The 115343-nt window shown below is 43.0% G+C and carries 101 protein-coding genes, 8 tRNA genes, 3 rRNA genes and 1 riboswitch (2 of these 113 cut by a window edge); of the genes, 28 read left to right on the plus strand and 84 right to left on the minus strand.

Annotated elements, in window-relative coordinates; translation table 11 throughout:
- The 3 genes in view from paaC to paaA are tightly spaced (at most 28 nt apart) and all read right to left on the minus strand, a layout consistent with a single transcriptional unit that may run on beyond the window.
- Positions 1–94: the start of a 1,2-phenylacetyl-CoA epoxidase subunit PaaC gene (gene paaC, locus AC4MCD_RS11500; protein WP_419374975.1), read on the minus strand. The gene continues 662 nt to the left of window position 1, outside the view; 94 of the gene's 756 nt are visible here — the first part of the coding sequence; it begins with the start codon at positions 92–94; its stop codon lies beyond the left edge, outside the window.
- Positions 95–110: 16 nt separating this feature from the next.
- Positions 111–398: a 1,2-phenylacetyl-CoA epoxidase subunit PaaB gene (paaB, locus tag AC4MCD_RS11505; protein WP_004783374.1), complete on the minus strand. Its 288-nt coding sequence runs from the start codon at positions 396–398 to the stop codon at positions 111–113.
- Between the two features lie 28 nt (positions 399–426).
- Positions 427–1371 (minus strand): 1,2-phenylacetyl-CoA epoxidase subunit PaaA, encoded by a 945-nt coding sequence (paaA, locus tag AC4MCD_RS11510; protein WP_419374974.1) that lies wholly within the window; start codon positions 1369–1371, stop codon positions 427–429.
- Between the two features lie 262 nt (positions 1372–1633).
- On the opposite strand from paaA, the gene paaZ reads away from it, so the two are divergent.
- From paaZ to AC4MCD_RS11525, 3 genes are all read left to right on the plus strand, one after another.
- On the plus strand, positions 1634–3745 hold the full coding sequence (paaZ, locus tag AC4MCD_RS11515; protein ID WP_419365661.1) for a phenylacetic acid degradation bifunctional protein PaaZ: 2112 nt from the start codon (positions 1634–1636) through the stop codon (positions 3743–3745).
- 206 nt (positions 3746–3951) lie between these two features.
- Positions 3952–5391, plus strand: coding sequence for a spinster family MFS transporter (locus tag AC4MCD_RS11520; RefSeq protein WP_491876143.1), 1440 nt, complete (start codon positions 3952–3954; stop codon positions 5389–5391).
- 198 nt (positions 5392–5589) lie between these two features.
- Complete coding sequence (locus AC4MCD_RS11525; protein WP_491876144.1) at positions 5590–6525, plus strand: tRNA dihydrouridine synthase; 936 nt, start codon at positions 5590–5592, stop codon at positions 6523–6525.
- 21 nt (positions 6526–6546) lie between these two features.
- Here AC4MCD_RS11525 and AC4MCD_RS11530 read toward each other — a convergent pair whose 3' ends face one another.
- The 14 genes from AC4MCD_RS11530 to AC4MCD_RS11595 all read right to left on the minus strand — a co-directional run bounded on the left by AC4MCD_RS11530 (position 6547) and on the right by AC4MCD_RS11595 (position 18070).
- Complete coding sequence (locus AC4MCD_RS11530; RefSeq protein ID WP_491876145.1) at positions 6547–7221, minus strand: nuclease-related domain-containing protein; 675 nt, start codon at positions 7219–7221, stop codon at positions 6547–6549.
- Between the two features lie 33 nt (positions 7222–7254).
- On the minus strand, positions 7255–7737 hold the full coding sequence (locus AC4MCD_RS11535; RefSeq protein WP_491876146.1) for a methylated-DNA--[protein]-cysteine S-methyltransferase: 483 nt from the start codon (positions 7735–7737) through the stop codon (positions 7255–7257).
- Between the two features lie 69 nt (positions 7738–7806).
- Positions 7807–8124 (minus strand): quaternary ammonium compound efflux SMR transporter SugE, encoded by a 318-nt coding sequence (gene sugE / locus AC4MCD_RS11540; protein WP_034170625.1) that lies wholly within the window; start codon positions 8122–8124, stop codon positions 7807–7809.
- Positions 8125–8751: 627 nt separating this feature from the next.
- Entirely contained in the window at positions 8752–9438 is a 687-nt protein-coding gene (rpe, locus tag AC4MCD_RS11545; RefSeq protein ID WP_491876147.1) for a ribulose-phosphate 3-epimerase, read from the minus strand.
- A gap of 251 nt (positions 9439–9689) precedes the next feature.
- A complete protein-coding gene (locus AC4MCD_RS11550; protein WP_491876148.1) occupies positions 9690–10829 on the minus strand; it encodes a M48 family metallopeptidase in 1140 nt (379 codons plus the stop codon).
- Positions 10830–10841: 12 nt separating this feature from the next.
- On the minus strand, positions 10842–11180 hold the full coding sequence (locus AC4MCD_RS11555) for a DUF898 family protein (protein ID WP_491876149.1): 339 nt from the start codon (positions 11178–11180) through the stop codon (positions 10842–10844).
- A complete protein-coding gene (locus tag AC4MCD_RS11560; RefSeq protein ID WP_491876150.1) occupies positions 11177–11890 on the minus strand; it encodes a DUF898 family protein in 714 nt (237 codons plus the stop codon). The genes AC4MCD_RS11555 and AC4MCD_RS11560 overlap by 4 nt, the downstream gene beginning before the upstream one ends.
- 160 nt (positions 11891–12050) lie before the next feature.
- Complete coding sequence (gene fghA / locus AC4MCD_RS11565) at positions 12051–12887, minus strand: S-formylglutathione hydrolase (protein ID WP_005234179.1); 837 nt, start codon at positions 12885–12887, stop codon at positions 12051–12053.
- A 39-nt stretch (positions 12888–12926) separates the two neighbouring features.
- Positions 12927–14327, minus strand: coding sequence for a C13 family peptidase (locus AC4MCD_RS11570; RefSeq protein ID WP_166136755.1), 1401 nt, complete (start codon positions 14325–14327; stop codon positions 12927–12929).
- A 124-nt stretch (positions 14328–14451) separates the two neighbouring features.
- Positions 14452–15270, minus strand: a complete 819-nt coding sequence (locus AC4MCD_RS11575; RefSeq protein ID WP_491876151.1) for a class I SAM-dependent methyltransferase — start codon at positions 15268–15270, stop codon at positions 14452–14454.
- Complete coding sequence (locus AC4MCD_RS11580; RefSeq protein ID WP_180003084.1) at positions 15264–16088, minus strand: undecaprenyl-diphosphate phosphatase; 825 nt, start codon at positions 16086–16088, stop codon at positions 15264–15266. The genes AC4MCD_RS11575 and AC4MCD_RS11580 overlap by 7 nt, the downstream gene beginning before the upstream one ends.
- Positions 16089–16104: 16 nt before the next feature.
- Positions 16105–16770: a tRNA (adenosine(37)-N6)-threonylcarbamoyltransferase complex dimerization subunit type 1 TsaB gene (gene tsaB, locus AC4MCD_RS11585; protein WP_166136758.1), complete on the minus strand. Its 666-nt coding sequence runs from the start codon at positions 16768–16770 to the stop codon at positions 16105–16107.
- Between the two features lie 140 nt (positions 16771–16910).
- Positions 16911–17441, minus strand: coding sequence for a gamma carbonic anhydrase family protein (locus AC4MCD_RS11590; protein WP_180105211.1), 531 nt, complete (start codon positions 17439–17441; stop codon positions 16911–16913).
- A 14-nt stretch (positions 17442–17455) separates the two neighbouring features.
- Positions 17456–18070 carry a CoA pyrophosphatase gene (locus AC4MCD_RS11595; protein WP_034705731.1) on the minus strand — a complete coding sequence of 205 codons (615 nt, stop codon included), beginning with the start codon at positions 18068–18070 and terminating at the stop codon, positions 17456–17458.
- A gap of 123 nt (positions 18071–18193) precedes the next feature.
- Here AC4MCD_RS11595 and AC4MCD_RS11600 point away from each other — a divergent pair, with 123 nt between their 5' ends.
- The gene (locus tag AC4MCD_RS11600; protein WP_180105221.1) at positions 18194–18742 is read left to right on the plus strand and encodes an NUDIX hydrolase; all 549 of its coding nucleotides are present in this window, start codon (positions 18194–18196) and stop codon (positions 18740–18742) included.
- 46 nt (positions 18743–18788) lie between these two features.
- Here the strand turns inward: AC4MCD_RS11600 and filF are convergent, their stop codons facing one another.
- The 6 genes from filF to filA form a co-directional block, all read right to left on the minus strand.
- On the minus strand, positions 18789–20714 hold the full coding sequence (gene filF, locus AC4MCD_RS11605; protein ID WP_180105210.1) for a putative pilus system protein FilF: 1926 nt from the start codon (positions 20712–20714) through the stop codon (positions 18789–18791).
- 21 nt (positions 20715–20735) lie between these two features.
- On the minus strand, positions 20736–21983 hold the full coding sequence (gene filE / locus AC4MCD_RS11610) for a putative pilus assembly protein FilE (protein WP_491876152.1): 1248 nt from the start codon (positions 21981–21983) through the stop codon (positions 20736–20738).
- Positions 21984–21990: 7 nt separating this feature from the next.
- Entirely contained in the window at positions 21991–23655 is a 1665-nt protein-coding gene (gene filD, locus AC4MCD_RS11615) for a putative pilus system OmpP1/FadL family transporter FilD (protein WP_180070423.1), read from the minus strand.
- Positions 23656–23667: 12 nt separating this feature from the next.
- Positions 23668–24921, minus strand: a complete 1254-nt coding sequence (filC, locus tag AC4MCD_RS11620; RefSeq protein WP_491876153.1) for a putative pilus system protein FilC — start codon at positions 24919–24921, stop codon at positions 23668–23670.
- 38 nt (positions 24922–24959) lie between these two features.
- A complete protein-coding gene (gene filB, locus AC4MCD_RS11625) occupies positions 24960–25793 on the minus strand; it encodes a putative pilus system C39 family peptidase FilB (RefSeq protein WP_180054084.1) in 834 nt (277 codons plus the stop codon).
- Between the two features lie 190 nt (positions 25794–25983).
- Positions 25984–26928 carry a putative pilus system protein FilA gene (gene filA / locus AC4MCD_RS11630; protein ID WP_491876154.1) on the minus strand — a complete coding sequence of 315 codons (945 nt, stop codon included), beginning with the start codon at positions 26926–26928 and terminating at the stop codon, positions 25984–25986.
- A 260-nt stretch (positions 26929–27188) separates the two neighbouring features.
- Between filA and AC4MCD_RS11635 the strand changes: the two genes are divergently transcribed.
- Positions 27189–28520, plus strand: a complete 1332-nt coding sequence (locus AC4MCD_RS11635) for an anthranilate synthase component I family protein (RefSeq protein ID WP_491876155.1) — start codon at positions 27189–27191, stop codon at positions 28518–28520.
- A 125-nt stretch (positions 28521–28645) separates the two neighbouring features.
- Here the strand turns inward: AC4MCD_RS11635 and hisC are convergent, their stop codons facing one another.
- The 22 genes from hisC to secA form a co-directional block, all read right to left on the minus strand.
- Entirely contained in the window at positions 28646–29737 is a 1092-nt protein-coding gene (gene hisC / locus AC4MCD_RS11640; protein WP_419365674.1) for a histidinol-phosphate transaminase, read from the minus strand.
- Between the two features lie 118 nt (positions 29738–29855).
- The gene (gene hisD, locus AC4MCD_RS11645; protein ID WP_491876156.1) at positions 29856–31157 is read right to left on the minus strand and encodes a histidinol dehydrogenase; all 1302 of its coding nucleotides are present in this window, start codon (positions 31155–31157) and stop codon (positions 29856–29858) included.
- A gap of 187 nt (positions 31158–31344) precedes the next feature.
- Complete coding sequence (gene hisG, locus AC4MCD_RS11650; protein WP_005234128.1) at positions 31345–32046, minus strand: ATP phosphoribosyltransferase; 702 nt, start codon at positions 32044–32046, stop codon at positions 31345–31347.
- Positions 32046–33302 (minus strand): UDP-N-acetylglucosamine 1-carboxyvinyltransferase, encoded by a 1257-nt coding sequence (gene murA / locus AC4MCD_RS11655; RefSeq protein WP_159124271.1) that lies wholly within the window; start codon positions 33300–33302, stop codon positions 32046–32048. The genes hisG and murA overlap by 1 nt, the downstream gene beginning before the upstream one ends.
- A 7-nt stretch (positions 33303–33309) precedes the next feature.
- Complete coding sequence (gene ibaG, locus AC4MCD_RS11660) at positions 33310–33561, minus strand: BolA family iron metabolism protein IbaG (RefSeq protein WP_004783413.1); 252 nt, start codon at positions 33559–33561, stop codon at positions 33310–33312.
- A gap of 135 nt (positions 33562–33696) precedes the next feature.
- Entirely contained in the window at positions 33697–34029 is a 333-nt protein-coding gene (gene hpf / locus AC4MCD_RS11665; protein ID WP_004783414.1) for a ribosome hibernation-promoting factor, HPF/YfiA family, read from the minus strand.
- Positions 34030–34213: 184 nt separating this feature from the next.
- The gene (locus AC4MCD_RS11670) at positions 34214–35659 is read right to left on the minus strand and encodes an RNA polymerase factor sigma-54 (RefSeq protein WP_125279334.1); all 1446 of its coding nucleotides are present in this window, start codon (positions 35657–35659) and stop codon (positions 34214–34216) included.
- Between the two features lie 268 nt (positions 35660–35927).
- A 5S ribosomal RNA gene (gene rrf / locus AC4MCD_RS11675) occupies positions 35928–36042 on the minus strand.
- A gap of 202 nt (positions 36043–36244) precedes the next feature.
- Positions 36245–39136 (minus strand): 23S ribosomal RNA (locus AC4MCD_RS11680).
- 399 nt (positions 39137–39535) lie between these two features.
- A tRNA-Ala gene (locus AC4MCD_RS11685) sits at positions 39536–39611 on the minus strand.
- Between the two features lie 45 nt (positions 39612–39656).
- Positions 39657–39733 (minus strand) — tRNA-Ile (locus tag AC4MCD_RS11690).
- Positions 39734–39794: 61 nt separating this feature from the next.
- Positions 39795–41332, minus strand: a 16S ribosomal RNA gene (locus AC4MCD_RS11695).
- Together the 16S, 23S and 5S rRNA genes with 2 tRNA genes alongside form the textbook arrangement of a ribosomal RNA operon.
- 933 nt (positions 41333–42265) lie before the next feature.
- A tRNA-Pro gene (locus AC4MCD_RS11700) sits at positions 42266–42342 on the minus strand.
- Positions 42343–42360: 18 nt separating this feature from the next.
- Positions 42361–42436, minus strand: a tRNA-His gene (locus AC4MCD_RS11705).
- A 78-nt stretch (positions 42437–42514) separates the two neighbouring features.
- Positions 42515–42591: transfer RNA gene (locus tag AC4MCD_RS11710), tRNA-Pro, on the minus strand.
- 19 nt (positions 42592–42610) lie between these two features.
- Positions 42611–42686, minus strand: a tRNA-His gene (locus AC4MCD_RS11715).
- A 36-nt stretch (positions 42687–42722) separates the two neighbouring features.
- Positions 42723–42799, minus strand: a tRNA-Arg gene (locus AC4MCD_RS11720).
- Positions 42800–42834: 35 nt separating this feature from the next.
- A tRNA-Pro gene (locus AC4MCD_RS11725) sits at positions 42835–42911 on the minus strand.
- Between the two features lie 154 nt (positions 42912–43065).
- Positions 43066–44133, minus strand: coding sequence for a quinolinate synthase NadA (gene nadA, locus AC4MCD_RS11730; RefSeq protein ID WP_491876157.1), 1068 nt, complete (start codon positions 44131–44133; stop codon positions 43066–43068).
- Positions 44134–44284: 151 nt separating this feature from the next.
- Complete coding sequence (gene argJ, locus AC4MCD_RS11735) at positions 44285–45505, minus strand: bifunctional glutamate N-acetyltransferase/amino-acid acetyltransferase ArgJ (RefSeq protein WP_419374845.1); 1221 nt, start codon at positions 45503–45505, stop codon at positions 44285–44287.
- Positions 45506–45659: 154 nt separating this feature from the next.
- The gene (locus AC4MCD_RS11740) at positions 45660–46013 is read right to left on the minus strand and encodes a hypothetical protein (protein ID WP_180048150.1); all 354 of its coding nucleotides are present in this window, start codon (positions 46011–46013) and stop codon (positions 45660–45662) included.
- Between the two features lie 153 nt (positions 46014–46166).
- A complete protein-coding gene (secA, locus tag AC4MCD_RS11745; protein ID WP_180031926.1) occupies positions 46167–48893 on the minus strand; it encodes a preprotein translocase subunit SecA in 2727 nt (908 codons plus the stop codon).
- 330 nt (positions 48894–49223) lie between these two features.
- Here secA and AC4MCD_RS11750 point away from each other — a divergent pair, with 330 nt between their 5' ends.
- Together AC4MCD_RS11750 and AC4MCD_RS11755 are read left to right on the plus strand one after the other, a co-directional pair.
- Positions 49224–49865, plus strand: a complete 642-nt coding sequence (locus AC4MCD_RS11750) for a peroxiredoxin (protein WP_419374843.1) — start codon at positions 49224–49226, stop codon at positions 49863–49865.
- A 512-nt stretch (positions 49866–50377) separates the two neighbouring features.
- On the plus strand, positions 50378–50968 hold the full coding sequence (locus AC4MCD_RS11755) for a dual specificity protein phosphatase family protein (RefSeq protein ID WP_491876158.1): 591 nt from the start codon (positions 50378–50380) through the stop codon (positions 50966–50968).
- Positions 50969–50973: 5 nt separating this feature from the next.
- On the opposite strand, the gene AC4MCD_RS11760 is transcribed toward AC4MCD_RS11755, so the two are convergent.
- Genes AC4MCD_RS11760 through trpA form a run of 4 tightly spaced genes read right to left on the minus strand, consistent with a single transcriptional unit; the run spans position 50974 to position 54971 of the window.
- Positions 50974–52002 carry an SPOR domain-containing protein gene (locus tag AC4MCD_RS11760; protein WP_411580945.1) on the minus strand — a complete coding sequence of 343 codons (1029 nt, stop codon included), beginning with the start codon at positions 52000–52002 and terminating at the stop codon, positions 50974–50976.
- On the minus strand, positions 51993–53276 hold the full coding sequence (folC, locus tag AC4MCD_RS11765; RefSeq protein WP_491876159.1) for a bifunctional tetrahydrofolate synthase/dihydrofolate synthase: 1284 nt from the start codon (positions 53274–53276) through the stop codon (positions 51993–51995). The genes AC4MCD_RS11760 and folC overlap by 10 nt, the downstream gene beginning before the upstream one ends.
- Positions 53273–54169: an acetyl-CoA carboxylase, carboxyltransferase subunit beta gene (gene accD, locus AC4MCD_RS11770; RefSeq protein WP_034169942.1), complete on the minus strand. Its 897-nt coding sequence runs from the start codon at positions 54167–54169 to the stop codon at positions 53273–53275. Before accD ends, folC begins: the two co-directional genes overlap by 4 nt.
- Before the next feature lies 1 nt (position 54170).
- Positions 54171–54971 carry a tryptophan synthase subunit alpha gene (trpA, locus tag AC4MCD_RS11775; protein WP_312156835.1) on the minus strand — a complete coding sequence of 267 codons (801 nt, stop codon included), beginning with the start codon at positions 54969–54971 and terminating at the stop codon, positions 54171–54173.
- 365 nt (positions 54972–55336) lie between these two features.
- On the opposite strand from trpA, the gene AC4MCD_RS11780 reads away from it, so the two are divergent.
- Entirely contained in the window at positions 55337–56668 is a 1332-nt protein-coding gene (locus AC4MCD_RS11780) for a Na+/H+ antiporter NhaC family protein (RefSeq protein WP_491876160.1), read from the plus strand.
- A gap of 40 nt (positions 56669–56708) precedes the next feature.
- On the opposite strand, the gene AC4MCD_RS11785 is transcribed toward AC4MCD_RS11780, so the two are convergent.
- Complete coding sequence (locus tag AC4MCD_RS11785) at positions 56709–57746, minus strand: helix-turn-helix domain-containing protein (RefSeq protein WP_491876161.1); 1038 nt, start codon at positions 57744–57746, stop codon at positions 56709–56711.
- Between the two features lie 140 nt (positions 57747–57886).
- Here AC4MCD_RS11785 and AC4MCD_RS11790 point away from each other — a divergent pair, with 140 nt between their 5' ends.
- Positions 57887–58765, plus strand: coding sequence for a metal-dependent hydrolase (locus tag AC4MCD_RS11790; protein WP_180168061.1), 879 nt, complete (start codon positions 57887–57889; stop codon positions 58763–58765).
- A 66-nt stretch (positions 58766–58831) separates the two neighbouring features.
- Here AC4MCD_RS11790 and AC4MCD_RS11795 read toward each other — a convergent pair whose 3' ends face one another.
- The 3 genes from AC4MCD_RS11795 to AC4MCD_RS11805 all read right to left on the minus strand — a co-directional run bounded on the left by AC4MCD_RS11795 (position 58832) and on the right by AC4MCD_RS11805 (position 62055).
- Positions 58832–59824, minus strand: a complete 993-nt coding sequence (locus AC4MCD_RS11795) for a DUF2804 domain-containing protein (RefSeq protein ID WP_419365851.1) — start codon at positions 59822–59824, stop codon at positions 58832–58834.
- A 361-nt stretch (positions 59825–60185) separates the two neighbouring features.
- On the minus strand, positions 60186–61430 hold the full coding sequence (gene trpB, locus AC4MCD_RS11800) for a tryptophan synthase subunit beta (RefSeq protein WP_004782182.1): 1245 nt from the start codon (positions 61428–61430) through the stop codon (positions 60186–60188).
- Entirely contained in the window at positions 61411–62055 is a 645-nt protein-coding gene (locus tag AC4MCD_RS11805; RefSeq protein WP_491876162.1) for a phosphoribosylanthranilate isomerase, read from the minus strand. The genes trpB and AC4MCD_RS11805 overlap by 20 nt, the downstream gene beginning before the upstream one ends.
- A gap of 143 nt (positions 62056–62198) precedes the next feature.
- Positions 62199–62408, plus strand: a riboswitch (cobalamin riboswitch).
- Between the two features lie 38 nt (positions 62409–62446).
- Between AC4MCD_RS11805 and AC4MCD_RS11810 the strand changes: the two genes are divergently transcribed.
- The 7 genes from AC4MCD_RS11810 to AC4MCD_RS11840 all read left to right on the plus strand — a co-directional run bounded on the left by AC4MCD_RS11810 (position 62447) and on the right by AC4MCD_RS11840 (position 70018).
- Positions 62447–64285 carry a TonB-dependent receptor plug domain-containing protein gene (locus tag AC4MCD_RS11810; protein WP_491876163.1) on the plus strand — a complete coding sequence of 613 codons (1839 nt, stop codon included), beginning with the start codon at positions 62447–62449 and terminating at the stop codon, positions 64283–64285.
- A 98-nt stretch (positions 64286–64383) separates the two neighbouring features.
- Entirely contained in the window at positions 64384–64968 is a 585-nt protein-coding gene (locus tag AC4MCD_RS11815) for a cob(I)yrinic acid a,c-diamide adenosyltransferase (protein ID WP_491876164.1), read from the plus strand.
- Between the two features lie 145 nt (positions 64969–65113).
- Positions 65114–65827, plus strand: coding sequence for a glycerophosphodiester phosphodiesterase (locus AC4MCD_RS11820; RefSeq protein ID WP_104495371.1), 714 nt, complete (start codon positions 65114–65116; stop codon positions 65825–65827).
- 422 nt (positions 65828–66249) lie between these two features.
- Entirely contained in the window at positions 66250–67416 is a 1167-nt protein-coding gene (locus AC4MCD_RS11825) for an acyl-CoA desaturase (protein ID WP_104495369.1), read from the plus strand.
- A gap of 138 nt (positions 67417–67554) precedes the next feature.
- Positions 67555–69000 (plus strand): protein adenylyltransferase SelO, encoded by a 1446-nt coding sequence (locus AC4MCD_RS11830; protein ID WP_104495367.1) that lies wholly within the window; start codon positions 67555–67557, stop codon positions 68998–69000.
- Between the two features lie 76 nt (positions 69001–69076).
- A complete protein-coding gene (locus tag AC4MCD_RS11835; RefSeq protein WP_491876165.1) occupies positions 69077–69451 on the plus strand; it encodes an MmcQ/YjbR family DNA-binding protein in 375 nt (124 codons plus the stop codon).
- A 12-nt stretch (positions 69452–69463) separates the two neighbouring features.
- Positions 69464–70018, plus strand: a complete 555-nt coding sequence (locus tag AC4MCD_RS11840; RefSeq protein WP_491876166.1) for a GNAT family N-acetyltransferase — start codon at positions 69464–69466, stop codon at positions 70016–70018.
- 93 nt (positions 70019–70111) lie between these two features.
- Here the strand turns inward: AC4MCD_RS11840 and AC4MCD_RS11845 are convergent, their stop codons facing one another.
- From AC4MCD_RS11845 to baeS, 4 genes are all read right to left on the minus strand, one after another.
- Positions 70112–71467 carry an amino acid permease gene (locus AC4MCD_RS11845; RefSeq protein ID WP_491876167.1) on the minus strand — a complete coding sequence of 452 codons (1356 nt, stop codon included), beginning with the start codon at positions 71465–71467 and terminating at the stop codon, positions 70112–70114.
- 219 nt (positions 71468–71686) lie between these two features.
- Positions 71687–72193, minus strand: a complete 507-nt coding sequence (locus tag AC4MCD_RS11850) for a GNAT family N-acetyltransferase (RefSeq protein WP_491876168.1) — start codon at positions 72191–72193, stop codon at positions 71687–71689.
- A gap of 93 nt (positions 72194–72286) precedes the next feature.
- Positions 72287–72973 (minus strand): response regulator, encoded by a 687-nt coding sequence (locus tag AC4MCD_RS11855; protein WP_034704234.1) that lies wholly within the window; start codon positions 72971–72973, stop codon positions 72287–72289.
- A gap of 14 nt (positions 72974–72987) precedes the next feature.
- Complete coding sequence (gene baeS / locus AC4MCD_RS11860; RefSeq protein WP_419374832.1) at positions 72988–74652, minus strand: sensor histidine kinase efflux regulator BaeS; 1665 nt, start codon at positions 74650–74652, stop codon at positions 72988–72990.
- Between the two features lie 136 nt (positions 74653–74788).
- Between baeS and AC4MCD_RS11865 the strand changes: the two genes are divergently transcribed.
- The 3 genes from AC4MCD_RS11865 to AC4MCD_RS11875 all read left to right on the plus strand — a co-directional run bounded on the left by AC4MCD_RS11865 (position 74789) and on the right by AC4MCD_RS11875 (position 79481).
- The gene (locus tag AC4MCD_RS11865; protein ID WP_491876169.1) at positions 74789–75418 is read left to right on the plus strand and encodes a hypothetical protein; all 630 of its coding nucleotides are present in this window, start codon (positions 74789–74791) and stop codon (positions 75416–75418) included.
- Between the two features lie 309 nt (positions 75419–75727).
- Positions 75728–77530: an acyl-CoA dehydrogenase C-terminal domain-containing protein gene (locus AC4MCD_RS11870; protein WP_419363553.1), complete on the plus strand. Its 1803-nt coding sequence runs from the start codon at positions 75728–75730 to the stop codon at positions 77528–77530.
- A 169-nt stretch (positions 77531–77699) separates the two neighbouring features.
- The gene (locus AC4MCD_RS11875) at positions 77700–79481 is read left to right on the plus strand and encodes an acyl-CoA dehydrogenase C-terminal domain-containing protein (protein WP_005232064.1); all 1782 of its coding nucleotides are present in this window, start codon (positions 77700–77702) and stop codon (positions 79479–79481) included.
- A 52-nt stretch (positions 79482–79533) separates the two neighbouring features.
- Here the strand turns inward: AC4MCD_RS11875 and AC4MCD_RS11880 are convergent, their stop codons facing one another.
- A complete protein-coding gene (locus AC4MCD_RS11880) occupies positions 79534–79740 on the minus strand; it encodes a hypothetical protein (RefSeq protein WP_125279369.1) in 207 nt (68 codons plus the stop codon).
- A gap of 173 nt (positions 79741–79913) precedes the next feature.
- On the opposite strand from AC4MCD_RS11880, the gene AC4MCD_RS11885 reads away from it, so the two are divergent.
- Positions 79914–80411 carry a phosphate-starvation-inducible protein PsiE gene (locus tag AC4MCD_RS11885; RefSeq protein ID WP_005232065.1) on the plus strand — a complete coding sequence of 166 codons (498 nt, stop codon included), beginning with the start codon at positions 79914–79916 and terminating at the stop codon, positions 80409–80411.
- Between the two features lie 91 nt (positions 80412–80502).
- On the opposite strand, the gene AC4MCD_RS11890 is transcribed toward AC4MCD_RS11885, so the two are convergent.
- On the minus strand, positions 80503–80943 hold the full coding sequence (locus tag AC4MCD_RS11890; protein WP_004782152.1) for an RcnB family protein: 441 nt from the start codon (positions 80941–80943) through the stop codon (positions 80503–80505).
- 178 nt (positions 80944–81121) lie between these two features.
- Here AC4MCD_RS11890 and AC4MCD_RS11895 point away from each other — a divergent pair, with 178 nt between their 5' ends.
- Positions 81122–81580 (plus strand): hypothetical protein, encoded by a 459-nt coding sequence (locus tag AC4MCD_RS11895; protein ID WP_484457957.1) that lies wholly within the window; start codon positions 81122–81124, stop codon positions 81578–81580.
- An 82-nt stretch (positions 81581–81662) separates the two neighbouring features.
- On the opposite strand, the gene AC4MCD_RS11900 is transcribed toward AC4MCD_RS11895, so the two are convergent.
- Complete coding sequence (locus tag AC4MCD_RS11900) at positions 81663–83126, minus strand: phospholipase D family protein (protein ID WP_491876170.1); 1464 nt, start codon at positions 83124–83126, stop codon at positions 81663–81665.
- A 105-nt stretch (positions 83127–83231) separates the two neighbouring features.
- Positions 83232–85358 (minus strand): zinc piracy TonB-dependent receptor ZnuD, encoded by a 2127-nt coding sequence (gene znuD / locus AC4MCD_RS11905; RefSeq protein ID WP_491876171.1) that lies wholly within the window; start codon positions 85356–85358, stop codon positions 83232–83234.
- 141 nt (positions 85359–85499) lie between these two features.
- Between znuD and AC4MCD_RS11910 the strand changes: the two genes are divergently transcribed.
- The 5 genes from AC4MCD_RS11910 to AC4MCD_RS11930 all read left to right on the plus strand — a co-directional run bounded on the left by AC4MCD_RS11910 (position 85500) and on the right by AC4MCD_RS11930 (position 89899).
- Positions 85500–86264, plus strand: a complete 765-nt coding sequence (locus AC4MCD_RS11910; protein WP_419374826.1) for a DUF4184 family protein — start codon at positions 85500–85502, stop codon at positions 86262–86264.
- A 161-nt stretch (positions 86265–86425) separates the two neighbouring features.
- The gene (gene aspS / locus AC4MCD_RS11915) at positions 86426–88210 is read left to right on the plus strand and encodes an aspartate--tRNA ligase (RefSeq protein ID WP_491876172.1); all 1785 of its coding nucleotides are present in this window, start codon (positions 86426–86428) and stop codon (positions 88208–88210) included.
- 115 nt (positions 88211–88325) lie between these two features.
- Positions 88326–88547, plus strand: a complete 222-nt coding sequence (locus AC4MCD_RS11920; protein ID WP_005232078.1) for a hypothetical protein — start codon at positions 88326–88328, stop codon at positions 88545–88547.
- A gap of 18 nt (positions 88548–88565) precedes the next feature.
- The gene (locus AC4MCD_RS11925) at positions 88566–89429 is read left to right on the plus strand and encodes a lysophospholipid acyltransferase family protein (RefSeq protein ID WP_491876173.1); all 864 of its coding nucleotides are present in this window, start codon (positions 88566–88568) and stop codon (positions 89427–89429) included.
- Between the two features lie 98 nt (positions 89430–89527).
- Positions 89528–89899 carry a diacylglycerol kinase gene (locus AC4MCD_RS11930; protein WP_067728459.1) on the plus strand — a complete coding sequence of 124 codons (372 nt, stop codon included), beginning with the start codon at positions 89528–89530 and terminating at the stop codon, positions 89897–89899.
- Between the two features lie 94 nt (positions 89900–89993).
- On the opposite strand, the gene AC4MCD_RS11935 is transcribed toward AC4MCD_RS11930, so the two are convergent.
- The 18 genes from AC4MCD_RS11935 to mazG all read right to left on the minus strand — a co-directional run bounded on the left by AC4MCD_RS11935 (position 89994) and on the right by mazG (position 108829).
- Positions 89994–91529: a phosphoethanolamine transferase gene (locus AC4MCD_RS11935; protein WP_158653484.1), complete on the minus strand. Its 1536-nt coding sequence runs from the start codon at positions 91527–91529 to the stop codon at positions 89994–89996.
- A gap of 109 nt (positions 91530–91638) precedes the next feature.
- Entirely contained in the window at positions 91639–92607 is a 969-nt protein-coding gene (locus AC4MCD_RS11940; RefSeq protein ID WP_180046901.1) for a polysaccharide pyruvyl transferase family protein, read from the minus strand.
- Between the two features lie 22 nt (positions 92608–92629).
- On the minus strand, positions 92630–93688 hold the full coding sequence (locus AC4MCD_RS11945; protein WP_491876174.1) for a glycosyltransferase: 1059 nt from the start codon (positions 93686–93688) through the stop codon (positions 92630–92632).
- Between the two features lie 14 nt (positions 93689–93702).
- Positions 93703–94509, minus strand: coding sequence for a glycosyltransferase family 25 protein (locus tag AC4MCD_RS11950; protein ID WP_491876175.1), 807 nt, complete (start codon positions 94507–94509; stop codon positions 93703–93705).
- Between the two features lie 2 nt (positions 94510–94511).
- Positions 94512–95255, minus strand: coding sequence for a hypothetical protein (locus tag AC4MCD_RS11955; RefSeq protein ID WP_491876176.1), 744 nt, complete (start codon positions 95253–95255; stop codon positions 94512–94514).
- A 23-nt stretch (positions 95256–95278) separates the two neighbouring features.
- Positions 95279–96049, minus strand: coding sequence for a glycosyltransferase (locus AC4MCD_RS11960; protein ID WP_491876177.1), 771 nt, complete (start codon positions 96047–96049; stop codon positions 95279–95281).
- Positions 96050–96445: 396 nt separating this feature from the next.
- The gene (locus AC4MCD_RS11965; RefSeq protein WP_411580591.1) at positions 96446–97372 is read right to left on the minus strand and encodes a branched-chain amino acid transaminase; all 927 of its coding nucleotides are present in this window, start codon (positions 97370–97372) and stop codon (positions 96446–96448) included.
- 24 nt (positions 97373–97396) lie between these two features.
- On the minus strand, positions 97397–100147 hold the full coding sequence (glnE, locus tag AC4MCD_RS11970; protein ID WP_491876178.1) for a bifunctional [glutamate--ammonia ligase]-adenylyl-L-tyrosine phosphorylase/[glutamate--ammonia-ligase] adenylyltransferase: 2751 nt from the start codon (positions 100145–100147) through the stop codon (positions 97397–97399).
- 86 nt (positions 100148–100233) lie between these two features.
- Complete coding sequence (locus AC4MCD_RS11975) at positions 100234–101499, minus strand: sensor histidine kinase (protein ID WP_491876179.1); 1266 nt, start codon at positions 101497–101499, stop codon at positions 100234–100236.
- A gap of 654 nt (positions 101500–102153) precedes the next feature.
- Complete coding sequence (yjgA, locus tag AC4MCD_RS11980; protein ID WP_005232100.1) at positions 102154–102687, minus strand: ribosome biogenesis factor YjgA; 534 nt, start codon at positions 102685–102687, stop codon at positions 102154–102156.
- Positions 102688–102689: 2 nt separating this feature from the next.
- Positions 102690–102959, minus strand: coding sequence for an HPr family phosphocarrier protein (locus AC4MCD_RS11985; RefSeq protein ID WP_180025134.1), 270 nt, complete (start codon positions 102957–102959; stop codon positions 102690–102692).
- Complete coding sequence (rapZ, locus tag AC4MCD_RS11990) at positions 102956–103807, minus strand: RNase adapter RapZ (RefSeq protein WP_004782131.1); 852 nt, start codon at positions 103805–103807, stop codon at positions 102956–102958. Before rapZ ends, AC4MCD_RS11985 begins: the two co-directional genes overlap by 4 nt.
- 18 nt (positions 103808–103825) lie before the next feature.
- On the minus strand, positions 103826–104674 hold the full coding sequence (panC, locus tag AC4MCD_RS11995) for a pantoate--beta-alanine ligase (RefSeq protein ID WP_491876180.1): 849 nt from the start codon (positions 104672–104674) through the stop codon (positions 103826–103828).
- A 1-nt stretch (position 104675) separates the two neighbouring features.
- A complete protein-coding gene (panB, locus tag AC4MCD_RS12000; RefSeq protein WP_419363586.1) occupies positions 104676–105485 on the minus strand; it encodes a 3-methyl-2-oxobutanoate hydroxymethyltransferase in 810 nt (269 codons plus the stop codon).
- Between the two features lie 52 nt (positions 105486–105537).
- Positions 105538–106023 (minus strand): 2-amino-4-hydroxy-6-hydroxymethyldihydropteridine diphosphokinase, encoded by a 486-nt coding sequence (gene folK / locus AC4MCD_RS12005; protein WP_180105270.1) that lies wholly within the window; start codon positions 106021–106023, stop codon positions 105538–105540.
- Complete coding sequence (gene pcnB / locus AC4MCD_RS12010) at positions 106020–107495, minus strand: polynucleotide adenylyltransferase PcnB (RefSeq protein WP_419363592.1); 1476 nt, start codon at positions 107493–107495, stop codon at positions 106020–106022. Before pcnB ends, folK begins: the two co-directional genes overlap by 4 nt.
- A 136-nt stretch (positions 107496–107631) precedes the next feature.
- Positions 107632–108057 carry a ComEA family DNA-binding protein gene (locus tag AC4MCD_RS12015; protein WP_491876181.1) on the minus strand — a complete coding sequence of 142 codons (426 nt, stop codon included), beginning with the start codon at positions 108055–108057 and terminating at the stop codon, positions 107632–107634.
- A complete protein-coding gene (gene mazG, locus AC4MCD_RS12020; protein ID WP_491876182.1) occupies positions 108017–108829 on the minus strand; it encodes a nucleoside triphosphate pyrophosphohydrolase in 813 nt (270 codons plus the stop codon). The genes AC4MCD_RS12015 and mazG overlap by 41 nt, the downstream gene beginning before the upstream one ends.
- Positions 108830–108918: 89 nt before the next feature.
- Here mazG and AC4MCD_RS12025 point away from each other — a divergent pair, with 89 nt between their 5' ends.
- Complete coding sequence (locus AC4MCD_RS12025) at positions 108919–109689, plus strand: SDR family oxidoreductase (protein ID WP_491876183.1); 771 nt, start codon at positions 108919–108921, stop codon at positions 109687–109689.
- 25 nt (positions 109690–109714) lie between these two features.
- On the opposite strand, the gene AC4MCD_RS12030 is transcribed toward AC4MCD_RS12025, so the two are convergent.
- Entirely contained in the window at positions 109715–110329 is a 615-nt protein-coding gene (locus AC4MCD_RS12030) for a 4'-phosphopantetheinyl transferase family protein (RefSeq protein WP_491876863.1), read from the minus strand.
- A 268-nt stretch (positions 110330–110597) separates the two neighbouring features.
- On the opposite strand from AC4MCD_RS12030, the gene AC4MCD_RS12035 reads away from it, so the two are divergent.
- Positions 110598–111167, plus strand: coding sequence for a hypothetical protein (locus AC4MCD_RS12035; protein WP_180138125.1), 570 nt, complete (start codon positions 110598–110600; stop codon positions 111165–111167).
- A 56-nt stretch (positions 111168–111223) separates the two neighbouring features.
- Here the strand turns inward: AC4MCD_RS12035 and der are convergent, their stop codons facing one another.
- From der to hisS, 4 genes are all read right to left on the minus strand, one after another.
- Positions 111224–112636 (minus strand): ribosome biogenesis GTPase Der, encoded by a 1413-nt coding sequence (gene der / locus AC4MCD_RS12040; RefSeq protein WP_004782108.1) that lies wholly within the window; start codon positions 112634–112636, stop codon positions 111224–111226.
- A gap of 176 nt (positions 112637–112812) precedes the next feature.
- A complete protein-coding gene (gene bamB, locus AC4MCD_RS12045; protein ID WP_180002361.1) occupies positions 112813–113961 on the minus strand; it encodes an outer membrane protein assembly factor BamB in 1149 nt (382 codons plus the stop codon).
- Positions 113958–114656 (minus strand): YfgM family protein, encoded by a 699-nt coding sequence (locus AC4MCD_RS12050; protein ID WP_491876184.1) that lies wholly within the window; start codon positions 114654–114656, stop codon positions 113958–113960. Before AC4MCD_RS12050 ends, bamB begins: the two co-directional genes overlap by 4 nt.
- A 30-nt stretch (positions 114657–114686) precedes the next feature.
- Positions 114687–115343: the 3' portion of a histidine--tRNA ligase gene (gene hisS / locus AC4MCD_RS12055; RefSeq protein WP_312086595.1), read on the minus strand. 639 nt of this gene lie beyond the right edge of the window; 657 of the gene's 1296 nt are visible here — the last part of the coding sequence; its start codon lies off the right edge, out of view — the gene reads right to left on this strand; the stop codon is at positions 114687–114689.

The following is a 115343-nucleotide window of genomic DNA, read 5'->3' on the forward strand; positions in this document are numbered from 1 at the left end:
GTGCATGACCGCACCACTCTGCCAGACGGTGTGAAAGGATGAGCTGGCTGTCGCCAACATGAAGTAAAAATTGTGCCAATACCTGATTTGTCATTATTCTTTCCTCTACCTTACATGTGCTCGATGCCATCTGGAATGTGATAGAAAGTCGGATGACGGTAGACCTTGTTCAATGAGGGATCAAAAAACTCTGATTTTTCATCTGGTTGAGATGAGGTAATCAGTTCAGATTTCACAACCCAGATACTTACACCTTCATTGCGGCGGGTATAGACATCACGGGCATTTTGCAGGGCAATTTCATCATCAGGGGCGCGCAGGCTGCCGACATGGCGGTGGCTCAGACCCTGTTTGCTGCGAATAAATACTTCGTATAAAGACCAGTTATTCTTGTTCATTTGCATATCCTTGTGCTATTCCGTTGCCTTAAGCGATTTTTCTATTGTCTGACTGCTGCTGTTGCTTGCTGGCATAAACTGCTGCTGATTCACGTACCCATTTGCCGTCTTCCCAAGCCTTACGACGTGCTTCAATACGCTCGTGGTTGCATGGGCCTTTACCTGCCAGCACGTCAAAGAACTCATCCCAGTTCACTTCGCCAAATTCATAGTGGCCTGTTTCTTCATTAAACTTCAGATCTGGGTCCGGCACAGTCAGGCCAAGCTGCAATACTTGCGGTACGGTGTTGTCGACGAATTTCTGACGCAATGCATCATTACTGAATAATTTGATTTTCCACTGCATGCTTTGTGCACTGTTTGGAGAATTGTCATCACTTGGACCAAACATCATCAGTGCCGGCCACCAGAAACGGTTCACTGCATCTTGTGCCATCTGTTTCTGTTCTGGTGTACCTTGTGCCAGTTGCATCATGGCTTCAAAACCTTGACGCTGATGGAAACTTTCTTCTTTACAGATACGCACCATGGCACGTGCATAAGGACCATAGGATGTACGACACAACGCCACCTGGTTGACGATTGCCGCCCCATCTACCAGCCAGCCAATCGCAGCCACATCTGCCCAGGTCAGAGTTGGATAGTTAAAAATGGAGGAGTATTTCATGCGGCCAGCAATCAGCTTTTCCATCATGTCATCACGGTCTGCACCAAGCGTTTCGGCTGCGCTGTAGAGGTACAGGCCATGCCCTGCTTCATCTTGTACTTTAGCCAGCAATACCGCTTTACGTTTCAAGGTCGGTGCGCGGGTAATCCAGTTACCTTCTGGCAGCATGCCAATCACTTCTGAATGTCCATGCTGGCCAATCTGGCGGATCAGGGTCTTTCTATAGGCATCCGGCATCCAGTCCTTCGCTTCAATAGAAATGTCCTGCTCTATCTTCTGATCGAATGTTTGTTGTTGCTTATTCATGTTTGTCTCACTTATCCCAAGTGCTGATACACTCAAATTAAAACGATACAAATATAAAATCAATACTATTTTTTAAGTATCATATATTTTTTAAAAGTATTTTTTATTAAGTTATTGTTTTTATTATTTTTAATTTTTTAATTAGATGAAAGTTACTTTTTTGTTAGCGGATTATGATTGACATTTAAGCTTTTTGATTGCAATTTATGAAACATCAAAAGTAAAAATAAACTCAACAACGTATCATAAATGGAGTTATACAATGTTGGAACTGGACAGCACGACCCAGAGCACGGATCTTCAGGACAACACACAGGCGCATTACTCAGCTAAAGTTAAAGTATTGAGTTCACTAGTTTTAGGTGGTGAACATAGCGCACAAAATGACTTGCGTACGGTCTATCACGCCATTAGCGGTGAAGCAATTTATCAGGTCAGCAGCCACGGCATCGACATGCATAACGTAGTGCAATATGCCAAACAGAAAGGTGCTGTCATTGCCCACTGGACTTTCCACCAGCGTGCTAATGCTCTGAAACAGGTGGCGCAATATTTACTGGAACGTAAGGAAGATTATTACCGCCTAGCAGCCGCAACTGGCTGTACCCGCAAAGATGCCTGGATTGATATTGAAGGTGGGATCGGCACCCTGTTTGCCTATTCAAGTCTGGTTCGCCGTGAACTTAGCGATGAAACGGCGCTGGTAGAAGATGCTTGGATTCCACTGTCCAAACAGGGCAGCTTTGGTGCCAAACATATTCTGAGCCCGAAAGCCGGTGTAGCAGTGCATATCAATGCATTTAACTTCCCAATCTGGGGCATGCTGGAAAAAATTGCACCTACTCTACTAGCCGGTGTGCCATGTATTGTGAAACCGGCAACAGAAGGCGCAGAACTGACACATGCAGTCGTTAAAGACATTTTAGCCAGTAATTTACTGCCAGAAGGTGCTCTGCAGCTGATCTGCGGACAGACTTACGACCTGTTTGATCACCTGAATGCACAGGATACGGTAACCTTCACAGGTTCAGCTGCTACCGGCCAGAAACTGCGTGCGCATCCACACCTGAATGCCCACTCTATTCCATTCAGCATGGAAGCCGACTCGGTGAACAGCGCCATCCTGACCCAGCAAGCCAATGATGAAACCATTGACCTGTTTGTGCGTGAAGTCTTCCGTGAAATGACGACCAAGGCCGGACAAAAATGTACTGCAATTCGTCGTGCCTTTGTGCCAGCAGAATTACTCGATACCGTACAGCAACGCCTGACTGAAAAACTGCAGAAAGTGGTCATCGGTGATCCCGCACAGGATGGTGTGACCATGGGAGCTCTGGCCAGCGTCAAACAGAAGCATGATGTTGCTGCTAAGGTAGAACAACTGGCACAGGAAGCTGAAATCATCATGGGTAGCCACCTACGCCAGGATTTTAGCATCCAGGTCGCACACCCAGAAAAATCTGCTTTCTATCCGCCAACAGTGCTGTTATGTAAAGATCCAGTTCAGGCCCAGCAGATTCACAATATCGAAGCCTTTGGCCCAGTGGTTACACTGATGCCGTATAGTGACCTGCCACAACTGGCAACATTAGTAGCTCGTGGTGAAGGAAGTCTGGTTGCTTCAATTGTGCGTAACCATGATGAAAATATTGAACAGCTACTCAGCAAGATCGCGCCTTGGCATGGTCGTGTGCATATTCTGGACCGTGAAAGCGCCAAGGAAAGTACCGGTCATGGTTCACCACTGCCATTGTTAGTGCATGGTGGTCCGGGGCGTGCTGGCGGTGGTGAGGAACTCGGTGGCCTGCGTGCAGTGAAACACTATATGCAGCGTACTGCTATTCAAGGCTCACCAAATGCGCTGACTCAGGTCGGTCATAGCTGGACCGCAGGTGCTGAGGTATTTGAAGACCGCGTACACCCATTCAAGAAATCTTTTGATGAATTGCGTATCGGTGAGCGCCTGCTGACTGCACGCCGTACCATTACTGAAGCTGATATTGTCAACTTTGGTGGTTTAAGTGGTGATTACTTCTATGCCCATATGGACAAGATTGCGGCTGCAGAATCCCTGTTCGGTGAACGCGTCGCACATGGCTACTTCATTGTTTCTGCCGCTGCTGGCCTGTTTGTTGATGCTGCTCCAGGTCCGGTTATTGCCAACTACGGTATGGATAACCTGCGCTTCGTAGAACCGGTGAAAATTGGTGATACTATTCAGGTAGAACTGACCTGCAAGCAGAAAACACCAAAACCACTGCGTGATGAGCAAAAACCGCATGGTGTCGTGGTTTGGGACATCAAGGTGAAAAACCAGCGCAATGAACTGGTCGCGACCTATGACATCCTGACGCTAGTAGAAAAAGCTGCTTAACAAATATTTTCAGACACTTAAAGTAAGAAGGGAATATATTTGATTCCCTTTTTTATTCTTTTAAAAATAATTGTATCTTTTTAATCCAGACATATTGACGGCTGTGCAAATTACTCCTAGATTAGATTAATTGATACATTTAAAAAATAAAAATAATTAAAATTGTATCAAATAAGCCAATCACTATAACTTGCACAGGATGTTGCATGATGAATGAAAAAACATTGGTCATAGACAAGGTTGACAATGACGTCCAACCACTCGATTCTCATCTAAAAATTACTACGCCTATCCCCGAACAGGTAGCTACAGAAATTCCACCAGCAGCTCCAGAACGTAGCAGCTATCAATGGTATGTGGTGATCATCTGTATGGTGGCTTACATTCTGTCTTTTGTAGACCGCCAGATTTTATCTTTGATGATTGAGCCGATTAAGGCCGACCTAATGCTGAGTGATACCCAGTTCAGCCTGTTACAGGGTCTGGCCTTTTCCCTGTTTTATGCCTTTATGGGCGTACCAATTGCCGCACTGGCCGACAAGAAATCCCGTGTGAAAATTATTTCAGTCGGGATTGCCTTCTGGAGTCTGGCAACTGCAGCCTGTGGTCTCAGCAAAAACTTTATCCAGATGTTCCTGGCTCGCCTCAGTGTCGGTGCAGGTGAAGCAGCACTTTCCCCTGCCTTTTATTCCATTGTGGCGGATCTATTCCCGAAACATAAACTGGGCCGTGCGCTGGGTGTTTATGCCATTGGTGCCTTTATCGGTTCGGGACTGGCTTTCCTGATCGGTGGTTATGTCATTGGTCTGCTCAAGGATGTCAGCTTCATTACTTTACCGGTAATTGGTGAGATCAAGACCTGGCAGCTGACCTTTATGATTGTCGGTTTACCGGGTGTATTGCTGGCATTGCTGATGATTCTGACCGTACGTGAACCAGAACGTAAAGGTCTCAAAATGGATGCGAATGGTGTCGCAGTGAAAGCATCTTTTAAGAATTCGATTGGTTTTATCAAAACCCATAAAAAAACTTTCTTCTGTCATTTTATTGGCTTCTCTTTCTACACCATGATGCTGTATTCCCTGCTCGGCTGGGCACCGGCCTACTACATGCGTCACTTTGGTCTAGATGCAAGCCAGACCGGATATATTCTTGGAAGTATTATTCTTGTCGCAAATACTTCAGGTGCGCTATTCTGTGGCTGGCTCATCGACTTCTTTTCTAAACGTGGCTATAGCGATGCAGCGATCCGTGCCGGTGCAATTGGCTGTGCTGCCCTGATCATTCCAAGTGTGCTATTTACTCAGGTCGACAATATGCAGCTTTCATTCGCACTGATCTTTGTGGCGATGTTCTTTTCGACCTTCCCGATTCCGGCATCAGCCGCTGCTACCCAGATGCTGACACCGAACCAGTTGCGCTCTCAGGTATCAGCCAAATTCCTGTTGATTTCTAACCTGATTGCACTTGGTGTGGGTACAACTGCGGTGGCGCTGATTACAGACCGATATTATGAAAATACCTTAATGGTGGGTAACTCGATTTCTATCGTCAATGCTGTAGCTGGTGTAATCGGTGTATTCCTGCTCTATAAAGGCTGTCAGTATTATCGTGAAAGTATGAAAGTCGAAAAACTGGTCGATTAAGACAATATTAGATTTTTAAGATTGAAATCCAAACCTTAAATCAGCCGATTTAAGGTTTTTTTATTTAGATCACAAAAGACCAATAAGTACTCATTCACCATCAATCTTTTTATGCAATTCATATGAAAATTAAACTGCCTGGACTTTCCCGCCAAAAAGCCGTATAACACCGTTTTTCGAATTAACAGGTGTTGACCGTTGAAACTTGTTCTTGCACCCATGGAAGGCTTAACAGACCCGATTATGCGTGATGTACTGACATCCGTCGGGAGCTTCGACTGGTGTGTAACCGAGTTTATTCGTGTCACGGATTCGGTGCTGCCGGATCATATCTACCACACCTACTGCCCTGAACTGTTAAATGACGGCAAAACTGCTGCCGGTACGCCGGTGCATGTACAGTTCCTGGGAAATAACCCGGAAATGCTGGCAGCCAATGCAGTGAAAGTCGCTGCCATGGGCGCGCCTGCAATTGACATGAATTTCGGCTGTCCAGCCAAAACCGTGAATCGTCATCGTGGTGGTTCAGTGCTTTTAGATGAACCTGAAGTCGTCTATGAATTGGTCAAAGCTGTTCGTGATGCAGTGCCTGCACATATCCCGGTTTCGGCGAAAATGCGTCTGGGTTATATGGATCGCAACTTCATGATGGAAAATGCACATGCCATTGAAGATGCTGGAGCGGCCTGGGTTACTGTCCATGCACGGACCAAGGCCGATGGCTATACTCCGCCAGCCTTCTGGGATCAGCTGCAACCAATTCGTGAAGCCTTAAAGATCAATGTCATTGCCAATGGTGAAATCTGGACCAATACCGATGCCAAGCAATGTCAGCTAGAATCAGGCTGTGAAGACTTGATGATTGGCCGTGGTGCGGTCACTACACCTGATCTGACCCAATGTATTCGCCAGAATTCTGATGAGCCGCTTATCACCTGGAATGAGCTGCTTGAACTGCAAATCCGTTTCCTGAATGGTTCTTATAAAAGGGAAATGAATATGGTCGGCCGTTACAAACAATGGCTGGGGATGATGTCCAAGCATTATCCTGAAGCTAAAGCACTCTGGGATGAGGTTAAACGGATTAAACAGCTGGTTGAAATTACTGAAAAGCTAAAAGCCTCGAAAAATTAAGAAAAAAAGCCTTTGAATGATTCAAAGGCTTTTCTGTTCGGATTGCCGCCTGTTTAAATTTGCGACATGTTCACGATTGGTTTTCCATGATCTTTCTAGTACTTCCTTCTCCAAGCGAATCTGGATACGTTTAATCTTGGTGTCAGAAATAACTCGCTGATTAAAGCTTTTTACATAATCTGTCCAACCTGCGCCTCGAAATACATAATTCGGCATTGGAGTTTTGAATACCGCATCTGGCATAAATACAATCACAGAATGCAGCTGGGCTGGCTCAATAATATCAACCAGCAACTGCTCCAGAACTTTGATGTGCTTATAATTCTGATGAATCGGATTTTGAAATTTATAGCTATTTTTATAAAGTTTTTGCGTCCAGGTTTTTTGTCGCTCTCCACCAAAGATCCAGCCTTTATAGTTTTTGGTTTCAATCACAAACAGGCCATAAGGACTTAATAAGAGATGATCAATTTGTGTTGTGCTCCCTTCTCCATCTGGAAGAGTCAAATCGTTTAATAACCGATACTCAGGGTCTTTCAGATAAAGTTTGACATGCGTGGTAACAGCGAATTCTCCCAGCTTTCCTTTTAAAAATGGTTTAAATAACTTAAAAACGATCAAACCAATAAAAAGTAGAAGAACCCACCATAAACTCGACCAGAGTTGGCCTAAGATTTGTGTTGCGAACTGATCCATATTTTAATTTTCATTAATTTTATGATTTTGATCTTAATGGGTTCGCTCAATATTTAACAGAATTTCTTTTTTATCCAAACCGCCTGCAAAGCCTACCAGCTTACCGCTACTGCCAACCACCCGATGACAAGGTGCAATAATCGAGATCGGATTTTTACCATTGGCAGCGCCCACGGCGCGCACTGCTTTAACATTACCGACCTGTTCAGCGATTTCCCGGTAACTTCGGGTCTGTCCATAAGGAATATTCAGCAAAGCCTGCCAGACTTTTTTCTGAAAATCAGTACCAGCAAAGTCTAAAGGCAACTCAAAAACACTGCGTTGACCGGCAAAATATTCCTGAAGCTGACACCGAGCTTCTATCAACACAGGATGCTGTGGATCTTCTACCAGAGTTGCCAACCTGACCCGATTCGGTTTTTCACAATCCCAGAGTACAGCCACCAGTGCTGTTTCATTGGCGACCAACTGCAACTGTCCTACAGGCGAGTCCATATAAATATAACTGAGTTGCATGGCCCTACTCCTACAGAATCAAGCTTGCCAGTTTTTATTTTACTCGAAATCAGAACTGCTCAACAGCTCTTAGGAGGAGGATAATTTCATCAAAACAAGTCCGGAAATAATCAGCACCGCAGCCAGCATACGCATAGCAGAAGCAGGTTCACCTAAAACTATAACACCGACCAGAAATGAGCCAACTGCGCCAATGCCCGTCCAGATGGTATAGGCAGTCCCTAAAGGCAAAGTACGCATGGCATAGGCCAACAATACAAAACTGAGCACCATAAAAACAATCGTAAAAATACTCGGCGTGAGTTTGGTAAAACCCTCTGAGAGCTTCATGGAATAGGCCCAGACAATCTCAAATAGCCCAGCAAATACAAGTATAATCCAGGCCATATTGCCTTCCTCCCGATTAACAGAGTCAGGCCGTCCTGACGATTTTTCTTGTTGAATATTATAAATTTAATCAACAAGGGAGGTCGTTCCTCCTAAAAAAATAAATATCTTATAAAACAGACGACAAAACCAAACTGCCGTTTACAAAATTTGACTGAATGAGAATTAACTTAACCATGTCTTACTCAAATGCTCAGGACAACTTGAAGATTTCAGCCTATCTTAAGGAACGCCAACATGGGACATCGTGTTATGGCATTACAGAGACTTGAGTAAGAAAAACAAACAAGGAATAAGTCCATATTATTAAGTTATGCACATGAATTAAATTTAAAAATAGCGTGAAGATCTTACACAATGAAACACAGAACTAAGACCCATTGATCACTTTTTGTTTGGCTTGATTATTAACCTTTGATGAATAAACGATCACTAAAATCAAGGGCTGACATATATAAAAAGAACTCCAATTGAGTTCTTTTTATACAAATTTTGTCTAAGATGCAATCAATCAAGCTACAAACGATTACAAAATATGCAACATATCCATATGGTTATCAACATAGATATCTACACACTTATCCATAAAGTTATCCACAGATTTATGCACCTTAAACATTTTAGAGATTAAAGCTGGATTTGACCGACTTTAGCCAGCTCACTACGCATTTCATCAATCACAGCTTTATAATCCGGCTTACCAAAAATCGCTGAACCAGCCACAAACATATCTGCACCAGCTTCTGCAATTTCACGAATATTTGCTGGTCCTACACCGCCATCTACTTCTAAACGGATATCACAACCTGAAGCATCAATGATCTTGCGCGCTTGACGTAATTTATCCAAAGTCATTGGAATGAATTTCTGTCCGCCAAAGCCAGGGTTCACACTCATTAGCAATACCTGATCAACCTTATCCAGTACATAATCCAGATAATGCAATGGTGTCGCTGGATTAAATACCAGACCGGCTTTAGCACCACCCGATTTGATCAACTGTAAAGAACGGTCAATATGATCAGATGCTTCCGGATGAAACGTAATAATATCTGCGCCTGCTTCCAGAAAGTCACCAATCATGCGATCTACAGGTTTCACCATAAGATGTACATCAATAGGTGCCTGAATACCATATTTTTTCAATGCCTTACATACACCTGCGCCAAAGGTTAAATTGGGTACATAGTGATTATCCATAACATCGAAATGCACAACGTCTGCACCGGCCTGAAGTACATTTTCAACTTCTTCACCTAAACGGGCAAAGTCGGCAGACAAAATAGAAGGTGCAATTAAATAAGGCTTGGACATGAAAGGACCTGGCTAAGTGAAATTGGATTTTTCTCATTATACCAAATCCAGTCCTGCTACTGTGACTTGGATGTTATGTGAATACAATGCTATGTAACGCTGGACAGTATTTATGCTTAACATCACTAGACTTGGATGAAAATGATTGATTGAGACAGGAAAACTCGCATCTCCATCAATAAAAAATCGAGGCTAAACACGCCTCGATCCTCAGGATATAGAGATATGAATTTTTATACTCAATATCAGGGCTAAACAGGTTGACTCATTTTTTCTTCAAATGCATGAATACGTTTAATTCTTTCGCCCAGTTTGGGATGTGATTCGAGATATTTTTTGAGTTTTCCCATCAAACGCAACCATTTCAGCTCAGACTCTGTGATTTGCCGTTCTTTTCCATCAATATTCAGGGTAAAGTTTTTCATTTTTATCGTTTTATTCTGCTCTGCCAGGATTCTAGCGTTTTCAACCCGCTGCAAAAAGTTCGACAAATGAATACTGGAGATCTGCTGTTGATGCAAATGTTGCATGGCATAATCATCCGCAGCAAGTTCAAGCGTCTGTGAATATCCCGCATCGGCGAGTACCGCTATAGATGCCGCCACCACATCACTTAAATCTCCTGTTACCAAGGCAAATAGTCCTGCTGCACCCAGGTTGGAAATCACTTTTTGCATGCTATGTTTTTGTACCAGATGTCCTTGTTCATGCGCCAGTACTGCAAGGACTTCTTCATCTACACCGCTGAGCTTGACCAGTTCATCGGTAACGATAATGGTATTGTTCGGAATTGCAGCTGCATTAAGCCCCATGGTTTCTCCGCCTTGACGGAAAATAATCTTTGCAGGTTGTCCTACCGCAATTTTCTGTTCATACAGTTTTTTTAGACGTGCTTGATGCTCTGCGGAGAGCTTGGATGGCTCAGTTTGCTCAATTAATTTCTGCTCAGTTTGATTTCCTACCTCGATCAAGGTCTGTTCCGGAAGTAATCGAGAGAGCTGCTGGGCCGTATATGGAATTCCCCATTTAAGAATAAAAATTACCGCACATATCACGATAATCATCGAGAAGAAAATCAGGAGTGGAGAACGTTCAAATTTCCATATGGCATGATAGATTTCTTTGGATTTAATCTTCAGCCAATGCGGCGCTTTGGTTAAAAATTCAATCCGACGATCTTCAGGTAATTCGATAATCGGTTTACGTCCCCCGACCCCGCCAATATACGCCATATCAGGATAAGTAAAATAAAATTCAGCTTCACTCACTTGCTTGGGTGTTTCTTCACTGAGTTTCAAGGCAATCCCGCGTTGCTGATCAGGGACAATCCATGCACGCTGAGCTTCAGCCAAAATCCCGTCATAAAATCTGACTTCAACAGGTCGCTTCATCCTACTTGCCCCCTATAACGATGCATCGAAATCAAAGATATCCAGTACTTCATCGGCTATAGCACTTGGATCACGCTGCAAGATATTTTTTAGATTAGTTTCGTCCTCTGCCAGATAAAGCTCCAGGTTAGCCAGTTGATATTCATATAAACGAATGCTCGCCCAAGGGGTCATGAGTCCCAAACTGAGTGCACGCACAATCCAGTTACTCAGTACAATCCAGCTATAACGCCATGTCGTTACCCGAGTTTTAAAGTAGCTTTGACCAAGCTCTACATGATTCCAGGTATACATATATAAGCGTGCAGATATCATCGGCCAGACCAAGGCCAGACAAAACAGATAGCTCACAATACAATACCCAAGGTAAACAGGTTTGTACCGATCAAATCGACCCAGTAAACGATTGCTGCGCTCCATGCGATACCAATCAGCAGACACAGACATAAGGGGATATAGACTGCCGACATAAATTTAGGCCACTGAATTCCCAGCCTGAACTGAAGTTGTCCGATCGATAAATGATTAAAGCAGTAACGTTTGTATAGCCAGATCACCACTGGGCTGAAAAGAAACAGGGTAAAAATATTGATCAATATCGCGAGCCATAAGCCTCTATAGGCTTCCCGATTGCTTCCACAAAAATGAAACCGGACATTACCATATTTACTATTCCGGGCCTTAAATTTCAGAGTCATCCGAATTAACCAGGGTAGACAGATCGCAGCAATCAGAAATAATGAACTGGTGGCAAGAATGGAGTAATTGGTCAAGATCACTGTCACCACATACAACTCCAATGCCAGTAGACGATCTAGCAGAATTCGGCTTGGCATGGCAATGAAGTCAAAGCGATGTTTTAACAATTGGGTATTACCGTAGAAATAACGGATACGGCGTGCCTTTGCCCACGGGCTATACAAAGTAAGCGTAATGATGGTTAACATCAGATTCACCATCCAGATTCCAAAATATTCCGTGGCACTGCCATGAAATCGGAAGCTGTGTTTTTCTAATGAAGGTGATGGCTGGTCAATCTCTGGTTCAGGCTTATTGTGCATCGTGTTCTTAACTGCAACTGGTTCTACCTAATTTTTGAATAGCAACTTGTATGCCATTTTTATTATATTTATTTGATATTCATATAAAAAACTCCAAAAATATGACCTATTTTTGGAGTTTCATTGTACTTTTAAGTTTGCTTCGCTTTCGCTGCTTGGCTCATGGATTTAATTGCACGGCATGGAATTGTAGATGGTCATCTACAAAGCTTTGAATAAAATAGTAACCATGATCATAACCCTGATGTTCACGTAAGGTTAATTTCTGGTTCACGGCATCACAAGCTTGCTGAAATAAAGCCGGATTCAGCTGGCTATAGAACTGATCAGAAAAGCCCTGATCAATCAGGATATCGCTAAACAGTGCACCTTTTTCCTGAACCAGCGCAGTTGCATCATGCTTCAACCATTCTTCGCGGTTTTCACCCAGATAATTCGAGAATGCCTTTTCACCCCATGGACATTGGCTTGGTGCACAAATCGGTGCGAATGCCGAAACTGAACAGAATTTTTCCGGGTATTTAAAAGCCAAAGTTAAAGCGCCATGTCCACCCATGGAATGACCGAAAATCCCAATCTTATCCGCCTGAACTACGAATTCTTCACACACCAGTTCATACAACTCATCGACGATAAAGCTTTCCATCTGATAATGTTCAGCCCACGGTGCTTGAGTGGCATTGATATAGAATCCGGCACCTTGCCCGATATCCCAGTGATCACCTTTGGCAACATCATCTCCACGTGGTGAAGTGTCAGGTGTAATCAGAATCAGGCCAAGCTGGGCCGCCAGACGCTGGGCATGTGCCTTGATCGCAAAAGTCTCTTCCGTACAGGTCAGGCCAGCTAAATAGAACAAAGCTGGACAATTCTGCCCTTCCAGAGCTTGTGGCGGCAGGAAGATTCCAAATCTGGTTGGCTTTTTTAATATTTTAGACTCAAAGCTATAAATCCGCTGTTCACCCTCAAAGCTTCGATTATTCTGTACCAGTTCCATCATCATTCCTTTTTCTATTTTCTAAAGTTGTAGATTGGTTTATGGAGTCAAAGCGACAGACGGAGATGCTGAAGTGGTCGTCGCTGGAGGGAAAAGACGCTGTTCCAGTTGTGGCAACATCAATTCCATGTTTTTGCCAATTACCCATTGTGGTTCTGACGGTTCAAATCCTTGAGCTGCTTCCCATTTAGCCACTGTAGTCTTGGCCTGCTCAAAAGAGGCTTTCAGGCTGTTATTTTCACGCATGGCCTCATCAAAGAAAGCACGGCCGAAATAAGTATAGTCAGCTTCGTTCGAACAACCGAATGACTGACGGTCAGCAGCAGAAGCAGTAATGATCAAGGTATTATCATTCTGCAGAGCCGAAGCAAAGCTTCCTGAAAAACAGGCGGAAATAACAATCACTCGCCAACGCACACCTGAGGCATCCAGAGTATCACGTAACCATTTTGGATCGACTGATGCCAGGTCTAGCGGTGCATTTTCCATTTCAAATTCATTTGGCAAGCCATGTGAGGTCATGTACAGGAACAGCACATCACTTTCCCGGTTCATCTGCTGACCAATACGGCGCAAGGCCAATTCCATGCTGGTTTTAGAAGCTAGTGGAATTTCAGTCCGTGTTGCCGGATGATTGACTAGCATAATCGAACGGCCAAAAGTCCCAAAACGGGTATCAAACTGTTTTTTAATCCGTTCTATTTCTGAATAGAACACATCCTGATAACTCGCACCAGCCACCCCCATAAAGTACCAATGCGACTGTGCAAATTCACCATATTCAATTGCATCTAGTGCCTTGTTCAGCAAGATCGGCTGAGCATAGAAAGCATCTTCAGCGAAACTTGGTGGAATTTCTTCAACTTTCCAGATGGGCTGATCTTTCACCGAAATCTGCCACACCACTAAAGTAAATAGCGTAGCCAGCATAATCAGTGCCCGCTCCCACCACGGCCATTTTAATTCACGTGAAATCACCCACACCACAGCCAGACTTTGCCAGACAAACAGCATGACAAATAGGGTCGGAATATAGGCATAGAAAATATAAGGTAGATAATCCAGATCACCCAGATACTGGATCAGGCTCTGGAACAGCATGATATGTGTATCCAACACCAGCCAGAGTAATGCGGGTACCAGCATCAGACGAGGATTATTCACCCGTTGGGACAAAAAGATCCCGACAATCAGGGCAATAAAGGGCCAAAGCGCATAACTGATGAGACCTTGAGAGTTGAAATCTCCCATACGACCAGAACTGAGCCAGCTAAAGAGACTGTTAGCACAGCCGCCCAAAATCCCCCAGAATACCAGTTGCAGAATAGAGGGACGCACCAGTTGCAGCGAACGCCGAGATCCCAGAAATAACCACATCCCGGCAATTTGGTTGCTTTTAAAATCGTGCCAAAAATTGATGGAGGGTTTAAAGTCGATCATATGATTTCAGGGAGATGAGTGGCTCGCTAATGTGCCCAATAAGTTTATGCTTGATATAAGTTTTATCAATGCCAATTTTTAAATATATAACAAATCCTTGATCTATTTTGAAGCAATTCTCATATTAAGTAACCAGTTCATGCTGAAAATAGGCATCAAAACGGCAAGCATCACCAGACCATTGATGATTTGGCTCTTTTCCAGCTAAAAATACGGCCAGACGAGGACGTTTCACCACCACCCGCTTGCCAATTTTTTGTGCCAATTCTAAGAGATTATCTCCCAGATCCATTTCACCATCTTCCGGTAAAAGCAGATGTAATAATTGCATTTGTTTTTTCACCTGTGCCTGCTTTTTCGGTGCCTGCTGATTCTGGTCGCGTTGTGGAAACATCGGGTCCAGATAAACTACATCGACGACTGCATTCTGCTCAGCTTGTAATTTTAGATAATCCGCAGAATCGGAAAAAACCAGATGAATCCGGTTAACCACCGGACTTAGAAAAGCATTATTTTGGGCTCGACTATGACTGTCTTCAAGTAGGGTAAATAAAATAGGATGTCGTTCGACCAAGGTCACCTGAGCACCCAAATGTGCCATCAACAGACTGTCATGACCTAGACCAGCTGTCGCATCGATAAGAGTCGGCTTTTCTCCGAGGTTACAAGCACGAGCAATCATTTCCGATTTTAAAGAGGCACGTTTTAAGCGCCCTACTTCTGCTTGCCAATCTGGTTGCATTTTCATGCCATTGGCACAGAGCCATAGGCCGTCAGCATCAACACACAGTGCCAGTTCGGGATGTAAACGCAAGAAACGTGCATTCAGCTTTTCAATAACCTCAATACTAACCTCTACACCACGAGAAGAAAGCACAGCCTCGAAGTGCTGTGCTTTCTCTTGATACTCAGATTCGGTATATAAGCGAATCGTGCTTACCATAGTCTCCAACCTGTAAAGGCAAATAATAAAATCAGTAAACCTGAGGCAATACGATACCAGGCAAAAATCATGAAATCACGTTTTGCCACATAGGCTACCAAGGCACGGATTAATAAAAGCGCCGAGATGAAAGATACGATGATACCGACTGCCAGAACTGTCCAGTCTTCTGTGGTACTGTAAACATCATAGCTTTGATAAAGATCGAGCAGGCCTGCCCCGATAATGACCGGAATCCCCAAGAAGAATGAAAATTCAGTTGCGGCCTTACGTGATACTCCAAGGAACATTGCCCCGATAATGGTCGCGCCTGAACGTGAAGTTCCCGGTATTAGGGATAAGACCTGAATCAGACCGATCCAGATCGCATCTTTCACGGTTAGATCTTCAACTTCTTGGGCACGTACCTTAGGTGGATTCTTCTCAATCCAGATAATGATCAGGCCACCAACGATCAAGCCAATGGCAATCGCAATATTATTGAATAGCAGCTCTTTTACGGTTTGTCCTAGGGTCAGGCCAATCAGCACAATGGGAATAGAGGCCAGAATCAGGCCAATCCCTAAACGGCGTCCTTGCGGTTCACCACTTACGATCCCGGTTGCTGCACCCCAAAGCCGTGCCCAATATTCATAAATAACCGCGGCAATTGCCCCCATCTGAATTGCGACGACAAAAACATCACTTTTTTCTTTGGTCCAGAAATTCATTAATTCTGAAGCCAAAATCAGATGCCCAGTACTGGAAATAGGCAAAAACTCGGTAATACCTTCAACAATACCCATAATTGCTGCTTTCAGCAGCAGTAAAAGATCCATGCTTAATCCTGATTAATTATGCTTTGCCTTGTTCTGGAATTTTTTTCCATGCGTTATCACGTAAATATACCGGAAGTGCCAATTCTGCACTGACCCAATTTTCTGTTTTTGCTGCTGCACGCGCTATCACGGCAATATCCTGCGCTGTTGCACTGACATTTTTATATTCGGATGCTGTTTCTTGAACTAGATTGGCACCTGAACCCACCACAGTAAATTTGACTGCCTCGGCACCTTGTTCATAACTCAAAAGCTGTTCTTCATCAACAGCCTGCATAATCCCTTGAGCATCTAACTGATAACTGGCAACGTAGACTTCATTCATCCGTGCATCCAGTACTGCAGTTACTGCAGTTAAACCATGTAAACGATATGCTGCTTGCGCCAAAGCTTGTAAAGTGGATACCGGAATTACAGGCAGATCATTTGACCAAGCCAAAGCTTGGGTCACAGCCGCATTGATACGAACACCACTAAACGATCCCGGGCCACGACTAAAGGCAATCGCTGTCAGATCAGATACAGCCAAGCCCAGATCATTGAGGCCTTGTTCAATCATTGGGAGAATGGTTTGCGTTTGTGCCTTGGCGCGCGCATCAAGCTGAAAAAATAGTTCTTGAGTATCATCGATCACAGAAACGGAACACTGCTCATTGGCAGTCTCCAATGCCAGCACTTTCATGCACAACCTTAATTCAGAGAATATAAAAAACGTCGAATATAATACTCCACTCATATCTTCTAGGCGAGATTTTCCCAAGCCAGATACAAAAATGCCTAGAAAATTCTAGGCTTAACTGAGGACATTATTCAGATAACAGCCTAAAGCTGTACTTCTTCCAGGTCCTGAAATTTCTGGAAATGCTCAGCATAGTGCATGGCACTCATTTTCAGTTTCTGAATACTGGCTTCATCTAAAGTTTTCACGACTTTGCCTGGTGAGCCCATCACCACCGAATTATCAGGAATCACCTTCCCTTCTGGAATCAGGGCATTGGCACCAATAATACAATTCTTACCAATCACGGCATGATTCAAAATCACCGCTTGAATCCCAATCAGGCTATTATCGCCAATCGTGCAACCATGCAGCATGGCCTGATGGCCAATAGTCACATAATTCCCGATATTCATTTCAATCCCAGCATCGGTATGTAGCACGGAATTCTCCTGAACATTGGTGAAGTCACCTAAACGGATTTTGCTGTTATCTGCACGAACGACGGCGCCAAACCAGACACTCACCTGCTTGCCTAATTCCACCTGTCCAATGACCGTCGCTGTAGGTGCCACCCAACCGTCCCATGGCTGATGCGTTGCTTTTGGTGTATGTCCCTGAAACTGATATAACATGGCTGAAATCCTGTTCAACGGTTAAAAAATTTTGAGCGTTTAAACGCAGGTGAATTAAGTAAAAATGGCCAGTCTTTTTTATAGTCAAGCCCGTACTGAAATAGTGAGATCAGCATACGTGCGGTCAGTCCCCAGACAATCTCATTTTCCACCCGCATACTTGGAAAATATAAAGACTGTTGGGCAAACCGTACTTCATAAGGCATCGGCTGGGCTTCCAACAAATGCTGTAAGGAAGCAAAGAAAATCCGGTCAATTTCCGTCGGCTGAGGAATGAGTTGAATGGTAGGCGGAATTATACCTACCACAGGTTTGACCAGCATTCCATTACGTGCCTTTTGCATCGGCAGATCCCCGATCAGATGCACATCAAATGGATTAAGCGCCGTTTCCTCATACGCCTCTCTCAAAGCCACTACAATATTACTGGTATCTTGTGGGTCGCGTTTACCACCTGGAAAAGAGACTTCTCCTGCATGATTATTCATGTAAGCTGAACGGCGTGTCAGTAAAACTTTGGGATCAGCTTCATCTGTGATCGCAATTAATACAGCAGCCTGTGCAGTTTGAATCCGTTTAGAAAATCGTAAATGTTTCTGCAAGCGTTGTATTAATCCCAGCTCATCCATTCATTCAGCTCCCTATGCGACTATAATTTCATCATAGCTGATTTTTGATTTGGCGGGATAGAAATGATGCCAAATTTTGATTTTTCAGTTATCCTGACCTTACTGTTATCATTGATGATGAATATGAACTTCTGTGTGAACTGTGGACATAAAACAACAGAGAAAATTCCTTTAGGCGATCAGAAGGTTCGCAAGGTTTGTACTACATGCGGATATATTCATTACATTAATCCAAAAGTGATTTGCGGTGCATTGGTGCTCTGGGAAGATAAAGTCCTGCTCTGCCGCCGTGCAATTGAACCACGTTATGGACTGTGGACTTTACCTGCCGGTTATATGGAACTGTTTGAAACCATGGAACAGGGCGCGGCACGTGAAACCCGTGAAGAAGCCGAAGCTGAAGTGGATATTGAACAGCTGTACTGCCTGTACAATATTCCGCGGATTGGCCAGATTTATGTCCTGTTCAAATCTCAACTGATTGATGGAAAATTTGGTGCAGGTGAAGAAACCATTGAAGCACGTTTATTTAACGAAGATGAAATTCCCTGGAGTGAACTGGCTTTCCCGAGTGTAGAGCATACGCTTCGTCATTATTTTGAAGACCGTAAAACCAATAACTTCCCGATGCACCTAGAGACCTTGGGAACCCGTTTGGATCACACAGGTTAAAATGTCTTTTTATAAAAAAGCCCATCATTTGATGGGCTTTTTTTTATTATTTGGTTTTGATGCTATAACAATCCGCTAATTTAAACGAAACACTTCCGCCACTTAGCTTGGCCAGATTGGTCTCCTCCGTCGTTTCATCAGTATTATTGTTGTTATAGATTTTCTGGAAGCTGGCATAAGTATTCGCCCAACCTACGCTTTCTCCAGCTGAGTTGGTAAAGCCCACACGACTGGTTCCATTCAGCACATTAGATAAATTGAGTAATGCTCCACCAATCACAATCTTATCATCTGTATTGGTTGAAGCCTGAATAGTGGAGTTCATACCTACCAAGGCACCATTTAATGAACCAAATACAGGATCAGCGAAGACCAGTCGCATAGATACTGTTTTTTCATCTATAAATGCACGGCCTAATGTACCGAGACGATATTGTTGAACGCCGTTATTGTCTTTAAGTCCAGCCGGTAAGATATCTCCCTGGCAACCATTAATACTATCAGTTGTAAGATTGCTCGCGGACTGCATATTGGTACGCACATCACCATTACTATCAATCACAACACCCACTGTAACAGGGCTAATTGAGTTTTCGCTAAATTTAAACTCCATGTTGCCATACATTGGGAAAATATATTCTTCACCTGGCTCTACATTTTCAGCTGTTCTAAAGACTTGACGATCCAGATAGCTAATCGGGAAAATTTTATAAAGATCAATTGAGCCACTATAGTTGTCATCATCGGCATTAAAACGCCATAAGCCAAGACTGGCACGATCAGCATCGCTGAGTTCAGTTTTACCTGTGGCCATCTTATAAAATGCTTCTTTACCAGCAATCACATAATCGCTCAGCAAACGGCCTTGGTAAATTTCTAATGGATTGCTGTTGTTAGCCACATTCATTTTATATGGTGCATTTGATGAAAGCATTCTCGTGGCAGGGCTAATCCAGCTGGTTTGCGGTACTGCAGTAATTTGCTGTGGTTTGACCTTACGGATCAATTCCGCATTAATGCCACCCAAAGATCCCAGATTATTGGAGCCCAGTTTTAGCTGAGTATCACGCCACTGTAGTCCACTACCGAAGGTATAACCTTGGCGGTCTGTAATCAGGATAAAATGTCCAAATAAATATTTAGTCGTTTTATCTTTAATGTCACATACAGATTTATTACAACCCGCCAGACCATCGGAACCAGTCAAGTTACTGCTAATAATGCCTGAGGTTGAGAACAGAGAAAATTCTGGTTGATATACTGCTGCACTGGCAATATTGGCCAGTTTTTTTACGACTTCAAAGGCCTGATCATCACTAATCTGGCTAATATCAATAAAAGGTTTAAGGGTTTCTGCTAAATTTGCATCTGTCAGGCTGATATCTTTATTAATTTTGCCCAGATTCTTTCGCATATCCTCTGTGATATACAAGGGCTGTACATCTGTCGGATTATAGATACGACCTTTTTCCAGTGCCAAGGTCTGCCAGATTTTGACCAGTTTCATCGCCACCTGTACGGTTGGATCTGTCTGTTCGATTCTGGCAATGTTACGACCAGTAATCCCCTTGGCAATATCAAGTACACTGAGTCGGGGTAATTGGCTCGATGTACTGAGGTTCATATATTCTGAAAGCTTTACAGTACCCAATTTGATTTTGGTATCACTAAAACTTTTTAGATAAAATTCAATACTATCTGCTTTTTGACAAGTACCTGACGCCACCCCATCATTTTGGTCAAATAAAGTAATAAAGGTATTTTCTTTATCACCACTACAATTAAAGTTAAGACCATCAATTGGATATTCAAGCCCCCATTCCAGACAATTCGTTGCAGTAGCAGAGCATGAACCGTTCGTGGTGGCTTCATCATTTTGTTCTGGTATGACATTCGCACTTTCACCTCCGCATCCGCTGAGGGCGGCAAATAAAGCAGTGAAAGCAAATGGATATAATATTTTATTTTTCATCTTATTCTACTCGAATCGTCCTTATCGAATGGCGACTAGTTTTAGTTGTCCATAATTTGTCAGCATCTTGTCTTCAACATCTATGGCTGAAGCGAGTGGGGTCATTAATACATATTGGCTTTGCGCAGGAATCTGAATAATTCCCTGTATCTTCTCATGTTGAATAATATTGGCTTGTGCTTCCTGATTTTTAAAACCGCCCGCCCCTTCTAAAACACAGCCTCGTTCATCCAGAAATACAACAAATGGCCAGTAATAGGCAGGATTATTCTGACGGGAAGCATAAGACTGAATCTGAATATTTTTAATATCAGATTTTAGCTTCACAATTTCATAATCAAACTCATCTGATTTCAGCGGTGCCCGTGGCCACAGATTAATGGATTTACCTGCACTAATCTCTTTCGCATTCTTAACTTTTTTATCTTTAAAACACTGCTTACCTAAGCTTTCTACAGATTCAGGCTGAGAAATACGATAGTAGGTTTGAGCCAGTACAATAGGACCAGAATCTACGACAGGTTGTTGAAACAAGGACTTTATAATCGACTGCCCTACTCCTTTTTCACGCTCAATCGTCTGTACACGTGTTGACCCAATATTTTTATCAACTATCCCTTCAGGCATACTATAGAAACGTTTTTTACCTTCCAGATTAAATTCTTTATTTTCCAGATATTCACTATCCACATATTCCACCCCTTCAACCTGACTGAAACCCTGTTTTTGAACAGGATCAGGTACTGCCTGAATGACAGGTTCAGGGGTTTGAAGCTGTGTCACTGGTGGTAAGTGTTGCGGTAATCTAGACTCAACGTGTTTAGTTGGTTGTACTGGTTGTACTGGTTGTACTGGTTGTACTGGTTGTACTGGTTGTACTGGTTGTACTGGTTGTACTGGTTGTACTGGTTGTACTGGTTGTACTGGTTGTACTGGTTGTACTGGTTGTACTGGTTGTACTGGTTGTACTGGTTGTACAACCATATTATTTTTTTGCTGAACTGTTGCCACACTTTTTTCGACTATCTTTGGCTCGGATTTTTTCAGATCCTGTGCAGTAGATGTAACGGGTGTAGTCAATTTTTTCGGAGTAGTGGCCGCTTGGTTTTTTGTTGTTTCTTTCTGCCCATTATTTTGACGTGGCACAACTAATGGTCGCCCATCTGGACCAATGATCGTAATAAACTCTCTGGCATCTGTATAAAAAGACCATGGTACCAGACTTAATGCCAGTACCATCTTTATCCCTAAGTTCCCTGTTCTGATCATTTCTTCCTTACCAACGCGTGCGATAGTTCAAACCTAAAATTGTGATCTTGGTATCTGTTTTGACATTCAAGCCTGCATATGGATTTAGTAAAAGGTTATTTACCCCGGTCTGGTTCGCCAAACTACTGGTATTTGCTGGGATATTATCTTTACTGCGTAAGAAACCAATAGATAGATCCAGATCCGTATCTGCGTCAAAACGGTAGCCTACTCCTAAACCAAATAGCTGTGCACCATTAATCGGTACCATGGTATTGCGTTTATCTTTTGGAATGGCACTGGTACGTGGTTCATAACCAGCACGAAGTTTCAGTCGGTCCGTTGCTGAATACTCTACTCCGATCCCGAAGTTCCATGGCGACTCAAACCCAAGCGGTAATGCAAGTGAAGAATCCGTTACATTGGCAGATAACAGTTTGGCAATCTTCAAGGCAGAAAGGGTGCGGTCGAACTCAAACTTGAATTGGTCCCAAGCAGCATAATCTGTCCAGCCAATATCAAAATTGACCTGCAAATCCGGCATCACCTTATATTTGATCCCCGCCTGAAAGTGAGCTGGGTATTCGAAATCCATGGAAACCAGACCCGATTCACTTGAAGGGATATAATTTGGAAAACCAAGAATTGCAGCTAAAATCTGGCCAGTTGGGGAGGTCATCAGACCTTTAATCATTTCCTGTGGTGCTTTGGCATTATCGATATGATATTTACCTTTTAAGCGCATTTTGGCAGCACTCTGATAAACCATACCAAAACTGAAATCTTCAGTGGGCTCCCATAGAACACCCAGGTTATAGCTTGGACTTAAATTTTGTTCTAATGAAAGTTGCATTTGGCCAAATTTGCCAAATGGGTTCATTCCTTCATCAGCATTACAGATCCCGAGCAACAAAATATCAGTAATGATGTCAGAATTTTCTTTAAATGGTGTACATACGACTTCATCAATCATACGCAACATGCCAATCAGCTCATTGGGAAAACGTAAATCTGTTTTCATAGCAATGGCTTGATAAGACATCCCGATTGAAGCACCAATCGAAAGCTGGTCGTTGACTTCATAACCAATTGATGGAGATAAATATGTAATCCGCTCTAAAGCAACCTGTTGTCCCATAAAATTGGCAGGATTACCATCCTCATGGCCAAAACCTGCCACTAGTGGTGCATAGACTGCAGTTGCATAAGTTGCTTTAGAGCCTGGTGGTTTATAAGAGACCCCCATAGTAGGTGCTGCCATCGGAAGGCCTTCACCCAAATCCACCATTTTTTTCAGAATAGGTACGTAGAGGCTGACATACTCTACATCACCCTTCACTGGACCTTTAAAATCTGTACATAAATCAGAAGATACTTCAGGCCCATCATTACAGACCATTGGATCATCTGAATAACCAAAAACGTTATATCCAGCAGGAACAGTAAATTCACGCTGAATATCAAAGTTCGCAACAATAATTTGCTGTTCGGTTTGTAAGCCTTCAATTTTAGCCAATGCAGCCGGGTTAAAGTGAATTGCATTCACTCCTGGCGGATCTGCAGTAACTGCGTTCCCCATAGACAATGCACGCAGGTCAACAGAAAGGTTGGTACCTAATTGTGCAAAGGTATAACTTGAACAGCCCGCAAGAATAATTCCTGTTAATAACGGGCTAAGTCGAATGTTTTTCATACGACACCCCTATTAACTGAATTTCTTACCGAAACCTAAAATATCAAGTGGGAATGAAAGTCCCAGTGAAACATCTGGTGCATCTTCGGTCAGCCCCAATCCGACCGTACCATTTACAATGGTTTCTGGGGATACACGCACCCCTAAAGAAATCGCAAAAGTAGAACTAGTCTGATCAGCGGCTGAATAGCTTTCACCCGTGTGATACTTAAATTCTGCACCAGTGTTAAAGCTTTGCTGATAAGACATGGTCATGGAAACGTCATAGTTAAATGAATAAGCGAAACCGAAAGCAAAACCACCACTAATCCCTGGTTCAAACTCTTCAATAATTCGTGTACCGCGACGCTGATCTAAGCCAGATTCCTTAAACCCATAATTTGCAGAAACAGAGGCAAATAGTACCACTGGATCAATATATTTACGTGTACTCGCCCCCACACCCGCTGAGTAATACCCCTTACCTGCAGCCAGATCTTTTGCTGCATTAATTTCATATGGGCTATCACCTGTTTTAGTCGACAAATTGGCAAATAAAATAAGTGGTAAACGACCTGCTTTTAAAGGGAATGGCTCCCAACGCGCACCTAGACTAATATCCCCTAATCCTGCTGTAGAGGTATCTTTTAATAAATCTGTTTTAGCCACCAAAGGTAAGGAAGCTGTTAAGGTCAGGTTATCTTTCACCCCGTACTGAAAAGTGAAAGTATTGGTCAGGCTATGTGTTGCATTTTCCTGAACACGGAGCTGATACAACTGGCCCTGTGCCATTTCCATATCGAGTTGTGTATCTCGATAATAGGTATAATCAATATCGTAATAGGATGAAATTTCGCCTTGTTTAATAAGTGAGTATTGACGCTCATTTGAAGTAAATACTTCTTCTAGACTTGCTTCCTGAGTAGCATCTCCTTCTTTTTTCTGTAAGGCTTGAGATGCATCTACTGCTTGAGTGGCTGGAGCTTCAGCAGGTGCAGCTGTTTCAACAACAGCTCCTTCCTGAACAGTTTCATATCCTCCCAGTTCAGGCTCTGCTACAGCTTCCTCCTGAACTGTTTCATACCCTCCAAGTTCAGGTTCTTCTACAGCTTGAGTTGCTGCTGGTTCAGGCTGAATATCAACGGATGCAGCAGTCTCGACTACTTCTTCCTCAACCGTTTCATACTCACCCAGTTCAGGCTCATCCGCAGCCCATGCCACTCCCATGACCATCTGAATGCTGAGCGCCAAGAATGTCTTGTTCATCCATTTACTGTTCATATCCATTTCACCATTTTTAATTTTTCTATAGCCATCTTTTCGTTTTATTTATTCTTGTAATAAAGTCTGAGAAAATTATATTGATATTCCCCAAATTTTTCTGAATCTACATTACGGTTACGATCCATACGAATAGTCGATGCTTTATCGGCAATTTTATCCATATAAAACTGTGGATACTGCATATCAACTAGAGCATAACGGTTAATGGTTGCATCTTCGACATGACGCATATCCGAATCTTTTAATGCCAAAAAGTTTTTTCGATATTGTTCAGGGACATTAATTAAATATAAAGTATTGTTTTCCCAAATTTCCTTAAATCGCTGTTCATCAAAACTGATATTACCTAGTGCTGGATCGGCAACATACACCCGCCCATTTTTATAAGCTTTGTACACGACAAAATGTTTAAATCCTGCATAGGAAATAGGAACAATGGCGGGTTGTCCCTGTTTAACCAGATCTTCAAATTCCCCGCGATAGCCACCACTTTCCAGGCCTAAGGCAGCAACAAAACGCTTCATATCAAGAAGGGAAAAGCTACGACGTTCGATGATTTTATCCGTTTCACCAAATTTCATTAGGCCATTCATGACTTGCTGTTCACCCAGTTGGGTCCCCACATAGCCATTTAATAAAGTCGTAAGTGCAGCTGAACCACAACTATAATCATAAGCCTGACGCACAATTCCCTGAAACTGGTCTAACAGTGCAGGTTTGACTTCCACATGTTCGCGGTGCATACGCACAAAAGAGTCATTTCTTGAATCAAGAACTTCAGTATAGTGAACAGCGCCTGGAGGCTGTTTTTTAATATCCAGAGCTTCTTTGGCAGCGTAATACATCAATGCCGAGCCCAATGCAATCTCTAACATATTCTTTTACTTTTCTTATCATTGGCATGATGTGCCTAATTTTTCTTTTTATAGAGTCTTCACTCTACTTCCCTGTAACTAGAAAGATACCTTCTTTTTCAAAAAAATACAGTCTTTTTTTATTTTTTTAGATAGATGTTGTAGTCATAAAAAAAAGCGCGTGTAAACACGCGCTTTTTTAAGGTAAAAATTAGTGACCAGAGATCGTAATAATAGCGCCTGGAACAAAAGTACCTTGTGCTGGACTAAAGTAAGTTTGCATACCTTGAATTTCCATGTCACCAATTGAAGCTGCAGTACGGCTACCTAAGTGAATACCTTTCACATAGTTATCATGTGCACCACTTGAGCTCACAATACGAATATATCCATCATTCGCACCTTCTGCACCAAAGACACTGATTGACTGATTCAATGCAAGATCTCTAGAGTCAGCATCTGTTAACTTAATGCTTTCAATGAAGATTTCACCTGCTTCACGAGTTGCAGTCGCTGTCGAGTTATCCAAAATACCAAGATCTAAAATTTCTAAGCCACCAACCATATTTGCTTCTAATTTGATCATTGCACCTTGTGGAGCTGCACCTAATTGAATGTTTGCAGACATAGGTCCTGTTTTAACTGATAGGCCAGATAAGATATAATTAGTTGCACCTTGACCACCACGACGAATGCTAGTTGCTGTATCTGCTGGTTCATCACCTGATGCTACTACCCCGATTTTACCGATATTGATATCTAAGCCTGAAACTTCAGCTGCAATGTTGATGAACGGGTTACCAGCACCAGCATCTGAGTCAATGGTTAAATCTGCAAGGTTATGTGACTCTAGTAAATACGCACCATTGTTATCATAGTTTGCGCCAACTACAATACCATGTGCTGTAGTAGCGCCTGTACCGTTTGCTTCAATAACAATTGCACCCGCCTCACCTGTACCACCAGTACCACTGTAACCATCATTATCATGGATAAATAGTTTTTCAATTTCAATTTTTGAAATACCGATACCGATTTTCAAACCGTCCTGACCTGTAGTCGCGCTTAGAGATGCATCGTCCAGTGATTGCATCGCCATTGCGTTTGCACTAAAAGCAACTGAAGCAGCTAAAGCCAATTTTGTGAATTTTTTCATTGTTTACTCTCCCAAGAGTACTATTTTTTTGGTTGTGAATCACTCAGTGCTGACGTTGTGTTTTTTATTTTCTGACAACGCAAAGCATCTTTCCTTGAGTAATTTTGCTCGCCCACTTAACTTAACGTCGAGTCATATTTTGATCAACTGTTGTTGGTCATATTCTGCGATTCGCCGATAAACGGTAAATTGAAGTTCTCTCTTATTTTTCTCTGGAATTCAGATAGAATCGCTCTATTCTCTTAGATATTCTGAATTGAATGCACTGCACGACCTATCAACATCTTCTTCGCCCCTCTACTCTTCAGCCAGATACTATTCTGGAGGCGCTTGCTGCACTGGATCATGTGGTCTATTTATATAATCATGGCCATCCAGTGATCGCCTGCTGCGCTGAACAATATACGCTGGTTCAAGCTGATCAAGTTAAAAATTATCGAGCTACCGCTTTTAACCAATATACGGAAGTTGAGGATGATCTTAATCTGACCTTCTGCTCTGATAGACCCACGTCATCAGAGCATTTTAGTGGTGGATATATTGGCTTCATTGCCTATGACTATGCCGCACAACAGCATATAAAATACAAACAACATCAACAACCTGCCATGTTTATTGGTCAATTTTCCTCTTATCTGGAATTAGGTCAGGATGGTTGGATATTTAAAAGTACGCATCCAGATGCTCAAGATATTTTCCAGCAGATTCAGTCTTTAATTGAGCAGGATCAAAACCGATTAGAATTCAGCTTGGTTTCGCCATGTACGGCGCGTTGGGATAAAGCAAGGTATCAGCAGGCATTTGATCGGGTACAGGAATATATCAAAGCAGGCGACTGCTATCAGATTAACCTGACACAAGAATTTTCAGCCCAGGCACAAGGTTCATTATTGGCGACTGCACGCGCTTTCTGGACATTAACCAATGCACCTTATGCAGGCTATTTACGTGTGGGTGAGTTTGAATTATTAAGCTGTTCTCCTGAGTTATTTATTGAGTTTCAGTCCGAAAAGAAAATTATCACCAAGCCAATTAAAGGCACGATGCCACGTTATGACGATCCTATTTTGGATGAACAATCCAAACAGATTTTGAAAGCTTCAGAAAAAGACAGGGCTGAAAATGTCATGATCGTGGATTTACTGCGTAATGACCTTAGTGTTTATGCAGAAACAGGTTCAGTCAAGACACCTAAACTATTCAATATTGAGTCATTTAATCAGGTACATCATATGGTTAGCGAAGTCGAAGCGACCTTAAAAGAAGGTGTGCATCCTTTTGATGTATTACTGTCTGCACTTCCAGGTGGATCAATTACCGGTGCACCAAAGATTCGTGCCATGCAAATTATTGAAGAGTTAGAAGGTGCTCCACGTGGAGCGTATTGTGGTTCATTAGGTTATTTTAATTTTGATGGAACAGGAAGCTGGAATATTCTGATTCGCTCCATTCAGAAATATCAGGATGAGGTTTCACTTTGGGCCGGTGGTGGAATTACGATTTCTTCTGACCGTGATGCAGAGTATCAGGAGTGTTTTGATAAAGTCGAGGCTATGCTGGATTTACTCAATACCTGGTATAAACCCGAATAAATAAAAAAGCGGCTCCATAGAGTCTTGAATCTCCCCTAACCCCTCTTTAACAAAGAGGGGGATTCTCTCTCTTTAAAAAGAAAAAGGTTCCCTCCTTTATCAAAAGAGGGTTAGGGTGGATTTAACTAAGCTAAAATATCATTTTTCAATGTGTCTACCAAACGCTGATTTTGCTCATCTGTACCAATGGTAATACGTAAAAATTGATTGATACGAGGTTTATTAAAGTAACGTACGATAATGCCACGTTCCCGTAATTCAGCCGCTAACTCACCTGCATCTTTTGATGGTAGTGAAGCAAAAATAAAGTTCGCACTTGATGGCAAGACTTTGAAACCGAGCTCATTCAACTGATTAACCAGTTTTTCACGACTGGCAATGACTTTGGCATTTTGTGCTTCAAAGTATTCCTGATCTTCGAATGAAGCGACCGCAGCCGCAATCGCAAAACGATCCATTGGATAAGAGTTAAAGCTGTTTTTTACCGCTTCAAGTGCTGCAATTAAATGCGATTGGGCAATCGCAAAACCGACACGTAAGCCTGCTAAAGAGCGGGATTTTGAAGTCGTCTGACAGACTACTAGATTCTCGTATTTATCAATCAAACTCACTGCTGATTCAGCACCAAAATCTACATAGGCTTCATCAATGACGACTACTGAATCTGGATTCGCTTGCAGGATTTCTTCAATGCCAGACAAACCAAGTGCAATACTGGTTGGCGCATTTGGATTAGTGATGATAATACCGCCATTTGGCTGTTTATAATCATCTACTACAATTTCAAAATTTTCATTGAGTGGCAAGATTTTGGTTTTGACACCAAAGAACTGACTATAAACCGGATAGAAGCTATAGGTAATATCTGGATAAAGCAGTGGCTGTTCCTGAATAAAGAAGGCTTTAAAAATATGTGCCAAGACTTCATCAGAACCATTTCCTACAAAGACATTTTCAACAGTAACATTTTGCTGTCTAGCTATGGCATGTTTCAATTCAGATGCATCTGGATCTGGATAAAGACGTAAAACATCTGCGCCATTGGCTAAAACTTTTTGCACCGCTTCCACGACTTTCGGTGATGGTGGATACGGATTTTCATTGGTATTTAATTTTAAAAGGTTTTGAATTTTGGGCTGTTCGCCTGGAACGTAAGGCTCTAGCTCACGGACTTCAGGGCTCCAAAAACGCATTTGCTCTATGGTGATATTCGACATTTTCTATTCTCAAACTCCCTCTCCTTTTAGGAGAGGGTTAGGGAGAGGTCAAATAATTCCCCTTACCTAACCTCTCCCGAAGGGAAAGAAATATCTTTTATTCAATATAAGTATTTAATTACTGATAACGGTAGCGTGCTGAACGGGCATGCGCATCCAGATTTTCCTGCTGTGCCAGAACATCTGCAGTTTTCGCAAGGGTTTTCACACCATCTTCAGAACACATAATCAGGCTTGAACGCTTCTGGAAATCATACACACCCAGTGGTGATGAGAAACGTGCTGTACCCGATGTCGGTAATACATGGTTTGGACCTGCACAATAGTCACCAATCGCTTCAGGCGTATAACGTCCCATGAAGATCGCACCGGCATGGCGAATCTCTTCAGCCATTTCTTGAGCTTCATCCAAACACAGCATTAAATGTTCAGGTGCTACTTGGTTAATCAGCTCAATACCTTCAGCACGATCTTTCACAAGCACTAATGCACCACGATTGGCAATTGAAGTGCGGGCAATTTCTGCTTTTGGTAGAGCTAGCAAATGCTCTTCAATTGCTTGTTCTACTTCATTGAGAAGCTGTTCATCAGGCGTAATAAATACAGCTTGAGCAACAGTGTCATGCTCAGCTTGAGATAACAAATCCATCGCTAACCATTTGGCATTGTTCGGCCCTTCTGCATAGATCAGAATTTCTGAAGGACCAGCAATCATGTCGATACCAACCTGACCAAATACTGCACGTTTTGCCGCAGCCACAAAACGGTTACCTGGACCAGTGATTTTATCGACACGTGGAATGGTTTCTGTACCATAGGCCAATGCAGCAACCGCTTGTGCGCCACCAATGGTAAATACACGGTGTACGCCAGCCAGATAGGCAGCAGCCAAGACTAATGGGTTCAGTTCACCATTTGGAGCAGGCACCACCATAACAATTTCACCTACACCTGCCACATGTGCAGGAACAGCATTCATTAACACCGAAGATGGATATGAAGCCAAGCCACCTGGCACATAGATCCCTACGCGATCCAATGGCGTCACTTTCTGACCCAAGGTATTACCTAGAGCGTCGACATACGTCCAACCATCCTGTTTTTGTGCCTGATGGAATTCGCGAATACGGTTTGCAGCCAATTCTAAAGCTTCACGCACTTCAGTCGTTAAGCCTTCGAAAGCTGCTTTAAGTTGCTCTTGAGTCAGTTCCAAATCTGAAAATTGATGCGCTGGATGTCGATCGAACTGCCGAGTCAATTTAAGAACATGAGCATCACCATGCTGACGCACGTCAGCAATAATTTGGTCTACAGTTTTTAAAAGTTCAGGATCATTCACGGTTTCAAAAGCCAACAAGTCAGCAAATGCTTGCTTGAAGTTTTGATCTTGTGTCGATAAACGTCGCATCAATTTACCCATAAGGTTTGAATTCGAAGGCTTTAGTTTACCTGTTTTCAAAGACTTTGTCGGTAGCTAGAACAGACTTGTGCTATGAGTTTTATTGGAAATAGCTTTAGATAAAATTGATGAAAGCATTAGGCTTCTTATCTTTTTGAGCACAAATAAAAAACCGCCCAAAGTGGACGGTCTTTAATACAGCGTAAATTTAAGCTTTTTTCGCCTGTTCGCGTGCTTCAACCGCTTGTTCAAGCTGGGCAAGAATTGGATTCAGCAATGCTTGCTTACGTTTAAAGCTGGCTTTGTTCACAATCAGACGTGAAGAGACTTTGCAAATTTCTTCAAGTGGCTCAAGACCATTGGCACGCAGTGTATTGCCTGTATCGACCACGTCGACAATGTAATCACCTAAACCCACCAGTGGTGCAAGTTCCATCGAACCGTAGAGCTTGATCACATCAACCTGCTCACCGAGGCTCGCGTAGTATTGACGGGTCAGATTCACGTATTTAGTCGCAATTTTTAAACGGCCTTTCGGACGCTCCATGCCGACTTTACCTGCTGTCATCAATTTGCAGTTGGCAATTTTAAGATCTAATGGTTCATAGACATTTTGCGCGCCATGTTCCATCAACACATCTTTACCTGCAACACCGATATCTGCCGCGCCATTTTCAACATAGGTCGGCACATCAGAAGCACGTAAAATCAGGATACGCACCTGTTTATGCGTGGTTGGAAAAATCAGCTTACGTGATTTATCCGGATCTTCCAGCAGGTTAATCCCTGCTGTTTCAAGCAGAGGTAAAGTTTCTTTTAAGATACGGCCCTTGCTTAATGCTAACGTTAAACCATGATCAAAATTGCCCATTACGTCAAAGTTTGGATCATCGTTTCTCATATCACTCATTAACTTACTCGCTTAATTTGGGCACCTAAACCTTGTAACTTTGCTTCGACATCTTCATAACCGCGGTCAATATGATAAATACGGTCAATCAATGTTTCTCCTTCGGCTGCAAGTGCTGCAAGAACTAAAGAGAATGAAGCACGTAAATCTGTTGCCATCACAGGCGCTGCAGAAAGTTTTTCTACACCTGTTACGACAGCATCATTACCTTCGACCTGAATATTGGCTCCCATACGGGCCAATTCAGGAACATGCATAAAACGGTTTTCAAAAATCGTTTCAGAAATTGTGGCAAACCCACGGCCAATGGCATTGACTGCCATTAACTGGGCTTGCATATCTGTTGGGAAATCTGGATGTGGCAAGGTACGGAAGCTCACCGCTTTCGGACGTTTGCCCATCATATCCAGTTCAATCCAGTCATCACCACGAGTGACTTCTGCACCCATTTCTTCAAACTTATCCAGTACAGCTTCCATTAAAGCTGGATCTGTATGTGTGGTTTTAACACGACCACCTGTAATAGCTGCAGCAGCCAGATAAGAACCAGTTTCAATACGGTCGGCCACTACTGCATATTCACAGCCATGCAGGCTTTCTACACCGGTAACCACTAGGGTATCGGTATCTAGACCTTCAATTTTCGCACCCATCTTAATCAGCATTTGAGCAAGATCAGTAATTTCAGGTTCGCGCGCCGCATTACGAATCGTGGTCACACCATCCGCCAATACTGCAGCCATCAGAATATTTTCAGTACCACCCACAGTCACCATATCAAAGACAACTTCACCGCCTTTCAGACGACCATCGACTTTAGCATGGACATAGCCGGCCTCAACCTCAATCTCGGCACCTAAAGCTTCTAGTGCTTTCAAATGCTGATCGACTGGACGAGAACCAATCGCACATCCACCTGGCAGGGATACTTTTGCACTACCGTAGCGCGCCAATAGAGGACCAAGCACCAAAATAGAAGCACGCATGGTTTTTACGAGTTCATAAGGTGCAAACTGGTTATCCAAAGTAGAGGTATCTGCAATAACTGTATCGCCTTCATAACTAATCGTGATCCCAAGACCTGCGATCAGCTTTACCAAGGTATTTACATCTTTTAGATTTGGAACATTTTTAAGTGTGATTGGCGTATCAGCAAGAATCATTGCTGCTAATAATGGAAGCGCTGCATTTTTTGCACCAGAAATACGCACTTCACCGTCGAGCTTAATACCGCCCTGAATTAAGAATTTATCCATTAATTGATTAAGCTCCAAATAAGCTTGCTTTACGCCATTCTTCTTTGGTCAATGCACGAATGGTCACAGCATGCACTGCACCACTGGCAATATGGGAATTGAGAGGAGCATAAACAGCTTGTTGACGTGCAACCGGACGTTTACCTTCAAACTGATCATCCACAATACGGAGATCGAATTTTCCGCCCTGACCACTCACAGCAACATCCGCCTCAGGAAAAGCGGCTTTTAAAATTTCAGCGAGCTGTTCATTATTCATCACAAGACCTCTTATAGGACTAAGGGTGTAAAACGAGTCATTTTACTATAAATGTAAAAAATAATTCATTAGTCACATACATTATATATATAAAAAAAGAGGCTTTTAAAAACCTCTTTTCCCCCATTTGGTCGCTTAAATGGCTAAACTCTGATGATTCAGCTGCATTTCGCGATATCGGTCAATCTGTTTTTTTAATTTTTCCGTCAAAATTTTAATCGAGGTATACATGTCATCAGCATTGGCATGAGCAAAAAACTCAATACCCGGTAAACGGACAATCGCTTCTGCGATATGGTTACTACTGCCTCTTTTTGAGCGCTTATCAATCTGATGATCTTTGGAAAGCTTAACCTGCATGCTGTTCACCTGATCCAGATGTTTGGTCATCTGTGAAAATTTCGTTTTTATAGTTTCTTCAATCGCTGGCGTAATTGATAAATGATGTCCACGAATTGTTATTTGCATAGTTCTATCCCTCACCTTCGTTAGGATCAGAAGAGTCACAGTTAAAAATGAAAAGAATACAATAACTTGCTCAAGCAAAATCGTGATTTAAAGTATTTATTCAGATCATTTTTACCATTCCTCAAAAGAAAAAACATTCATTACGATGTCATAATGAATCTCTAGAATAATCAAATTTCAAAAACTAGATCAAGACTTTTCGCTCAGAAGAGGAAGGAATATGTAACGATTCACGATATTTCGCGACCGTGCGTCGTGCCACATCAATCCCCTCTTCTTTCAAAAGATTGGCAATTGCATTGTCAGATAAAGGCTTACGTGCATTTTCTTCTGCAATCATTTTCTTAATTTTGGCACGGATCGCAGTAGATGAAGCCTCTCCTCCAGAAGTCGTTCCCACATGACTCGAGAAGAAGTATTTCAGTTCGAATAAACCACGTGGGGTCAGCATATATTTGTTAGTCGTTACACGGGATACAGTTGATTCATGTAGTTCCACTTCTTCAGCAATATCACGTAAAACCAGAGGCTTCATACCTTCAGGGCCAATTTCTAAAAAACTTTTCTGATGTTCAACAATACAGGTGGCTACTTTCAATAAAGTTTTATGACGTTCATCGATACTTTTAATAAAGTTTTTCGCTTCCAGCATCTGATTACGCAAATATTGATTATCTTCGCTCTGATCAGCACGACGAATCATGTTGGTATAAAAAGAATTTAGTCTCAACTTAGGCATCACATCAGGGTTTAACGTCACCTGCCAGCAGTCATTCTTTTTCATTACCACGACATCCGGGATCTGATAATCAGATTCTTTACTTTCAAACTCCAGCCCAGGATATGGCTTAAGAGTTTTCAGCAAATCAACCGCACAGCGTAATTGTTCCTGATTTAAACCAGTTTGCTTAATGAGTTTGGGTAATTCATTGGTAATCAGCAGCTCATAATGTTGCAGCAATTTAACCGCATCATTACGACAAGGGGTATTAACTGGTAGGCTATCTAGCTGAATCAATAAACACTCAGCTAGATTTCTGGAACCTACTCCAATCGGATCAAGACGCTGAATATGCTTGAGAACAACGAGTACTTCATCCTCTTCGATTTCTTCCTCATAATCCATGGAAGATAAAAGATGCTGTACTGATGCAGTAATTTCAGAAATTTCTGCATCTAGAAAACCCTTTTCGTCTAGAGAATCAATAATGCAGTATGCAATCAGCTGATCAATGCGAGAAAAGTGCAGTAGATTAATCTGCTCGAGCATATATTCTTGTAAGCTTTGCTGGCTTTGACGGTTATCTTCACGCTCTTCGAATTCTGCTGCACCCAGACTTGTCGGTTGATGAGTATAGACATCATCCCAGTCGGTATCTACAGGTAGATCGTCCGGAAGATGGTCTGCATTGAGTTCATTGGTTAAATCCTTTTGACTCGCATCAACAGTCGAAAGACTTTCAACACTGATTTGCTCTTCAACTTTTTCTAACAAAGGATTACTATCAAGTTGTAGCTGGATTTCTTGCTCTAGTTCTAGACTGGATAATTGTAATAAGCGGATTGCTTGTTGTAACTGTGGAGTTAATGACAGCGAGTTGGCAATTCGTAATCCCACTGATAATTTCATATGACCCCCTAATAAAAATCTCGTTTTATAAGCAATTTTCATGCCGTTTTAACTTTTATAACATAGTTTGATAAAAAAACACACAAAACTATAGTGATTTCATGAACTCTATCGTCATTTTTATATAATTTTTTAAGCATTATTAATCACTTATTTTTATTAAACAGTAATTAACCAATTTGTAAATTAATATAATTTGATTTAATTTTTTAAATCTCACGCATAAAAAAAGCCCTCTGCGTGAGCAGAGGGCTTTTTAGGAATAATGAGCTGGCGATGACTTACTCTCACATGGGATACCCCACACTACCATCAGCGCTAAGAGGTTTCACTTCTGAGTTCGGGAAGGGATCAGGTGGTTCACTCTTGCTATGGTCGCCAGCACAACTGGTATGATTACTCGCTATGGTCTTATTTACGTTGCTTGCGCTTCGTTTGCCTAGCTTTCTTCAAATAGAATGCATTAACAGATGTATCTGAGTTGCAGTAGTTTGTTCGATTAGCTTAACCAAATCAAGGCTTCGTCTGATCGTTAGATCAATATGAAATCAATTGATGCTTTATATACAACTGCTTGGGTGTTGTATAGTCAAGCCTCACGAGCAATTAGTATTGGTCAGCTTCATGCATCACTGCACTTCCACATCCAACCTATCAACGTCGTAGTCTTCAACGGCTCTTTAGGAGACATAAAGTCTCGGGGAAATCTTATCTTGAGGTAGGCTTCCCGCTTAGATGCTTTCAGCGGTTATCCCTTCCGAACATAGCTACCCGGCGATGCGACTGGCGTCACAACCGGTACACCAGAGGTTCGTCCACTCTGGTCCTCTCGTACTAGGAGCAGATCCTCTCAAATTTCCAGCGCCCACGGTAGATAGGGACCGAACTGTCTCACGACGTTCTAAACCCAGCTCGCGTACCTCTTTAAATGGCGAACAGCCATACCCTTGGGACCTGCTTCAGCCCCAGGATGAGATGAGCCGACATCGAGGTGCCAAACACCGCCGTCGATATGAACTCTTGGGCGGTATCAGCCTGTTATCCCCAGAGTACCTTTTATCCGTTGAGCGATGGCCCTTCCATACAGAACCACCGGATCACTAAGACCTACTTTCGTACCTGCTCGACTTGTGGGTCTCGCAGTTAAGCGCGCTTTTGCCTTTATACTCTACGCGTGATTTCCGACCACGCTGAGCGCACCTTCGTACTCCTCCGTTACTCTTTAGGAGGAGACCGCCCCAGTCAAACTACCCACCAGACATGGTCCTCGCTCCCGATCAGGGAGCAGAGTTAGAACCTCAATATTACCAGGGTGGTATTTCAAGGACGGCTCCATGGCAACTAGCGTCACCACTTCAAAGCCTCCCACCTATCCTACACAAGTAAGATCAAAGTTCAATGTCAAGCTGCAGTAAAGGTTCACGGGGTCTTTCCGTCTAGCCGCGGGTACACCGCATCTTCACGGCGAATTCGATTTCACTGAGCCTCTGCTGGAGACAGCGCCGCCATCATTATGCCATTCGTGCAGGTCGGAACTTACCCGACAAGGAATTTCGCTACCTTAGGACCGTTATAGTTACGGCCGCCGTTTACTGGGGCTTCGATCAATAGCTTCGCTTGCGCTAACCACATCAATTAACCTTCCAGCACCGGGCAGGCATCACACCCTATACGTCCACTTTCGTGTTTGCAGAGTGCTATGTTTTTAATAAACAGTTGCAGCGGCCTGGTTTCTGAGGCTGTCAACAGCTCAAGGAGCAAGTCCCATCACCATCAACAGCGTACCTTCTCCCGAAGTTACGGTACCATTTTGCCTAGTTCCTTCAGCAGAGTTCTCTCAAGCGCTTTGGTCTACTCGACCTGACCACCTGTGTCGGTTTCGGGTACGATTCCAGTGTAACTGAAGCTTAGAGACTTTTCCTGGAAGTATGGTATCAGCCACTTCACCAGTAAACTGGCTTGCTATCAACTCTCAGCATAGAGCACCCCGGATTTGCCTAAGATGCATGCCTACTGTCTTCCACCTGGACAACCAACGCCAGGCTGACTTAACCTTCTCCGTCCTCTCATCGCATTACACTGAAGTATTGGAATATTAACCAATTTCCCATCGACTACGCCTCTCGGCCTCGCCTTAGGGGTCGACTCACCCAGCCCCGATTAACGTTGGACTGGAACCCTTGGTCTTTCAGCGAACGGGTTTTTCACCCGTTTTGTCGTTACTCACGTCAGCATTCGCACTTCTGATACCTCCAGCATGCTTCTCAACACACCTTCATCGGCTTACAGAACGCTCCCCTACCACTTGCAATAAATTGCAAATCCGCAGCTTCGGTACATAGTTTTAGCCCCGTTACATCTTCCGCGCAGGCCGACTCGACTAGTGAGCTATTACGCTTTCTTTAAAGGGTGGCTGCTTCTAAGCCAACCTCCTAGCTGTCTATGCCTTCCCACATCGTTTCCCACTTAACTATGATTTAGGGACCTTAGCTGGCGGTCTGGATTGTTTTCCTCTTGACTACGGACGTTAGCACCCGCAGTCTGTCTCCCGGATAGTACTCATTGGTATTCGGAGTTTGCATCGGTTTGGTAAGTCGGGATGACCCCCTAGCCGAAACAGTGCTCTACCCCCAATGGTATTCGTCCGAGGCGCTACCTAAATAGCTTTCGGGGAGAACCAGCTATCACCGAGTTTGATTAGCCTTTCACCCCTATCCACAAGTCATCCCCTGGCTTTTCAACGACAGTGGGTTCGGTCCTCCAGTTAGTGTTACCCAACCTTCAACCTGCTCATGGATAGATCACCCGGTTTCGGGTCTATACCCAGCAACTAAACGCCCTATTAAGACTCGATTTCTCTACGGCTCCCCTATTCGGTTAACCTCGCTACTGAATATAAGTCGCTGACCCATTATACAAAAGGTACGCAGTCACCACACAAAGTGGCTCCCACTGCTTGTATGCATGCGGTTTCAGGATCTATTTCACTCCCCTCACAGGGGTTCTTTTCGCCTTTCCCTCACGGTACTGGTTCACTATCGGTCAGTCAGGAGTATTTAGCCTTAGAGGATGGTCCCCCTATATTCAGACAAGGTTTCACGTGCCTCGCCCTACTCGACATCATCATATCAGCCCTTTCGTGTACAGGACTATCACCCACTATGGTTGCACTTCCCAGAGCATTCCACTAAAACTGATATGACTTAATGGGCTGTTCCCCTTTCGCTCGCCGCTACTGAGGGAATCTCAATTGATTTCTTTTCCTACGGATACTGAGATGTTTCACTTCTCCGCGTTCGCCTCATAAACCTATGTATTCAGTTTATGATACCGACCTTATAGCCGGTGGGTTTCCCCATTCAGACATCTCCGGATCACAGGATATTTGCCGCCTCCCCGGAGCTTTTCGCAGGCTATCACGTCTTTCTTCGCCTCTGACTGCCAAGGCATCCACCACATGCACTTAATTACTTGACTATACAACCCCAAACAGTCGTTCATCCCTACAAGTAGGATGAGCAACAGATTGTGATGATTACTCATCACTCTCATACAGTTGGCGTCTCGTAGATTTAACTACCGTACAGCTTCAATTAGATTCATATACCAAAACGCTTGATTCAGTTAATTTCGCTAGTTCTCATTCAATCACTTCAACAATCAATCTTGCGATCTCTTGTTTCCGCTCTTTCATGAGTATGAACAAATTATTTCAACTCAAATATATTCTGTTAATGATTTAATGCATCCTCGTCGGACTGCATTACTGTGATAAATCACAGAGGTTAATAACAATGCCGCGCATTATACGCCGCTTTCTTACTAAGCTCTATAAGCTATCAAACCGTTTGCTTATTACGTATTCGAACGAATACGTGGTGGAGACTAGGAGAGTCGAACTCCTGACCTCCTGCGTGCAAAGCAGGCGCTCTACCAACTAAGCTAAGTCCCCAGCTTATCAATAAGTCAATGTTCTGATTTTCTGTTTTCTGGCAGATGGTGGGTCTGACAAGACTTGAACTTGTGACCCCACGCTTATCAAGCGTGTGCTCTAACCAACTGAGCTACAGACCCTCAGATACATCGTCATGAAGAACAACTTGTTGTGGATTCTTACCAATCGTCAATCTTTCGTTAAGGAGGTGATCCAGCCGCAGGTTCCCCTACGGCTACCTTGTTACGACTTCACCCCAGTCATCGGCCACACCGTGGTAAGCGTCCTCCCTAAGGTTAGACTACCTACTTCTGGTGCAACAAACTCCCATGGTGTGACGGGCGGTGTGTACAAGGCCCGGGAACGTATTCACCGCGGCATTCTGATCCGCGATTACTAGCGATTCCGACTTCACGCAGTCGAGTTGCAGACTGCGATCCGGACTACGATCGGCTTTTTGAGATTAGCATCTGCTCGCGCAGTAGCAACCCTTTGTACCGACCATTGTAGCACGTGTGTAGCCCTGGCCGTAAGGGCCATGATGACTTGACGTCGTCCCCGCCTTCCTCCAGTTTGTCACTGGCAGTATCCTTAAAGTTCCCACCCGAAGTGCTGGCAAATAAGGAAAAGGGTTGCGCTCGTTGCGGGACTTAACCCAACATCTCACGACACGAGCTGACGACAGCCATGCAGCACCTGTATCAGAGTTCCCGAAGGCACCAATCCATCTCTGGAAAGTTCTCTGTATGTCAAGGCCAGGTAAGGTTCTTCGCGTTGCATCGAATTAAACCACATGCTCCACCGCTTGTGCGGGCCCCCGTCAATTCATTTGAGTTTTAGTCTTGCGACCGTACTCCCCAGGCGGTCTACTTATCGCGTTAGCTGCGCCACTAAAGCCTCAAGGGCCCCAACGGCTAGTAGACATCGTTTACGGCATGGACTACCAGGGTATCTAATCCTGTTTGCTCCCCATGCTTTCGCACCTCAGTGTCAGTATTAGGCCAGATGGCTGCCTTCGCCATCGGTATTCCTCCAGATCTCTACGCATTTCACCGCTACACCTGGAATTCTACCATCCTCTCCCATACTCTAGCTAACCAGTATCGAATGCAATTCCCAAGTTAAGCTCGGGGATTTCACATTTGACTTAATTAGCCACCTACGCGCGCTTTACGCCCAGTAAATCCGATTAACGCTTGCACCCTCTGTATTACCGCGGCTGCTGGCACAGAGTTAGCCGGTGCTTATTCTGCGAGTAACGTCCACTTATCCCAGGTATTAACCAGGTAAGCCTCCTCCTCGCTTAAAGTGCTTTACAACCAAAAGGCCTTCTTCACACACGCGGCATGGCTGGATCAGGGTTGCCCCCATTGTCCAATATTCCCCACTGCTGCCTCCCGTAGGAGTCTGGGCCGTGTCTCAGTCCCAGTGTGGCGGATCATCCTCTCAGACCCGCTACAGATCGTCGCCTTGGTAGGCCTTTACCCCACCAACTAGCTAATCCGACTTAGGCTCATCTATTAGCGCAAGGTCCGAAGATCCCCTGCTTTCTCCCGTAGGACGTATGCGGTATTAGCGTCCCTTTCGGAACGTTGTCCCCCACTAATAGGCAGATTCCTAAGCATTACTCACCCGTCCGCCGCTAGGAATCAGGTGCAAGCACCCTATCCCCGCTCGACTTGCATGTGTTAAGCCTGCCGCCAGCGTTCAATCTGAGCCATGATCAAACTCTTCAGTTAAAATCATTTCGAACTTTATAAGTAAAGTTCTTAAACTTGGCTCATCAATTTTCTGACAAATATTTCTCAAATAAACTTCGAGTAATTTCTACCATTCAATCAATGAAAATAATTTCGATTAATCAACCAGTAAAAATCCACACAAGTTGTTCTTCATAATCTCTTAATGATCTTCTTACTACTTCGTCAGTAGCAAGCTAGGTCGGCTATATTACTCTCTATCTCTAGAAAGTCAACCAGTAATGAAAATTATTTTTAAACTTCCTTTCTAAAACCTAACTCAACCATTTCATGCTAAGTTACTGTTTTATCAGAAGTTTTAATCTTCATCACCGCCGATGGATGTGCATTATAGACCAATCCCAAGCAAGCGCAACCCCTATTTTTAAGAAAATACTTCAGTTGATTATTATTTCTACAAAATGGCCCCATATGCATATTCTTTAATCTAAAAACCCTATTTTTAGATATCTTTTTACTATTTCCATTTTTTAATTTAAAAAACAGGGGCTATTTCGTTTCAGCTTAATAAAGTGCAATTTAGTTTTTTATTCCTATAACTACTCTTGCTTAAAATATTCTTCCAACTCACTCGAATAAATATTTTTCTTATTTTCACAATCCCTATGGACCTCCCAATAAATGCGACTCACCCATAAAAAGACCTAGGTACATTTAGCTCGACTTATTAAAAACATAATTCTGGAATGAAGAATGAAGAATGAAGAATGAAGAATGAAGAATGAAGAATGAAGAATGAAGAATGAAGAATGAAGAATGAAGAATGAAGAATGAAGAATGAAGAATGAACTTAATCAACAATCAGTTTCTAATCTATTTTTTATTTTGCTTAAGAAATTTAGTTCGTACTTAAATTTCAGGCATAAAAAAACCGCCTAATGCGGTATCTATATAATTAATCATTTTTATAGATGGTCGGAGCAGTAGGATTCGAACCTACGACCCCCTGGTCCCAAACCAGGTGCACTACCAGGCTGTGCTATGCTCCGATGTTCAACTCAAAGAGTTGGGGTGAATGATGGGATTCGAACCCACGACAACCGGAATCACAATCCGGGGCTCTACCAACTGAGCTACATCCACCATCACGGTGTCTTCATTATTTAGACATAAAAAAACCGCTTGACGCGGCATCATTTATCTTAACCACCATGAAGAAGATGGTCGGAGCAGTAGGATTCGAACCTACGACCCCCTGGTCCCAAACCAGGTGCACTACCAGGCTGTGCTATGCTCCGATGTTCAACTCAATAGAGTTGGGGTGAATGATGGGATTCGAACCCACGACAACCGGAATCACAATCCGGGGCTCTACCAACTGAGCTACATCCACCATTGCCTTGGTTCTTAAATATCAAGCCACCAAAAATGGCGCGCCTGACAGGATTCGAACCTGTGACCATCCGCTTAGAAGGCGGATGCTCTATCCAACTGAGCTACAAGCGCTTTACTGATGATTTTCACCATCCGCCTTGAAGAATTGGTCGGAGCAGTAGGATTCGAACCTACGACCCCCTGGTCCCAAACCAGGTGCACTACCAGGCTGTGCTATGCTCCGATTCATCTCAGCTTTCGTATCAAGCTTATCGCTTGGTACGGTGTGCATTCTAGGCGTGACGCCATAAGACGTCAACACCTATATTTAAAAAAAATCAAAAAAACACTTCAAGCGTTTATTTATCAAGCATTTCAGACATTTTTTATACAAAATCTTAGCGTTTCAAACTAGCACTAAAATCCAGCATACGATCTAAAGGTAATTTAGCTCGCTGAGCTAAGGCAGGCTCAACATGAATCTCCTGATCACGATGTTGCAGAACATGCAAAATTCCCTCAAGTTCATTCATGGCCATCCAAGGACAGTGTGCACATGAACGACAGGTTGCTCCTTCTCCAGCGGTTGGAGCTTCAATCAGAATCTTATCTGGTACAGCCTGCTGCATTTTATAGAAAATACCGCGATCCGTTGCCACGATCAAACGCTGATGTGGCAAGGTTTGAGCTGCTTTGATTAACTGAGAAGTACTTCCAACTACATCAGCAATTTCTACCACAGACATCGGTGATTCTGGATGAACCAGCACTGCCGCATCAGGATATAAGGCTTTCATATTGGCAATTCCGCGCGAACGGAATTCTTCATGAACAATACAAGCACCATCCCAAAGCAGCATGTCAGCACCAGTTTTATTCTGAATATAACGCCCCAGATGCTGATCCGGTGCCCAGATAATTTTCTCGCCCAAACTATCGAGGTGTTCAATAATCTCAACTGCACAACTTGAAGTCACGACCCAGTCAGCGCGGGCTTTAACCGCAGCCGAAGTATTGGCATAAACGACTACAGTATGATCAGGATGCGCATCACAGAATTTGGTAAATTCCTCTACCGGACAGCCCAAATCCAGTGAACAGGTTGCTTCAAGAGTTGGCATAAGGACGGTTTTTTCTGGTGAAAGTATTTTTGAGGTTTCACCCATGAACTTAACCCCGGCCACCACCAAGGTCGACGCAGGATGGTCACGCCCAAAACGTGCCATTTCCAATGAATCGGAGACACAGCCACCAGTCAGTTCCGCCAGTTCCTGTACTTCAGGATCACAATAATAATGCGCAACTAGCACTGCATTCTGCTTTTCCAGTTCAGCTTGAATCTGTGCGAATTTTTCCTGTTTGGCCTGTGCACTGATCTGATGCTCTTTGGGTTCTCCTAAACGATCTAAATGCGCCTGTACAATCGATTTGGCTTCATTGGCTATTAATTTGGTCGCATCATTCATAACAACTCTTACTCTACCCTCATGGCTCATTATTCAACGAACCTTTCACCCTACATCCCGGTCATCTCCAGCAAAATGCTTTTTGACCAGTCATTAAAAATCATAAGATATAAAAAAAGCCCCACAACGGAGGCTTTGGAAACAATCTGAATTATGAACGATAATCAGCATTGATCTTCACATAATCATAGGACAGGTCACAGGTATAGACTGTATCTTTTGCTTCACCCCGTCCAAGATCAACACGAATCGTCATTTCAGCTTGTGCCATCACACGTGCACCTGCCTCTTCGGTATAATCTGCTGCTGCACCACCATCCTTGCAGATTTGTACATCATCTAACCAAACCTGAATTTTTGCAACGTCTAAATTCGCCACACCTGCATAACCGATTGCCGCCAGAATACGCCCCCAGTTTGGATCAGAAGCAAAGATCGCAGTTTTCACCAATGGAGAATGCGCAATGCTATAGGCCACGTCACAGCATTCCTGAGTATTGGCGCCGCCTTCTACGGCCACAGTAATAAATTTAGTTGCACCTTCACCATCACGCACAATAAGTTGTGCAAGACGCTTCATGGTACGCATCAATACTTCAAGCACAGCTGCATAACGAGGATCTTCAACTGATGAAATTTCTGCTCCACCGGCCTGACCTGTAGCAATAAAAATGCAAGAGTCATTGGTTGAGGTATCCCCATCAATGGTAATACGGTTGAATGACTGATTCACTGTCTCGGATAAAAGCTGTTGAACCAGTTCACGGCTGATTGGCACATCAGTCGCCACATAGCCCAGCATAGTGGCCATATTTGGACGAATCATGCCGGCGCCTTTGGAAATCCCGGTCATGGTATAGGTGATACCATCCAGCTCAAACTGTTCAGATGCACCTTTTGGTGTAGTGTCTGTGGTCATGATGCCGGTTGCCGCATCGATCCAGGCATCATCACGCAATGACTCTAATGCAGGCTGCAAACCATTCAGAAGACGTTCCATTGGTAATTGTTCGCCAATCACCCCTGTTGAAAATGGCAATACTTCTTCAGCTTTCACGCCTGCAAGTTCAGCCAGTTTGGCACAAGTGGCTTCAGCATTTGCCATACCTGTAGCACCTGTACCCGCATTGGCATTTCCGGTATTAATCACTAAATAACGTGGATTACCTACCGCCAGATGTGCTTTAGAAACATGCACAGGGGCAGCACAAAAAGCATTCTGGGTAAATACACCTGCAACATTGGAGCCTTCAGCCAGTTCAAATATCACCAGGTCACGTCGGTTCTGATAGCGTACATATGCTTCTGCCGAACCAATTCTCACCCCTTTTACCACATGCATCTGTGGCATAGATACGTCACCAACTGCCATTTTTAAATGTCCAATATTGAAGTTTCAGAAAAATACAGCTTAGTTGATCTTCATTAAAAAATCGAGCCAAAGCCAGATGAACACTCACTTTTCTTATGGTTTTTCACAATAAAAAACCAGTCATAGTGACTGGTTTTATTAAACTGGATCAAACTTAGTTTTTAGCCAGCTGGGTTGATTCACTCAATAAAGCCTGTTTCGCCTGTTGCTGACTTGCCGCAGAAAGCGCAGGGTTAGAAGCAACAATACGGTCTGCATTGGCTGCATTAGCTGCTGCAATCGCTGCAGTCTGCAAAACGATTGGACGGTTTGAATTATTAAAGGTATAGCGAATGCCGGTACGCGGACTTGCAATGGTCACCTGACCATCTGTACCCGTCTGAACCTGAGCCGTAGTTGGACCAATGGCCTGCTGAACTTTAGCAGGTGTCGTTGTTGCTGTTTCTGCAAAACTTAAAGCCGGGATTGCCAAAGCAGCAACCATCATCGTTTTTAATACTTTTGTCATTGTTTCTTCCACTTTGCGGTGTTCAATCTGCCATTAAATACCATTTAATCCGGCACAGTGCAAACAGTATTCACCAGCTGAAAAGCCTATATACATAAAAAGATCAGGGCTATTTGGCCCTGATCTTTTTATAGTTTAGAAACTTAGCAGAAATTAGATCTTGCCATGACACTGTTTGTATTTCAGACCTGAACCACATGGACAAGGTGCATTACGGCTTGCCGGTGCTTCAAAGACTGGTGCAACCGGATTGGCCTGCGCATTTTGTTCAGTAGTGATTTCATCTTCTTCAGCCAGTAATCCATCAAATTCCTGATGAGATAACTGCAAACGCATCGCTTCAGCCTGTGCCTGCTGCTGTGCTTCCATTTCAGCCAGCTCTTCAGGTGTTGGCACATGGATACGTGACAGATCAGTAATGACGTCAGATTTAATCACGCCCAGCATGTTTACAAACAGGTTGTAGGCTTCTTTTTTGTATTCCTGCTCTGGATTTTTCTGTGCATAACCGCGTAAATGAATACCCTGACGCAGGTAATCCATCGCAGCCAGATGCTCTTTCCAGTGACGATCCAGAGAGTTCAACATGAAATGACGTTCGAGTGATGCTGCAGATTCAGCACCCATTTGCTCACGACGTGAACGGTAACGATTTACCACTTCTTCAGTAATTCGTTCAACCAGTGCTTCTTCATCTAAACGACGATCCTGCTCTAACCATTGTGCGACTGGTAGATCAATCGACAAGTCTTCACGTAGTGCAAGTTCCAGACCTTCAATATCCCACTGGTCATGAATCGATTCAGGCGGAATATAGTTGGCGATCATGCCCTGCATCACTTCACGGATCATCTCTTCGATATAATCCTGCAATGAGCTTTCAGCCAGAATCTCATCACGCTGACTATAGATAATTTTACGCTGTTCGTTATTCACGTCATCGTATTTCAACAGGTTCTTACGAATGTCGAAGTTACGTGCTTCTACTTTGCGTTGTGCATTTTCGATTGAGCGTGACACCATTTTGTGTTCAATCGCTTCATCTTCTTTTAAGCCCATTGCACGCATCATGGCAACCACACGGTCACCCGCAAAGATACGCATCAAGTCATCTTCAAGAGACAGGTAGAAACGCGATACACCCGGGTCACCCTGACGGCCCGCACGACCACGCAACTGGTTATCGATACGGCGAGATTCATGACGCTCAGAACCGATAATATGCAAACCACCAGAAGCAAGAACTGCTTCATGATTCGCTTCCCATTCTGCTTTCAGGCGTGCTTCATCTTCAGGGGTTGGGTTTTCAATTTTGGCCAGTAGCGCTTTCCAGTTACCACCCAGCAAAATATCGGTACCACGACCGGCCATGTTAGTTGCAATCGTTACAGCACGCGGTGCACCCGCTTGGGCAATAATATCTGCTTCACGCTCATGCTGTTTGGCATTCAGGACTTCATGTTCAATACCAGCTTCTTTAAGCTTGTCAGAAAGAATTTCCGACGCTTCAATAGTGGCCGTACCAATTAGGATTGGCGCAACACCAGCTTCATGAACACGCTGGATTTCCTGAATAATCGCGTTGTATTTGCCTTCACGATTCAGGTAGATCAAATCGTTCTGGTCATTACGGATCATTGGACGGTGGGTTGGAATGATTACCACATCCAGACCGTAAATTTCTTTCATTTCCGCAGCTTCAGTATCTGCAGTACCGGTCATACCGGATAATTTTTTATACAGACGGAAATAGTTCTGGAATGTAGTAGTTGCAAGGGTCTGGTTTTCCGGCTGGATTTCCAGACCTTCTTTTGCTTCAACTGCCTGGTGCAGACCTTCAGACCAGCGACGACCTGGCATGGTACGACCGGTGTTCTCATCGACGATGATCACTTCACCTTCATGGATGATGTAATGCACGTTACGTTGATACAGATAGTGCGCACGAATCGCAGCAGTCACATGATGCAGCAAATTCAAATTAGAAGCTGAATACAGGCTTTCACCTTCAGCCAGCAAGCCCATTGCAATCAATTCACTTTCAATGGTTTCAAAACCGGTTTCAGTAATTTCAACAGAACGCTGTTTTTCATCAATCCAGAAATGACCGCCATCCGGTACTTTTTCTTCTTTCTGTGCTTTTAACTTCGGCGGAATGCTGTTGATCGCTGCATAAAGCTGGGAAGAATCTTCACTTTGACCAGAGATAATCAGTGGTGTACGTGCTTCATCGATCAGGATCGAATCGACCTCATCGATAATGGCATAGGTCAGACCACGCTGTTTTTTCTCAGCCAGCGAGAACACCATGTTGTCACGAAGATAGTCGAAACCGAATTCGTTATTGGTACCGTAAGTGATGTCTGCTTTATAGGCTTCAGATTTTTCTATCGGATTCTGCATGGAATAGATAATCCCAATGCTTAAACCCAAGAATTCGAACAATGGACGGTTTAACTCGGCATCACGTTGTGCCAGATAGTCGTTCACCGTGATGACATGGACACCCTGCCCGCTCAATGCATTAAGATAACAGGCCAGCGTCCCCATCAAGGTTTTACCTTCACCGGTACGCATCTCGGCAATCTTGCCTTCATGCAGGGTAATACCACCAATCAACTGTACGTCATAGTGACGCATTCCCATAACACGTTTTGCAGCTTCACGACAGACTGCGAATGCTTCAGGAAGTAACTTATCTAGGCTTTCACCCTTATTATATCGTTGTTTGAATTCTTCAGTTTTTGCAGATAAGTCTGCATCGCTTAGGGCTGATATCGTCGGCTCGAGCGCATTAATCTTGTCTACGATTTTACGCATGCGTTTGAGTTCGCGCTCATTTTTGGTACCGAAGATTCCTCCGATCAGACTTGCCAACATGAATAGACTCTCTAAATCTTGCTTGTCAAATAAATATGTTCTTAGTCGTTATTATGGTGCTAGAAATTTGAACTACAAGGGTTTTGCCAGAAAACCAATGAAAAAACTCATCCTTCGTCCTAGCCCTGAGACCTAAGGCAAAGTAATGTAGCAAATTTTACCCATGCAATATAGTTAATTAGACGACTGATTTGTCTGATTCTGAATCAATATCCTACTTCTTTATTCGGTTTATTCATAAGAAATTCTAAAAACACTATTTTTAATCATAAAAAAATTGGTTCATATTTATTCTCATCGACACATTACAAGATCAATTGAGGCAAGAAAATGAGTTTACGTTTAGGCGATACCGCACCGAATTTTGAACAGCAATCTAGCGAAGGCTTAATTAACTTTTATGACTTTCTAGGCGATAGCTGGGGCATTTTATTTTCACATCCAGCAGATTATACCCCTGTATGTACCACTGAACTGGGATTTACCGCAAAGCTGAAAGATGAGTTTGAAAAGCGTGACGTGAAAGCAATTGCCCTTTCTGTGGATGATGTTGAATCGCATCATGGCTGGATCAAAGACATTAACGAAACGCAAAATACCAGTGTGAATTTCCCAATCATTGCCGATCAGGACCGTAAAGTATCTGAGCTGTATGGCTTCATTCACCCGAATGCGAGTGAAACCCTGACTGTACGTTCTCTGGTGATCATTGATCCAAACAAGAAAGTGCGTCTGATTATTACCTATCCTGCATCAACGGGGCGTAACTTCCATGAAGTACTACGTGTAGTCGACTCTCTACAATTAACTGACAACCATAAAGTCGCAACCCCGGCTAACTGGCAACATGGCGATGATGTAGTGATTGTGCCTTCATTAAAAGATGAGGAAGAAATCAAACAACGCTTCCCTAAAGGTTATAAAGCAGTAACTCCTTATTTACGTCTTACGCCACAGCCTGAGCGAGGATAAGCGAAGCACTGCTTCGCCCGAGCGCAAGAGCCATAGCTATGCTATGGCTGGTAAGGAATTAAAAGGACTCCTTTTTAATTTTGAGCAAGGCAAGCATAGCGCGCAGTTTCCATAGTACTGCCCTTGCGCAAGACGAGAAGCTATACTTTGACTGATAACACCGAAAGCGCTGCTTTTAGTTTTTCGCAAGACAAACAAAGCGCGTAGTATTGGATAAGCGAAACACTGCTCCGCCCTGAGGAATATATTCCGCAAGAAGACCCATGGCTATGCCGTGAGTACAAGAGGATAAGCTAACTGCTGTTCTATCCTTTTTGAATATTAAAAAACTGCAATCAACTCTCCACCATGAAAATGATAGCCATCAACCATCATTTTCATGTTTTGTTTGATACCCACCGACGAGCCGGGTTTTCGAACTTTTCCCATCAAGCCTGTCTTCGGACAGGCTTTTTTTTGAAAAAGCCGATATGCTGTTGAAGAGAATGATTAAAAAGGTGAGTTAGGTTGCAATGAAAAATAATTATGTACTTCTTCTGGTTTCTACGCTTGTTTTATCTGGCTGTACTCCAGCGCTGCCTGAACAGGAACGCCCAATGCATTGGGGACAGGAACTGCATGAAGAACATAATTTTTATCAGATTAGCAATGAACTTTACCGAAGTGAACAGCCAAGCGATGAACTGACGCCCTTATTAAAACAATATGCCATTAATGTGGTGATCAACCTGCGTTCACGCGATAAAGATACGGATATTTTGTCAAATGAAGACCTCAAGCTTAAACATGTTCCCATTCATACCTGGGCTATGAATCGCGAGGATTTACTGAATGTGATGCAGTTAATCCAGCAGGCACGACAAAATAATGAAAAAATACTTTTACACTGTTATCACGGTTCAGACCGTACCGGTGCCAGTGTGGCCATGTACCGGATTATTTTTCAGAACTGGCGCATTGAAGATGCAGTACAGGAAATGAAGCATGGTGGTTATGGCTTTCATTCCATTTGGCGCAATATTGAAAAATTATTTACCCCTGAAAATGTAAAATGGATTCGCGAGCAACTCACGAATCCATCTACAGAAACTTCGGTTAAGTAAGAAAATTAACGCTTATCTAGCGGCACCCAATCATTCACCCAAGCTGATTTCATATTCAGGCTGGCATCAGACGCGATTTTCTTACGCAGTGCATCTGCTGTTTCACGGTCTTTGGATGGACCAACCATGATACGCACACCTTTAGATGTCTGGCTCTTGGTGACCTTGTAGCCTTTGGCCCGCAGTTTGGCCGCAATGGCATCAGCATTGGCTTCATTGGCAGCCAATGCCACCTGCACCATCCACTGTTTATCACTTTCACCTTCAAGAAGTTTACGGGCTTTTTCAGCTTCAGCCTTTTTCTTGGCCTCTTCTGCTTTATGCTTCTCTTCAGCTTTGCGCTTTTCTTCTGCCTTACGTTTTTCTTCAGCAGCTTTATGCTCAGCTTCTTTTTTCTTTTCAGCCGCTTTATGCTCTTCCTCGGCCTTACGTTTTGCTTCAGCTGCCTTATGCGCTTCTTCAGCTTTACGTTTCTCTTCTAGCTTACGTTTTTCTTCTGCAGCCTTCTGCTCTGCCTGTTTCTTGGCAGTATCAGCTGAAGTTTGGGCTTTTTGCTGCTCAAGCTTCTGCTGTTCTAACTTTTTTTGTGCAGCAGCCTTGTCTTCAGCCAGACGTTTTTGCTTCGTCTGTTCATCTTCTGCCAGCTCAGGCGGAATATTGTCTGAACTTTGCTGTCCCATACGATGGGCATTCAAAGCGGCATATTCTTCAGCCGCACGACGTGCCGCATCTGCCTCAGCCTGCTGTTGCATGGCTAAAAATTCAGCTGCACGGGCTTCCTGTTCAGCCACTGCTTTTTCGCGGTCACGACGCTGCTGTTCCAGCAGACGTTTTTCTGTTTCCACATCAACTGTTAAAGAACCTAATGAATTATTGACTGTATCTTTTGATTCTACTTCTGCAGCCAATGCCGGGTTTTGCTGACGATCCTGATGAATTTCATTTTGGCCTTTCAGGAGTAATGCTGCCAATAAAACACCACCACCTAGTAAAACAACGCCACCCATCCAGCGTTGTTTGTTATTCATTGACATTCTTCCAAATACTCCCATACCGCTTCTAAGGTATGAAATGATCCACATACCAAAATCAGCTGATTATTCTCTGTTTCATCCAGCGCTGATTTAAAAGCTAATTTTACATTGTCAAATTGTTCTATCAATTCACCTTGCAATGCATCAGTCAAAAGTGTGACCTCTGCCGCACGTGGCACAGATAATGGTGCAATTTTCCACAAATGAACAGTGTCTTTCAACAACTTGACGACAGAATTTATATCTTTATCTGCCAGCATGGAAAATACACAAATGACTTCTTTGTATTTCTTGTTGTAATTTAAATAATTGCGTAATTGTTTTAACAGGAACTCTACCCCATGCGGGTTATGTCCGGCATCAAAAATTACGGTCTTATTCTGAATTTCTCGGACTTCAAAACGACCCGGCAATTTAGCTGCCTGAACTCCTTCCGCAATCGCTGTCTGGTTGACTTCCAGACCACTCAGCAAGATCGCTGCAACCGCTGTCGAAATATTATCCAGCGCCAGTGAACCTGTCGGCAATTTTAAAGTCGTACCCGACGATGCAAAAGCCCAGGTTTTGCCATCTTCAAAGGCTTCATAGAAATAATCACGGTTGATAGCATACAACGGCGCATTGCATTCAGCAGCTTTATCCAGAATGGCTTGCGGAATATCTTGCTGACCGCCAAAAATCACGGGAATATTCGGACGGATAATACCAGCTTTTTCAAAAGCAATTTTTTCAATGGTATCACCGAGCCAGTCGGTATGATCTAGCCCAATATTGGTGATGACTGCAACATCCGGATTGACCACGTTGACCACATCCAGACGACCGCCCAATCCGACTTCCAGCACCCACACATTACACAGTTCATGTTTAAAAATCACAAATGCAGCAAGTGTGGTCGCTTCAAAGAATGACAGGCTTAAATCGCATTCGCGACGTGCCCGATCGACTTCAACAAAAGCATCAATCAGCAACTGGTCTTCGACTTCAACCCCACGTAATTTCACCCGTTCATTAAAACGATATACATGAGGAGACTGATACAGTCCGACCTTAAAACCCTGAGCATTGAGAATGGCAGCCAGAGTCGTGGTCGTTGAACCTTTACCATTGGTTCCGGCAACCGTCAGGACTTTAGCCTCCGGATTGATCACGCCCAGCTTTTCAGCCACAGGAATGACACGTTCCAGACCTAAATCAATCCCCGTAACGTGAACATGGCTCCAATAATCGAGCCATGTATCAAGTGAATCAGTTGCTAATGGTGCTGTGTTCAAGGCAGGTTCATCAATTTCGTGATAATACGATAAACTGTATCACGTAATGCATGACGGTGAACAATCTGATCGATTACACCATGATCAAGCAAATATTCAGCGCGCTGGAACGGTTCGTCCAGTTTTTCACGTACAGTTTGTTCGATGACACGTTTACCCGCGAAGCCGATCATCGCTTTTGGTTCAGCCAGATGCACATCACCCAGCATGGCTAAAGATGCAGTGACACCGCCGTAGACTGGGTGGGTCAATACCACCACATAAGGCAGACCTGCTTCTTTCAAACGCTGAATCGCTGCTGAAGTACGTGCCATTTGCATCAAAGACAGCATGCCTTCCTGCATACGCGCGCCACCAGAAGCTGCAAAACAGATCAAAGGCTGATGTGTTTCAATCGCACGCTCTGCTGCCTGCACAAAACGGTCACCCACTACGGTACCCATAGAGCCGCCCATGAAGTCGAATTCAAATGCGGTTGCAATCATTGGCACGCCTTTCAGCAGACCTTGCATTACGATCAGTGCTTCAGTTTCACCTGTTTTCTTTTGTGCTTCCGACATACGCTCTGGATAAGCCTTGCTGTCGACAAATTTCAGTGGATCTTTAGCAGTAAATTCCTGACCCATTTCAGTCTGTACCTGATCAAAGAACCAGTTCAGACGGTCACGTGCTTTCATTTTCAGATGTTCATCGCATTGTGGACAAACATAAGCATTAAATGACATTGCAGTACGTGTCACCAAAGCATGACATTCAGGGCACTCAATCGTTGGCTCTGTGAATGTCGCTTTTAGGGTGGTTTGCTCATCAGGTACATGAATGCCCGGAACAATACGCTCCGTCCATGGGGTCGATGGGCTCAGAATTTTGCCTGATTTCACTTGTTGACTCATACTATAACTCATCGAGCGCTGCTCGAAGCTCCTTGACTTTATTCACCGTTGCTTCAACGGCTTGTTCTGGCGCGAGGGTTGCAAACTGTTTTACAAACGCACTTCCCACAATAACTGCATCGGCAGCAACACCCATCGCTTTCGCAGATGCAGCATCACTGATACCAAAACCAACGCCTACAGGAACATCTGTCTCTGCCTTAATTTTCTGAATACGTGCAGCTGCTTCAGATACATCTAATGTTGCAGCACCCGTCACACCTTTCAACGACACATAGTAAATAAAGCCACTGGCCTGTTTCACTACATGCTGAATACGCTCATCAGTTGAGGTCGGAGCCAACAGAAAAATCTGATCCATTTCATATTTTTCCAGCACTTGACCCAGATCTTGAGCTTCTTCAGGAGGAAGATCGACCAGAAGCACGCCGTCGACACCGCATTCATAGGCATAAGCCACAAACTTTTCATAGCCAATGACTTCAACCGGATTGAGATAACCCATGAGTACCACTGGTGTTTCGCGGTCTTTCAAGCGAAATTCTTTCACCATGTGCAGTGCATCTAGGGTATTAGTGCCACCGGCCAGCGCGCGTTCAGCAGCCAGAGCAATCACCGGACCATCTGCCATTGGATCTGAGAAAGGAAGACCCAGTTCAATCACGTCGACGCCAGCGTCCACCATCTGGTGCAGCAAAGGTACGGTTACCTCTGGATGCGGGTCACCAGCCATAACATAAGAAACTAAAGCTTTACGCTGTTGAGATTTAAGTTGTCCAAATCGTGTGGCTAAACGTGACATAGGGCTGAGCTTTCCTTAAGGTGTTTCAAACTTGAGACATTGACTATGTAGAAATACAAGACATCGCATTGTAACGCTATTTTTTGTACATTGAACAGTGTGCAGCATCGACCTCTGGCATTTCATTTCCTGTGCGAGGATTTCAGAACAACCCGAAGGGATCTATTTACGATTATTTTGATTTTTTTCTCAATGATCAAAGATGCCTAATTTTGGCATTCCCTAAAATGTTGAATATTTAGATAAACTTATTTTTATCATGGAAAAATTAATAAAAATGCAGGTGTTAGCGCATTCATTTAAAGTTTTCTGAAATTGCAAAACCTGTTTTATACTAGCCCCATTCTCTTATTTTTTTATCTCCTATGCAGACTGACTCTGAAGGTACAGTGCAGGCACGCGCCATTGCACTGCTGCCGCTTATTGTATTTTTAACCATCTTTTTAGGTAGCGGGATCTATCATTCTTTGATCGGAACTGAATTTGCGTTTTATCAGATTAAAGCACCTGTTGCCGCCCTGCCCGCGATTATCTTGGCTGCATTAGTGTATCGCGGCAAACTCAACCAGGGTATTGAAGAATTTCTGAAAGGTGCCAGCCATCCCAACCTGATTCTGATGTTCATGGTGTTTATGCTAGCCGGTGCTTTTGCTAGTGTCAGCAGTGCGATTGGTAGTGTTGATGCTACTGTACAAATGGGCCTGTCCGTTATTCCTCCGAGTTTTGTCTTACCAATGCTTTTTGTGATCTCGGCATTTATTGCGACGGCGATGGGTACCTCGATGGGAACCATTGCCGCCTGTGCACCGATTGCCTTTGGCTTTGCACAAGTGACCGAGATTCCGGTGGTTTATGCAATTGGCGCCGTGGTCGGTGGAGCGATGTTCGGTGATAACCTGTCAATGATTTCCGACACCACCATTGCCGCAACCAGCAGCCAGAAAGTTCAGTTACGTGACAAATTCAGCGTCAATGTCTGGATTGCAGTACCGGCTTCTATCGTTACGATTTTGATCTATATCTTCAATGCTGGCAGTTCCAGTCCAGTGGAATATAAGGACTTTGACTGGATCCTGGTCCTGCCTTATATTGCGGTCTTTTTACTGGCTTTTAGCCGTCTGCATGTTCTGGCGGTTTTAACCATCGGTGTCGTGTTATCGGGTTTATTTGGGCTATTTGCAACGCTAGACTTCAATATCCTCAAGCTGAACACTTCCATTTATGACGGCTTTGTCGGCATGTTTGAAGTGGCGTTGTTATCCATGTTCTTGGGTGGCCTGTCTGCGATCATGCAACGTGAAGGTGGCCTACGCTGGCTGATCGAACGCATCTACGTGCTGACTCGCTTATTTAAAGTGGGCCGTCAACGTGCCGGTGAAATCGGGATCAGTTTCTTGGTCGTATTTTCCAACCTGTTTGTGGCAAATAATACTGTCGCGATTATTCTGGCCGGGGACATGGCCCGTGAAGTGGCGAAAGAATACGGGGTTGATCCAAAACGTGCCGCCGCCCTGATGGATATTTTCTCCTGTGTGGTACAGGGCCTGATTCCTTATGGCGCGCAATTATTACTTGCCTGTTCAATTGCCAAGCTTTCTCCAGTCGAGCTAATCGGGGGCGTGTATTATTGCTGGATTCTGGCAATATTTGCAGTGATCGCAATTACTTTCCGGTACCCTAAATTAAAAACAGCTTAAATTAAGTCATGAGATAAAGCGGCCAATGATGGCCATTTTTTTATGCCTGATCCTGTTTTAATTGTTTTCTATATTGCAATAAAGTCCGGCCTGTTGCCGCCTTATAGGCTCGGGCCAAAGCCGACTGGTCAGAATAATCCAGTTGCTGAGCGATCTCGGTCAGGCTTAGGGGCTGATGCAATAAACTTTCACAGCGCTTGATCCTTTCCTGTTCCAACAGTTTTTTAAAAGAAATACCCTGTTCATTTAATTGACGTTGCAAAGTGCGGGTCGATACAAACAGTTGCTCGGCCAGCTGTTCAATTTTAATGGCCTGCTGTCTGCTTCTTAGATGCTCCGCAACCACTTTTTGGGCTTGGCTCAAAATACTTTCCACAGGCGGTTTGGCTGCAATCGCTTCTTCAGCCTGACGAATCAATAACTGTAATAGCATTGGATCGGCCCGTTCCGATTTCAGGTTCAGTCCCTGTATATCCAGTTCGAAGCCATAATCCTGCTGTGAAAACTGCACTTCCGCAGCATAGAATTTCTGATAATGAATTCGGGCAATTTCAGGAGCATGGGCAAAACGCACCCGACGCAAGAGCAAAGGATGATCCTGCAAAATAAAACGCCCCAATTGCACCATGGCCGCGATGGTCAGCTCATTCAGCAGGTTATAACGCTCATCCTGATAGACCCAATATAACTCAATACTCTGTGCATGCTGTCTCAGTTGCAATGGGACAAACTCACTCCCATCAATGACCAGTCGTTGAAAACGCATGATATAGCCGATGATCTCAGGAATACTGCTGCTTTTGGATACCATATAGCCCAGTACACCAAAATGTTCTGGCCGAATGCACTGCACAATTTCAAAAATTAACTGTGGACATGCTAGCTGTTTTTGGGTTCTTAACAGGATGCTATTGAGAAAATCCAGCGGAACTTGCGCATCAAAAGGCTGATCAATCAGTCCACTGAGCTGAGGTCGTAGATCTGTAAGAAACTTTGCGGTTAAAGGTTCTATATTTAAGCTACGTAAATAGGTGGCCCATAGCTGGATATAGCCATTGGAGATTTTGATGTCCTGCATGAGCGCGTCCCTGTCTCCGCTGCGAATGTATATTTTATTTTTCTCTGGCGTAAAATGTATAAAAATTGGCCATATCTGTCAAAACAATTTGTGCAATTCTGAACATACTGTCAGCATCTTCAGAAAAAGAATGAAAGCAGATGAACGCACCTTTAAAATCTTCCGTACAGCCTGTGGTACGCAGTAATCTTGATTTTAAGCTGAGTGAAATTCCGCGTTACTGGTTTGGTGGCGATCCATTCCTGACCCGTATGTTTGATGCGCTCAGCCTGACTTTTCCGGATGGTGAACGTTATTTCATTCAGAGTGTGCGTCTGTTCCGCGACCAGATCAAAGATCCAGATTTACAGAAACGGGTAGCGGATTTTATCCGTCAAGAAGCCCAGCATGGCATTGCCCATGACAAGATGAATAACCTGATGCGGGAACAAGGCATGCCGGTCGATCAGTTTATTCAGCGCTTAAACAAGATGTTTAAATTTGAACTGGAAAGACGTTCACCTCAATATAACATTGCCATGACCGCTGCGGCTGAGCATATGACGGCCCTCATGGCAGAAACTTTCTATTCTTATAAAGACACCTTGAGAGAAGCGCATCCTTATGTACGCGCCCTATTCGCCTGGCATGCGATTGAGGAAATGGAACATCGTGATGTGGCCTTTGATGTCATGCAACAGGTCGGGGATGTACCAGAAAATCTGCGTAAATTTACCCTGGCGTGGACCAGTGCATTGATGATCGGCTTTACCATTTATCGTGCCAATGTGATGTTAAAGCATGACGGATTTACACCTCGCCAACGTCTACAGATGAATATCCGTGGCCTGCCATGGTTCTTTGGCAAAAAAGGCACGCTGACCCGTATGAGTAAACAGTATCGTGACTGGTTTAAAAAAGACTTTCATCCAAGCCAGCATCCGGTGATTGCGCAATATGATATCTGGATAAAGACGCTGGCTGAAACCGGTGATCCCATTCAGGCTGGAGAAGCACTCTGGCAAGCTGCAGAAGATTGAATATAGAAATCAAAAAGCCTTCAGAATCGAAGGCTTTTTTAGGAATTTAAAAGTTAATAAAATAGGTTACCATTTAGCATAGTGCTGTTCTAAAAGTCCATATTCATTGACCAGTACAATATCTTGGCCATCTTGCCGGATAGTACCAGATACTTTCGCTTGCCACTGGCTAAACTGACTGCCGACCAGACGCAGATTCAGATTTTCATAACGGCGCCAGCCTGTGTGTACATTCAGGTTCAAACAGCCATCTAATGACTGGATGTTCCAGCGTTCGTCAGATTCCTGCTGAAACAATACATCCGCCACAGGATAAATTTTGCCATTTACCCACAAACAGTTTTCATTGCCAAAGCTTTCATTGACGCCGGAAGCGAGATTGATCCCGATACGGTTACGATTGGTATCCCAGAAATTACAAGATAGCCAGAACCAGGCAGTTTCAGGACGCAAAAAGCCGCAGGTATCATCCAAAGAGGCGAAGGTGCGCTCATTAAACTGGATGGTTTCACCCTGCTTATTTACGAAATAACCTTCACAACCCAAAGTGGTCAATTTCTGGGTATAGGTCCAGCCATTGATTCCGGTCGGACTGCACATACTCAGCGGATCTGTACCTGCACAAAAAATTCGGGCACTAAGCTTGATTTCACCATATTTGGTCACATGGATATAACGCACCCCATTGGCATGCTGGATATCAATCTGAAAGGGAGATTTGTGAAAATAACTATGATTAAACAATGGCTGTTCATCTAGCACCGTATTGCGCGAGAAGAAATTGATCGCATTCCATTCCTGTACTTCATTGGTGCTATGATTATAGATATAGAAAAAACTGTGCCCGGCCCAAGCAATATCCGCAATCGCAAGGCCAATCGTATAATGCTCGTGTTGAATACTACAGAATTTAAATTTTTTATATTTTAGTTGCTTACGCCATCCCTTGAGTACATCACCATAGGGATTTTTGTACTGGTACGCATTGTAATCAATACTTTTTGGAATTTCCTTGAAACGTCCGTAACGTGGTTGTCCATTTTCCTGAATTAAATCCATTAAGACATTCCATCTCAATCAAAAACTATTTTTGCTTGAAGCTATTATGCCGATTATTGAGATTTGATAAAGAATTTTTTAAAACCGTTCGTCAGCTCTTCCGGCCAATTCTGCTTAAAACAACCCTTTTAATTTTATAGATGAAGAACTGATTTTTTGCTGTTTTATCCAGAACTTGAATAGTTTTTATCCCATTTTTAGCCAGATTGCTTCTTCCTCTTAATCTTTAAAAATTTTCCTACCTATAAAAATAAAAAAATCGTGCTAAATGGCTTCAACACGATTTTTCTTATTCCACCCTACCCCCTTTTAGAAAGGAGGGTTTTTCTCCTCTCTTTGAAAAGAGGGGCTGGGGGAGATTTTACATCTCAACCATTTCCACGCCATCAATACGGGCAACGGTCATCAAATCTTTATCACCACGACCAGAAACGGTGGCAATAATGATTTGATCCTTGTCCATAGTTGGTGCAAGTTTAGTGACATAAGCCATGGCATGTGAACTTTCAAGCGCAGGAATGATCCCTTCGATCTTGGTCAGGTCACGGAAACCTTGTAACGCTTCCTGGTCATTGATTGGCACGTAGTTCACGCGTTCCATATCTTTCAGGAAGCTGTGTTCCGGACCTACACCCGGATAATCCAGACCGGCAGAAATTGAATGCGTTTCAATGATCTGTCCTTCTTTATCAGACATCAGATACGTACGGTTACCATGCAGTACACCGACGTGACCCGCATTCAGTGGTGCAGAGTGCTTGCCAGTTTCGATCCCTAAACCTGCCGCTTCAACACCGTACATTTTCACATCCTGATCGTTCAGGAAAGGATAGAACAAGCCCATTGCATTCGAACCACCACCGACACAAGCAACCAATGCATCTGGAAGACGACCTGCCTGTTCCTGAATCTGACGGCGTGCTTCACGGCCAATAATAGACTGGAAGTCACGAACCAATTGTGGATATGGGTGTGGACCAGCCACCGTACCAATCACATAATAAGTTGAGTCAACGTTAGTAACCCAGTCACGCATCGCTTCGTTCATGGCATCTTTTAATGTTTTAGAGCCACTTTCTACAGGAACAACTGTTGCACCCAGCAGACGCATACGGTAAACGTTCATCGCCTGACGTTTCACGTCTTCGGCACCCATGAACACCACACATTCAAGGCCTAAACGTGCTGCGATGGTTGCCGTTGCAACACCATGCTGGCCTGCACCTGTTTCTGCAATAATACGTTTTTTGCCTGAAAGTTTAGCCAGTAAAGCCTGACCAATCGTGTTATTTACTTTATGCGAGCCAGTATGGTTCAGATCTTCACGCTTCAAGTAAATTTGTGCTCCACCCAACTCTTTTGACCATCGTTCAGCATGATATAAAGGACTAGGACGACCTACATAGTAGGCTAGATCACGGTCGAATTCTGCCAGAAACTGTTCATCATCTTTCATGCGGAAATAAAGCTTTTCCAGATCTTGTAAAGCCGCCATCAGAGTTTCTGACACAAAACGCCCGCCATGGATACCGAAATGTCCACGCTCATCCGGGAATTGGGTATAGTCAATCACGGGCTTGTTGTGATTAGTACTTTGCTGATCCACGATGGACTCCTTGCATAAAGCGTTCTATGAGTTGTTGGTCTTTTATACCTTTTGCGGATTCGACACCACCACTAACATCAACAGCATAAGCCTGTGTGGTGTGAATTGCCTGCTCGATATTGTCCGGGTTTAAGCCCCCAGCCAGGATCAAGGGAATATCTAATTGAGGAAAGGTGCTCCAGTCAAAGCTGTGTCCGGTGCCACCTTTTAAATCAGGATGCCAAGCGTCTAACAGTACTGCGCTGGCCCCTGCTGTCTGATAACGTTGAATTTCAGCAACTACGTCCAGATCAGGTTTGACCTGAATCGCTTTATACCAGCGACGCCCAACCTGCTTTGCGATAACCTGACATTGTTCCGGGCTTTCATCACCATGAAACTGCAGAATATCCAGCGGAACAGTTTTTAAAATATCCTGGATTTTATCTGCCGTACTATTAACAAATAAGCCAACCACTTGAATATAAGCTGGTACTGCTTTGACCAGCACTTCAGCCTGTGCCTGAGTCACGCTACGTGGACTCGGTGGATAGAACACAAATCCAATGGCATCACAGCCGGCATCAGCAACAGCTTGGACATCTTCAACTCGGGTGATTCCACAGATTTTGGCACGGGTTCGCATATAGTGTTGGCTCTGATTTACCAAGATATCAAGTAATCTATAAGATTGGGGTGAATCATTGTAATGCAAATCATCGATCTTGCGTAAAGTTCATACGGATTATTCTTGATCTTGATTGTTTAAGTCATAAGCAAACCTTATACTTGCTACAATTTGCAACGAGTCAAGGCCTTAAGGCTTTAGGGAAGTTGGTGCAAATCCAACACTGCCCCCGCAACGGTAAAAAATGAAAAGCTTGTCTTTATAAATCTTCACGATTTACACCACTGCATCAATATGTGGGAAGGTGGATAAGTAAGTATGTTTCAATACTGCATTTAAGTCCGGATACCTGCTTGTTGTGTTCTTTAACTCAATCATTCACGGGGAGTGAATGTATGGAGCACATCTCATGTCTATTCCATTTCAGCCTGCTGCCTTAGCAGGTTCTATCGCGTTTGCTTTGGGTTTTTCCTCATCAGTTCATGCTGCCGAGCAAAAAGTTGCACAAGCAGCTTTAGATACCATTGTCGTGACCGCCACCCGATCTGAAGAAAAAATTGAAAATGTGCCAGCCCGGATCGCGATTATTGAACCGGCCGTTCTTGAACAATCACCGATTAAGGCCCTTCCGGATTTATTACAAACAGATCCCAGCATAAATGTGGTGCAGTCAGGCGGTTATGGCCAGCAAACTTCTCTATTCTTACGCGGGACCAACTCCAATCAAGCTTTGGTTCTACGTGACGGCGTTCGTTTAAATACAGCAACTACCGGTGCAGCTTCTATTCCATTTCTGGATACCACTGATCTCAAGCAGATTGAAATATTAAAAGGTCCCGCATCCGTGCTGTATGGGACGGATGCGATTGGTGGTGTAGTTCAGTTCGTCACCAAAACACCTAAAAAAACTGCTGCTTTTGTATCTGGCGAGATCGGTGAAAACCAGACTTATAAATCACTGGTTGGTGCAGACCTCGCAGAAGATGGAATCTATGCACAGATTCGGGGCCAGATTTTAGAAACTGATGGCACTCCCGTATTCAACATGAATGACAGCCGTGACTATAGCTATGACCAGAAAGGCTATAGTGCAAAATTCGGTGTTGAAAAAGAGCGTTATGCTGCATCTCTAGATTACAGCCAGAATTCAGGAAATGGCCAATATAGCGACTGGGGGGTCTTTTCCAGCCAGAATTTCAAAAATGAAATCGTCAATTTAAAAGGCCAGATTCATCCTACTGAAACCACGGCCATTCATGCACGTCTCTCCCAGTTTAAGGATGACCTGAATCAGGTCACATCTAACAGCTTTGTGCACAGCACGACACAAGAAGCTGAAATCTATGGCAAATGGTATTTTAGCTCGGCACAGAATGTTTTATTAGGTCTGACCCAGCGTAATACAGATGCCAAGACTCAAGTACTTGATGAAGACATCAATTCAACCGGTTATTACATCCAGCATCAATACCAGAATCATGGTTTCAGTACCCAACTCGGTCTACGTGTTGAAGATAACGAAAAATTTGGTACGCATACGGTGGCACAAGGCGGGCTTCGTTATCAGCTGCTTCCGAATACCAGTATTTATAGCAATATGGGTTCAGCTTTCAAGGCACCGACTTTAAATGATATGTATGCCTTTGGTGGTAATGACCAGCTCAAACCTGAAGAAAGTATTTCTTATGAACTGGGAATTGATCAAAAATTACCGTTCGATATTCTGATTGGCGCATCAGCTTTTCATACTGAAGTCGATCACCTGATCAATTCAACCTGTATTAGCACCTGTGACGGTGACTGGGTCAACACCTTCCCTGTCTATCAAAACCAGAATATTGATGAAGCCAAAATGACAGGCGGTGAATTAACGGCACAATGGAACAAGGATCAATTCTTCATTAATGCCGGTTACACATACGTCAAGACCGAAGATAGCAAACAGAATACCGAGCTGCTGCGTCGTCCGCGTCAGTCTTTGACCTTATCCACAGGTCTACAAAATGCCGATTATGGTTTAAGTGCGGCACTGGTTGCGAAATCGAAAGCCAAGGATTTTGCTCGTGACATTCCAGGCTATGCACGTGTCGACCTGAATGCTTACTGGAATATCAACCCGACAGTGAAGCTCTTTACCAATATTGAAAATGTCGGTGATGTGAAATATAAAACTGTGCATAGTGCGGGCGACCAATACTATATCAATGGTGGGCGTCTGGCTTCCGCTGGTGTCACTTTCAAATACTAGAACCAGCCAGCCAATCTAAATAAATACTTTTGAGGATCATGTCATGCCTATGGCATTATCCTTTTGATATTCAGCATTCAAAATTTTAAGGAATTCAAATGGGCCACCGTTTAAGTAAAATCTATACCCGTACTGGCGATTCCGGCACCACTGGCCTGGGCGATGGTTCACGTGTACCCAAAGATGACTTGCGTATTACCGCACTCGGTGATGTGGACGAGCTAAATGCCATCATTGGGGTTTTACGCGCACAAATCGCGGCAAGCAGCATTCAGGATAAAGCGACCTGGGATAAATCTTTAAGCCTGATCCAGCACTGGCTGTTCGATCTGGGTGGTGAAGTATGTATTCCCGGCTTTAACTTAGTTCAACCAGTCTCGATTGATTTTCTGGAAAATGACATCGACCGTATGAATGAAGCTTTGCCGATGCTGAAAGATTTTATTTTGCCTGCGGGTACTTTAGTTTGCAGTTTCGCCCATCAGGCTCGTGCTGTATGTCGTCGTGCAGAGCGCAGCGTGATGTCGGTTCACTCACGCGACCAGAATATTCAGGCGACCTCCCTGCAGCTATTAAATCGCCTATCTGACTGGTTATTTGTGGCTTCGCGTACCTTACAACGTGCTGAAGGCGGTTCTGAGGTATTATGGCAAAAAAATATCAACGAGACCATTGATCAATAAATCCGCTAAAATGTATTAAATTGCACGGAAAATTCTGCGCCAACGGTATTTGCAACAAAGTGTTTCAGGCGCAGAATATTGCAATACTCCTGTCACAATTCCTCATCATTATGTTTTCATCTTTACTTCTTCAGGTTATCGCAGCATGCGCATAATCGGACATCGCGGTGCGCGTGGGGAAGCGCCTGAAAATACACTAGGCGGTTTTCAATATATTCAGGATATCGGGATTCGCGCAGTCGAATTTGACGTACGCCAGCTTAAAGATAATGCCCTGATCATCATGCATGATGATAACTTTGTACGGACTACCGGTTTGCAAAAGCCCCTCTACGAATGTAGCCGTCAGGATCTCAGTCAATATAATCACGCAGTAAAATGGTCAGAATGGAACAAGGTCGAAGCCACTCCTATGCTGGATCAGACCTTAACCGTGATTCATAACTTTGACCATATTGAAGTCGAAGTCAAAAGTGTAGCGAGCCAGGCCGATGCCGAAAAAATCACGCTTGAGCTTGAACAGCAGTTACAGGGTTATGAGCAGTCAGTTGTGATCACTAGCTTTGATCCTAAAATCCATCAGGCTTTGCAACAGCAAAATTCCAGTTTAAAACGCGGCCTTCTGATTGAAACAGATGTGAAATATCAGGCGATTGATCAAGCCTTGGAACTTGGCTGTTGTCAGATTGGCTGGATGAATGAACTGGCTAGCAAAGATATTATTCAAGCCACACAAGCTGCCGAACTTACCATCAGCGTCTGGACCGTAAATGATGTTAATCGTGCCAAAGAATTACGCGACTGGGGTATTCAGGGTCTCATTACCGATTATCCGAAGTTAATGATGCAACATCTTTAAATAACCCAAAATGCAAGATTCTATATAGATTATTTTTCTTTAAGCCTTGAACAATAATTTAAAGAAGAATGCATGTTTGTAATCTTGTTTAACTTTGGGTTACGGGTTTGCTTACAAATTTATTTCTCAGCAATCTAGTAGAAAAAATGAACATTCATTTGACTCATTTTAAGAAAATAAATTTGATTAAAAGCTTCAAAAATCTCAGTGATTTACTCGGAAATCAGAGCCTGTCTAGCCCGTGAAAATGGTAGTTTTCATCCTACTTATTCTGTTACCGATAAGTACAATACAACCGTACAATAATGCTAGTGATGCCCTAGGGGGCGTGCTAATATGAATGACTTAACCGCTGTTAAAATAAACAATAGCGGCCTCTGCTTTTTGTTATACCTTCCCAGGTTCCAGGAGTGCTGTTGGAGATGAATGCTCCCCTACCTCAAGCCCCAATTAACTGGGTCGCCGTGTTTGCTCTGGTAGTTTTACCCATTGTAGCTGTTATCGCGATTCCGTTATATGCGTATCACCATGATTTTAGCCTTGCCGCTTGGATCAGTATGTTTGTTTTGCTCGGCGTTAGTAGCCTGGGGATTACAGCGGGCTATCATCGTCTTTGGGCACATCGTGCTTATGAAGCGACTTTACCTTTAAAAATCATTTTAATGATCATGGGTACCTTTGCAGTGCAGAACAGTATTCTGTACTGGGGTTCAGGCCACCGTACCCATCACCGTCATGTCGATGACGTGGAAAAAGACCCATATTCAATTAATAACGGCTTCTGGTATGCGCACTTGGGCTGGATGCTGCGTGACTACCCTGCTGCAGAGCCAAACTACAAGAATGCACCAGACCTGCAAAACGACAAAGTCGTTATGTTCCAGCACAAATACTATGTGCCTCTAGTCATTGCAGTACATGCTGCGATTCTATTGCCAATTGGCTGGGCTGTAGGCGATGTCTGGGGTGTATTATTATTGGGTGGTCTGGTTCGTTTGATCCTGAGCCATCACGTGACCTTCTTCATCAACTCACTCTGCCATATGTGGGGTTCACGTCCTTATACGGATGAAAACACTGCACGTGACAACTTCTGGTTAGCGATTGCGACTTGGGGTGAGGGTTATCATAACTATCATCACATCTTCCAGTACGATTATCGTAATGGCGTAAAATGGTGGCAATATGACCCAACTAAATGGTTAATCTGGACTTGCTCTAAACTGGGTCTGGCTAAAAATCTGCGCCGTATTCCAAGCTTTAATATCAAAAAAGCTGAACTGGCAATGAAGTTTAAATATGCTGAGCAGGATCTGGCGGTATATGGTCATAATGTCAATGAAGACATTATCAATGTAAAAAGTAAGATTGCTCAGGAATATGAAGCCTTTACTCAAACATTGAATGACTGGGCCAAACTGAAAGAACAGGAAATTCAGGTGAAAAAGGCTGCTGTGGCAGAAAAGATTCACCAGATGGATGACAAACTTAAAGTTGAATTCCAGCTGGTTGAACAGCGTCTTTCCCATCATCGTGAAACACTGAATCTGTTAGTACGTAATTTGAAAAAAGCGCCTGTCTCTCAATAAGATTTAGATTCTCAAAAAAGCTCCTGAAATCAGGGGCTTTTTTTATTTCTACTCGTCTTACTTATACTTTCCTTTTACAACAGTTTTAAACAAAGATCTTTGTTATATTGCTTCTATTGCCTAAGTATTTTAACTGCCATGTATTTTAATTCCCGATATCAAACTCTCCCTTCTCGCCTTTATCATCATCAGCCCCCACTGCCTTTAAAAGGTGCTAAAGCGGGACATTTTAATGCTGCACTTGCTGAGCAACTGCAATGGTCTGAAGAAGATAAAGCACAATGGGTCGAAATCTGTAGTGGTCAAAAAACCTTTACTGAGTTTGAACCTTTGGCCATGGTTTATGCTGGCCATCAGTTTGGTCAATGGGCGGGTCAATTGGGTGATGGACGTGGTCTACTGATCGCCCAGATTCTGGATAAAGATAACCAGACCATTGACCTGCATTTAAAAGGTGCTGGTGCAACGCCTTATTCACGGATGGGAGATGGTCGTGCAGTCTTACGCTCGGTAATTCGGGAATATCTGGCCGGACATGCCTTAAATGCGCTAGGTGTAGAATCCAGTAATGCGGTTGGTTTTACCTCTTCCGCTCAAGGTGTACAGCGTGAAAAACTGGAACCGGGCGCGATGCTATTACGGACGTCTGACTGTCATATCCGGTTTGGACATTTTGAATGGATCAATCAGTATCAGCCAGACTTGCTGCCTGTATTCACACAAAAATGCATGGAATGGCATTATCCGCAATGTCTGCAAGCAGAACAGCCTATTCTGGCATTTGCTACCCAAGTGATTCAGCGCACGGCAGTGATGATTGCCAAATGGCAACTGGTCGGATTTGCGCATGGTGTCATGAACACCGATAACCTGAATATTACCGGTTCAACGCTAGACTTTGGCCCGTATGGGTTTATGGAGCGGTTCCGTCCCAACTGGATTAATAACCACTCGGATTATCAGGGTCGCTATACTTATCAGCAGCAACCAAGCATCGGCCACTGGAACTTGTGGATGTGGCTGAATAACCTGATTCCATTATGTCCTGAAAACTATGATGAAGAACAATGGAAACAGGATCTGGCCCAATGTCTGGAACATTATGAACCGACCTTCCTGGAACATTATAAGCATGGCCTAAACCAGAAAATGGGCTTACCGAGTTTTCACAAAGACAGCTTTGACTGCGCCATGGCTTTTCTCAGAATCTTGCAAAGCGAGCAACTCGACTATACGCAAAGCTTTATTCGCCTGCAGAATCATGAATATGAAGCAATCAAGGATGATTGTTTGGATCGCCGTCAGTTTGAAGCATTCCTGACTCAATATGAAGCGATCCGCGAACATCAGGATATTGAAGAATTAGATGCCGCCATGCAACTCGTCAATCCACACTATATCCTGCGCAATCACATGGCACAGAAAGCAATTGAACTGGCTGAGCGGGATGACTTTTCCGAAGTCGATCGCCTGTTTAAATTATTGAGTCAGCCTTATTTAAAACAGCCGGATCTGGAACACCCTGAAGATCTAGGGCCATTGCCGAGTGATGTACCTGAAGTCATGGTAAGTTGTTCATCTTAATTTATTCACAAGACGACTAAAAACTGTGGATAATTTAAGCATTATCCACAGTTTTATTTCGGTTTATTCATAACTTATGACCTTACATCAAATCTCAGCACAGATAGCGATAAGTTTACCTGAAGTCACTGTGACTCAGCCTTTCGGTGAAGGTTGTGATGTATTCAAAGTGCTAGATAAAGTCTTTATGCTTCAGTTCTATCTTCAAGGCAAAGCTGTCATTAATTTAAAAGTAGCGCCTGATCATGCTGCTATGCTGCGAGATATTTATTCTTATATCCATGCTGGCTGGCATATGAATAAACAACACTGGATTTCAGTGTATGAAGATAATCAACTGGATGAATCTCTGGTTGAGGACCTAGTACAGAATTCTTATGAATTAGTAATATCGAAATTAAAGAAAGCAGAAAAAGTACGAATTGAATTATTACGAACATTAGAAAAATAAGTGCAGATACTGATGATCAAGATCAAGCCAATAACATTAAGGACAAAGCGTTTAATTCTTCGCTCCTACCACTGTGGTGATGAAATCTATTTATTTCATCACTATTTCAGTGATCTAGCAGCTTCAAAATATTTGCAAAGACATCCACATCAGAACGAAATTCAAACTCGACAAACTTTAGAAAACTGGGCAGGACAAAAGTGGGAAAACTCAGATCCTGAGTTTATGTGGATTATTGCAGATCATTTAACTCAGCAACCTATGGGTATTTTGATCTTTATACAAAGGCATGACATCGGAGAAATTCACTTCGGGCTTGGAACTCCTTATCAGGGACAAGGTTTGATGTGTGAAGCGATGACTTCAGTGATCCAATTTTTAAAACAGACTAAAAAACTCAATAGAATTGAAACCTTTTGTGCTACTGAACATTTAGCGTCAAGACAAGTATTAGAAAAAACAGGTTTTCATAAACAGCAACTGCTTCGTGCTTGGACCATCTTTCCTTTATTGGGAAATGACCTTAAAGACTGTATTCAGTATATTCTGCCACTAAGATCAAAATAAACCTTAACTCATCTAAAAGCTTTAGATATTGCGACAATATGAAAAAAGCCCAATCATTTCTGGTCGGGCTTCTTCTGATTGGAGATTTTAGGCTTAAGCATTCCTTTTATTCAGAAACTTAAACACGCCAAACAACACCGCAATCCACACCGGCAACATCAACACTGACAACATAAAGCCTTGCGTCCACATGATGTATAGAATCATCAGCATAAAAGCTAAAACAAAATAGTTGCTAAACGGCGCAAAGATTGCTGGAAATTTGGTTTGAATCCCCTTTCGTTTGATGGCTTGTCTAAATTTCAAATGAATCAAACTGATCATCATCCAGTTCAATACCGCAGCTGCTACTACAATATAAATCAGGTAACTCAACGCTTTTTCAGGCACAAAGTAATTCAGAATCACACAGCCAAAGATCAAAAATGCTGAGAACAATACCGCAGCCACAGGCACACCATGTTTATTTACGCTCTTAAATAATTGTGGTGCATTCCCTTGTTGAGCCAGCCCCATCAACATACGGCTATTGGCATACATGCCACTATTACAGACTGAAAGTGAAGCAGTTAAAATAATGAAATTCAGTAAATGTGCAGCCCATTCAATCCCCATCTGGCTGAAAATCATTACAAATGGACTATGATCTAAATCGCCTAAATTCAGCTGATTCCATGGTACAAGTGAAAGTAATACGGCAAGCGAGCAGATATAAAATAAAAATACCCGAATCACAGTTTGATTCACGGCACGTGGAATGTTCTTGTCAGGATTTTCGGTTTCTGCCGCTGCCATACTAATCAGCTCAATACCACCAAAAGCAAACATCATAAAGGCGAGCATATAAAACAGCCCATCAAAGCCATTCGGAAAGAATCCACCATGAATCCATAAATTGCTGATCGAAGCGGTTGAAGTTGCATCGGCAGTGAGGAGTAAATATATGCCAAAGATAATCATTGCAATGATAGCAAAGACTTTAATCATCGATAGCCAGAACTCAGATTCACCATAAATTTTGACATTGGCCAGGTTGGCAAGGGTTACTGCCAAAAAGAAAATAAGTACAGACACCCAAGCTGGGATATGTGGCCACCAGTAATTGATATATTTGCCAATGGCTGTCAGCTCTGTCATTGCGACCAGAATATATAAAATCCAGTAATTCCAGCCGGTTAAAAAGCCTGGAAATTTACCCCAGTATTCAAATGCAAAATAACTGAATGAACCAGTCACAGGCTCATGCACAATCATTTCGCCCAACTGGCGCATAATTAGAAATGCAATCAAACCACCAATCAAATAGCCCAGAATAATAGAAGGTCCTGCGGACTGAATAATCTGTGCAGACCCCAAGAATAATCCGGTTCCAATGGCCCCGCCCATAGCAATCAGCTGGATATGACGGTTCTTTAAACGGCGCTGTAGTTGCGGTATTTCACTCTCCAAGACACGCTCTCATGATGAATAAAAAACCGAATTGTAGCGGGTATCCAACTGATCAACTAATACATAAATTTAAGTTATTAATTATTAAACTTTTATTTTTTGTATCTACTAAGATAAAAAGAAATATAAATAATTGATTTCATAATAGATGCTAGTTAAAAGCTATTTTTATTTTAAAACTCTATAACTTCTAAATAAAAATAGCTCTTTTTTGCTGAATTATTGCGTCGCATTAAACGCCTCATGGTAGACCACTTCTCCATGTGGAATAGATCCATTAAATGCAATGACTTGAAAGTATTCTGGTGGAACATCCTTTAGGTAAAGTTCTGGAAAAGCCTTAAATCCGAAACGACCATAATATTGAGGATCACCGAGCACTACACATCCTTGAGCACCTAACTGTTGCAGACGATCTAAAGCTGCCTGCATAAGTAAAGTGCCGATTCCCTGTCCTTGTTTTGCAGGTAATACCGAAATTGGGCCAAGACCGTACCAGCCAGTTTCACCTGAAGAGATACTAACAGGTGAAATAGCCACATGACCAACCAACTGGTTATTTTCAAGTGCAACTAGAGAAATCGTTAACTGCCCATGCGTGCGCAAAGCATTGACAATAAATTGTTCAGTATGACTTGAATGGGCAGCATTTTGAAAAGCTGCTTGAGTCAAAGCAGCAATGGCTGGAATATCTTCTAGCTGTTCATCCCGGATAATAATTTTCATTATTTTGGCTCTCTTATATTGATCATTTTCAGAAATAAAAAAAAAGCGAACAAACCAATAAGTCTATCCGCTTTTCTTTAACTAATTCGAATATCAGTCTTCAGGATATTCAAAACGATAACCTACCCCATAAACGGCCTGAATCCATTCATGCCGGTTTCCGGTTTCTGCCGCATCTGAAATTTTACGACGCAGGTTTTTGATATGACTATCAATCACACGGTCTGCCACATCAAAACTGTCCGGATTGATATGATCAAGTAGCTGCGCACGTGAATACACCTGGCCGACATGCTCCAGGAACAACTCTAGCAAACGGAATTCAGTCGGTGTCAGGTTCAAGGCTTTTTGCTGATACCAGATACGCTGTTGTGATTTATCCATACGGAACAGATCATTACTTTCCGGCTCAGCTTTACGGTCTAAACGGCGTAATACGGCTTGCACACGGGCAACCAGTTCTTTTGGACTAAATGGCTTGCAGATATAGTCATCCGCGCCCATATTCAGGCCAAGTACACGGTCAATTTCTTCAGTACGCGCAGTCACCATAATGATCGGCAAGTCTGACTGTTCACGTACTTTACGGCAAATGGTCAGACCATCCATACGTGGCACCATCAGGTCCAGGATCATCAGGCTTGGTTTACGCTGGGTAAAACTGTTATATGCTTCTTGCCCATCATGAAACACGCTGACTTCAAAACCAGCAGCCTCTAGATAATCTCGCACCAACAGGGCAAGTTCGACTTCGTCTTCAACCAGCATGATATGTTTCATGAATATATTTTCCTTTATGGTTTCATTTGTTTAGGAAAGCTTAGTTTGCATCGTAAACCACCTAATGGTGAATGTGCAAAGCTTAAGCTACCACCCATAGCCTGAGTAATTTTACAAGATAAGGCCAGACCCAAGCCTGTCCCACCGGTGGCACGAGTACGCGAATCATCGACACGATAGAAACGTTCACCAATGCGAGCCAGCTGCTCATCAGTCAGACCGAATGGACTGTCATCGACATATAAGGTCCATTCTTTCTCATTCTGTTCGGTATGAATATGTACCTGGCCACCGGCTTCTGTATAACGAATACTGTTGCTGAGCAGGTTGGCTACGATCTGCTTGAAACGGTCCAGATCCAGATCAACTTCAGCACCGTCACCTTCAACAGTCACTTTCAGGTCAGCCTGTTCAAATTTAGGCTGAAAGTTCATTAATTCCTGCTGCACCACATCCCATGGATTTACAGTTGCATAATAGAACTGTAATTGCTGGGCATCAGCCTGCGCTAGAGCTGCCAAGTCCTGAGTCAATTTTTTCAGGCTGGTTACCTGTGCCAACATCGACGCAAAATGCTCTGGTGTCGGTTTACGGATTCCATCCTGCATCGCTTCAATCTGTGCCTGCAAGACTGCCAGCGGAGTTTTCAGTTCATGTGAGGTATCTGCTACCCACTGACGGCGTGAAGTTTCATGCTGATCCAAAATCACGGCCAGTTGATTCAGCTCATTAGACAGATCACCCAGCTCATCATTACGTTTCACTTTCACCTGATGCTGATAATTACCACGAGTCAATTCACGCGTACCGTTCAACAAACGCTGAATCGGTTTTTTAAAATAAGTTGCCAGTAATAATGCAGCAATCAGACTGGCTAGAATACTTAAACCATAAACTAAAAATAGGTAACGTTTCTGATTACTAAAGAAATTAATACTTAAAGCATCATCTTGGTCTAAAACCGGTTTCAAGCCCAGATAACCGACCACCTGGTTTTCAACCATAATTGGACGATAGGAAATCTGCTCATCAGATGCTTCGCCTACTACAAAACGACGTTTGGCATCATAGAGTGACAGGCGTGAACTCAGACCCAGACGGTCTGGCATCTGGATAAACTGCTTCTTGCCAGTGGGCTGCTGAACCGGCTGTTGACCGCCATTATTGTCTTTACGGTCGGTTCTAAACAGGTTCTGATTGGAACTAAGTGGAAATCTTAAACCTTCAAAGGGCTGGAATTGTGAAGGCAGGTTAGATGCCAGAATACGCAATTCTTCTTCATTCACTGAACGCGGTGTCAGATTTGGTTCAACCATACTTGAAGGCGCTACAGTGGCTAAAGTTTGCTCCTGAAAGTAACGCTGCTGTAAGGCAATATCATACTGACGGCGCAACCACCAGCGCGATAAACGGTCATAATCATCCGGTGCAGCTTCACCTTCAATTTGCAGAATCTGCGCCTGAATGGCGTTCCCCCAGTCTTCATATACCGTATAGACATCAGCCAGATTCTCGATCACATGATCCAGCTTCTGCATTTCTACATCTGCCACATAACGGGTAAAGTTGCGCTGCATATTCAGATGCAATACGCCCAGACTCACCGTAGTAATTACCAGGGTGGTCAATAAAACAGTCAAAAACAGACGTAATGCAATCGGAATACGACGAATCTTCAAAGTAAAAATCTCAGTTTTTCTTCTCTATATTCATTATTGTAGCGAACACAGACTTAAAAAACTCTCCATTGTTTCTTCATCTTTATTATTTAATCTTTACTCATCAAAAAAATCAGCTCTTGAATGGGGTAAAAACATGAAAGCAATGACAAAAATCGCCTTAATCAGTGCCAGTGTTTTATCGATGGGTGCATTAACTGCCTGTCAATCTACTAGCAACGTGAATGAGCAGAAAGAGCATTCTCGTATGATGAAACATCATGAAAGTCAAAAACAGCATCGTCTCACTCCAGAGCAACGCGAACAATTCAAAGCCGCTCGTGCAGAACGCATGCAATTGCATAAACAGATTCAACAGGCCTGTGACGGTAAAGCTGTAGGTAGTGCAGTCCAAATCAAGGTGGGTGATAAGACCATTGATGGTCAATGCAAGATTTCTTTCAAACCTGACCATAAAGGCATGAAAGGTCAACGTGGTGAATTCCGTGGTATGCGCGGTGAACATCGTCCAATGCGTGGTGAATTCCGAGGTGGTATGAACCGTGGAGAAGCATTAACGGATAGTCAACGTGCAGAAATGGTTAAACAGTATGATCAGCGTTTATCAGAACGTCAGGCTCTACAAACTGCGTTTGCCAACGCTTGTAAAGGTCAAACCCACGGCAAGGCCGTTCAAGTGAAAGCGGGTACTCAAACTATTGATGGTCAATGTATCGTGCACTTCCAGCCGAATGCACCCATTAAGATGACTAAAGCTGCATCTTGATCTTCTTCTACGTTTCTTATTCCTTCAAATTCAGGCACCTTCGGGTGCCTTTTTTTATGGCTGACTCCTCAGTCCTCTTTTGACCATTCATGTTCTGCTAATTTCTACAAAAGTCTTTGCAGTCAATATGTTTACTGTTCTGTGCAGATTAATCTTTGACTTTATAGTCACCAAGAAAGCCGCCTGAAAGCTTGTATGGCTGGGCAAGATGTTGCACGATTAGATTCATAGCAATACGTGTCACTGAAGGCACGTTTCAATTAATTTAGGATGATAACGCTGGTCTAAACCAGTATTGAGGAAACCGATATGCCACAATACAAAGCGCCCTTACGTGACATGCAATTCGTTCTACACGAATTATTAAATGCTGAAGAACATTACGCAAAACTTCCTGCGTTTCAAGAAAACGTAAGCCGTGAGTTGGTTGATCAGTACCTAGAAGCTGCAGCTGACTTCTGTGAAAATGAATTATCTCCTCTAAATCAAGTTGGCGACCGTGAAGGTTGTACCTGGAATGACGGCGTTGTAACAACACCGACTGGCTTTAAAGAAGCGTACCAAAAATACATCGAGCTAGGCTTCCCTTCTCTTTCTGCGGAAGAGCAATACGGCGGTCAAGGCTTACCAAATTCTTTAGGTATCACTATTTCTGAAATGGTGGGTACTGCGAACTGGGCATGGGGTATGTACCCTGGTCTATCTCATGGTGCAGTTCGTACTTTAGAACACCACGGTTCTCAAGAACAAAAAGACGCTTACCTGCCTAAACTGGTTTCAGGTGAATGGACAGGTACCATGTGTCTGACTGAATCTCATGCAGGTTCTGACCTCGGCATCATCCGTACTAAAGCTGAACCACAAACTGATGGTAGCTATGCAATCTCTGGCGAGAAAATCTTTATCTCTGCTGGTGAACACGACATGGCAGAGAACATCATCCACATCGTACTTGCGCGTCTTCCTGGCGCGCCTAAAGGTACTAAAGGTATTTCTCTGTTCATCGTACCAAAATTCAACCTGAATGCTGACGGCTCAATTGGCGAGCGTAACGGCGTACGTTGTGGTTCAATCGAACACAAGATGGGGATTCATGGTAACGCAACTTGTGTCATCAACTTCGATAACGCAAAAGGCTTCCTGATCGGTCCTGAAAACCGTGGTCTGAACTGCATGTTTACATTCATGAACACTGCACGTATCGGTACTGCTGTACAAGGTCTGTCTGCATCTGAAGCAGCGTTCCAAGGCGCTTTAACTTATGCTAAAGACCGTCTGGCAATGCGTTCTCTTTCTGGTCCTAAGGCACCTGAAAAAGAAGCAGATCCAATTATCGTTCACCCAGCTGTACGTAACATGCTTTTAACTCAAAAAGCATTTGCTGAAGGTGGTCGTGCGTTGGTTTACCTGTTGGCTCAATATGCTGATGTGGTTGAACAAGGTACTTCTGAAGAAGAGCGTAAGTTCGCTGACAATATCCTGTCGCTATTAACTCCAATCGCAAAAGCATTCCTGACTGAAACAGGTTCAGAAGCTGCGAAACATGGTGTTCAAGTCTTCGGTGGTCATGGCTTTATCTCTGAGCATGGCATGGAACAAATCGTACGTGATACACGTATTGCCTGCCTGTACGAAGGTACGACTGAGATTCAAGCGCTTGACCTGTTAGGCCGTAAAGTATTGGGTACTCAAGGTGCGATGTTGAAAGACTTCACCAAGATCATCCACAAATTTGCGGAAGCGAACAAAGACAATTCTGCAATGAAAGAATTTGTTGAACCGCTTGCGGCATTGAACAAAGAATGGGGCGACCTGACCATGCAGATTGGTATGCGTGCGATGCAAAACCCTGAAGAAGTGGGTGCAGCTGCAGTAGATTACCTGTACTTCTCTGGTTATGTAACACTGGCTTACCTGTGGGCTCGTATGGCACTGGTTGCTCAAGAGACTCTTGCTGCAGGTACCACTGATGCAGACTTCTACAATGCTAAATTGACGACTGCACGCTTCTACTTCAAGAAAATCCTGCCACGTGTTCGTTCACACGTAGACGTGATTGCAACTGGTGTAGAACCACTTATGTCTTTAGATGCTGAACATTTCGCATTCTAAGCTGATGCAGTTTTAAATGCATAATAAGAAAAAGGACGGTCATCTTCAGGCAGTCCTTTTTCTTTATAAAGAGTTACAGAATTAACCTTTAGTCGTCTAACATTCAGATTTTTAATGCTTTAGACTGGGCCAAAACAATCCAATTAAACAATAAAACAGGTGACATACTATGCCAATTTATAACGCGCCACTTGCTGACATGAAATTCATCCTGAATGATGTTTTCAATGCAGAACAGTTCTGGCAGGCGAATGAAAATCTTGCCCACTTGGATACTGCCACAGCAGAAGCCATTCTTGAAGAAATGGCGAAGTTTGCGCAAAACGTCATGCTTCCTCTAAACCGTACCGGTGATGAAGAAGGCGCAAAATATGAAAATGGCAATGTCACCACACCTGCTGGCTTTAAAGAAGCATTCAAACAATATGCTGAAGGTGGCTGGATCGGTCTGGGTGCCGATGCAGAATGGGGCGGCCAGGAAATGCCGAAAATGCTTACCGTACTTTCTGATGAAATGCTGTTTGCAACCAACCCATCTTTCATGCTCTACCCGCTTCTTTCTGTGGGTGCAGGTATGGCTTTAAACAGTTATGCATCTCAAGAACAAAAAGAAACCTATCTTCCTAAAATCTATTCTGGCGAATGGTCAGGCACCATGTGCTTAACTGAACCACATGCCGGTACTGATCTGGGTATTATCAAAACCAAAGCTGAACGTAATGAAGATGGTACGTATAGCATTACCGGTACCAAAATCTTTATCACCGGTGGTGACCACGATCTTGCTGAAAACATCATTCACCTGGTGCTGGCAAAAACGCCTGATGCGCCTGCCGGCTCTCGCGGTATTTCCCTGTTCATCGTACCGAAGTTCCTGGTCAATGAAGATGGTTCAATTGGCGAACGTAACCCGGTTGGCCCAGGTTCAATCGAACACAAAATGGGAATCAAGGCATCTGCAACTTGCGTAATGAACTTTGACGGCGCCAAAGGTTACCTGGTGGGTAAAGAAAATGAAGGTCTGGCAGCCATGTTCGTGATGATGAACTACGAACGTCTGTCTATGGGCATCCAAGGCCTAGGCGCTTCAGAATTTGCTTATCAAAATGCTGCACAATACGCGACAGACCGTTTACAGGGTCGTAGTGCACTTGGTGCTCAATCACCGGCTAAACCGGCAGACAGCATTTTGGTACATGGTGATGTACGTCGTATGTTGCTGAATGTTCGTGCAAACAACGAAGCATCTCGTGCATTTGCAGTCTATGTAGGTCAACAACTGGACATCACCAAGTTCTCGACTGATCCTGAAGCCGTGAAAAAAGCCAATGACCGTGTGGCACTGTTGACACCAATTGCAAAAGCTTACCTGACGGATACTGCATTCCAAGCAACCCTAGATGCACAAATGGTCTTTGGTGGACATGGTTATATCCGTGAATGGGGTATGGAACAGTGTATCCGCGACCTGCGTATTTCACAGATTTACGAAGGAACCAACGGTGTTCAGTCACAAGATTTAATCGGCCGTAAAACCATTAAATGTGGCGGTGCGTACATCGGTGAATACATCGAAGAAATCCGCGACTTTGCGAACCAGTTAGATGCAGACCTGAACTTCATTAAAGATGCAACTTTAGATGCAGCTACTGAAGTCGAATCATTGACTCAGTTCGTGCTTGAAGCTGCTGGCGAAAATGCAGAATTCCCAAATGCTGCAGCGGTTGATTATCTACACGCAGTAGGCCTATTGAGCTTCTCTTATATGTTTGCACGTATTGCTAATGCTGCAAAAGACAAAGATGGTGAGTTCTACCAAAACAAACTTGCGCTTGCGCGTTATTTCACGCAACGCATCTTGCCTGAACTAGCACTGCGTATCACTAAAGTGAAAGCTGGTTGCGAAGTAGTGATGAATTTCTCTGAAGATTACTTCACAACTCAAGCTTAATCTTGACGTGAATCCATATAAAAAGCCCTGCATCTGCAGGGCTTTTTATACATTATACTTTTTCAATCAAAATTGTATCTGGTTGCGTCGTTATTTTAGGATTGAAATGCTTATTTACTATTTTAATTCCCCCTTGCGACTCTAGAGATTCACACAGTTCAAGCACTTTTTGCATCTCTTCAGCCTTGATCCCCGTGCCCAGGATTAATTTTTTTCCTGCTTCTAATTGACTAATTTTTGTTTGAATTTTGTCCAACATTTTTTTCTCCTATTTATTCAATGTAGTTCTCATACAATATAACAAGTTAGTGCAAAAAAAGTGCAAAAGTTCGAATAATTTCACTTTTATTTTATTTTTCTCTTTTTGTGCATGATCTTTGCTAGTTCTTTCCTGTTCATATGTTATTTCACATGAAAATTCTGGAGGAGAACATGAGTAAATCTGAGTCTAAAGTAAAAAGAATAGAAACTCTCCTCGACCGTTTTGGCAACCTTGCCGTTGAAAGTTTCCATTATCTTGCGCTGTTTATTATTGGCTGTATGGTGATCTGGTCCGCAGGTCATACCGTATTTGACATTTTAACCGTCAAACAGTTTGCCACCATTGACGATATTCTTTTGCTGTTTATCTATCTGGAACTTGGTGCCATGGTCGGCATCTATTTCAAGACCAATCACATGCCGGTTCGGTTCCTGATTTATATTGCGATTACTGCCCTGACCCGTTTACTGATTTCTGATATTCAACATACGCACAAAGCCAGCATGGATCAGGTCATTATTACCGGCTCGATTCTGATTTTGGCTTTTGCCATTCTGGTGGTCCGTTATGCGTCCTGGACCTATCCATCCGTCATTCGTGACAAGCATAGCGAAAAGCCATTACCAGAAGGTAAAACTCCACGTCCTGAAGATGATGAGTTGGCATAGTCATAGAAAAGTCCCCCTTTGCAAAAGGTGAGAAGCACTGCTTCGCAAGAGGGTAATTAATCACCTCTCCTAACAAGAGAGGGAATTTCTTTTAACGGTTATTCATCAACACATAACGTCCATTTTCATAAATCCAGTAACTTCCGCGTGGTGGTGCCGGTAATCCCAAACGCTGCCAGTCAGTAATCACTGTATATCTCGAACTTTCAATGTGGGCTACATTCGGATCACCATTGACCCAACTATAGCTATTGGAATTCTGGTAAATCGTGGTCGGTGCCTGATACTGGATATTGAACCCGCTTTGACTCTGCGCAGGAGGATAATATCCGCCATGGGACGGACGTTGCGGATAATAAGGCCGCTGCGAATGAGGCGGCTGTGGTGCATAATGAGGACGCGATGGAGGACGATGTTGAGGTTTAGAACGATCAACACCTGTATAGCCTACCCAGGCATTATCCGCCCAAGCGGGCACCGCAATACCGAACAGAAATGAAGCCAGCAATGCACCTGAAGCTAATTTTTTCATAAGTGCGTCCTCCAAAGATTTCTGACCATATTTTAACCAAAACCCATGCAGAAAATATGGATAAATTCCCTGCTGCTGCAAAGTTTTGTAATTGATTCCATGACTTTAACAGGCTTGCGTGATGAGCGCTGAAGTGCGTATGCTAATATCACTTTTTTAATGCTTTGAGTTGCATACTGTGTCTGATTTAAATTTCGATCGTTTATATGAATATTTTTGCAAGGTACCCAGTGTTCAAAAAGGACTGATTGATAGCTATGGCTCGGATGGGAAACAGGCCTGGTGGTTTAAATTTCAGATCAATGTTGATCATCCTTTAGCATGGCAAACTGTGCAGGAACTGGGTCATGTCCTGAACTATATTTCTAAAAATGAGCGCCTGCCGACTCAGTTTCTTCCAGTTTCTCCACCTCCTTATATGAATGGTGTCGCTAAAGATTTCCTGTCTTGGGTGATCCAGTGCAATCATGCCGACTTTCCACCAGATGTGGTATGTGACTGGCTAGAAGCACGTTTACCAAATCCGGTGGATGATGAAGCACAATGGAAAATCAAGACTGATATTTCTGAACTGGATGAGTTGACAGATAAAGAACTGGATCAACTGGTTCCGCCGAATCCGGAACCGAAAAGCTAATACTAGAAATCTCCCTAAATCCCTCTTTGATAAAGAGGGACTTTCCTCCCTTTTTTAAAGGGAGGTTAGGAGGGATTTAAAATCAAAACGTCGACCAGCCACTCCATTCCATAAAACGGTATAACCAGTATTTCCAGAATGACTCTTCAGCATATTGAGCATAGTCCACGCTCATGGAACGGCCATTCAAATTAGACCAGGCCGTATTGAAATACTGCTGCGCATCGCTAAAGACTTCTGCCTGAGGCTGACCCACCACACGCAGATTGGTTTCCAGATTATAATTTTTCAGATTACGTGCCGTGAAATTGGCGGAACCTAAAATCATTTCAGCTTGCTGGGCACCGGATTTCATCAGAATTTTGTTGTGACATTGCTCGCCTTGAGTATTACACCAGCGTACCGGAATACCAGCTTTATGCAGTTCTGAAGCCACCTGCCGGTTAGGAATGCCATTTTTTTCACGACCAAATGCATCTTTATTTGGATCAAGTAAAACCCGAAGTTTCACTCCGCGCTCATGCGCTGCAATCAACCCTTTCACAATCTTACGTTCTGACAGATAGAACATGGCCAGATCAATCTGCTCATCTGCTTTCGCCGTTTCAAGCAGCTTTAGAACTCCCTCATAAATGGCTTTTTCAGTTAGCACCTGAACTTGAGGCTGTTTTTTTTCTGCTTCAAACTCACCTGCAATCACAGCCGGCATATTGGCTTGAGACATGATCCCGACCGCCTGTTCTGTCGCAAGAATATCAATCGCTGTTCTGCCCCAAACCAGTAGACCGATATTGGAATGCCGTGAACTGCCATCATGGGGGTTCATTGAAGTGACTAGTGCTTTCCAGCCCTGATCTGTATCGACGACCAGTGTTTTACGATGATTGGCTTTGAAATTAAACAAATCGAAATAACTGCGTAAGGTCACTTTTTCTGGACCAAACGGATTCGGCAACCAGCCTTTCTCTGGATTATTGCCAATCCCCTGACAGCACAGATACCAGAAACCTGACCAGCTTGGATTAGAAGCACGCAGCGGTGTCAGATTGGTTTCGATTACATCTACTCCCGCCTGACGCAGTTCACGATAATGCTGTGCTGTAATTCCACCGTAGACAGAATTAATCGGATCGGTAATAAATTTGATTTCCACTTCAGGCTGCATCAATCGCTTGTTGAGTAAAGCATCTGTAAGCTGTTTGCTGAGTGCCTGATGTTGCTGTTTGGAAGCCCCAGTCTGCTGATTAAACAGAAACATATCCAGCACGATCAGGGATTTTGCTTCCTCAACCATCTTCAGCATTTCATTAAAAATCTGATGATCCAGTTGTTGCTTGCCCTGTGCATCCAGATAAGTCTGATCGACCAGAAATTTCACCTGTGCATGGCGCAGCTTACCCGTGTAATTCAGCCCTTCAGGTAACGGTTTATAAGTATGATAAATTGCTGAAGCCAGATAACTGGCCATCAGCACACCAATGATCAAGGCCGCATAACGGCGGTTTGACCAGTTCAGTTTATTGTGAATTCGTTGAAAGATACGCATAAGAAAAAACCTAACCCAATATGCTCAGGCTAGGTTTAATCTGATGATTTTTCAAGTCTATTTCAGTGACAGTACTTGGATTCAGTCAGTTATTTCATCTGAATCCTAGAAATCATATTGTACGCCGACTGTGAAATTACGTCCGACTTGCGGAATATTCGACAGGAATGAGCTATGTGAATAGACCTGATCATCGAGCAGATTATTGGCTTTAAAATAAACCCGATAGGCATTTTTATCGGCAATAGTATTGGCATAGCTTAGGCCGACATTGACCATGTTATAGCCTTGGGTTTCATCTTCATAACTGGCCGTTTTGTCCTGATTAAAGACATGATAATACTCTGCCATTCCTGACCAGCCATCGGCAAAGTCTGCTTCAACCTTGGTTCCTAAGCGGCCTGCTGGAATACGGGGTGCATTTTCACCCTCAATTTTGCCGCGCACGTAATCACCGAATACACCAAGCTTGTATGTGTCATTTAATGCATAAGTAGCTTCTGCTTCAGCCCCATAGAAACGGGCTTTGTCTTGGGTATATTCTACCCCACGCAAATTTCCATTTCTCGCCGTAGTCGCGCCGTAGATATAGTCATCAAACCAGTTATGGTAAATATGCGCATGATAATCCAGCTTATCACCTTCATATTCGAAACCCAGCTCCAGGTTATTCGAGCTTTCTTTATCCAGATCAGGATTACCAACTTCATAGGTATTGGTGGCAAAATGCAGGCCATTGGCATATAGCTCTTGAGCCAGTGGTAAACGTTGCTGATGTGAACCTACAATGGATAACTTATAGTTCGGGGCAAATTCCCAATTCGCCGCGGCAGAAGCAGAGACGCCTGTGCCTGAATAATTTTTCTGTTCAGATTCAACTTGTACTTTTTGATGATCGATACGTGCACCCAGTTCGACATGCACATCACCGAGTTGTTTATGCTCTAGGGCAAACAGACTGTATTTTTCAGTTTTGGTATCTGGCATGACCACGCTTGAACCATGAACATGATGTTCTTCATCATCCTCGTCACCATCTTCATGATGATCATGTTCAGTAGCAGCCAGATTGATTTTCTGCTGGCTATATTGGGTGCCAATTACTCCTTCCCAACCAGCAACCGGAACATGGACTAGTTCTAAACGACCATCGTAGCCTTTGCTTTTGAAATTACTAATGACTTCATTTTCTTCCAGCTCATCATGCTCATAATCAGTAAAACTGGCATGGGCACGTAACTTGTCAAAACCGGCAAAAGGCTGTTCCAGTTCAGTACGTACCTCATAACGTTCAGATTTTAGGTCTACCCATGGTCCGCCATGTTCTTCTTCATGCTCTACGGCAGCCCCCGGCTCTGGACAGCCATGGAAATGATCACCATGCAATACACAGCCATGATATTCATGACTATGGCCCGGCAAGCCATATTGATCCTGACGGTTACTATAAGATAGCCCCACAAAACCACGATCATGAATCCATGACCCACCAATATTTACAGTCTGGCCTTCAGCAAAAGTATTGCCTACACGACGTTCTTTGTGAAAATGTGAATGATCGCCATGAGGTTCTTCTACTACATAATCAGGCGCAATATAGTCATTGGCTTTGTGTTTAGTACCTTCGACACGTAGCGCAAAATTTTCACCGACTGCAGCAGTCACGCCTGCACTTGCCAGTTTTTCATCACTGCCCGAGTTGTAACGTAGTCCAACAGTCCCTTCCAGACCATCTTCCGGCATTTGGGTAGGGATTTTCTGGTCAGTGACATTGACCAGACCACCGACGGTTCCCGCGCTATAAAGCAAAGTTGATGGGCCGCGAATCACTTCGACCTGTTTGGCCAGAATCGGATCAACCGTCACCGCATGGTCAGGAGATAGAGTAGATACATCAGCCGTTTCGGAAGCATGCTGCAAAACTTTGACACGTGGACCATCTTGTCCTCGAATTACCGGTCGGCTCGCTCCGGTCCCATACTGATTTGAATACACCCCAAGTTCATCTGCCAGCGCATCACCAATAGTTGTCGCACGTTCAGACAAAGCTTTCTGGTCCACCATCAGATCAGCAACTGCAAAATCTGCCGCAGTCTGTACTAATGGATGAGCTTGTACCTGAATGGTATCCATAGTTTGTACAGGAATAGAAGAAGATGATTGTTCTGCAAATACCGTAGGTGTAACTACAGCAAAAATTGAGAGTGTTATTAGATTCTTAGAAAAGGACATGACCCAAGCTCAAATTCAGCAATTTCGAATAGTGTTATAATATAACATTTCATTGCTTTTGCAATCCTTTACGGTAATCAATGAGATATTTTATTAGAATGTCGTTTGAATATTTTTCATTGTAGTAAAACACTATTTTTTATGCCCTTTACTTTATCCCATGCTGTACTCGCACCGCCTATTTCATATTTGACCGGCAACCGGCTTCCTGTTGCTGCGCTAGCAATTGGCAGTATGGTTCCAGACCTATACCGGCTTTTCACCCATAAAAATTCTAATATCACCCATTTATGGTCTTCGCTGATTCACCCCGATTTATGGATTGGTCTTATTTTTTGTGCAGTCTGGTACCTGATTTACCGGCCAGTGATTTATCGTTTCATTGGCATACAGCATGATTTAAATATTCATAACCTATTTTCAGCGTTCAGATTTATTTGCGCTATGTGTATTGCAGTGGTGATTGGGACAGCCACCCATATTATTTGGGATGGTCTCACCCATGCGGATTTTCGAACCTTTGCCTTTTATGACATTCTCAGCCAGCAGTATCAAATTTTAGGACGAACTTATCCCCTACACCGGATTTTACAGATCGGGACTTCTGCTCTGGCGCTACCTTTTATTCTGTGGATGAGTCTGCATTACTATAAAACTCATCGGCAATATCTAAGCGTCAGTCACAAGACCCTCATCTTTTGCTGGGGTCTATTCGGTCTATCTACGCTCACAGGTTTATTTTCGACATGGGACTATATACGCTATATTCCGGATGATGCTTGGCGTTCTAATCTGTATTATTTTACCGGCCGCTCTATCAATGAATTTAGCCAAGGCTTTTTAATTACCTTTAGTCTGGGCTGTCTGCTATTTTTATTTCTGGATCGTGATCGGCGTATGGGCTAGGAAAATCTCCCACTTCCTGCTTATTCACTTTAAAATGATACTGTTTTTGCCTCAAGTTCTTGTGACAACATGCCCAAAGAGGCATAATCCTACCTTTGCTAAAGGCGGTACGCTGTTTACGTATACGCTTCCTTAACCCATATAGTTGGATTTTTAACGCTATGATGCGAACTCATTACTGCGGTTCTTTAACCGAAGCTCAAATTGACCAGACCGTAACATTATGCGGTTGGGTACACCGTCGCCGTGACCACGGTGGTGTCATCTTCCTTGACATGCGTGACCGTGACGGTCTTGTTCAAGTGGTTATCGACCCAGATACACCTGAAGCGTTTGCAACAGCAGACAAAGCACGTTCTGAATACGTATTAAAAATTACAGGCCGTGTACGTCGCCGTTATGCGGGTACTGAAAATGCCAACATGGTGAGTGGTCAAATCGAAGTATTAGGTAAAGAAATCGAAGTTCTTGCTCAATCCGAAACTCCTCCATTCCCATTGAATGACGAAAGCACAAGCATTTCTGAAGAAATTCGTTTGAAATATCGTTTCTTGGACATCCGTCGTCCTGAAATGATCGATCGTTTACGTTTCCGTTCTAAAGTGACCAACCTGATTCGTAACTATTTAGACGATCACGGTTTCCTAGACGTTGAAACTCCGATCTTGACTCGTGCGACTCCTGAAGGTGCGCGTGACTACTTAGTTCCAAGCCGTGTATCTAATGGTAGCTTCTATGCTCTTCCACAATCACCACAGCTATTCAAACAGTTGTTAATGGTGGGTGGTGTAGATCGTTACTACCAGATCGCTAAATGTTTCCGTGACGAAGACTTACGTGCGGATCGTCAGCCTGAATTCACTCAAATCGACATCGAAACATCGTTCATGAGCGATGACGATATTATGGATTTGATGGAAGGTATGACTGTTAAGATGTTCGACGAACTTCTTGGCATCAAATTCGACAAATTCCAACGTATGCCTTATTCAGAAGCAATGCGTGACTACGCTTCTGACAAACCAGACTTACGTATTCCTTTGAAACTCGTTGATGTTGCAGACTTGATGCAAGATGTTGAGTTCAAAGTATTCGCAGGTCCTGCTAAAGATCCTAAAGGCCGTGTCGTTGCGCTTCGCGTTCCAGGTGCGGGTTCACTGCCACGTAGCGCAATCGATGAATATACTAAATTCGTGGGTATCTACGGTGCGAAAGGTCTGGCTTACATCAAAGTTAATGAACTTGAAAAAGGTATCGAAGGTCTTCAATCACCTATCGTTAAATTCATTGAACCTATCGTACTGGATCTATTAAAACGTGTTGGTGCTGAAAATGGCGATATCGTATTCTTCGGTGCAGACAAAGCCAAAGTTGTGAATGATGCAATGGGTGCACTTCGTGTGAAAATTGGTCATGACATGAACCTTGCAACTTGCGAATGGGCTCCGCTTTGGGTAGTTGACTTCCCAATGTTCGAAGAAACTGATGATGGTAAATGGACTTCTGTTCACCATCCGTTCACGCTTCCTAAATCAAGCGTTGAAGATGTGAAGAATAATCCAGGTGAAGCATTGTCTGTGGCTTACGATATGGTATTGAACGGTACTGAAATCGGTGGTGGTTCACTGCGTATCTATACTCTGGAAATGCAAAAAGCGATCTTCGAAGCGCTAGGTATTTCTGAAGAAGAAGCAGAAGAGAAATTCAGCTTCTTGTTAAATGCATTGAAATTCGGTGCGCCTCCTCACGGTGGTTTAGCATTCGGTCTGGATCGTCTGGTGATGTTGATGACTGGTGCATCTTCAATCCGTGACGTGATTGCATTCCCGAAAACCAAAACTGCTGAATGTCCATTGACTCAAGCACCTGCACCAGTTGAATCAACTCAACTACGTGATTTGGGTATTCGCTTACGTGAAAAACCAAAAGCTGAATCTCAAGAATAATTTCTTGATGATTTAAGTAAAAAAGCCCTGTTCTAGCAGGGCTTTTTTATTGCATTGAGAAGCCTGCACGACAGTGGCATAATAGCTTCAGTTTCTATTTTTAGGTAATTTGGCAATGGCGATGCGTCCTGCTGTTCGTAACCGTGGCATCATGCTGATCGTGTTTTCAGTCGTACAATGGCTGTTCATGCGCTATATCCTTGCAAACAACCTGTTTAACTTGGACACTAATGACCGTATTGTGTACTTCTGCCTGAGCAGTATTTTAGGTGCACTTGTCATTTTTGTAGGTTTAATTTATATGGTGCTTAAAGGCAATCCTGATCAAGAATCTTAATCAGGCAAGCTGCCCACCATGTACGCATTACTCAAGAACTTTTCCAAACTCCCGTTAAGATTCATTCAAAATTTGGCGAAAAGTGTTGGATCACTTCTCTATATCACGAATTCTTCGATTCGCCGCACTACAGAAATTAACTTAGGAATCGCCTATCCCGAACTGTCAGCATCGGAACGTACACGACTGGCAAAACGAAGTGTTCAAAGTCAATGTATGACCTATGCCGAGTCAGTCAAAATTTGGGGTTCTGAACCTGAATTTGCATTAAAACAGATTCGGAATATTCATCATCCGGAAATTTTTACTGATGCACTGAAAAATCCGAATGGAACTTTGGCAGTCGTTCCTCATTTTGGTACTTGGGAGTTACTTAATGCCTGGGTGAATCAACACACTAGCCCAGTCATCATGTATAAACCGAGCAAAAATCCTGATGTCGATCGGTTTATGTTCGAAGCACGGCAACGTTTAAATGCTACCCTTGTCCCTACTGATGAAACGGGAGTAAGGGCTTTATTCAAGCATTTAAAACAGGGTGGCTTCGCTGCTATTCTTCCTGATCATGTGCCCAAAGAAAGTGGTGGTATTTACTCACCTTTTTATGGACAGAATGCTCTATCTTCCACCCTGCTCTCTAAATTGGCTGCAAAAACCCAATGCTCTGTAATTGGCTTGAGTTGTCTACGTCATGATGATCTAAACGGCTTTGATATTCATGTAACTGAGTTATCAACAGATATTCTCTCTAAAGACTTACAGCTTTCTGTAGATACCTTAAATAAGGAAATGGAGCGAATGATTAACATTGCTCCAGAGCAGTATTTGTGGGGTTATAAAAGGTTTAGGAAAATAGAAAGCGCTCAAAAAATTTATAATTAAATTTTATATGAATCATATAAAAACCAATCAAAACACAGCATAATTAATATATATACCTAGTTATTTGATATAACGCATCGAGATTTTATAAATTTACTATGAGCAATTATTCATCTTTTAAAGGTAAAACTGGTTTAAAAAGGATTATTAATGCAACACTGTATTCATTAAGTGGCTTTAAAGCTGCATATTTAAATGAAGCTGCATTTCGACAAATTGTACTACTTAATATAATTCTTATACCTATGAGCTTTACTTTAAATGTATCATCGGCTGAAAGAGCATTAATGGTTGCAGTATGCTTATTTGCCATCATTGTCGAACTTTTTAATTCTGCAATTGAAGCCGTAGTAGATCGTATTTCACTAGAAAAGCATGAGTTGTCAAAAAATGCAAAGGACATGGGGAGTGCCGCTCAGTTTGTTGCATTAACAATGATATTTTCTACATGGATGATCATACTTTTGTGATTTTTAAATTGGATTATTTAAAATTAATCAATACTCTAGTATAAAAAATGCCAATCTTTTTGACTGGCATTTTATTTTGTAAACTAACTTTAATCTACGCTGCAATCTTATGTTGTTTCAGCGGCTGAGGTAAATCTTTATACCAATAAACCCTATAATCAGAGTGCAGAATTTGATCTACTGCAGTATATCTCGCAAGGAATTCCTCATCCACGTGATATCCCAAACATTCAGCAATCAAGAATGAACAAATATCATTAGCATAAAGACCATTCGACTTTCTATATTTTTCTGTATCTAAAACAAAATCACTCTTGTTTAGAATAATAAATGGCACTTTGTATTGTTGATAGCCACCGAAAGTTAAACCATGCTCTAAGCCACCCCCTTCATCTTCCACCACTTCACCATGATCTGAGGTGTAAATAAAAATATAGTCTTCTAATGTATCATCCGCCAAGCCTTTCACTTGATCTAAAAACCGATCGGTATGGTGAATTGATAAATCGTAGTCATCAGCGCCTTTTAAGGCAGCGCGATCTTCTTTATCAACTCGAATTGAGTAAGGTGCATGACTACCAACAGTATGAATAACAAATAAGTTATTTAAATTGGATTGTTTCGCACTTTTCTCAAACTCGGCTTCAATAGAGGCTAATAAGTCAAAGTCATCTTTAGGATTAAATGGTATGCCTTCTGATGTATAGTCTCGTGAGAGGACTAGATTTGCACACTTCGCAATAGGGCCATAACTTGATGTAAATAGGCTATCAATGGCCTGATTTCCTATCCACACCGTATTTACGGATTTCGCTTTTGCGATGTCAAAAATATTTTTACAGGTATATGCTTTTGAAAAATCATTAACCTGAGGATAAGAAATTAAAAAAGGTAATGCCGTTCTTGTCATATTTGACAATGAATGTACACCCTCTAAAACAATGGGATTTTTCCATTGACTCAGTTTTGGTGTGGTTAAAAATCCAGTATAACCATAAAGACTAAACCGATCAGGAATTGCAGACTCCCCAATCACCAAAATAATGTTTTTAGCCTTTACCGTTTTTTCATCTTTCAAACAATCAAGTAAATCGCGATCTGCATCGAAACTCACCTCGTCACCACCACGATAATTGACCAAATAAAACAAATTCCCAAAAAGTATCGGATACTTCGTTCTAATGCTAGAGATGACATTCTTATCTAACTTATCTAGAGAATTTAGTACATTAAAAGCACTACTATTTGTTGCATATTTCTTTAACTTTCTATCTACACGCATCAGACGTAGTTGTGATGCAACTACAGTAATAAAAAAAGGCGTCAACAGTAGCAAGCCAAGTTTAAGATTGGTTTGTATTTGAGAAGAAATATAAAAATTAACAAGTAAAATGACAAGGAATGCAGGAAGAATGAGGATTAAATTTTTACTCAACACCTCGATCAATTCATTTTTGTTGGTATTTAAGATTGACTCCAAAATACCCTCATTAAAATCCTTGTATTTTAAAACTACAAAAGTTTCAAGCACAATAAAACATAAAGCAATGTTCAACAAAAACAAGGCTAAAGGTTTATAAATAAAAAAGAGTGAGCACAACATAGAGGAAACAACGACAACATTGTTCACTCTATATCTATTATTTTTAAATTTAAATAAAAAGCTTAACGATAAAATTAAACTAAAAATGATGAAATATAGCATTATAAAAACTTCGAATGAAAATATACCAATAGCATCAATTTACAAATTGACTTTTCCAATGCGCGATCGCATCAAACGGCAAATGAATCTCAGGCTGCCATTGCATATTAATCCGTTGTTTCAATAAGGTTAGATCATGGCGTTCTACAACTGGCAGATTAAAGTCTTTATGCATTTCTAATGCACGGTTATCAATCCCAATAATAATCACACGTTTCTTTAATTGTAGAGCGCGAATCCCAGCGTGTAGGCGTGTACCGATAAAATCAATCTCATGATCTTTTAATAACGTATTATAGGCAGTTAAATTTGTTGCTATACGCACAATACCATTGAACAGTTCAGGTTGCTGCTGTGCAAGTTGATCGAAATATTGATTATCCTCCGAACCTTGTGCCCAAAAGTATAAGCTTGAATAGTGCTCTTTGAGACACTGAACCAACTGTACATCGGCCTCAATATCACGGCTATAGTCTGTTAAAGTAAAGACCACTGACTGCGCTTTTTGGCTTGGGATTTGCTTGAGATGTTCAGGGGTTAGCTGCCACAAGGTTGGACAGCCCGTATTGATCACATTTTCAATACCACACGCTTTTAGTTTCTCTAAGGTGTACTGATCACGTACAGAATGAAGATACTGTTTAGACAGCGCATAGTTATAAAAAACTTTCGCTTTCAATTCAGGTTTTTCTGCATAGCTATTCCAACCAGCCCCCATTAAAATGGCAGGTTGCATCTTAAAGCCATCAAAAAAGCCAATCGACCATTGGTTTTTACGGGCACGAAAACGCCAATAATTACGAAGTAAATTGGTTCCCCCAACAAAGGCCAACTGATTTTGCCACGCTTTTTTTAAAGTCTTGGCTGCTAATGCATAATGTGTTGGGTAACGACAGAATTGCTCATGGCTAAATAGAGACTCCAAATGCATCATCACCGCATCCATGATGATTTCATCCCCCATATTTAGAGAACCACATGCTGTATCGTAAACTGTAATCATAGCGTCATGCCGTTGGGTAAAATTAAATTTCTTGTAGATTTAAATAGTGTGTAACTGCTGTTTCAATTAAAAACAGTGCATCTAAATGGCTGTGCACATTGATATCACCTTTTGCCACAGCACGTAACTTGGCTGCTAATGCATCGACATTTTGCACAGGTACTAGACAATTTTCAGGCAAAACTTCCCGTGGCCCAGAAGGACAATCCGTGCTGATGACTGGGATACCCAACGCCAAGGCCTCCAAAATCGCAATACTAAAGCCCTCAAAATCAGAAGACACCACCATCGCCGTCGCCGCTTGAATATAAGGATATGGATTTTTTTGAAAGCCAAGAAAATGCACTTGATCTGCGACCCCTAGGTCTTGAGCAAGTTTCCCATTTTCAGCCATGAGTTCACCTGTTCCGACTAACAGTAAAGGTAAATCAATTTGAGCCTTCGCATAAGCACGGATCAGGATATCGTGGCGTTTTTGTTGTTTAAACTTGCCCACATTTACTAAATAACGTGCTGGTAAATCCGGCTGAAATTCTGCTGCTGCCGCTTGAACTACTGCGATATCAATTGGATTATAAATCGTCGTAATATGGCTCTTTTCACCAAAGACCTGACGGAAATCCTGCTCCACACCTTGGCTCACCGCAACACATGGTTTGGATAGATAAACCTTTTTTAATTGTTCTAGCATCTTGCCATCTAAACGACCAGCATATTCCTGACTTGTCGTATTATGGATGACCATATGAACATTCGACAAAGTACTACGGCTTAAAATAAAATCCACTGGGAAAAGATTCGACAAAACTAAATCGGGTTCACCAATGTGCTTGCGGACAAAACGGTCAAAGGCTTTCGCAGCAAGGCCCGGACGCATAATTTTTGGAATAGCACGGAATTTTTGATAATTAAAAAAGTGTGTTCGTACACCATCGGGTATTGGTAAATCAATTATATCTTTAAAGTAAACGATGTGAGCTTCATGACCTGCATCATTAATCCCTTTCGCTAGAGTTAATGCAAAACGTTCCGCCCCATTACCCTGTAAAGTAAAAATCGCTAATACGACCTTTTTCTTCATTAAGTTGAACCTTATTAAAATCGGTTTTTATCTAAAAATATAAAACGCTTTTCTGCTTTAAATAGTACTTGTAAATATCGAAAAGCCATTTGAAATTGCCCCATAACACGGCGCTTCCTAAACATTTTCTTTTCGGATACAGACTTATAGGTAGGCTTGAAGTTTTCAGAGCGACCAATTGTTGATTCAAAGTTTTCCGTATCTGATAAGCCATACGCAATCATTTGATCTTCTTGTATCAAAGCTGCTGGTTCAACCTGATAAGCATTTAAATTATAGGTACTGAAAATAAAAGCATCTGCTGTAGCAGCTGCAGAGTGAGCCGCTTTTTCCAATAATTTTTGCGCACCCGTTGGGAACAATATATAGCCCCCTGTTCCTGTTCTCTCTTGGAACAAGTCTAATAATTTGTACCCTGAACTATTTAAATGACAAGCTGGCTTTTTACTTACGATTTTTTTACGACTTCTAACTTCGAGATTAATTAGATCAGGACATAAATTTAAGGTTTGATATTGTATATCTTCTAGAAGTTGCACAATATCACTTACCACGACAGCATCATCTTCTAGAATAAGCATAGGTTGATTACGATCTACAACCTGTTGCCATGCTTTTTTATGACTTAGAAAGCAAGCTAACTCTACTTTTTTTAACGGTCGCTGCCACCCGAAAGCTTCCGCATTAAATTGCTCTTCTGAAATCTGATCTATCGACACAGCTTGTAAAAAAGTAGGTTGAATCCCAACTTTTAAAAATTGTTGTTCTTGAAAGACACGTCGTTCCTTAGATTTAGGTAAATTAATAATTAATAATTCCATCTTTACCACCAACGTGTTTTTTCACGCGTATGTTGTTTCTTAAATCTTAAATAAACTGTATTGTTCTGTTCTTGCTGTAATCGATCGAATATTTCTAAAACAATCATTCCAAGTGGATGTATTTTGCAAATTTGATCTAAACGCCAACGCATATTTCGCAATGTATCGTCTGTACCAACAACGAATGCTGACGTTCCATCAAATAATGTTACGCGTTCTTGTGGTAACCGATCGCGCTTTTCTTCACACATTACTGTAGATTGGTCACACAAATAACGTTCAGTTTCTTGTAATTTCAATGTATTAATCAACACAACTGCATTCATTAATGTCGCTTTAAGTGCGACATCATCATGTAAATCTAAAAACGTATCACATGCAGAAATTAACCAACGAATATTTAAAGTGCTGAGTAAAAAATCACGTTCACTCATCCACAGGGCTTTAAATTTTTCAAAGTTTTCTTCAACATCAACTTCACGTCGAATCAGTACAATCAGACTCGCATGATAGTGGCTCAATGCCGGTTGACCAACAAACTCATGTTTAAGTTGCTCAATATGCTCATTCAGATCTTTCGCTGAACCGTGTGTATATTGAACTTGATCACCAGCAATGATATCGGATTTCAGTTTTTCGATATCTACACTCGCAAGCTGAGCATAAACTTTATCAGCCCCAAAACGCCGTTGATGTCGGCTAAATGAAAACCACTGTTCAAACTTACTTTTTTTTCTAACTGGCATGTTAAGCAACCATTTTTAAAACATTATTGCCAAGCGTCTTTAATCCATTTCGAAGGCAGTACATAACGGTACCATTTACCTCCACCACCATTGATCGCATCAGGTGGATTAATTTCACCGTGGAAAATAATAATTTTTGCACCTTCAGGTTTTACAGGTGGCTTAAAGAATGCCATTGGGATTTTTTGTAGGCAGTGATATTTATAACTTTTACACCAACTATCAGGCCAATAAGTTTGTTTACCTTCTTTATCTACATACCAAGATAAATAGGCTTGTTCATTACGGAATTTATTACGAATTTCGTCAAAATTCTCACGGAAATATGGCAAAAGACCAGGAAAAGCGCCAAGCTTAAAGCGATAAACTGAACTATTACCCGTAATACGCCATGGTCGTTTCCAGTCATGGATAATCAGGAACTCACCTGGATGCGTAAAGAATTCATCGATATTATCGACAATGACAACATCTAGATCTAAAAATAAAGCATTGCCTTTTAAACCATAGAGATCAGGTTCAAAGGTAGAGAGCTTATTCCAGCCACGTTCTGGCGCCCCTTCTGGCAAAGCCAACGGTGGAATAGGAAAGCATTGCACATTTGGATCAATCCCTTCAGTACGGTCAGTTAAACACACCATTTGAAAATCAACGGTTGTGTGTCGCTTCACCATATTGTAAAGGCGATTGACATATTCAGACCCATATTTTGTGCCCCATTTCATACAGATCACAATATTTTGCTCAGGTGATTGTTCACCCTGAGTCTTAAGGTCATTTTGCTTTGCGTTCATGCACCCATCATCCACCTATGCAATATCAGTATCATACCATTACTGGTACTGACTGAGCCTATTGCTTTTCATTTCCGCACAGTTTACCGCAAATCTCATGAAGAAATATAATCTTCATTTTTTCATCACAAGAATTGAATGTTTTTGCAACAACTTAGATCGAAATAAAGTTCATATTTGAATGATACATATAGAGCAACACTAATTTTAGTTGTTCGTTACGCTTATTAGTTTATTTTTATAGTGAATATATAACTTTCCATAATATGAGAATCGTCATTTTTTTCTGCAATTTTTTGACTTCTTTACCTAACAACCTAATCGTTTTCATATTTTAAGGAAGGTTCACTAAAAATAAAAAGGACTCAAATGAGTCCTTTTTATTTGCTAATTCACTTATTTTACATAAGTTAACCAGTGTGCATATTTAGGGTCTTTACCCTGAACTGCATCAAAGTATGCTTTCTGGATTTGAGTTGTGATTGGACCACGTACCCCTTCACCAATTTGACGGTCATCATATTCACGGATTGGTGTTACTTCAGCAGCAGTACCAGTGAAGAAAGCTTCATCTGCAATATAGAATTCATCACGAGTAATACGGCGTTCTACTACTTCATAACCAAGATCTTTAGCAATGGTAATAATCGATTGACGAGTAATACCGTCTAATGCGCCACCAGCGATGTCTGGAGTGTGAATTACGCCATCACGTACCAGGAATACGTTTTCGCCTGAACCTTGGCATACATAACCTTGCGGATCAAGCAGCATTGCTTCGTCATAACCTGAATGTGCCACTTCTTGGTGAGCAAGAATCGACAATGTGTAGTTACCAGATGCTTTTGCTTTACACATCGTCACGTTTGGATGATGGTGTGTGAATGATGAAGTTTTTACGCGAATACCTTTCGCCATCGCATCATCACCAAGGTAAGCACCCCAGCTCCACGCTGCAACTACAGCATGAATAGTATTGTCAGTAGCAGCAATACCCAGTTTTTCAGAGCCAATAAAAATAATTGGACGTAAATAGCAAGATGCCAATTTATTTTCACGAACCACATCAATTTGAGCTTGTTCCAAAGCTGCCTGATCAAATGGAACTTTCATTTGATAAATTTTTGCAGAATTGAGCAAACGTTTGGTGTGTTCTTTTAGACGGAAAATAGCCGTTCCATTCGGGGTTTCATAAGCACGGACACCTTCAAACACACCCATGCTGTAATGCAAAGTATGTGTTAATACGTGAGTTTTCGCCTCACGCCAGTCAACTAGTTGTCCATCTTGCCAAATGAAACCATCACGATCAGCCAAATTCATGCCACAAACTCCAATTTTTCACAATTATTCACTATCCAGTGCAAATACTGCACTTGGATCAATCAGTCTTTGCCATAACTTGCAAACGGTCTTTCGGGTATCGTGCCAGTCGCTTGCAGACACTTGCATGGATTGATTTGCAAGGGCTAAGCGGTGGCTCTCGGCGCGTTCACGGAGATAAGCTTGAATCAGAGCAGTCGCATCGTCGCTGGATAAGCAACCTGATTTTGCGGCATCCTCAAGGATTCTTACATTGTCGGAGTAATGGGCGAGATCTTTATTCGTCCCACTCCAAGCTAACACCGCATACTGTGCCATAAATTCGATATCAACGATACCACCTGCATCTTGTTTTAAATGAAAAATCCCATCTTTTTTTTGCTCTTTGGAAGAACCCAGATGATCTTTCATTTTCTGACGCATTTTCAGAACTTCACCACGTACATGACAGATATCGCGTTTCTGGGTAAGAATTTTACAGCGTAGTGCTTCAAATGTCTCTCTCAGGCTATCTTCTCCAGCAATGGAACGTGCACGCACCAAGGCCTGATGTTCCCACAGCCATGCATTTTTCAATTGATATTGCTCAAATGCTTTCAGGCTAGTGACCAGCAGCCCTGCTTCTCCAGAAGGACGTAGACGGGTATCGACTTCATAGACACGTCCATCCAGTGTTTGTGTGGTCATGAGCGACATAAACTTTTGTGCCACGCGCATAGCAAACTCAAAACCGCTAATCGGCTTGAGACCGTTCGTATCTGCCTGCTCACCCATATAATGAATGAAGACCAGATCCAGATCTGAACCATAGCCCAATTCAATGCCACCGACTTTACCATAGCCAATAACGGCAAAAGCTGTATGTTCTATCGAGCAGCGCTGCCCTTCTGCATCCAGCGGAAAACCATGTCTTTTGGCTACAATCTGATAAGCCAGATGCAGCGCAGCATTCACTGAGACTTCTGCAATATCTGTTAAGGCATCCGAGACTTTCATTAAAGGACTTTCTGCCAGCACATCACTAGCAGCTACCGCAAGCACATTGGATTTTTTAAACAGGCGCAGTACCCGCATCTGGTCTTCGACCTGGTCAATTTCAATTCTGAGCAATTGCTGACGCAGGCTATCTTCCAGATCCTGACGCTTAGGCAATTCAAAATCCATCGACAGGAACTCATCCAGCAATACCGGATAATGGGTAAGTTCCTCACAGATCCAGGGGCTGACAGTCGCCATTTTTACCAAACGCTGTAAAGCACCCTTGCTTTCAATCAGCATCACCAGATACACCGTACGACGCATGACTGATTCAACCAATGGCATCAGACGGACCAGTGCAACTTGCGGTTTATCTGATTCAAGAATCGCTTCAATCAGGTAGGGCCAAAATGTTTTTAAACGTTGAATAGCTTTGGCTGGCAGTTTTTTTAAGGCATGTCCATGCCAGAATTCATGTACCAGATTTTTTGCATGATCATCTAAAACTTCATTCAGCTGTTGTTCCAACTGAGAAAAACTTTTGCCTTGGGGCTCTGGTCCATTTTCCTTGATCAAGTGCTCAAACTGATAAATCACTTTAGCGCGTTTTTGATCCAGCACCTCCATAAAGGCGGACCAGTCTGCAAAGCCTAAAGTATCTACAATACGTTGACGTAAATCTGGCTCTGTCGGCAAACATTGGGTTTGTTGATCATGCAGCGCTTGAATAGCATGTTCTACCCGGCGGAGGAATAAATAGGCATCTTCAAGGTCAGTCACTGCCTGCTCATCCAGCAGTTCAGCCTCATCCAGATGATTCAGGCTGACCAGACATTGCCGATCCTGCAATTCCAGCTTGGCTCCCCCATAAATCAGCTGAAAAACCTGCACAATGAATTCAACTTCACGAATCCCGCCAGCCCCAAGCTTGATATCGTCTTCAATATTGCGGCGCTGTACTTCACGCTCAATCATTGCTTTCATTTCACGCATCGCTTCGAAAGCGCTGTAATCGACATATTTACGGAAGACGAAAGGACGGGTCATATCCAGCAGTTCATCACCTTCTGGACTCGGATTGACGATGCGGGCTTTGATCCAGGCATAGCGTTCCCATTCGCGGCCATGCTGGCTGAGATATTTTTCTAGTGCGGCATGACTGATAGCCAGAGCAGAACCATCACCCCAAGGGCGCAAGCGCATATCAACACGGAACACAAAACCTTCAGCAGTGATATGATCCAGCAGATAGATTAACTTTTGTCCCCATAGGATACAGAACTGCTGAACGTCAATGCATTTACGCCCATCCGTTTCACCCTGTTCATCAAAGGCAAAAATCAGGTCAATATCACTGGAAAGGTTGAGTTCCTGAGCGCCCAGCTTGCCCATTGCAATAATAATAAGATCTTGAACTTTACCGTTATAGCCAATTGGCTGACCATATTTGGCGACTAGAGGAATACGGGCAAACTCTTTGGCAGCACAGATACAGGCATCAGCGAAATCAGACAGCTCGCGAGTCAGTGTGATGACATCGGTAAGTTGATTGACATCCTGCCAGATCCAGCGGAACATCAGGCGGGCACGCAGAATACGTAAGCTACGCATCCACATGGTTTCATCGCTGATATTTAATAGATTGGAATAGATTAAGTTTTGAATCTGTTCAGTGCCGAGTGATCCCTGAAACTGATCAATTGCATAATCCTGATTCAATAGATCTTGATGATTGGCCAATACCTGTTCTGCATACTGACTGGCTCTTAAGGTTTTCTGCAATTGTACCGCGTCCATCACTCAGTGATTCCCTCAAAACTTTTATTTAGTTATAGCAGGAGTTCACGTCGAGTGGGAACGGTTTTAAAAGAAATTTATGACTTTCAGGACTTTTCAGTATGCAGATCTTCAAGTACCAATGCCTGATGATCATTGGTCACTTTTGGTAAATGCACAGTAAAGGTGGTTCCAGCGCCTTCTTTAGAATCTACGGCAATCTGTCCATGATTCAGGTCCACAAAACGCTTACACAGTACCAGACCCAGACCTGCGCCTTTCTCATTGTCTGTGCCTTTTAAGCTCACCGTGAGATTTGGTCTAAACAGATTTTCCATCTGTTCTTCAGTCATACCGAGACCAGTATCCTGAATAGTGATCTTGACTTGCTCACCTTCCATTTCAGCAGCCAGAATCACCTGCCCACCCTGATCCACTGGAGTAAATTTCAGCGCATTCGATACCAGGTTCTGCAAGACCGAAGTAATCATGTTGATATCAGCATGTACCTTGATATCTTCAGGAACCTGGTCAATCAGCTCAATATTCTTTTTCAGCGCCAGACTTTTCAGTACATCACAGACAATTTTAGTAGACTGTTTTAATTCATAATTAATTGGATGATAAACGAAACGCCCACCCTCGGCCATCGCCCAGGTCAACAGACTTTCTAACAGGTTATACGTCGATTGAGCCGTATCATATAAGTAATCAGAAATACTCTGGATACTGGATTCATCCAGAGTGTCACGTTCCTGTGCCAGTACTTCCGAGAAGCCTAACAGACCATGAAAAGGCGCACGCAGGTCATGAGCAATAATCTGGAAGAATTTGGTTTTACTGAAGTTTTGTGCACACTGCTGTTCGTATAATTCTTTCAGTTGAGTATGCTCTTCATTCAGTTTGACTCGCTTGACTAAAGTTTCAGCAAATTGCTGGACGATAATAATAGCTTCCTGATCAAATACTTCAGTCTGATCATCAAAGAAAACCACCTGCCCCAAAGACTGGCCTTGGGCTGATTTTAAATTGAATGCCACCAGCCGCTGATGGGCTACGCCAAGGCTGTTCACATGATCTGATAGTTCTGCATATGCAGGATGACTTTGATCAATCACATCTGTTTCTTGCAGATATTTAGTATCCACATTCTGTGGTACGTGCAAACCGCGAAAACCGAGCGGACAGCTGTACCAGATATAAGGTTCCGTATGGAATCCAATGATACAGGTCTTGGCGCCGAGTACTTTACGCGCGACCTTACAGAAGGTGTCTAATAAATTATCAGAGGTATAGACACCTAAAATGAGAGATATACGGCACGAGCTTAACTGCTTCGTATTCTGACCGATCTCTAGCAGTTTTAGTTCCATGTCTGCCTCTCTGGATGTTATGGAATATAGGATAAAAATTACAACCGACTAAATTGATACAATCAATAACAAAGATTCTATATTTACTCAACGTTAAAATCTCATTTATCGACCAAAGGATTTGTTAACTTATTTCTCTAAAGATACATTGATAGCTTTAATACCTTGATATTTAAATATTAAGGATTACTTGAAAAAATATTCCTCTTATAAAAAATTACATATAATTATTTGAAATTCCTGAATTCATTTCAAATTGTTTCAATATCATCTGAGTTCTGAAATCTAAGGAAGATAAAAACAGCTCATTTTTCTTCTGATCTTTAGGTAAATAAAAGCTTTTGAATTTTCAAATATATAGAAAATACTTATTGTCACTTTTTGAAAAAATAGATCGCTAATAATATTAACTTTGACCTAAATTTATTTCTATCTTTTAAATATTCTTAATAATCATAAAATATTGAGTGATTTAAATAGTTTATTTATGCACTAAAACCAATTTCTTACGTAATCAAAAATATTAAAAGTTTACATTTTTTTACAGTTAACAATGACTTATAGGAACATTCTTGAATTTTCATGGAAAATAAAAATTAATTATAGTGAATAAAAAAGCGACAAAATGTCGCTTTTCTTTAATGCAGATTACAATCAGTTATCTGAAATCAGGGCAACTTGCTGCACATAGTTAAACAGCTTTTGCTTTGAGGCTGCCACTTCTTCTTCCGGTGCCTGATTTTTTAGATCACGATGTACACGTAAATAATGCTGACGTAAGGTATGACGCTCTGTCGCATTATAGGTCTTGGTAAATTCGTTAATTGCAGGATCGCCATCTTTCACAATACGGTCAACCCAACGCTGCAATTGTGCTGTCTTTTTTAAGCCCTGTTTCGGAGTCAGATAAGACAGAATCACGGTTTCATTTTCATTACGAAGTAATTTACCAATACGTGAAAATTGACGACGACGTGCTTCATGTGAACTGATTTGCTGGACATCCAGCAAAGCTTCAATCAGACGTTCTTCAACGGGTAAATTTTTAATTTGTTTCGCACTCAGTTCTGCCAACTGTGCGCCTAAAGCTGCCATACGCTGAACTGCTTTTTTCTGTTCGGTTTTACTTGCGCGTCCCTCTAAAGATTCAAAGTCTTCTTCAGTTAAACTGCTCGGTCGACGTGCCACGATTAATCTGCCTCATAAAATTTTGCCGCAAACAGTGCCTGAATTTCAGATAAGGCCTTTTCCTCATCTGCACCTTCAATCACCAAGCGTAAAGTTGTTCCTTTGCCCGCACCAAGCATCAGCAAGGACATAATATTTTTGGCATCAACCAATTTGTCCGATTTGCCAATCTGGATATTGGAACGAAATTTGGTGGTAACTTCAATGAGTTTACCTGATGCACGCGCATGTAAACCTAGTTTATTAATTACGTCAACAGTCGTATCAATCATGACCAGTGCTTCATTTCTCGGTGGAGGACTTGAATAGACCATTTTGCCTCAAGCGCTTTTTTTAGTCTATCCACAATATAAACAGAACGATGCTGGCCACCAGTACAACCAATCGAGATGGTCATATAATGACGATGACCTTCAGCAAAGGTCGGCAACCATTTGTCTAAAAAGTGATAAATATCCTGGAACATGTCTTCGACCTGATCACTTTTTTCCAGGAATTCCTGTACCGGCTGATCGAGGCCTGAATATTTGCGCAGTTCGAGTTCCCAATGCGGATTCGGCAAATGACGGACGTCAAAAACATAATCAGCATCTAAAGGAATGCCATGCTTATAGCCAAAAGATTGCAGAATCACAATCAGGTTATCGGTCTGTCCTAGCTTATACAGCAAGGTATGTTTCAGATCATGAACGCTTTTATCAGTGGTATCGATATGCACTGTAGAACGGAGCTGGATCGGCATCAGCAGGACTTTTTCTTCCTGAATACACTGATGCAGGCTCTTGAAACGGGCAGCCAAAGGATGCGGACGGCGTGACGCACTGAAACGAGCAATCAGCTCCTGATCCTGCGTGGTCAGATAGATGACATCCACCGTACCATGCTGTTGCAGCTGTTCAAACACATGGTCGAATTCCTGCAAATCTGCACGGGTACTACGAACATCCACCCCAAGCGCTAACTGTTCCAGATTATTTTCACAGTCCAGCTTCGCCACAATTTCAGGAAGCAAGGCCAAAGGCAAATTATCAATACAGTAATAACCCAAGTCTTCAAGTACCTGCAATGCAGAAGATTTACCTGAGCCAGATTGTCCTGTCACAATTAAAATGCGCTTCATGCCTTACGATCCTTTTACTTATCCAGCTGCATATTTGATCTGCAGATTATCAATCAGACGAGTTTTCCCTAATTTCGCCGCGATCAGAATCACGATATCCTGATTAAACTCATCAATTTTCTGCAATTCCGGTGTACGGGCTTCTACATAGTCCACTACCAGACCTGCATCTGTCAAAGTTTGACGGATACCTGCCAGTGCTTCCTCCAAAGTTTTACCTGCATGTAACTGCTGTTCAGCAGTTTTCAGACTCTGGAAAATAACTGGTGCTGTTGCACGTTCCTGCTCGCTTAGATAGCCATTTCGCGAACTGAGTGCCAGACCATCTTCAGCACGGGCAATTGGTACACCAATCACTTCCAGCGGAATATTCAAGTCTTGAACAAACTGACGAATCACAGCCAGTTGCTGATAGTCTTTCTGACCGAAGAAGGCATAGTTGGGCTGAACAATATTAAATAATTTGGTCACCACGACCGCTACACCATCAAAATGACCTGGACGCTGTAAGCCGCACAGGTCATTGGTGATACCAGATACACTGATATTGGTCAGACGTGGCTTGTTACCATACATCTGCTCTACCGTTGGGGCGAAGACAATGTCACAACCTACATCTGCCAGTAACTGCTGATCCTGTTCTAAAGTACGTGGATAATTATCAAAATCTTCATTTGGTCCGAACTGGATCGGATTAACGAAAATACTCACAACAACAACATCACACAGTTTACGCGCCTCACGCACCAGATTCAGATGCCCCTGATGCAGGTTGCCCATGGTCGGGACAAAACCAATAATTTTACGCGCAGAACGTGCAGGATTGAGCGAAGCAGATAATCCTTGGATGGTTGTTTCTGTTTTCATGTTACAACTCGACTTGGAATGTTTGTTCAGGTGCTGGGAATGAACCATCTAAAACAGCCGCATGATAGGCTTTAAATGCATCCAGAATTGCAGTCGCACCAGACTGTTCTTTCATAAAGTTACGTACAAATTTTGCAGTGTGACCAAAGGTCAGACCAAGCATGTCCTGAACGACCAGTACCTGTCCGTCAGTGGCTGCCCCTGCTCCAATACCAATCACCGGAATATGCGGGAATAGTTTAGTAATCTCCTGACCCAATTGTGCAGGCACACATTCCAGCAACAGCACTGCTGCACCGGCTTCAACCACTGCCTTACAGTCAGCAATCAGTTGATCGGCCGCTTCACGGGTACGGGCCTGTAGCTTATAGCCACCAAAGACATGCACCGACTGCGGAGTGAGACCCAAGTGAACACAGACTGGAATCCCGTTACGGGTTAGAACCTGAACGGTTTCCGCCAACCAGGCACCACCTTCCATCTTGACCATTTGTGCACCGGCCTGCATCACCGTTTTTGAGCTTTGTAATGCATCATTCAGAGTGGCATAACTCATAAATGGCAGATCAGTCATAATCAGTGCATGCTGATTGCCACGGCGTACCGCTGCGGTATGGTAAGCCATATCTTCTACAGTCACAGGTAAAGTTGAATCACGTCCCTGAATCGACATACCCAAAGAGTCGCCTATCAGAATACTGTCAACTTCAGCAATTTCCATGGCTTTGGCCATACTGGCGTCATAGCAAGTCAGGCAAGAAAATTTGCGTCCTTCCGCTTTATATCGTCTTAAATCACTGAGACTGATCATGAAGATGTTCCTCTATTATTGAAGTTCTCTCGAACATGCCAATAATTAAAAATTAAATATTTGCCCAATTCGTGTGGTCAAAAACCGTTAAGGTTGATTGCTTGACAATGTCCAGGTCTTTTAATGTGTTTCCATTCAGCTGCAAGTTGGCATCAATATCCAGTAATGGCACCAATACAAAATCACGTTCCAGCACGCCCACATGCGGTACGGTTAACCGTTCATTTTGAATCTGTTCATCACCGTAGATCAGCAGATCCAGATCCAAGGTACGTTCACCCCAATGACGTAGACGTACACGCCCAGCTTCCTGTTCGAAGGCTTGCAGACGATCCAGCAGATCCAACGGTGCCAAATCCGTAATTAGCTGTACGACAGCATTAAAATAATTCGGCTGATCTTGTGGCCCCATAGGTGGGCTTTGATACAGATGCGAGGTTTTGACCTGCCCCAGACTTGCCAGCTTTTGCACGGCTTCAGCCAGAATCTGGCGTGAATCGCCCAGGTTACTTCCTAAACCGATATAGGTCACTGTCATTGTGTAGGCCCAAAAATAACCTGGCTTAAATCACGCTGCACCCGTTTACGCTTGGTAATTGGATGGTCTGCACCAATGTCACCGCTGGCACTGGCCGCCACATGAGAAACCGGTTTGCTACGCTCATTCTCAAATTTGGCTTTACGTGCACGACGGCTACGTGGTTCCGGCTCATTCACCAGAGGTTCAATCTCGGTTGCTACATCTTGTGCAGCCAGACGCTGTTCCAGATGTTCTTCCTGAGAAGCCTTACGACGGCTCTTGGCACGCTGACGGTTATATTGGGCAATGGCACGCTCTTTTTCATCGCTGCCCATTTGCTGATAGGCTTCCCACCAGCTTCCCATACCCTGTGCAGTTTCATCGCCTGATTTTTCACGCAGCAACAAAAAGTCAAAGCCGGCACGGAAACGTGCATGACCTGATAATGCTTCAATCTGTTGCGGTTTTGGATTGAGCAAGCGGGTTTGCATTTCCCAGACTTCACGAATGAAAGTTTCCGCAAAGCGTGGAATCACAGTACGGGTAGCCTGACGTTTCAGTACATCCAGTCCTGCCTGCGCACGTGCTTCCGCAGGTACCACACCTTTGGACAGATAGAAATCACAGCGCTCCAGGAACGGTTGCCACAACAATACCGCATAGAAGAAAGCCGGGTTGATGGTCTTGCCAATTGAAATACGCTGATCGGTATTTTTTGCTGCCAGTTCAATAAATGCAGTAATGTCTGGCTTGATATCGGCAAACAGCTGACGCCAGATGCCAAAATCGATCAGCATTGGCATCACACGATTCAGATGTCCCATAGTGAATAGCTTTTGCGATTCATCATAGAGACGGTGTGGAGACACATCACGTAGAAGCTGGGTCATTTCCGGAGTGAAAATATCCAGAATGGCTTCATCAATACTGAAATTGAGTTTGGCTGCAAAACGTAAAGTTCGCAGCATCCGGACTGGATCTTCTTCAAATCTTAAAGTCGGATCACCCAGTAAACGCAGGGTTTTATGTTTAATATCATCTACTGCATTACAAAAATCCAGCACGATACCTTTGCGTGGCTGGTAATACATGGCATTGATTGAAAAATCTCGACGAGCAAAATCCTGCTCAATGGTGCCCCAGTTATTATCGCGCAGAATCATCCCTGCTGCAGAGGTCACTGCTTTTTTAGGAGGCGCACGGAAAGTTGCCACTTCAACCAGTTCACGGCCCGAATAGACATGCGCCAGCTCGAAACGTCGTCCGATAATCCGGCAACGCCGTCCGAACACTTCTTTAACCTGAGCTGGTGTAGCATTGGTCACTGCATCGAAATCTTTGGGATTTAAACCCAGCATCAGATCCCGGACACCACCACCTACGATATAAGCTTCATAGCCTGCCTTGGTTAAGGCATCAATCACATCGAGAATATAAGAAGGTAATTGAGCGGTTGATAAACCACATTTTGACGCGCGCAAAGTTTGCAAAAGACGCTGTCTCCTACGTCTGAACGTAAAATTCTAAGATGACGCTAATCATATCGCTTACACCGCTAAAGGGCAATTTGATTATGTCATTCTCATGGTTCCGATGGATGGCTTATTTACAATAAATTCAGCAGGGTTACAAAGCCAGTTTATCCTTGTTTTTGGCAAATAAGGCCGGCCCAATTCCTTTGACCTGTTGAATATCTTCAATTGTTTTAAATTTACCGTTTTTCCGCCGGTATTCAATGATCGCTTCTGCTTTCTTCTGTCCGATGCCATTTAACTGCTGTAACTGCTCAATACCGGCCTGATTCAGATTGATTTTATCAGCAGCTGAAGAGGCGGATAATGCAGGTTTAGCCAGATAATGATTGTTTCCAGAAGGTGGTGTAGCAGCAACTTTCTTCTTCAGGCGTGCATCATGTTGCTGCTGACGTACTTTCCATTCTGCATAATCAGTTGCAGTTGCGTGTACTGTGCCAATTGAAGTATAGGCCAGCCAAATGCCTAGCAGGACAGTATTAATCCATACTGGACCTATGCGATGTTGTACTTTGTTCATGAGCGGCTCTTTGTTTTAATTCTAATTTGGCCTGTTCCCAGAGCTGATCCAATTCAGCCAATGACAGGCTTTCCAGATTGAGTTGCTGTTGTTCTGCCCGATCTTCCATCAGGGCAAAGCGGGTCCGGAATTTATGGATCGTGCCCAATAATGCCATCTCGCTTGAGACACCAAGTTTACGACCAACATTCACCAGTGAAAATAAGCAGTCTCCAAATTCTTCGAGTATTTCATCGGAATTTTGTCCAGCAACGGCTTCCTTGAGTTCAGCCAGTTCTTCTTCCAGCTTGCCATAGGCACCTGCGACATCTGGAAAATCAAAGCCGATTTTGGCGACATTTTTCTGGATCTCATCCGCCTGTTGCAGTGCGGGTGCATGCTTAACCTCATCCAAACGTGAACGTGGCTTACCCTGTTTTTCTTTCTGCTTGATTTCTTTCCAGAGCACCGAGACATCTTCAGGGCTCAGCTGTGCAAACTGTTCAGCCTGAAATACATGCGGATGGCGTCGGATCAGTTTATCGGTAATGGCCTGCACCACATCCTGAAAATCAAAAGCGCCCTGCTCGCTATACATTTGCGACTGAAACACGACCTGTAACAGCAGATCACCCAGCTCATCCCGCACTGCATTGGTTTGGCCAGAGCGCACCGCTGCTTCAACTTCGTAGGCTTCCTCAATCGCATATTTAGTCAGAGATTCAGGAGTCTGCTGCTGATCCCATGGACATTTTTCACGTAACTCACGCATGACTTGGAGTAATTGTTCCACCGTAAAACCTCTTCTTTACCAAATAGCCGCATTATTTTGCCTGTTTCTTGCTATGCTCAAGAAAAAAAGACAATAAGGAGATCAAGCACATGCACAGTATATTGATTAGTGGTGCAGCACAAGGAATTGGTGCCGCGATAGCCAGGCTATTTTACCAGCAAGGGTATAAAGTCGGAATTTATGATATTAATCTTGAACAGGCAGAACAATTGGCCCAGCAACTCGGTGAGCATGCCAAAGCCGGTTTTCTGGATGTGACCGATTATGCTTCTTGGGAAACCGCTCTATCTAAATTCGCACCCTGGGCCGGTGAAATCAATATTCTGGTAAATAATGCCGGGATTTTATATTCCGGTCCTTTTGAAGAAACGAATATTACAGACCACTATCGCACCCTTGACGTGAATATCAAAGGCGTTCTGAATGGCTGTCATGCTGCTTTGCCCTATTTAAAGCAGGCTTCCTTTGCTCGGGTCATTAACCTGTCTTCAGCCTCAGCGATTTATGGCCAAGCGGATCTGGCTTCCTATGCAACCAGCAAATTTGCGGTTCGTGGTTTGACTGAAGGCTTAGATATTGAATGGCAAAAATATGGGATTCGGGTATTCGATGTGATGCCCCTTTTTGTTAGCACTGCAATGGTGAAAGATATGCAGGCTAAAAGTATCAAAAAAATGGGTGTGCATTTGAAAGCTGAGGATGTTGCACAAGATATTTTCAAATTGGCACAATTAAAGGACTCCATCTGGCAAGTGACGCATCATCCGGTCGGATTCAAGAGTAAGTTTTTATTCCATTTATCTCGAATGAGCCCACAGTTCGTTAACCGGCTGAGTAATTTAATGATTGCCAAACAATAAGAAATATTTTGGGCTTACTCTACTTTCAAACAGCTTGATGAATCTGAATCATTGGAAATCTTAGACCTTTACAGGAATGCTCGCTTTGCCAGGCCACAGTGAGCATACAGCCCGCTAAAATATAATTTTGATAGGCATAAATTCCAATTTCTGGATGTTCACAACGCCCCCCATCCTGATGTGGATGGATTTGGGTATTCAGTTCATTCAGGTTCATCCGGATTCCGAGTCCTGACGCTTTTAGGACCGCCTCTTTGGTGGTCCAGACTTTAAACCAGTATTCAGGATCGTAATCTAATGCCTGCCACTGTTTCAGCTCTTCAGGATGAAAAGCGTGTTGGGCTAGGGCTTCAAAACGTACATTTCGATTCAGCTCTTCAATGTCGATTCCCAAATTCTGAATATGTTTGCTTGTTGCTAATCCATAAAAGTTTTGGCTATGGGTATGATTAAAACCAAAGTCTGGATGGGCTGGAAGATAGGGTTTGCCGTATTCGGTTGTAGTAAAGTCCTGCTGGTCAATAACACAACCTAAATGTGCAGCTAGCAACTGATTACGATAGCTATAAATTAATTGTTTACGCTGCTGAATATAGGTTTTTCGATCTAAGTCTTGTAAATGCCTAAGTCGTGGTGCCAGCGCGACCCAATCAATATGAATAATAGACTTCAAAAATAGTCGCCCTTATAAAAAATGTTACTTTTAGGGCCTTCAGTATAAATCAACCTGATTGCCTTTCTAACAAACTATAGGTAATATCTTAAAATATATTTTAATAAAACTTAAATAAAACAATAAAATATACTGTAAATCAAAATAAATAATTGAGCTTTCAAGCTATTTTTAATCGAATAAAAAATAGTTACAATCCAACTACAATTTTATACATAGAAAAACAGAGGGTCATATGTTTAAGCGAATCATACTCAGTACGACAATTGCTGCACTATCATTTTCAACGCAAGCTGGCTCCTGGCTAGAAGCTGCTACTGCAGTGATGGGAGCTAGAAACGGCGCAATCATGGATCAAGCTGAAGCAAATATGGAGCGTAGCCGCGCACAGGCGAATGCTGCTGTTGCACGTGCAGATCGTGCTTATGCTTCTAATTATAATAATGCTTCAAATCAAAATAACGGTGTCTACTCAACAACATACTTAAAAGGTTTAGATTGTACAGATTTGGCAGTAGAAGCACGCAGTTTTGAACGCACCTTAGAAGCAAGTCAAAATGCACTCAACCAAGCGAATGCTCAAGCCAATAATCCTGTTTCTAAATTGGCAGGTATTGCAAGTGGTGCACTATCTGCTTTTGCAGGTCAATCACAAACAGTTGCGCGCGCAACTGAAATCACCAATGCTTTTACTGGTAATAATAATCAAAATAATATTGCTGCTTCTCAAGCCGATGCTGACGTAGCTTTAGCTAATCTTGAAAATATTCGTATTTATCAAAAAGCAAAAAAATGCTCAATCTAAAATATGAATAAATAAAAAAGCCTGCTTTCGCAGGCTTTTTTATTTAAATATGACAATTAACCACGTTTAAATTTTTTCTCAGCTTTCTTGAATTTCTGTACATAACGACGGCGACGCGCAGCAGTACGTTCGTCCAGTTGTGACTTGCGACCTTCAAACGGGTTCTCTGAAGTTTTAAATTCAATTTTTACCGGTGTACCTTCAAGTTTGTACACTTTACGGAATACGTTTTCCAGGTAACGGCGATAATCTGCAGGTGTCTTATCTACCTTATTACCATGAACCACGATAGTCGGTGGATTCTGTCCGCCCATATGCGCATAACGCATCTTGATACGACGACCTTGTACAGTAGGCGGTTGGTGTGCTTCAGTGGCATCATTCAGGATCTGGGTCAACTTCGCTGGTGATACTTTCAGATGTGAAGAATCATAAGCACGGTGAATCGATGGATACATCTCACCGACACCTGTACCGTGTAGCGCAGAAATCAAATGGATTTTCGCCCAAGGAATAAAGTCAAAACGACGCTCCACATCGAGCTTACATTGTTTACGATCATATTCGGACATGTTGTCCCATTTATTGATCGCAATCACCATGGCACGGCCAGCTTCCAATGCATAACCGATCAGGTGCAAATCCTGCTCTACAATGCCTTCACGGGCATCCACCACGATCACCACTACGTGCGCATCTTTCATCGCCTGCAAGGTTTTCACGATTGAGAATTTCTCAATCATTTCATCAACCTTACCTTTACGGCGTACCCCAGCGGTATCAATCAGGGTGTATTGACGACCATCACGCTCAAAAGGAATATAGATTGAGTCACGCGTCGTTCCTGGCTGGTCAAACGCTACAACACGCTCTTCACCCAATAGACGGTTTACTAGTGTCGATTTACCTACGTTTGGACGACCAATAATTGCAAGACGTAGACCAGTATTCTTGTCATGTTCTTCCGGACTTTCATCTTCAGGCACATCTTCAAGTACTTCTTCCAGCATTTGCTGTACACCACGGCCGTGGCTGGCAGCCACTTGCATCGGCTCGCCCATACCGAGTTTATAAAACTCGACTAGAGCAGCTTCAGCATGTACGCCATCAACTTTGTTAGCTACAAGGAAAACTTTCTTGCCCAAAGTACGCAGTTCACGAGCGATCTGTTCATCAGATGCCAGAAGTCCTGCACGTGCATCGACCACAAAAATAATCATGTCGGCTTCATGGATCGCAGTTTTAGACTGCTCAGCCATGTAGGAGTCAATGCCGCCTTCATTTTCACCGATACCACCAGTATCCACGACAATGAAAGATTTGTTTTGATAGATCGCATCACCATATTTACGGTCGCGTGTCAGACCTGCAAAGTCTGCTACCAATGCGTCACGGCTCTTGGTTATCTGGTTAAACAGAGTTGATTTTCCGACGTTCGGACGACCAATGAGCGCAATTACGGGTTTCATAGATTAACCTTTATTCAATATCAGGCTGTCTAAAAATGGCCTGAACATCAGAAAGTTTTGGAAGAAAAAGGGAATAGGATTAAAGCCTAAAATAAATAAAAACACGGGGCATTGAACATTCAATCACCCCGCGTAAAAAATACGGTTGGCTTATTTTAGCATAAGCCAAACAAAAATTAACGATTCTGCCAGATGCTTAATGCACCCTTGCGAGTCGAAACATAGAGCTGGTTGTCAATTACGCGTAAATGACGCACTTCACCAGAGGTTTTGGCACGGCCAATAATCTGCCCTGTCGATGGATCCAGCAGGTGCAATACCCCGTCCAGATCACCTACGACAAGCTCAGTTCCGAGCATTACCGGATTGCTCAGCTGACGATTCAACAACTGATCATTTTCCCATAAAGGCTGGCCAGTGGTAATTTCATAAGCACTGATTTTACCATCGGTTTGGGCAACGAAGACGCCATTGCCAACCACTTCCGGACGCTGGATACTGCTGGCATCTTCACTCCAGATCACCTGTTGTGAAGCCAGATCAAATACAGTCACCTGACCTTGATAGCTGGTGGTCACAATAAACTGACCCGCTACTACTGGATCACCATCAATATCGATCAAACGCTGAATGTCCGAACGGCCATCCGAGATCGCAACACGGCGCTGCAATTTAGGCACACCACTTAAGGCATCAATTGCATAGATATAAGCATTTGAAGTCGCAATCAATACATTACGCGCATCTAAAGGCACCGGAGCCGCCATGCCACGCAGGCTAAACTGGACATTCGGTAAATCATAGGTCCAGACCTGAGCGCCTGAGGCCACTTCGTGGGCATATACAGTACCGTCATTAGTGACAGTAATTACGCGGCCTGCATGAATCAGTGAAGGCGCCAAGATGGCACCAGTTAATTGTGCAGTCCAGCGTTGTTCACCCGTCTGCTGGTCTAATGCAATCAATTGGCCTTTGTTGCTGCCAACCACCACAATCCCATCTGCGGCTTCAACGCCAGAGCTTAACGTATCTTTGCTAACTTTTTTCTGCCACAGGCGCTGCTTGCCATTAAAAGCAGTGACTTCACCCTTAGGATCGATCGCAAATACGACTCCGTTATCCGCATCCAGACGTAAACGTAGTGGATCAGCCTTCTCTGTTGAAGAAACACTGGTCGAAAATACAGGAACAAGTGTTTTAGTCTGACTGATTTTTGGAAGTGGATTCGGTTTTACTTCTGGTACTTTATTGGTCTTACCCGCACAGCCAGCGAGTGCAAGAGTTAAAACAGTTAAAGCACAGGTGATTTTATATGTTCTGTTCATTCAGCTTCTTCCACTTGTGTTTCTATAATTGGGCGTTCGATTTCCGGGTCATCGACCAACACGCCTACGCTTTCGAGCTTAATTTGTAAAATTTGACGTTCTTCTTTACGTTCAATCAAAGCATCCCATGCACTTTGATATACTTTTTTGGCATTTTCAATATCATTTTTGGCAACATAGATATCGCCACGTGCTTCATCCGCTGTTGCTTTAAATGCAGGTTCAGTCACTGCTTCTAAAGTTTTCAGGGCTGCATCATATTTTTTTTGTGCTAATTGTGCATAAGCCAGACGCAATTTAACGACCTGAACCAGGCCTTTATCATCAACTTTAGAGTTTTCAACTTTTTGTAGTGCTTTCTCAGCGGCAGCGTAATCCTGCTTGTCATAAGCCAGTTTTGCCATGACCAACTGGGTTTGAATCGCTTGAGCTGAATCCGGTGCTTCTTTGACAATCTTATCTGCAGTTCCAGACAGCTTGGCAAAAGCATCACCGTCAGTGGCCTGCGCTTCATCCATCAGTTGCTGAACCTTGGCGGTCTGCATTTGCGATTCTGCCAGGTTTTTCTTCTGCCAATATTCCCATCCGAAAAAGGCAATCAGCGCAACCAGAATCCCGATAATGATCGAAGAACCATACTTCTTCGTGAAGGATTTTAAACTTTCAAGTTGTTCATCATCAGTCATTGCGCTCATGCGATTACCTTTTTCCTAATGTTTTATCGATTATTTTGAAGAAATTTTAGTACTGAAAAATGCGACAAAGTCAGCAAATGGCACAGTAGATTGCTCTGCAGTCGCCAGCTCTTTCACCGTAAAGCTTTGTGCTCCAAGTTCACGCTCACCGATAATGGCTGCATATAAAGCACCGGCCTGATCGGCTTTTTTCATTTGCGATTTCATTGAACCTTGAGAGCCGACTTTCAAACGAATGTTACTGCCTGCAGCTTCCAATTGATCACGAATCTGTTCGGCCAATACCAGCGCTTTACCTTGAGAAGCAGGATCGGCAACCAGGAATACTTCACAATCACGTACTGGAGTATTGTCTTCAACTTGTTCAAGCAGAAGCAATAAACGCTCCATCCCCATCGCGAAACCAACTGCAGGCACAGATTGATCCGCTTTGCCTTTCAATTGACCGACTAAGCCGTCATAACGACCACCAGCACATACAGTACCTTGTGAACCCAAGTGAGTCGTAGTCCATTCAAATACGGTTTTATTATAGTAGTCCAGACCACGTACCAGTTTTTGATTGATGACAAAGCTAATACCGGCATCTGACAAATACTGTTGCAACTGGTTAAAGTGCGCCAGTGTTTCTTCACCCATAAAATCGTGAAGTTTTGGTGCATTTTCTAGGATGCTTTGAGTTTTGGC

This window comes from Acinetobacter sp. CAU_H_78, from assembly GCF_058599365.1.

Bases quoted from the DNA above. Each gene is read 5' to 3' on its own strand.
- znuD (WP_491876171.1), bottom strand. From the start codon at position 85,358: ATGTCCTTTTCTAAGAATCTAATAACACTCTCAATTTTTGCTGTAGTT.
- rpe (WP_491876147.1), bottom strand. From the start codon at position 9,438: ATGTCCAAGCCTTATTTAATTGCACCTTCTATTTTGTCTGCCGACTTT.
- paaA (WP_419374974.1), bottom strand. From the start codon at position 1,371: ATGAATAAGCAACAACAAACATTCGATCAGAAGATAGAGCAGGACATT.
- argJ (WP_419374845.1), bottom strand. From the start codon at position 45,505: ATGGCAGTTGGTGACGTATCTATGCCACAGATGCATGTGGTAAAAGGG.
- AC4MCD_RS11810 (WP_491876163.1), top strand. From the start codon at position 62,447: ATGTCTATTCCATTTCAGCCTGCTGCCTTAGCAGGTTCTATCGCGTTT.
- der (WP_004782108.1), bottom strand. From the start codon at position 112,636: ATGAAACCCGTAATTGCGCTCATTGGTCGTCCGAACGTCGGAAAATCA.
- AC4MCD_RS12035 (WP_180138125.1), top strand. From the start codon at position 110,598: ATGTTTAAGCGAATCATACTCAGTACGACAATTGCTGCACTATCATTT.
- AC4MCD_RS11535 (WP_491876146.1), bottom strand. From the start codon at position 7,737: ATGCAACTCAGTTATATTTATATGGACTCGCCTGTAGGACAGTTGCAG.
- hpf (WP_004783414.1), bottom strand. From the start codon at position 34,029: ATGCAAATAACAATTCGTGGACATCATTTATCAATTACGCCAGCGATT.
- filB (WP_180054084.1), bottom strand. From the start codon at position 25,793: ATGTTAGAGATTGCATTGGGCTCGGCATTGATGTATTACGCTGCCAAA.
- glnE (WP_491876178.1), bottom strand. From the start codon at position 100,147: ATGGACGCGGTACAATTGCAGAAAACCTTAAGAGCCAGTCAGTATGCA.
- AC4MCD_RS11910 (WP_419374826.1), top strand. From the start codon at position 85,500: ATGCCCTTTACTTTATCCCATGCTGTACTCGCACCGCCTATTTCATAT.
- sugE (WP_034170625.1), bottom strand. From the start codon at position 8,124: ATGGCCTGGATTATACTTGTATTTGCTGGGCTATTTGAGATTGTCTGG.
- AC4MCD_RS11850 (WP_491876168.1), bottom strand. From the start codon at position 72,193: ATGAAAATTATTATCCGGGATGAACAGCTAGAAGATATTCCAGCCATT.
- folK (WP_180105270.1), bottom strand. From the start codon at position 106,023: ATGACAGTGACCTATATCGGTTTAGGAAGTAACCTGGGCGATTCACGC.
- paaB (WP_004783374.1), bottom strand. From the start codon at position 398: ATGAACAAGAATAACTGGTCTTTATACGAAGTATTTATTCGCAGCAAA.
- AC4MCD_RS11930 (WP_067728459.1), top strand. From the start codon at position 89,528: ATGAGCAATTATTCATCTTTTAAAGGTAAAACTGGTTTAAAAAGGATT.
- AC4MCD_RS11900 (WP_491876170.1), bottom strand. From the start codon at position 83,126: ATGCGTATCTTTCAACGAATTCACAATAAACTGAACTGGTCAAACCGC.
- AC4MCD_RS11530 (WP_491876145.1), bottom strand. From the start codon at position 7,221: ATGGATCAGTTCGCAACACAAATCTTAGGCCAACTCTGGTCGAGTTTA.
- AC4MCD_RS11955 (WP_491876176.1), bottom strand. From the start codon at position 95,255: ATGCCAGTTAGAAAAAAAAGTAAGTTTGAACAGTGGTTTTCATTTAGC.
- AC4MCD_RS11890 (WP_004782152.1), bottom strand. From the start codon at position 80,943: ATGAAAAAATTAGCTTCAGGTGCATTGCTGGCTTCATTTCTGTTCGGT.
- AC4MCD_RS11595 (WP_034705731.1), bottom strand. From the start codon at position 18,070: ATGGATGAGCTGGGATTAATACAACGCTTGCAGAAACATTTACGATTT.
- tsaB (WP_166136758.1), bottom strand. From the start codon at position 16,770: ATGAAAGTGCTGGCATTGGAGACTGCCAATGAGCAGTGTTCCGTTTCT.
- AC4MCD_RS11790 (WP_180168061.1), top strand. From the start codon at position 57,887: ATGAACGCACCTTTAAAATCTTCCGTACAGCCTGTGGTACGCAGTAAT.
- hisG (WP_005234128.1), bottom strand. From the start codon at position 32,046: ATGAGTGATATGAGAAACGATGATCCAAACTTTGACGTAATGGGCAAT.
- AC4MCD_RS11975 (WP_491876179.1), bottom strand. From the start codon at position 101,499: ATGGAACTAAAACTGCTAGAGATCGGTCAGAATACGAAGCAGTTAAGC.
- AC4MCD_RS11825 (WP_104495369.1), top strand. From the start codon at position 66,250: ATGAATGCTCCCCTACCTCAAGCCCCAATTAACTGGGTCGCCGTGTTT.
- AC4MCD_RS11740 (WP_180048150.1), bottom strand. From the start codon at position 46,013: ATGACAAAAGTATTAAAAACGATGATGGTTGCTGCTTTGGCAATCCCG.
- AC4MCD_RS11950 (WP_491876175.1), bottom strand. From the start codon at position 94,509: ATGGAATTATTAATTATTAATTTACCTAAATCTAAGGAACGACGTGTC.
- accD (WP_034169942.1), bottom strand. From the start codon at position 54,169: ATGAGTCAACAAGTGAAATCAGGCAAAATTCTGAGCCCATCGACCCCA.
- AC4MCD_RS11940 (WP_180046901.1), bottom strand. From the start codon at position 92,607: ATGATTACAGTTTACGATACAGCATGTGGTTCTCTAAATATGGGGGAT.
- AC4MCD_RS11855 (WP_034704234.1), bottom strand. From the start codon at position 72,973: ATGAAACATATCATGCTGGTTGAAGACGAAGTCGAACTTGCCCTGTTG.
- panC (WP_491876180.1), bottom strand. From the start codon at position 104,674: ATGAAAACAGAAACAACCATCCAAGGATTATCTGCTTCGCTCAATCCT.
- filE (WP_491876152.1), bottom strand. From the start codon at position 21,983: ATGATCAGAACAGGGAACTTAGGGATAAAGATGGTACTGGCATTAAGT.
- paaZ (WP_419365661.1), top strand. From the start codon at position 1,634: ATGTTGGAACTGGACAGCACGACCCAGAGCACGGATCTTCAGGACAAC.
- AC4MCD_RS11985 (WP_180025134.1), bottom strand. From the start codon at position 102,959: ATGATTGATACGACTGTTGACGTAATTAATAAACTAGGTTTACATGCG.
- nadA (WP_491876157.1), bottom strand. From the start codon at position 44,133: ATGAATGATGCGACCAAATTAATAGCCAATGAAGCCAAATCGATTGTA.
- hisC (WP_419365674.1), bottom strand. From the start codon at position 29,737: ATGTCGAATATCACCATAGAGCAAATGCGTTTTTGGAGCCCTGAAGTC.
- AC4MCD_RS11780 (WP_491876160.1), top strand. From the start codon at position 55,337: ATGCAGACTGACTCTGAAGGTACAGTGCAGGCACGCGCCATTGCACTG.
- AC4MCD_RS11880 (WP_125279369.1), bottom strand. From the start codon at position 79,740: ATGTTGGACAAAATTCAAACAAAAATTAGTCAATTAGAAGCAGGAAAA.
- AC4MCD_RS11550 (WP_491876148.1), bottom strand. From the start codon at position 10,829: ATGAAGCGACCTGTTGAAGTCAGATTTTATGACGGGATTTTGGCTGAA.
- AC4MCD_RS11925 (WP_491876173.1), top strand. From the start codon at position 88,566: ATGTACGCATTACTCAAGAACTTTTCCAAACTCCCGTTAAGATTCATT.
- AC4MCD_RS11945 (WP_491876174.1), bottom strand. From the start codon at position 93,688: ATGAAGAAAAAGGTCGTATTAGCGATTTTTACTTTACAGGGTAATGGG.
- AC4MCD_RS11965 (WP_411580591.1), bottom strand. From the start codon at position 97,372: ATGAATTTGGCTGATCGTGATGGTTTCATTTGGCAAGATGGACAACTA.
- AC4MCD_RS11755 (WP_491876158.1), top strand. From the start codon at position 50,378: ATGAAAAATAATTATGTACTTCTTCTGGTTTCTACGCTTGTTTTATCT.
- AC4MCD_RS11575 (WP_491876151.1), bottom strand. From the start codon at position 15,270: ATGGTAAGCACGATTCGCTTATATACCGAATCTGAGTATCAAGAGAAA.
- AC4MCD_RS11580 (WP_180003084.1), bottom strand. From the start codon at position 16,088: ATGGATCTTTTACTGCTGCTGAAAGCAGCAATTATGGGTATTGTTGAA.
- secA (WP_180031926.1), bottom strand. From the start codon at position 48,893: ATGTTGGCAAGTCTGATCGGAGGAATCTTCGGTACCAAAAATGAGCGC.
- filC (WP_491876153.1), bottom strand. From the start codon at position 24,921: ATGGATATGAACAGTAAATGGATGAACAAGACATTCTTGGCGCTCAGC.
- AC4MCD_RS11795 (WP_419365851.1), bottom strand. From the start codon at position 59,824: ATGGATTTAATTCAGGAAAATGGACAACCACGTTACGGACGTTTCAAG.
- AC4MCD_RS11570 (WP_166136755.1), bottom strand. From the start codon at position 14,327: ATGATCGACTTTAAACCCTCCATCAATTTTTGGCACGATTTTAAAAGC.
- ibaG (WP_004783413.1), bottom strand. From the start codon at position 33,561: ATGAATAATGAACAGCTCGCTGAAATTTTAAAAGCCGCTTTTCCTGAG.
- AC4MCD_RS11590 (WP_180105211.1), bottom strand. From the start codon at position 17,441: ATGTTATATCAGTTTCAGGGACATACACCAAAAGCAACGCATCAGCCA.
- AC4MCD_RS11635 (WP_491876155.1), top strand. From the start codon at position 27,189: ATGCACTGCACGACCTATCAACATCTTCTTCGCCCCTCTACTCTTCAG.
- AC4MCD_RS11750 (WP_419374843.1), top strand. From the start codon at position 49,224: ATGAGTTTACGTTTAGGCGATACCGCACCGAATTTTGAACAGCAATCT.
- AC4MCD_RS11960 (WP_491876177.1), bottom strand. From the start codon at position 96,049: ATGAACGCAAAGCAAAATGACCTTAAGACTCAGGGTGAACAATCACCT.
- filA (WP_491876154.1), bottom strand. From the start codon at position 26,928: ATGAAAAAATTCACAAAATTGGCTTTAGCTGCTTCAGTTGCTTTTAGT.
- AC4MCD_RS11600 (WP_180105221.1), top strand. From the start codon at position 18,194: ATGAACTTCTGTGTGAACTGTGGACATAAAACAACAGAGAAAATTCCT.
- AC4MCD_RS11805 (WP_491876162.1), bottom strand. From the start codon at position 62,055: ATGCGAACCCGTGCCAAAATCTGTGGAATCACCCGAGTTGAAGATGTC.
- hisD (WP_491876156.1), bottom strand. From the start codon at position 31,157: ATGGGTAAATTGATGCGACGTTTATCGACACAAGATCAAAACTTCAAG.
- AC4MCD_RS11875 (WP_005232064.1), top strand. From the start codon at position 77,700: ATGCCAATTTATAACGCGCCACTTGCTGACATGAAATTCATCCTGAAT.
- AC4MCD_RS12050 (WP_491876184.1), bottom strand. From the start codon at position 114,656: ATGAGCGCAATGACTGATGATGAACAACTTGAAAGTTTAAAATCCTTC.
- murA (WP_159124271.1), bottom strand. From the start codon at position 33,302: ATGGATAAATTCTTAATTCAGGGCGGTATTAAGCTCGACGGTGAAGTG.
- rapZ (WP_004782131.1), bottom strand. From the start codon at position 103,807: ATGAAGCGCATTTTAATTGTGACAGGACAATCTGGCTCAGGTAAATCT.
- bamB (WP_180002361.1), bottom strand. From the start codon at position 113,961: ATGAACAGAACATATAAAATCACCTGTGCTTTAACTGTTTTAACTCTT.
- AC4MCD_RS11830 (WP_104495367.1), top strand. From the start codon at position 67,555: ATGTATTTTAATTCCCGATATCAAACTCTCCCTTCTCGCCTTTATCAT.
- AC4MCD_RS11760 (WP_411580945.1), bottom strand. From the start codon at position 52,002: ATGTCAATGAATAACAAACAACGCTGGATGGGTGGCGTTGTTTTACTA.
- AC4MCD_RS11785 (WP_491876161.1), bottom strand. From the start codon at position 57,746: ATGCAGGACATCAAAATCTCCAATGGCTATATCCAGCTATGGGCCACC.
- aspS (WP_491876172.1), top strand. From the start codon at position 86,426: ATGATGCGAACTCATTACTGCGGTTCTTTAACCGAAGCTCAAATTGAC.
- filD (WP_180070423.1), bottom strand. From the start codon at position 23,655: ATGAAAAACATTCGACTTAGCCCGTTATTAACAGGAATTATTCTTGCG.
- AC4MCD_RS11920 (WP_005232078.1), top strand. From the start codon at position 88,326: ATGGCGATGCGTCCTGCTGTTCGTAACCGTGGCATCATGCTGATCGTG.
- AC4MCD_RS11840 (WP_491876166.1), top strand. From the start codon at position 69,464: ATGATCAAGATCAAGCCAATAACATTAAGGACAAAGCGTTTAATTCTT.
- AC4MCD_RS11560 (WP_491876150.1), bottom strand. From the start codon at position 11,890: ATGCACAATAAGCCTGAACCAGAGATTGACCAGCCATCACCTTCATTA.
- AC4MCD_RS11815 (WP_491876164.1), top strand. From the start codon at position 64,384: ATGGGCCACCGTTTAAGTAAAATCTATACCCGTACTGGCGATTCCGGC.
- panB (WP_419363586.1), bottom strand. From the start codon at position 105,485: ATGATCAGTCTCAGTGATTTAAGACGATATAAAGCGGAAGGACGCAAA.
- AC4MCD_RS12015 (WP_491876181.1), bottom strand. From the start codon at position 108,057: ATGAACAAAGTACAACATCGCATAGGTCCAGTATGGATTAATACTGTC.
- fghA (WP_005234179.1), bottom strand. From the start codon at position 12,887: ATGGAACTGGTACAGAATAATCGAAGCTTTGAGGGTGAACAGCGGATT.
- AC4MCD_RS11870 (WP_419363553.1), top strand. From the start codon at position 75,728: ATGCCACAATACAAAGCGCCCTTACGTGACATGCAATTCGTTCTACAC.
- trpA (WP_312156835.1), bottom strand. From the start codon at position 54,971: ATGTCACGTTTAGCCACACGATTTGGACAACTTAAATCTCAACAGCGT.
- AC4MCD_RS11885 (WP_005232065.1), top strand. From the start codon at position 79,914: ATGAGTAAATCTGAGTCTAAAGTAAAAAGAATAGAAACTCTCCTCGAC.
- AC4MCD_RS11865 (WP_491876169.1), top strand. From the start codon at position 74,789: ATGAAAGCAATGACAAAAATCGCCTTAATCAGTGCCAGTGTTTTATCG.
- filF (WP_180105210.1), bottom strand. From the start codon at position 20,714: ATGAAAAATAAAATATTATATCCATTTGCTTTCACTGCTTTATTTGCC.
- AC4MCD_RS11520 (WP_491876143.1), top strand. From the start codon at position 3,952: ATGATGAATGAAAAAACATTGGTCATAGACAAGGTTGACAATGACGTC.
- AC4MCD_RS11670 (WP_125279334.1), bottom strand. From the start codon at position 35,659: ATGAAATTATCAGTGGGATTACGAATTGCCAACTCGCTGTCATTAACT.
- AC4MCD_RS12025 (WP_491876183.1), top strand. From the start codon at position 108,919: ATGCACAGTATATTGATTAGTGGTGCAGCACAAGGAATTGGTGCCGCG.
- AC4MCD_RS11820 (WP_104495371.1), top strand. From the start codon at position 65,114: ATGCGCATAATCGGACATCGCGGTGCGCGTGGGGAAGCGCCTGAAAAT.
- AC4MCD_RS11835 (WP_491876165.1), top strand. From the start codon at position 69,077: ATGACCTTACATCAAATCTCAGCACAGATAGCGATAAGTTTACCTGAA.